Genomic DNA, 112,448 nt, shown 5'->3' with positions numbered 1-112,448 from the left:
GGCCGCTTCGAGACGGCCCTCGCCCGGCTGGAGGGCGCCGAGAGCGCGGTCGCCTTCGCCAGCGGGATGGCGGCGCTGACCGCGGTCCTGCTCGCCCGCGCGAGTCAGGGGCTGCGCCATGTCGTCGCGGTCCGCCCGCTCTATGGCTGCAGTGACCATCTGCTCGGCGCCGGGCTGCTGGGCACCGAGGTGACCTGGACCGACCCGGCGGGCATCGCCGACGCCATCCGCCCGGACACCGGGCTCGTGATGGTCGAGACGCCGGCCAACCCGACGCTGGCCGAGGTCGACATCCGGGCCGTCGCCCACGCCTGCGGAACCGTCCCGCTGCTGGTCGACAACACCTTCGCCACCCCCGTCCTGCAGCGCCCCGTCGAACTCGGCGCGCGGATCGTCCTGCACAGCGCCACCAAGTACCTCGGGGGCCACGGGGACGTCATGGGCGGCGTCGTCGCCTGCGACGAGGAGTTCGCCGCCACCCTGCGCCAGGTCCGGTTCGCCACCGGCGGAGTGCTGCACCCGCTGGCCGGCTACCTCCTGCTGCGCGGCCTGTCCACGCTTCCGGTACGCGTACGGGCGGCCTCGACGAGCGCGGCCGAACTGGTCCGCAGGCTCACCGCCGACCCGCGCATCGCCCGGGTGCACTACCCGCGGATCGGCGGCGCGATGATCTCCTTCGAGGTGTACGGCGACCCGCACCGGGTGATCTCCGGGGTGCGGCTCATCACGCCCGCCGTCAGCCTCGGCAGCGTGGACTCGCTGATCCAGCACCCGGCCTCCATCAGCCACCGCATCGTGGAGGAGGGAGACCGGCGGGCATCGGGCGTCGGCGACCGGCTGCTGCGGATGTCGGTCGGCCTGGAGGACGTCGAGGACCTGTGGGCGGACCTGTGCCAGGCGCTCAGCGACGGGCCCCTTCCGTCGGCGCGGACGGCCGGGCGGACCCTTCGGTCGTCAGCGGCCGGTCAGCCGTCGGCCGGTCGGCCGTCAGCCGTGCGGTGATGACGAGCGTGCCCTCCTCGATCTGGTAGTCGAGAGGCAGCTCCAGCGCACGCATCGCCGCCACCATGCCGGTGTTGTGGGACTGCGTCACGGCGTACACGCTCTCGCAGCCGGCCTCCACGGCGAGGGCCACCAGGCGGCCGAGCAACTCGGAGCCGATGCCCCGGCGCTGCCAGTCGTCCTCGACGAGGAGGGCGACCTCGGTCTCGTCGCCGTCCCAGAGGAGGTGGCCCAGCGCCACCAGCTTGCCGGAGGCCGTCTGCACCGTCAGGGTGCGGCCGAAGCGGGGGCTGAGCAGATGGTCGAGATAGCGGTCCGCGTCCGCGACCGGACCGTGGTAGCGCAGGCCCAGGGTGCGCTGCGAGCAGCGGTCGTGCATCGCGCGGGCGGCGGCGAGGTCGTCGCGGTCCGCGCGGCGCACGGTGATCTCGTTGCCCTCGGGCAGGGTGAGGACGTCCTCGCCGCGCGGCACCCGCGGGCCGAGCCGGGCGTCCAGCTCGACGAGGGCACGCGCCCGCGCGAACTCGGTCGGCGTGAACGGCAGATAGGGCCGCTCGACGGAGATCACCCCGCCGGACGGGTCGCGCAGCCGCATCACGGTCTCCTCCAGCACACCCTCGACCGGGGCGCTCTCCCCGGTCGGTCGTCCGGTGACGGACAGGGCGGGCAGCGAGTGGATGGTGCACCGGCCGAGCAACTGGCGCAGGGCGAGCGGCAGCTCGGCCGCGTCGAGCGCCGTCCGGGTGGCCAGCGACAGCACCCGGGTCGGGATGTCGACCAGATCGTGGGCGTCCGCCCGCTCGATCCACGTGGACGCGCCGCCGGCCGCCGCGATCTCGCGGGACAGTTCCCGCGCCTGGAGCGAGGCCGGGGCCCGCAGCAGGAACTCGTCGACGGTCCCCCGCGCGAGCGGGTGGGTCCCCAGGGTGAGGATGTCCACCCGGAGCCCGGCGAGGGCCACGCACAGCGCGGCCAGGCTGCCCGGGGCGTCGCGCACGGTCGTCCGCATCCGCCACAGCGTGGTCTCCTCGGCGCCGGCGATCCCGCCCGCGCCGCTGCCCCCGCCCTTCCCCGCCGCGCCGTCCCGCGCCTCGTGCGCGGCCGCCTCCGCTCCGCCCGGCGCGGCGCCCCCCTCACCGGACGGGGGAGCGTGACTGTGCCGTCGCGCCCACCAGGTGTGGAACGCCGCGGTGGCCACCAGCGCCACCGCCGACGCCCCGAGCAGGTAGGGCCCGTCCGGCTGGTGTCCGATGAGGTTGGCGATGGCGTCGGCCACGGCCACGGCGGTGAACAGGGCGGCCAGTTCGATCAGGTCCCGCCGCCAGTGGTGCGGGCGGCGGGTGCTCTTCGCGGAGGTCACATCAGTCATATCCTCACTGTGAACGAACGGTGTTGCCTGATCACGAACGCCCTGTGACTGATGGGTTACGTGTTGATCTGGTCGCCTATCGTCGTTTTCGGGTCAGATTCCGGGACCGGCCGCTCCTTGATCCACCCGGCCCGGGGCCGTGGCCTCGCCGACGTCCGGGGCGCCGGGGCTTTCGGGACCTTCGACGCTTTCGGGGCTTTCCGCGCCTTCGGGAGGGGCGTCCTCCGCCACGGCGGGGAACGCGGCGAGCAGCCGGGCGGCCTGGCGGACCGTCTGGGAGGAGCCCTTGCGCCCCGCCGTCGCCGCGAGCCCGGCTATCGGCGGGATCCCGCCCGTACCGCAGCGTTCGGCGCACTCGGCCGCCACGGACAGCAGGTCGCCGAGCCCCCGGGGCGTCTTCCCGTACGCCAGGAGACCGGGCAGCATCGCGGCCAGCACGGTCAGCACCGTCCGATACGCGCCGGTCGCGGCCACCGTGCCGAGCGCGTCGGCCGTACGGTTCACCTTCACCAGGTCGCGGTCGACCAGGATCGCCAGCTCCCGCCCGAGCGACGCACCGTCCAGCCGGCCCCCCGCGGCCAGCACGAGCAGGGCGTCCGCCGCCGCCGTCCGGTCCTCCGGATACCGTGCGCCGAGACCGTAGGCCAGCGCGAGACGCGTCGCCGCGCCCACCTCGCCCGCGCTCTCCGCCAGCGCCGGCAGGAACCCGACGGCTCCCCGCTGACCCTGGTCGGCGGCGAACAGCAGGTCCGGCAGCAACCACGCGGCCAGCGCCTCCGGATCCTCGGGCAGCGTCGCCGTCCAGTGCGCGGACCGCTCGGGACCCCAGTGGTAGCACTCCTGGGCCCGGGGGAGCTGGGCCGCGCCCAGCCAGTGGAAGGCTTCCGGGAACTCACGCCGGATCACCGGCCGCTCCCGGGTCGCCAACAGCACCTGGCGGGCCCCGGTCGTCGTCCGCTGCCACCAGTTGTGCGCCGACGGGCGCGAGACGGTGGTCGCCGGATGGCGCAGCACCGGGGCCACCGGCTCGTCGGCACGGATCCAGGCGGCCAGCCGGTCGCCCTCTTCGGTGCCCAGTGCCTCGGCCGCCGCGGCGTCCACCCCGTCGTGGCCACCTCCCCGGCGGACCCGCAACAGGGCCTGGGCGAAGTCGGCGGGGCCGGGGCGGGCGCCCAGCTCCCGGTAGGACCGCAGCCGTTCGACGAGCTCGGCCGCCTCGATCGCCCCCGTGTGCCAGGTCGGCGTGGCCAGCAGGAACGGCGCCTCGCCGGCCGCCATCGCCTCCGCCGCCTCCCAGGCCCGGTCGAGCAGCACCCCGTTCAACGCGGCATGAGCACAGGCGTCCGCCCCCTTCACGGTCGTCTTCGCCCGCCACGCGACCCTGTCCCGCTCGGACACCAGGCCCAGCAGCGAGGCCACCACGACGGAGATCCCGTGCGAGGTCGAGATGGCCCGGGGGTCGACCATGTACGGACCGAGGCCGTGCTCGACGAAACGCACCCCGGCCAGCGCCTCCCGCAGGGCCGCCGTCAGCTCCTCCCGGTGGGTCCGGGCCAGTCGGACGAGCCCGTCGAGCGTGCGCTCGAAGCCGGTGACCCCGGTCGAGAGGTCCGCGACGGCCGAGGAGGGGATCCAGCGCTCCGAGGCATGCGACTTCACCCGGGCGGCCACCTCCTCGACCAGCTCGGCCACGGTCTCCGGCGCGGGTTCGTGCGGCCGCAGCACCGGCGCGGGCGGCAGGAACTCCTCGTACGCCTCCTGCGGTTCCTCCTCCACGAGATCGCCGAACAGGCCGGCGACCGTCTCCCGGTGCAGGGGGCCCAACCGTCCGGCGGCGGAGGCCAGCCGCTCCCGCACCTCCGGGCCGGCGACCGCGGGCAGATACCGTGCGACGAGCTTCAGCGCCCGCTCCTGGACGTCGATGCCCTCGTGGCCGAACGCCTCGGCGACCGCCGGAAGAAGCTCGCCCGCCGTAGCGGCGTCCCGGCGCAGCGCCTTGCCCAGCAGGGTCAACTGGGCGCGCACCAGCTTCTTCTCCTGGCGGAAGAGCACCGCCCCGGACACCTCCGCCAACTCCCGGGTGGACAGCTCGCCCCGATCGTCGAGACGTACCAGCACCTGCTGCGCGTGCGAGGCGACCGGCGCGATCCCGTCCGCCGCCATCGCCGTCCAGTCACGCAGATGCCTGCTCTCCTCCTCCTCCGTCGCCCCCAGCCGCTGGAGAACAGCCAGGAAGAACCGCTGGTCGACGGATCTGCCGCCGCGCATCAGACGGGTCACGCACCGCTCCACCAGATACGGCCGGTCCAGCACCCCGTCGTCGGCCAGGGCGCACAGCGCGCCCGGCCAGTGCTCCTGGGATTCCGGCGCGTCGTACCAGTCGACCTGCGGCGGCAGCTCCGGCATCTCGAACAACCGGGGCGCCAGCACGGCCGTGTGCGGGTCCTCCCGCAGGATGTCCGTCAGCGGTCGCCGGGTCCGGCCGCGCCAGCGCGCCGTGCCGACCGACTCGGTCCAGCCCACCACCAGGTTGTCCGTGACCGGAATCGGGACCTGGGCGATCCGCGCCAGCTCGCCGACGAAGGAGTACTCCGCATCGGAGAGAACCGAACGCTCCGCCAGCCGCTGGGCGAGATCACCCAGCCAGGCCGGATCGCGGTCCTTGAGCGAGGCGAGGATCAACGGATACGGGGAGCGGGTCCAGTCGCGCAGATCACGGCCCCCGATCCAGGCGGCACACCCCGCGGCCCCGGTGTGACAGCCCGCGCCGGCCACCAGCAACGCCTTGCGGATCCTGTCCCGCCGCTGCCAGTCCCAGCTCCGCACCTCCTTGCGCAGCTCCTTCAGCCCGGCGAGCGCGGACCGGCGGCCGGGCAGGTCCAGACCGAGCACCAGCGGCGGCACGTCGTGGTGGCGCCCCGCCCGTACGGCGGTGAGCAGCTCGTTCATCGCACGCCTCCGGCGACCGTCGCACCCCGGCGGACCATGCGCACCGCGAGCGCGTGTTTGCAGGGCCCTCGTCGGCCCCGGTAGTCCGCCCACCACTGGCAGGTGCAGCTGACCTCGGAACCGCTCTCGCGCACCTGGTAGCGGCGGTCCCCGGAGGCGACCGTCGCCCGTGGACCGTCGAGGAACACCGCGCCCTCACCGGCCAGCCTGCGGGCGGCCACGAGACGCGGATTGTGCCGCTCCGCCCGGTCCGCGTCGTACGGCAGCTCCCGGTGGAAGTACGCGGCGTCCGCCAGGTCGTACCCGACGCGGCCCGCCGTGCCGAGCCGGGTCAGCGCGGCCCGCACCCGCTCCACGCCCAGCCCCGACTGCTCGGCCAGCGACGCCGGTTCGATCCGGGGCTCCCAGGCGAGCAGCACGGACAGCAGCTCGGCGTCGGCCGCCGCGTCATCCGTGGCCAGCGCCTCCAGGACACCGCCCTCGCCCGAGAACCCCCGCGAGGAGTCGGGGGAGAGCGTCAGCGTGAGCCGCATCCCCGGCAGCACCACCTCCCAGGCGCTCGCCGCCGCCGCACCGTCGGCCACCGGCCCGTACACCCGCAGGGCCGTCGCGTCGCGCAGCACCCGCTGCAACGCCACCAGCCGCTCCGGGCCCGGCAGGCACACCGCGCCCGGGACCGGGCGGGTCGTCGGGCGCAGGGATCCGCCCGACGCCACCACCCACCGGGCGCCGCTCGCCGCACGGCCCGAGGCGGAGGAGCGGGGCAGCGCCCGCAGGAACGCCACCGCCTGCGCCGCCGTCAGCTCGGCCCGCAGATCGAACCCGGCCGAGGCGACCTGCGCCTCGGCGAAACCGCGCAGCCACCGGTCGGGCAGCGGCACCTTCTTCTCCACCACCCGACCGTCGAGCGTGGTCACCGCCATCTCCTCCGGCCCCACCCGCAGATGCAGCGGATCATCCGCCGTGATCCGCGCGAGCGCCTCCCGCAGCGGAGGATTGACGTCCACATTCGTCGTTCCGTGGCCGGTCTCCCGGCCGTCCAGGCCGTCCTGGAGCACGTCGAGGCGTGCGTACACCCCGCAGCAGCCGGAGAACGACTCGAAGCGCAGCCGGTCGCCGTTGCCCGTCACCACCGGGTCCAGGGAGGCGGGCAACGCGCGCTGGTAGTAGCGTGCCGCCGCCACGTCGGCGACCGCCAGCAGCCCGCGTGCCGCGATGCGCGGATCGGAGAGGAAACCCGCGAAGAACCGCGGGTGCGCCTCCGCTCCGCGCGGGGTGAGGCCCCCCGCGGTCTCCAGACCGAGAGAGGGCCCCACCTGCGAGGACTCCAGGGAGGACGGGCGTGCGTAGGCCAAGGCCTGAACGGATCGGGTCATGAGAAAAAGCGTAGGACCCACCACTGACAACGGGCCCCGTACCAGCCGGGGTTCACTGCCCGACGCGGCCCGGCCGGAGCACCTTGGTGAACAGCACCGCTCCGCCCTCGGCCCGCAGCCGCACCGTCAGCTCCGCGCTGTCGCCGTCGATCTCCACCTCGCCGAAATGCTGCGGGGACTCCATCGGCGAGACGTTGGCCCGGTCGGGAGCCCGCACGAAGACCCGGTCCGGGCCGAACGTGCCGTCCAGCGCGTTGGCCGGGAAGCCGCCCGCCGCCAGCGGGCCCGACACGAACTCCCAGAACGGGGCGAAGTCCTTGAACGCCGCCCGCTCCGGCGCGTAGTGCTGGGCCGAGGTGTAGTGGACGTCGGCCGTCAGCCACACGGTGCCGGTGATCCTGCGGTGCTTGATGAACCGGAGGAGTCCGGCGATCTGGAGCTCCCGCCCGAGCGGGGTCCCGGGATCGCCCTGCGCCACGGCCTCGAAGTCCGTCGCGCCGTCCGGCACCACGAGGCCGAGCGGCATGTCGGCGGCGATCACCTTCCACTCCGCCCGGGAGGCGGCCAGCGACCGCTGCAGCCACCGGGCCTGCTCGGCGCCGAGGATGCCCGTCGTATCGTCGGCCTGCCGGCCCGGGGAGTTGGCGTTGCGGTGCGACCGCATGTCGAGCACGAACACGTCGAGCAACGGCCCGTGGTGGACGACCCGGTACATCCGCGAACGGCGCCCGGAGCCGTACGAGGGCGCGAGCGGCACGTACTCGTGGAAGGCCCGCACGGAGCGCGCCGCGAGGATGTCCACGTTCTTCTCGGTGTATCGCGCGTCGTCGAGGATCTGGCCGGGATACCAGTTGTTGCGCACCTCGTGGTCGTCCCACTGCACGACGGAGGGCACCTGCGCGTTGAAGCGGCGGACGTTCCGGTCGAGCAGGTTGTAGCGGAAGTTGCCCCGGTACTCGTCCAGCGTCTCGGCGACCTTCGCCTTCTCCTCGGTCATGACGTTGCGCCAGATCCGGCCGTCCGGCAGCGTCACGCTCGCCTGCAGCGGACCGTCCGCGTAGATGCTGTCGCCGCTGCACAGGAAGAAGTCCGGGTCCAGGCGGCGCATCTCCTCGTACACCCGGTAGCCGCCGATGTCCGGATTGATGCCCCAGCCCTGCCCCGCGATATCGCCCGACCACAGGAACCGTACCCCGGAGCGCCGCCGGGCCGGAGCGGTACGGAAGGTCCCGGCCACCGGTCTGCCGGTACGGCGCGGATCGGCCGGATCAGAAAGTGTCACCCGGTAGTGCACCTGCTCGCCCGCGGGCAGTCCGTACAGCGGAGTGGTGCCGGTGAAGTCCGTTCCGGGGCCGATGGACGGCCCGTACCACCTGCGTACCCGCCGGAACGATTCGGTCGCCGACGTCTCCACCAGCATCCGGGCCGGCCGGTCCGAGCGCACCCACAGGAGCGCCGACGAGGAGGTGACGCCGCCCACCTGCACACCCCAGGACGCTTCGGGCCGCCCCGCCAGGTGCAGCGCGGGCGCCGCCGAAGCGGTCGCGGGGGAGAGGGCGGCCGCCGCCGGGGCGATCAGCGAGCCGCGCAGCACGGCGCGGCGGCCGGGCGAGGGAACACGCGGACGGTGCGGACGGTAGGGCATCGAAGCGCCTCCGGGATGGTGGGCGGGTGGTGCGCCGTTCGCGAGAAGGCCGTGGACCGGCGCCGGTCTTCGCCCATGCCTAGTGCCTCGTGGCGGACGGGGCGCCAACCCCGGGTGAACGGAGCCGGTCAGCCGGGACCCGGCCGGCCGGAACGCCACGCGGCCGCCAGCGCGGCGATCCCCCGGGCGATGTCGCCGGGAGCGAGATGGGCGTAGCCCAGGACGAGGGGCAGGGTGCCGTCCTCGGAGCCGGCCGACCCGCAGTCGCGCAGCGGCCGCAGCGCGATGCCCGCCCCGGCCGCCCGCTCCAGGAAGGCGTCCTCGGGACCGTACCGCGCGGGCAGCCGGGCGATGATGTGCAGCCCCGCCGCGATGCCGCTGACCGTCGCGCCGGGGAAGTGCTCGCCGAGCGCGGCCACCAGGGCGTCCCGGCGTTCCCGGTAGGCCCGTTGGCAGCGGCGCAGTTGCCGGTCGTAGCCGCCGCGCACGACGAAGTCGGCCAGGACGGCCTGGTCGAGCACGGGGTTGCCCAGATCCATGGTCCGTTTGCGCGCGACGATCCGTTCGGTGAGCGCGGCGGGGGCGATCAGCCAGCCGAGCCGCAGGCCGGGAGCCAGCGACTTGCTCACGGAGCCGGTGTACACGACCCGCTCGGGATCCAGCCCCTGCAAGGCTCCCACCGGCTCCCGGTCGTACCGGAAGTCCCCGTCGTAGTCGTCCTCCATGATCACGGCGTCCGCGTCCCGCGCCCAGTCGAGCAACGCGCCGCGGCGCTGCGCTGAGTACCCGATTCCGGTGGGGAACTGGTGCGCCGGAGTGGTCACCACGGCGCGCACGCCGGAGCGCCTCAGGGGCGCGAGGGCGAGGCCGTCGTCGTCGAGGGGGAGCGGGACGGTGCCCAGACCGGTCGCCGCGAACAGCGAGGCGTGTTCCGGACTGCCCGGGTCCTCCACCCCGACCGAGGCCACTCCCTCGTCCCGGAGCACGAAGCCGAGCAGGGTCGTCGCCTGGGCCACCCCCGAGCAGACCACCAGCCGCTCCGGATCGGCCACCACGCCCCGGCGCCGGGCGAGCAGTCCGGCCAGGGCCTCCCGAAGTTCCGGCAGTCCGCGCGGATCGGGGTAGCCCAGCGCGCCGTGCGGCAGCCGGCCGAACACCGTCCGCTGGGCCGCGCTCCACGCGCTGCGCGGGAAGAGGGACAGATCGGGGGTGCCGGGCCGGAAGTCCACCAGCGCGCCCGCCGCGCGCGGCGCACGGTCGCGTACGGGGCGCTCCGCCGCGCGTACGCCCTCACTCACCCAGGTTCCCGCGCCCTGCCCGCTGCGCAGATAGCTCTCCGCGGTGAGCTGCTCGTACGCCTCGGTGACCAGCCCGCGCGACACCCCCAGATCGGCGGCGAGCTCACGGCTGGAGGGCAGCCTGGTGCCGGCGGCGAGGCGGCCGGAGCGGACCGCTTCCCGCAGCGCGGACCGCAGTGCGCGCCCCCGTCCGCGTGCCGGCGCGGCGGCGGCGGGCAGCAGCAACTCCCACGCCGGAGAGCGGGATTCCGCCGACGTACGATGCGGATTGGTCCCCGAAGACGTCATGGAAGTGGACCTTAAACCGGTCCGCCGCCGACCCTAGCGTCGGCCCCATGAACGCAACCTCTCTGCGCGGGGCCCTCCTCGCGGCCCTCGCGTGTGTGCTGGTGGGGGCATCCTTCACGGCCAACAGCGTCCTCGGCGACTACCCGTTCGCGGGCGGCCAGGCCCTTCGCTACGGTCTCGCCGCACTCCTGCTCGTCCCGCTCCTGCGGTGCGACCCCGACTCCTCGACGGCCCGGCTCCGGAGTCTCACCCGCCGCCAGTGGGGGCGGCTCGCCCTGCTCGCCGCCGTGGGCATGGTCGGTTTCAACCTGGCGGTCCTGGCGGCCGAACAATCGGCGGAACCAGCCGTTCCCGGCGTCTTCGTGGGCTGTGCGCCGATCGTGGTCGGTGTGCTCGTCCCGCTGCTCGACGGTCGTCGGCCGTCCCGCGTCACGCTGTACGCGGCCGGACTCGTCGCCGTCGGGGCGTTCACCGTGCAGGGCTGGGGGCGCACCGACCTGGCGGGCGTGCTTTTCTCGGTGGGCGCGCTCGCGGGCGAGGTCGGCTTCGCGGTCCTCGCCGTCCCTGTGCTGCGGCCGCTCGGCCCGAAGCTGCTCTCCGCGACGGTCTGCGGCGTCGCCGCCGTCGAGTCGGCGCTGCTCGGTCTGCTGATGGACGGCGGATCGTTCCTGCGCGTCCCGACGGGCGGCGAGGCGGCTGCCCTGCTGTGGCAGGCCGCCGTCGTCACCGTGATCGGGTTCGTCTGCTGGTACAGCGGGATACAGCGCATCGGAGCCGAACGCGCCACGCTCTTCTCGGGCCTGATCCCGGTCTCCGCCGCCCTGACGGCGCCTCTCGTCGGAGCGGGGGAGTACGGCATCGCGCAGGGCGTGGGGAGTCTCCTGGTCGGCGCCGGTGTGGCGTACGGTTCCGGCGTCTTCGGGCGGCGGGAGGCGGTCGGGGCGTCGGCGCCCCGACCGGCCGGCTCAGCGACTGGTGTCCAGGATGACGCGGGCCACGAGCGCGGGGTCGTCGCTCATCGGGACGTGCCCGCAGCCGGGCAGCCGAACGAGCCGGGCGTCGGGGATCACCCTCTTGGCGCGGACTCCCTGCCCGCGCAGCAGTATCCGGTCGCGGGTGCCCCAGGCGACGGAGACGGGGACGCCCTTCACGTCGTCGCCGAAGAACAGGCCCCTGCCGGTCTCCAGCGTCTGGTGAAAGCCGGTCGCTCCGCGCAGGGCGAGCGTCTCGGCGACGACGGCCTCCGGTGAACGCCTGCCGGGCCGGGCGTAGATGGAGCTCGTGAGGGCCGCCCGCCCGGCCGCGCTGCGCGACAGGCGCTCGATCAGTCCCACCGGCAGGGCCAGCGCGCTCCGGCGCATGGTCCGCAGGGTGCCGAAGGCGTAGCGCCGTTCCGCCTCGGTCCAGAAGCCTGCCGGGGACAGCGCGGTCACCGACCGCACCAGCTCGGTGCGCCCCAGTTCCAGCGCCAGCAGTCCGCCCAGTGAGTTCCCGGCCACGTGGGGGCGGTCCAGGCCGAGTTCGGCGCAGAGGGCTCCGAGCGTCCGGCCGACGGTCGCGAGATCGTAGGGAACCCCGTCCGGCAGCGCGGGCGAGGTGCCGAAGCCGGGCAGGTCCACGGCTATCACCTCGCGCTCGGCGGCCAGGATCCGTGTCACCGGGTCCCAGGCCCGCAGATGGTGTCCGATGCCGTGCAGGAGCAGCAACGGTGCGCCCGAGCCGGTCCGTTCGTAGGCGACCGTGACCGGACGGGGGCCGTCGGCCGTCGCGACGGTGAAGGAGACCGTGGTGGTCATGCTGCTGCTCCCTGGAGTGGGTAGACATCTCGTCAACAACAATTACCGCCGGGTAGCTTGCAGTTCAAGGGGTGCGGCGATTCCCGCTGGACAGCACGTGACCGGTGGGCTGGGATGGACCGATGACCGCCGACGCCGCGACCGAGCTCTTCGAAGAACACCGGCCCGTTCTCACCGGTGTCGCCTATCGCATGCTCGGCCGCGTCGCCGATGCCGAGGACGTGGTCCAGGAGGCGTGGCTCAGGTGGTCGGCGGCGGCGCGCGAGGACGTTCGGGAGCCGAGGGCCTTCCTCGTGCGGATCACCACCCGGCTGGCCATCGACCGGCTCCGGCACCTGCGGTCACGCCGGGAGTCCTACACGGGGCCCTGGCTGCCGGAGCCGGTGGTCACCGAGTTCGGCCCCGCCGTGCCCGACACGGCCGAGCGTGCCGTCCTCGCCGACTCCGTATCGCTCGCCGTGCTGGTCGTCCTCGAATCGCTCTCGCCGCTGGAGCGCGCGGTGTTCGTGCTCCGCGAGGCCTTCGGTTTCCCGTACGCCGAGATCGCCACGGCCCTCGACCGCACCGAGGAGGCTGTCCGGCAGCTCGCCGGCCGCGCCAGGCGGCATGTGGAGGAGCGCAGGCCGCGCTACGACGTGGACCCGGCCGAGCGCCGTGATCTCACCGAACGCTTCCTGGCCGCCGCCTCCGGAGGCGGCATCGAGCAGTTGCTCGCGCTGCTGGCCCCGGACGTCCGGCTGGTCAGCGACAGCGGTGGCAAGGCGAAGGCGCCCCGGCGGATCATCGAGACCGCCGACAAGGTCGGCCGCTTCCTCTTCTCCGTGGCGGGCAGCCTCGGCCCGGACCGGGAGATCCGCATCGTGGAGCTCAACGGCGGGCCCGCCGCCGTCTACTTCGTCGAGGGGGAGGCTGACACCGTCTTCCAGATCGAAGTCAGCCAAGGTGTCATTCAATGCGCTTATATCATTCGTAATCCGGACAAGCTGTCCGGACTGCCCGTCGTGTAGCCGAGAGCACCACCGGCCGCCTCGGCCCCCGTCGCCTCACGGGACCACCTCCGCCCTGGTCACAGCCCCGCCGTCCGCCGCGATGGCGGGGCTTTGTGCTGCGCTCGCCTCACAGGGTCAAGAACGTCGTGTGAACGCTCTGCGCCAGAGTTCCGTTTCGTTCCGTTACGGAATAAGTATTGGTCTTGACCAAGGGGGTATGCCGTCCTAGGGTCTCCACTTAAGACAGGAACCTTTAATAAATAACGTCGCGGAAAAAGACGCTGGGCGATTGCGGAGGACAGGGTGGGGACCACGCAGCTGGAATCGGTACAGGAGCCGAAGTACTGGCACCTCAAGACCGTGCTCAGTGAGGCACTCGACTCGGACTTTGCGGTGGGGGAGATCCTGCCCAACGAGCGGGACCTCGCGGCGCGGTTCGGTGTCGCACGAGCCACGCTCCGGCAGGCGCTGGAGCAGCTCGAACTCGAAGGCAGACTGCAGCGCCGCCGCGGTGTCGGGACGACCGTCGCCCCGCCGCGCGTGGGCATCGCCGTCTCCACCGCCCAGCACGAATGGACGGGCGGCGTCAGCGGCGAGGCGTGGCAGCCGGTCGAGAGCACCATGGACACGGCCCCGGCGGCGGTGGCCGCCATGCTCGGAACGGACCCGGCCGAACCGGTGCACGTCGTGCGCCGCATCCGCGACACCCAGGGGCAGGCGGTAGCGGCGGAGCTCCTCTACATCCCCGCCTCCTCGGTGCCCGACCTCTCCGCCATAGAGGCCCCGTCCGGCGCCGTCCGCGCCCGCAGCGTGCTGCGCGAGCTGCACCGGCTCGGCCTGCAGGGCCAGGACCGCTCCGTGGAGCTCGGCTCGGCGCGGGCGGACGATGCCAAGGAGCTGGACCGGCTCCCCGGCGCCCCCGTCCTGGTCGTCACCACCCGCTACTTCACCGCGGACGGAACGGCGGCCGTGTCCGTCGCCACCTACCGCGCGGACACTTGCCGGCTCACCTTCGGGGACTCCGGCGCGCTGGAGATCAGCCACGACGAACAGCCGGAGCGCCAGGCCTCCTGACGCCTCCGCCCCGGCCTCGCGCACACCCCGGAGCCCCACGCCCGCCGCTTCCCGAGAACTCCTGTTCCCGGAAGGCGGCGGGCGCGCGTGTCTCCCGGGACCGCGTTCCCCGGAGGGTGGGGCGCGCGGCCCGCGTGGCGGCCCTCGCCCCGGTCAGCGGCGGGCCGTCACGGCCCCTTCGACGGCGAACAGCTGCTCCTCGACGTGGTCCAGCGCGAGCCGCAGCGCCCCCGTCGCGACGGCGGCCTCCCCGAGCAGCGACAGGGTCACCCGGGGCGGGCGCAGGCAGTAGCGGGCCAGCTCGTTGCGCAGGGGTTCCAGGACTCCGTCCAGCCCGGCGGCCCAGCCGCCGACGACGACCAGCTCCGGGTCGAGCGCCAGCACCAGCGCCGCCACATCGTGCACCAGCCGCTGAAGGAAGCGCTCGACCGCCGCCTGGGCCCCCGCGTCGCCCTCCCGCGCCTTGGCGAACACCGCGGCCACCGCCGGCTCGTCCAGCGGGTCCAGCGGCGTGTCCGTCGTCGACAGCAGGTGCTCCGGCGTCACGTCCCTGCCCAGCAGGTGCAGAGCGCCGATCTCCCCGGCTGCCCCGCCGTACCCCCGGTGCAGACGCCCGCCGATCAAGGACCCGGCCCCGGGGCTCAGCCCCGCCAGCACGAAGACCACGTCGTCGGACTCGGTGGCCGCGCCCTTCCAGTGCTCGGCCACCGCGGCGGCGTTGGCGTCGTTCTCGACGAGCACGGGGCAGCGGAACGAACGGCGGAGCCGCTCGCCGAGCGCGAGGCCGGTCCAGTCCGGCAGCGCCGTACCCAGCCGTACGGTGCCGTCGGCCTCCACGATCCCGGGACTGCCCACACCGACCGCGCGCAGACTGCTCCGGGCCACCCCGGTGCGCCGCAGCACGTCCGCGATGACGGCCCGGACCTGGTCGAGCCGGTCGTCCGCCCCGGCGGTCTCCGACACCACACGGGAGCCCGCCCCGACGATCCGGCCGTCGAGCCCCGAGATGAGCGCCGACACCCGGTGCGGACCGATCTCCACCCCGAGGAGATGCCCCGCCTCGGCACGGAAGCGGAACCTCCGGGCCGGGCGCCCCTGCCGCCGCGCCTCGCCCTCGTCGGGCAGCGCCTCGACCACGAGACCCGCTTCGAACAACCCCTCGACGACCCCTTCGACCGTCGGCCGGGACAGCCCGGTGATCCGTGTCAGGTCCGTCAGCGTCGGCGCGCCGGCCCCTCTCAGGGCGTGCAGTACTACCGCGGAATTGATCCGTCGCAACAGCGAGGGGTCCCCACCGGTCAGCCGGCCCACGGTATGTCCTCCCAGCTCGTGCGCATGTCTGCCGGATCGTACTCGCTGGCCGGGACCCCTGCGAGCAGCGAGGGAAGCCGGTATCGAGCCGCAACCTCGGTCACCCCGGAGCGACGAACCCGGACTCGTACGCGGCGATGACCGCCTGGGTGCGATCCCTGGCCCCCAACTTCGCCAGGACCGAGCTGACATGGGACTTCACCGTCTCGACCCCGACGACGAGGGTGGCCGCGATCTCCGCGTTCGACAGGCCCCGGGCCATCAACCGGAGCACCGCCGCCTCCCGCTCGGTGAGCGCCGCCCGGTCGAGAGCGGCCCGTGCCTTGTCCGTCCCGTACTCGGCGGCCAGCTGCCGGACCGCCGCCGGGAACAGCAGGGACTCCCCCTCGGCCACCAGACGCACGGCATGCACGATCTCCGCGGGCCGGGCGCGCTTGAGCAGGAAGCCGTCCGCCCCCGCCCTCAACGCCTCGTACACGTACTCGTCGTTCTCGAACGTCGTCACCACCAGGATCTTCGGGGGATCCGACACGGTACGCAGCACCAGCCGGGTCGCCTCGATGCCGTCCATCAGCGGCATCCGCACATCCATCGCCACCACATCGGGCCGCAAGCGGTTCACCAGGGGGAGCACCGCAGCGCCGTCCGCCGCCTCGCCCACCACCTCGATGTCGGGCTGGGCCTCCAGCACGGCACGCAGTCCGGCGCGTACCAGCGGCTCGTCATCGACCAGAAGAACGGTGAAGGGCATCCGACCAGCGTATGCCGTCCAGCGGGAGGCTCACGCGCACCCGCCAATCGCCCTCCCGCGACTCCATCCGAGCCTTCCCGCCCAGCAGCGCGGCCCGCTCACGCATCCCGCGCAGCCCACTGCCGCTCCCCGGCAGACCGGCCGCTCCGGAGAGCGGATTGATCACCTCCAACTCCAGCCTCCCGTCGGCCACCGCGATGCTCACCCGGATGGGTACCGGCCCCGCGTGACGGAGCACATTGGTGAGGCTCTCCTGAAGAATCCGATACCCCTCCCGCGAAACCGGCGCCGGGACCAGTCCGAGATCGCCCGACACCCGCGCATCCACCCGCGCCCCGGAACTCCTCGCGGAGTCCAGCAGCCGCTCCGCCTCTCCCAGCGTCGGCCGCCGGCTCACGGGCGTGCCGGATTCACGCAGCACCCGTAACACCCGCTCCAGGTCCTCCAGCGCATCACGCCCCGTCTCCTCGATGGCGGCCAGCGCCCGCTCGGTGAACGCCGGATCGTTCGCCGCCCGCGCCGCACCGGCCTGCACCACCGCCACCGTCAGCGCATGGCCGATGGAATCGTGCAGCTCCCGCGCCATGCGATTGCGCTCCAACAACTGCTCGGTCAGCTCCTCCAGCACACTGAGCCGGTCCGTCGGCGACGGGCCGAGGAGCCACCGGGCGGCCGCCGTACTGAGCCGGCCGCCGAGCACCACCAGGACGAACAGCGGTATGAGCGGCAGCGGTGCGAGCAGCGCGTTCCACCAGTGCGGGCTCATGCCCTCCACCAGTCCTGCCGGAGGCCTGCCCGTCGCCGACAGGACGAGCTCGATCGACGCCACGGGCAGCCAGAGGGCCATGATCGCCGCGGCCGAGATCAGGAGCCGCACCTCCAGCCAGAGCACGGTCCGCCACCGCTCCGCCCAACTCGTCGAGGAGGCAACCGAGATGGAGGCGTCGGGCTGCCCGCGCTCGGACGGAGCCAGCAGCAACTGCGCCTGCAGACCCTCCTCGAGCCGCATCGCGGGTATGAGGCCCACCGGCACCGCGAAGAGCAGGGGCATCCAGAGCTGGTCGGAGATGAAGAACCACACACTGACCGCGGCAGCCGGAATGAACATGTGCAACCAGCGGCTGTAAGTGACCGCGCTGGTCAACGGGGTGAGGATGCGGTGCATGTCCTCATCGTCCCAGCGAGCCGGGCGCACCGGCTCCCCCATGAGAGGGAGACGATCCCCGCTGACGGGGGAGGCGGGCCGCCCGGCGTACCGGCCAGGCTTGAGGGCATGACCAGCATCGAGGTCCACGAGCTCACCAAGGAGTACGGAACCACCCGTGCGGTGGACCGCCTCAGCTTTCGCGTGCTACCGGGCAGGATCACCGGATTCCTCGGCCCCAACGGCGCCGGCAAGTCCACGACCATGCGTCTCGTCCTCGGCCTGGACCGGCCGACCGCCGGTTCGGCCACGATCGGGGGCAGGCCCTACGCACATCTCACCGAACCGCTGCGCACCGTCGGCGCTCTGCTCGACGCCCAGGCAGCCCATGGCTCGCGTACACCGCGCAGCCATCTGGCCGTGCTCGCCGCGAGCAACGGGATACCCATGGCGAGGGTGGAGGCCGTGCTGGAGGGGCGCGGGGCGGAGCGGCTCAGCCGGGCGGGGCCTGGCCGGGGCGGGGCCGGTCGGCCGGGGGCCGGGTGAGGACGGCGTTCCGGAGGCGGGCGTACTCCTCGGCCATGCTCTGGACCGTCCAGTGGGCGTTGAGGCCGCTGGGGTTGGGCAGAGCCCATACGCGGGCGCCGCCGACCGTGCGTGCCTGGGGGCCGATCCGGGCCCGGGGTTCCCCGAAGGCCGTGCGGTAGGCGGTGATGCCGACCACCGCGAGCCACTGGGGCGCGAGCAGTTCGACCTTCGCCGTCAGAGCGGCCCCGCCCTCCCGGAACTCGTCCGCGCCGAGCTCGTCGGCCCGGGCCGTGGCCCGTGCCACCACGTTGGTGATGCCGAGTCCGAGGCCGAGCAACTCGGCCTGCTCCGACGGACGCAGCTGCCGGGGCGTGAAGCCCGAGCGGTGCAGGACCGGCCAGAACCGGTTCCCTGGGTGAGCGAAATGGTGACCCGTCACCGCCGTCGTCAGGCTCGGGTTGATGCCGCAGAAGAGCACACGCAGACCGCCCGCGGCCACATCGGGGACGATGCGGTCACGGGCGGCGCTCAGCTCTTCGGGGGTCATGCGGTGAGGGCGGTGCCGGTCAGAGGATCGAGCCGGGGGTGTACTTCGCGGCCTCGGGGTACTGCTCGGTGATCTTCTCGATCCGGGCGACCAACGACGACACCTGGTCGCCGGCGGCACCCGTGAACGAGAGCTTGTCGGCCATCAGCTCGTCCAACTGCGCGCGGTCCAGCGGGATCCGCTCGTCCGCGGCGAGCTTGTCGAGCAGCTCGTTGCGCTCGGCGCCCTGCTCCCGCATCGCGAGGGCGGAGGCGACCGCGTGCTCCTTGATCGCCTCGTGCGCCACCTCGCGGCCCACTCCGGCCCGTACGGCGCCCATCAGCACCTTGGTGGTGGCGAGGAACGGGAGGTAGCGGTCCAGCTCGCGTGCCACGACGGCGGGGAACGCGCCGAATTCGTCCAGCACCGTCAGGAAGGTCTCCAGGAGACCGTCGAACGCGAAGAACGCGTCCGGGAGCGCCACCCGGCGGACCACGGAACAGGACACGTCGCCCTCGTTCCACTGGTCGCCCGCCAGCTCGCCGGTCATCGAGGCGTAGCCGCGCAGGATCACCATCAGACCGTTGACCCGCTCGCAGGAGCGCGTGTTCATCTTGTGCGGCATCGCGGACGAGCCGACCTGGCCGGGCTTGAAGCCCTCGGTCACCAGCTCGTGGCCGGCCATCAGGCGGACGGTCTTCGCCACCGAGGAGGGCGCAGCGGCGAGCTGCACCAGGGCGGTGACCACGTCGTAGTCGAGCGACCGGGGGTAGACCTGGCCGACCGAGGTGAACGCCTCGGCGAAGCCGAGGTGCCCGGCGATGCGCTGCTCCAGGTCGGCGAGCTTGCCCGCGTCGCCGCCGAGCAGGTCCAGCATGTCCTGCGCCGTGCCGACCGGGCCCTTGATCCCGCGCAGCGGGTAGCGGGAGAGGAGGTCCTCCAGCCGGCCGTGGGCGACCAGCAGCTCGTCGGCCGCTGTCGCGAAGCGCTTGCCCAGCGTCGTCGCCTGCGCGGCGACGTTGTGCGAGCGTCCGGCGATCACGAGCTCGCGGTACTCCGCGGCGAGTTTGCCGAGCCGGGCCAGTACGGCCACGGTGCGGTCGCGCATCAGCTCCAGCGAGAGGCGGATCTGAAGCTGCTCGACGTTCTCCGTCAGGTCCCGGGAGGTCATGCCCTTGTGGACCTGCTCATGACCGGCGAGGGCGTTGAACTCCTCGATCCGGGCCTTCACGTCATGCCGGGTGATCTTCTCGCGCTCGGCGATCGAGGCCAGGTCCACCTGGTCCAGCACACGCTCGTAGTCGGCCAGCGCCGCTTCGGGCACCTCGATCCCGAGGTCCTTCTGAGCGCGCAGCACCGCCAGCCACAGCTGACGCTCCAGCTTCACCTTCTGCTCGGGGGACCAGAGGACGGCCAGCTCCGCGGAGGCGTAGCGGCCGGCCAGGACATTGGGGATGCGAGGCTTCGCAGACACAGCAGTCACGTAAAGGGATTCTACTGGCGGTTCGTGCAGGCCAGCGACGCGCCCCGGTTTGTGGCTTGCTACGAAGGAGCCGGGGGCGCGCCGGCCCGCACGACCGGTTCAGCCGGTCTCCGCGGTGCCCACCCCGGCGCCGGGGGAGACGGCGCGGCGCCACCCCGTCACCGGGCCCGGGTTCTCCGGGTCCGCCGGCGTGATCCAGAAGGCCCGGCCCGTCGTGGTGTCGAACTGGGCGCCCGAGCGCCCGTCGCCGGAGGAGCGGCCGGTGAGCCGCCGCCCGATCCAGGGGGCCAGGTGCTGACGGGCGAAGCGGACGTCCTCCGTCCGCCGGGCCGCCCAGCGCGGCGGCGCGGTCGCGGGCATCCGCGCACGCCAGTCCAGTTCGGCCGGCAGCCCCAGGGTCTGCCAGACCGCCTCGGCCACGCGCCGGTGGCCTTCGGCGGCGAGATGGAGCCGGTCGACGTCCCACATCCGGGGATCGGCGATCGAGGGCGCGGAGTAGAGGTCCACCACCGCGGCGCCGTGCTGCCCGGCCAGATCGTCGATCAGGGCGAACAGCGCCTCCACCCGGGGGCGGAACCGGTCGAACACCGGCCCGCTCCGCCCGGGGCTGCGCATCAGCACCAGCTGCTTGCAGGTCGGTGCGAGACGTTCCACGGCCTCTTCGAGCCGCCCCCTGACCATCCCCATGTCGCACTTCGGGCGCAGCGTGTCGTTGAGCCCACCGACGAGGGTGACCACATCGGCGCCGAGCGAGGCCGCCGCCTCCACCTGCTCGTCGACGATCTGACCGATGAGTTTCCCGCGTACGGCGAGGTTGGCGTACCGGAAACCGGGGGACCGGACCGCGAGCCGGGCGGCGAGGAGGTCGGCCCAGCCCCGGTAGGTGCCGTCGGGGAGCAGGTCCGACATGCCCTCGGTGAACGAGTCGCCGACCGCGACGAGACTGGTGTAGGAGGCATTCAATTCCATGGCCCGACGAGCGTACCGGTCGGTAGGCCAGGAGGCCAGCAGGTCACCGGGACCCCGGCCGTCCGACGAGTTCGCGGAGCACGTCCTCCATCGTGACCATGCCGGCCAGCCGGTCGTCCTCGTCGAGAACGGCCGCCAGATGGGTCCGGCTGCGCCGCAGGGCGGTGAGCACGTCGTCCAGCGGAGTCGCCGCCCGGACACGGGCGATCGGCCGCATCGCCGTCACCGGGAAGGGGACGTCCCGGGGCGTCGCGTCCAGGGCGTCCTTCACATGGAGATAGCCGAGGATGCGCTGCTCGCTGTCCATCACCGGGAAGCGGGAGAACCCGGACTCGGACGAGAGCCGCTCCAGCTCCTCCGGGGTGGTGCCGACCCTGGCGTACAGCACGCGGTCGACCGGCATGACCACGTCCCGCACCGGCCGGCGGCCCAGCTCCAGGGCGTGGTGGAGGCGTTGCGCGGAGCGGTCGTCGACCAGCCCGGCGTCCCCGGCGTCCTGGACCAGCCGGGCCAGTTCGTCGTCCGAGAACGTCGCAGCGACCTCGTCCTTCGTCTCCACCCGCAACAGCTTGAGCAGGGTGTTGGCGAACGCGTTGATCGCGAAGATGACCGGCCGCAGGGCGCGGGCCATCGCCACCAGCGGGGGGCCCAGCAGCAGGGCGCTCCGCGCCGGTTCGGCCAGGGCGATGTTCTTCGGCACCATCTCGCCCAGGAGCATGTGCAGATAGGTGGCCACGCTCAGCGCGATGACGAACGACAGGGGGTGGACCAGCCCGTGCGGCACTCCCACCGCGTCGAAGGCCGGCTCCAGCAGATGCGCGATGGCCGGTTCGGCGACGATGCCCAGCACCAGGGTGCAGAGCGTGATGCCGAGCTGGGCGGCGGCGAGCAGCGCGGAGACGTGCTCCAGCCCCCAGATGACACTGCGGGCCCGCCGGTTCCCGGCCTCGGCCTCCGGTTCGATCTGGCTGCGGCGCACGGAGATGAGCGCGAATTCGGCGCCCACGAAGAAGGCGTTGGCCACCAGGGTCAGCAGGCCGACGAAGAGCTGGAGAACGATCACCGCTCGTCCTCCGTCCGCTCGTCGCCGGACCCCGGCAGCGGGGCGTGCAGCAGGGCCCGCGCGGCGCGGCGGCCCGAGGCGTCGACCACGTCGATCCGCCATCCCTCCAGTTCGACGCTGTCGTCCACGGTCGGGATCCGTCCGATCTCGGCGGCGACCAGACCCGCGAGGGTCTCGTAGGGCCCGTCCGGCACCCGCAGACCGATCCTGCGGAGCTGGTCGGTGCGCGCCGCCCCGTCGGCCGACCACAGGGTCCGCCCGTCGGCGTCCTCCCCGGCGGCGGCCAGGTCCGGCGTCTCGTGCGGATCGTGCTCGTCGCGGACCTCGCCGACGACCTCCTCCACGATGTCCTCCAGCGTCGCGACCCCTGCGGTCCCGCCGTACTCGTCGATCACCACGGCCATGGCGAGCCGTCCGGACAGCCGGTCCAGCAGCCGGTCCACGGTGAGCGTCTCCGGTACGAGCAGGGGCTCGCGCAGCAGTTCCGAGACCCGGGTGCGGGGCCGACGGTCGGCGGGGATCGCCAGCACGTCCTTGATGTGGGCCACGCCGACCACGGTGTCCAGGCTGCCCCGGTAGACGGGGAAGCGGGACAGGCCGGTCGCCCGGGTGGCGTTGGCGACGTCCTCGGCCGTCGCGTGCAGCTCCAGCGCGGTCACCTGCACCCGCGGCGTCATCACGTTCTCCGCGGTCAGCTCCGAGAGGTTCAGCGTGCGGACGAAGAGCTCGGCCGTGTCCGCCTCCAGCGCACCCTCCTTCGCGGAGTGCCGGGCCAGGGCCACCAGCTCCTGCGGGCTGCGGGCGGAGGCCAGCTCCTCGGTCGGCTCCAGACCGGAGCGGCGCACGATCCGGTTGGCCGTGTTGTTGAGGTGGCTGATGAAGGGCCGGAACAGCGCGGTGAACACACGTTGCGGTGTGGCCACCGCCCTGGCCACGGCCAGCGGGGAGGAGATCGCCCAGTTCTTCGGAACCAGTTCGCCGACCACCATCAGGACCACCGTGGACAGCGCCGTACCGAGGACGAGCGCCAGGGTGGACGCGGCTGCGGGAGGCAGCCCCGCCGCCTCGGCGGGGCCGCGGATCAGCTTGGCGATGGAGGGCTCGGAGAGCATGCCGATCACCAGATTGGTGACGGTGATGCCGAGCTGGGCCCCCGAGAGCTGGAAGGTGAGGCTCCGGACGGCCTTGAGCGCGCTCGCGGCGCCCCGGTCGCCCCGTTCGACGGCCCGTTCGAGCTCGCCGCGCTCCACTGTGGTCAGGGAGAACTCCGCCGCGACGAACGCGCCGCAGGCGACGCAGAGCAGCAGGGCGACGAGCAGCAGCAGCACTTCGATCATCGGTTCACCTCCGTCCCATGATCGGGCAGGGGCGGGGGGACCGCGCGGTGTCGGCGGCATCGGCTACGGGGGGCTCGCCCATGGACGGACGCTCACACCTTTCGGCAGGGGGTAACGGACGGCAGGTCATCGTAGGCCGTCTGCCCAGCAGCGCCCCGTCCACCGCGTCCATGTCCCTCGAACCGTGCCGAATGCCGCCGCACCGCGCCGGGAGCCGCCGCACCGCGCCGTGGCGTGCGGTGTCGCGGCCGGTTCCCGCCGTACCGCTCAGCCCGGCAGGTGCTTCACCCAGCGGCTCCACTGCGGCTGGGGCTCGTAACCCGCCGCACGCCAGGCATGGTGGGCCGACGTGTTGCGGTCCAGGACCATGGCGTCGGCGCGCCGCCCGCCCAGCGCGACGAACCGTTCCTCGGCCGCCGCCAGGAGGGCGCCGCCCACACCGCGGCGCCGCTGGTCCGGGTGGACCGCGAGCCGGTAGAGATGGCAGCGCCAGCCGTCGAAGCCCACGATGACCGTGCCCACCAGCGCCCCCTCCCGCTCCGCCAGCATCAGGGCGTCGGGGTCGCGTTCCACCAGGCGTGCGACCCCGTCACCGTCGTCGCTGATGCTGGTGCCCTCGGCGGCCACCTTCCAGAAGGCGAGGACCTCGTCCAGATCGGCCGGAGTCGCGGACCGTATCGAAAGATCGTTCATGGCGGCCATCCCACCATCAGGGGTGACGGGGCGTCGATCGCGTTCCACAGTCCGGGCGCGGCGCCCCGCGCCCCCGGGCCCCGCGTCCCCGGCCCCGCGCTCCCCTTGCCGGTGCTAGCACGGCCGCGCTAGCGTGGTCGGGTGCCCAAGACCCAGCTGAACGTTCGAGTGGACGAGGCCACCGCCGAGGCCGCGCGGCAGCGCGCGCTGCAGAGGGGGATGAGCGTGAACCGCTACATAGAGGAACTCGTCCAGCAGGACGCGGGCGAGGTGGGACACACCTTCGTCGAGGCCGCGGCCGACTTCATGAAGCAGTACGAGTCGGTGTTCGCCGAGGAGTTCGGCCCGGAGCGCGAAGGCACCCGTTGAACCTTCGGATCGACCTTTCCTGGTTGCTGATGGTCGCCGAGCACAAGACGCCCGGAGACCCGCAGGTCTCCGACTGGGGTGCGCTCGTCGCCGCCGTCGCCCGGCATGACGCGGAGATCTTCGGCAGCGCCGTCTACAGCGACCCGCACGCGCGGGCGGCCGCCCTGTTGCAGCTGCTGCTGCACGTGCCCGCACTCGAACACTCCAACGCGATGTTCGCCTCGGCCGTCGCGTACGGCTATCTCGTCGCGTCCGGGCTCAAGGTCATCACCTCGCCCGAGCAGGTCCGCGATCTGGCGCTGCTGGTGAAGCAGGGCAAGGCGGACGTGCGTGCCATCGCCGACGAGCTGCGGCAGTGGAGCGTGTGAGGCCGGGCGGAGCCCCGCACCCCCTCAGTCCTCGGTGAACGGCTTGCGGGCCACGCCCAGGACGCAGGGGGAGGAGGGCATCTGGAGGCCCGTCTCCGGAATCCGCAGCCTGCGGTACGTGCCCATCTCGAAGCCCGCCGCCTCGATAGCGGCCAGCGGGTCCCGGGCCGTGTGACAGCCGCCGAAGAGCAGCGGCCACAGGGTCCGGTCGGCCACCCGCTGCGCCGTGGCCAGCGCCCGGCCCGAAGCCGTCCCGTGCTCGAAGAACCGCAGTTCACCGCCCGGCCGCAGGACCCGCCTGATCTCCGCGAGCGCCCGGGGCAGATCCCGTACGGTGCACAGGACCAGCGAGGCCACCGCCCCGTCGAAGGCCTCGCTCTTGACCGGCAGCGCCTCGGCGGCCCCCGGCACCACGTCCACCGGCACCTCCGCGCGCAGGGCGGAGCGGGCGGCGAGCTGCCGCAGCGAGCGTTCCGGCTCCAGTGCCACCACCTCCGAGACGGCGCCGGGGTAGTGGGCGAAGTTCAGCCCGTTCCCCGCGCCGATCTCGATGACCCGGCCGGAGAGCCCCGACAGCAGCTCCTGGCGGTACGCGGCGATGCCGCCCTTCAGGTCGGCGGTCACGCTCACCCGGGCGTAGAAGCGGGCGAAGACCGGGTGGTGCACGGCGTCCCGGGGGAGCTTCCTGCTGCGCGGCCGCATGACGGACCTCCGTCGAGGAGTGGTCGTGACGCTCGAGGAGCGGACGTGGCGTTCCTCCACGATTCTCCCCCGGATCGCCCCGAAGGGAATCCGTAGGGACCGTCCGGACGCGAATCCTCCAGGACCGCTCGGACGGGAATCACCGAGGACCGCCCGGCCGCCCCGGCCCGCCCCGTCAGCGCGTGACCGCCCAGGTCCCGCCGAGCTCCGGAGCCAGCCAGCCCGGCGCGCGTGCCGCGAAGGCGGCGCCCGACAGCGAACCCGCGCCGGCCGGCACCGCGCCGAGCAGCGGTGCACCGGCCGCCACCGGCAGGTCCTCGATGTTGCAGCGGGACGCGAGGTCCGGCTCCGCCGGCATACTGCCGATCACGACGCCCCGGCAGTCCAGCCCCCGGCTTCGCAGCGCCTCGGCCGTCAGCGCGGTTGCGTTCAGCGTGCCCAGACCCGCGGGGGCCACCACGAGCACCGGAGCGGACAGCAGACGGGCAGCGTCCGCGAGCGTGCCGCCCTCGTCGTCGAACCGCACGAGCAGCCCGCCCGCCCCCTCCACCAGGACGAGGTCGTGCTCGGTGGCCAGCTTCTCCGCGGCCTCGGCGACCTCGAACGGCCGTACGGGCACGAGCCCTGCCCGCCGGGCCGCCGTGGCCGGAGCCAACGGCTCCGGAAAGCGGGCCAGTTCGACCGCGGTCACCTGGCCCCCCGCCAGGCGCGCGACCTCCGCCGCGTCGCCCGGCCCCCCGGGGGCGAGCCCGGTCTGCGCGGGCTTGAGCACCGCGACCCGCCTGCCCCGCGCGGCGGCCGCCACCGCGGCGGTCACCACGGTCTTGCCGATCTCCGTGCCCGTACCGGACACCACCAGGATCGTCGACATATCGGCTCAGCCCTCCCGTGCTGCCGCGCACACGGCCCGGCAGATCCGGGCCACGTCCTCGTCCCCCGTGACGTACGGCGGCATCGTGTAGACGAGATCGCGGAACGGCCGCAGCCAGACGCCCTCGCGCACGGCCGCACGGGTCGCCGCCGCCATGTCCACCTCGTGATCGAGCTGGACGACCCCGATCGCCCCCAGGACGCGCACGTCCACCACCCCGGAGAGGTCCGCGGCGGGAGCGAGCCCGGAGCGCAGACCCGCGCCGATCCGCGCCACCTCGCCCTCCCAGTCCTGTCCGAGCAGCAGGTCCACGGAGGCGGAGGCCACCGACGCGGCCAGCGGATTGCCCATGAACGTCGGTCCGTGCGCCAGCACCGGCACCTCGCCGCTGGAGATGCCCTCGGCCACCCGAGTGGTGCACAGCGTGGCCGCCATTGTGAGGTAACCGCCGGTCAGGGCCTTGCCGACGCACATGACGTCCGGTGAGATCCCGGCGTGCCCGGCGGCGAACAGCTTGCCCGTACGCCCGAATCCGGTCGCGATCTCGTCGAGGACCAGCAGGACGTCGTGCTCGTCGCAGGCCTCGCGCAGGACCCGCAGATAGGCGGGGGAGTGGAACCGCATCCCGCCGGCCCCCTGCACCACCGGCTCCACGATGACCGCCGCGAGCTCGTCGGCGTGCTCGGCGATCAGCTCCCGCAGATGCGTCACGTAGGCGGGGTCCGGCTCCGCGTCGAAGCCGTCCGGCGGGGCGTCGGCGAAGACCTGGCGGGGCAGGGACCCCGACCACAGCTCGTGCATCCCGCCCTCCGGGTCGCACACGGACATCGGCTGCCAGGTGTCCCCGTGGTAGCCCCCGCGCCAGGTCAGCAGCCGCTGCTTGGCCGGGCGCCCGGCCGAACGCCAGTACTGGAGGCACATCTTGACCGCGACCTCCACGGAGACGGACCCCGAGTCGGCGAGGAAGACGTGCTGGAGCGGTCCGGGGGTGATCTCCACCAGCCGGGTCGCCAGCCGGACGGCGGGCTCATGGGTGAGCCCGCCGAACATCACATGGCTCATACGGTCCAGCTGGCCCCGCGCGGCCTCGTTGAGGACCGGGTGGTTGTAGCCGTGCACCGCCGACCACCAGGAGGACATGCCGTCCACCAACTCGCGCCGCCCCTCGACGGGTTCGGCGAGCCGGAGTCGTACGCCGGAGGCCGACTCCACGATCAGCGGCTCCTGGCGGCCGGGCATCGGACCGTACGGATGCCAGACGTGCGCCCGGTCCAGGGCCCGCAGTTCGTCGGGCGCGTACGGCTTCGGCGCGGCGGACAGGGGGAGTGCGGGGGCGTACGGCTCAGGCATTGGGCGCGAGATCCGTTCCCGCGCCCCGACGGCGGACGGCCACCAGATCCGTGCGCGCCGCTCCGGCCGCCTCCGTACGCGAGGCCGGCACGCCCTCCCCGGTGCCCCCGACGCCGCCCACCTGCTGCTGCTCCTGCTCCCCGTGGCCGCCGCACGGCCCGCAGCCACCGCCGCCTCCGTGGGAACCGCAGCCCGCGGCTCCGGCGGTCCCGTGCGACCCGCAGCCGGGCCCCGCCGTGGCATCGTCCTGCGTCCCGCGGCCGCCGCTCAGGGCGTCGGCCCGGTGGCGCGGCAGCGTCGTCGTGCCCGCGCCCTCCACCTCGAAACCGGCGTCCGCGATCATGTCCAGGTCGGTCTGGCCGGCCTGGCCCTCACTCGTCAGGTAGTCGCCCAGGAAGATGGAGTTGACCAAGTGGAGCGCCAGCGGCTGCATCGAGCGCAGGTGCACCTCGCGGCCTCCCGCGAGCCGGACCTCGACGTCGGGGCAGACGAAGCGGACCATCGCCAGAATGCGCAGGCAGCGCTGCGGGGTGAGATTCCACTCCTTGGCGAGCGGCGTCCCCTCGAACGGGATCAGGAAGTTCACCGGCACCGAGTCCGGGTCCAGGTCCCGCAGCGCGAACACGACGTCGACCAGGTCCTTGTCGCTCTCGCCCATCCCGGCGATCAGCCCGGAACACGCCGAGAGCCCGGCGGCCTGGGCCTGCTGCACGGTCTCCACCCGGTCCGCGTACGTGTGGGTGGTGGTGATGGCCCCGTACGTCTCCTCGGACGTGTTGAGGTTGTGGTTGTACGCGTCGGCGCCCGCCGAACGCAGCCGGTCGGCCTGCCCGTCGGAGAGGAGCCCGAGGCAGGCGCAGACCTCGACGCCCTCGTTCTCCTCCTTGATCGCCTCGATGGTCTTCGAGACCCGGTCGACGTCCCGGTCCGTCGGACCGCGCCCGCTCGCCACCAGGCAGACCCGCTTGGCGCCGCCCGCCACTCCGGCGGCGGCGGCCCTGGACGCCTCGTCCGGCTTCAGCCAGGTGTACTTGAGGATCCCGGCCTTCGAACCGAGCCGCTGCGAGCAGTAGGAGCAGTCCTCGGGGCAGAGCCCCGACTTCAGGTTGACCAGATAGTTGAGCTTGACGCGCCGCCCGAACCACTGACGGCGCACCTTCCCGGCGGCCGCCACCACGTCGAGCAGCTCGTCGTCGGAGGTCGCCAGTACGGCGAGCGCTTCTTCGCGGGTCGGCAGTTCGCGCCGCAGCCCCTTGTCCACCAGCGTGTTCAGCAGGTCCATGAAAGATGATCCTGGCCTACGGCACCGCCTCCAGCCAAGGAGGAACCAGACAGGAGACCCGGGCGCGGGTGTGTGTATTGCCACACCCTGACCTGCTGCGCACCCGGTTAGGGTCTGTTGGCTGCCTACAAAGGGACCGTCCGTACCGGGCCGTCCCCGCGGAGCCGCCCGCCGACGGCCCGCCTACCCAAGGGACCGCCCCATGTCCTTCGCCCCGTTCGACTGGATCGACGCCGAGGCCCGCAGCCGGGCCGCCGCCGGACTCGTACGGACCCTGCGTCCGCGCGGCGCCGAGCCGGAGCTCCTGGACCTCGCGAGCAACGACTACCTGGGCCTCACCCGGCACCCGGAGGTCACGGCCGCCGCCGCCGGCGCGGCCCGGCGCTGGGGGGCGGGGGCGACGGGGTCCCGGCTGGTCACCGGCTCCACCGCCCTGCACGCCCGACTGGAACAGGAGCTCGCCGCGTTCTGCGGTTTCGAGGCGGCCCTCGTGCTCTCCTCCGGGTACGCGGCCAATCTCGCCGCGCTGACCGCGCTGACCGGACGCGGCTCCCTCATCGTCTCCGACGCGGGCAACCACGCCTCGATCGTGGACGGCTGCCGGCTCTCGCGCGCCGAGACCGCCGTCGTGCCCCACGCCGAACCGGAGGCGTTCGAGAAGGCCCTGCGGGGGCACGACGGGCGGGTCCTCGCGGTCACCGACTCGGTCTTCTCCGTCGACGGCGACGCCGCCCCGCTCCGCGCCCTGGCCGAGGTCTGCCGCTCCGGAGACGCCGCCCTGCTGGTCGACGACGCCCACGGCCTCGGCGTGCTGGGCGACGGCGGCCGCGGCGCGCTCGCCGCGGCCGGGCTGGCGGGCGGCGACGGGATCGTGGCCACGCTCACGTTGTCGAAGTCGCTGGGCAGCCAGGGCGGAGCGGTCCTGGGGCCCGCCCGGGTCATCGACCACCTGGTCAACACGGCCCGTACGTTCATCTTCGACACCGGACTCGCCCCGGCGGCGGCCGGCGGCGCGCTCGGCGCCCTCGGGGTGCTGCGCCGGGAGCCCGAACGGGCTTCCCGCGCCCGGGAGGTGGCGCTCGCGCTGCACGGCAGGCTCACCGCCGCCGGGCTGAGGGCGGTCCGGCCCGACGCGGCCGTCGTCTCCGTCCGGGCGCCCTCGGCGGACGCGGCGGTGCGCTGGGCGGCCGACTGCCGCGCGGCCGGGATGGCGGTGGGCTGCTTCCGCCCGCCGTCGGTACCGGACGGCGTCTCGCGGCTGCGGCTGACCGCGCGGGCCGACCTGACCGAGGAGCAGATCACGACCGCGGTGGCCACGGTCCTCGCCACCGCTCCCCGGCAGGCGGACGCTCCGGTCAGGTGAAGCGCGCCGGCTCGGCTCCGTGCGGGCCGAGCCCGTCCACGAACGTGCTCCAGGCCGCTGCCGAGAAGCGCAGCGGAGGCCGGTGCACGTCCTTGGAATCGCGTACGGCGAGGAGTGCGCCGCCCAACAGGGCGGTCTCCACGCAGTTGTTCATCCCGGTCGAGCGGCTGCTGCGCCGCCACCGCGGCGCGGGCGGCGCGGTGGACGGCGCCGGTGCGGCGGGCGGTGCGGGACGGTCTGACATGGCGGCCCCTTAGCTGCGTCTGATCTCGGTGATGAGGTCCAGCGAGCGTTCTGGTGACAGCGCGTGCGCCTGCAAGGAACGGAAGGCCGAGCTGTACGCGTCAAGGTCTTCTTTCCGTTCCAGATAGAGGCTACTCGTCAAGTGGTCAAGAACGACCACATCCAGATCAGAAATGTTCGGAAAGGAGAAGATAACAAAAGGGCCCGTGAGTCCGACGTATCCACCCACCGAGAACGGCAGTAACTGAAGCTGCACATGCGGCAGTTGAGCAACCTGGGTCAGGTGATGCAGTTGGTCCCCCATCACCTCCGGTCCACCCACCTCACGGTGGAGCACCGCCTCGTCCAGCACGGCGGTGAAGCGCAGCGGCGGACTCCCGCGCAGCACCCGCTGGCGGGTCAACCGGACCTCGACCAGGGAGTCGAGCCTGCCGTCCGGTAACCCGTCCAGCGAGGCACGGGTCACGGCCCGCGCGTATCCCGCGGTCTGGAGCAGTCCCGGCACCACCGAGGTCTCCAGCGTCCGGACCGTACTGGCCTGCGACTCCAGGCTGATGAAATCGCGGTACTGCGGCGGGATCAACCCCCGGTAGGCGTGCCACCAGCCCGAACCGCCGCCGCCCGCCGACCCCGCGAGGACTTCGAGCAGGGAGCGCAGCTGGGTGTCGCGCACCGCGTAGACGTCCAGCAGCCGTGCCACGTCGGCGGGCGTCACCCCGCTCGCGCCCGTCTCGATGCGGCTCACCTTCGACTGGTGCCAGCCGAGCAGCCGCGCCGCGTCCCGGCTGGTCAGCCCGGAGGTGTGGCGCAGACTCCGCAGCTCCTCACCGAGCTTGCGGCGTCGGACGACGGGGCCGTGCAGCATGCCGGTCTCCTTCTGCTGTCGGGAAGGGCCGGTCCGTCACCGGAGCCGGCCCGCAGAGGGGTCAGTGTGCCGCCCGTCCACGCCGCACGGGTCCCGAATTCACCGCTTCGAGCGACAGATATATGCATATCTTGGCCGAACGTCGTTACAGGGAGCTGCATCAATGGCAATCTGGCGCGAAGCACAATCCTGGCCGGCCGCCGGTCGGCCAGGGCGGGAAAGGGACGGCGTCGCCATGGCAGACCATCAGGAAGCAACCGTCACGCTGCCGACCGATCCGGTCTCGGTCTCATCGGCCCGCAGACATGTCGCCAGGACCCTGGTCCAGTGGGGCCTGTCCGAGGACACCGACTTCGCCGACACCATCCGGCTGATCGTCTCGGAGCTGGCCACCAACGCGGTCCAGCACACGTTCGGCCAGTCGCCCACCTTCACCGTGGACCTGCGCCTCGAACGCGACGAGGAGCTGTACCTCGGCGTCACGGACAGTCACCCCCGCTGGCCCCAGCGGTTGCCCGCCGCCGTACGGCAGGACAACGGCCGCGGCATGGTCATCATCCGGGCGCTGGCCAAGGAGCGTGGTGGGCGGGTCCAGGTGACCCCGACCGCCGAGGGCGGCAAGACGGTCTGGATCGCCCTCCCCTGGGTCGTCCCGGTCCAGGGCTGACCCCGCGGTGAAGCTCATCGGGCCGGAGCCGTGCTCCCGCGGCCGAAGCCGCCGCGCAGCAGCGCGAGCAGCGTCGCCGCCGCGGCGGTCGACCGGTCGCCCCGGTGCACGACCGAGATGGTCCGGCGGAACGAAGCGGGCTCCAGCCGCCGGACCGACAGCGGGGCCGCCGCCATCGAGGCGACCATCTCCGGCACCACCGCCACCCCGAGACCCGCGCTGACCAGCGCGCACACCAGCGCGTATCCGGGCGACTCGCAGACCACGGCGGGCGTCGCCCCGGCCTCGGCGAGCGCGTTCTCGACCCCGCGCCGGGGCGGATGGGAGGGCGCGCTGCTGATCAGCGGCCGCCCCGCCAGCTCGCCGACCGGAAGCCGCCCGGTGCCCTCGGAGAGCCGATGGCCCACCGAGGTGACCAGCACCAGCTCCTCGACCAGCAGGGGTTCGACGAGAACGCCCGCCGACGGGGGCTCGGCCGCCGCCGGTTCGTACGCGTGGGTCAGGGCGAGGTCCACCTCGCCCGCGACCACCGCCGCGATCCCGCCGGGCGGTTCGTAGTCGGCGACGGCCAGCTCGACGTCCGGATGGGCCCGCCGGAACGCGCTCAGGACCGGCGGCAGCAGATGGATCCCGGCCGTTGTGAACGTGCCCACCCGCAGTCTGCCGCCCGAGAGCCCGGCCAGTCGCGCCAGCTCGTGCCGCGCCTGGTCCAGCTCGTCCAGGACCCGCCGGGCCCGGCCCGCCAGCAGCTCGCCCGCCGCCGTCAGCCGCGCCCCGCGGTGGTGGCGCACCAGCAGCGCCGCCCCGGCCTCCCGCTCCAGTTTGGCCAGCTGCTGGGAGAGCGCGGGCGCGGTGTAGCCCAGGCGGGCGGCGGCCCGGGTGATCGATCCGGCCTCCGCGACCGCCACGAGGGCCGCGAGCCGTGTCGGGTCGTACATGAAAGCGTTCCTTTAGGCAGACCCAGAAGATTGCAAGTACACGCTAAAGGCTGCGTCGGTCCAAGGTGGACCCATGGACGCACAACTGATCGCCTTCACCGGGGTCGCCGCCGGCATGGTCGCGCTGCCCGGCGCCGATTTCACCGTCGTCGTACGCAACGCCCTGGCATCGCGCACCGCCGGCCTGGCCACCGCGCTCGGCGTCGCCGGAGGGCTGCTGGTGCACACCGCGCTGGCGGTCGCCGGGCTCGCCGCGGTGCTGGTGACCATGCCGGTGCTCTTCCGCACCGTCCAGCTGCTCGGCGGCGTGTACGTGCTCTGGCTCGGGATCAGCGCGTTGTACGCGATCCGCCGCCGGCCCTCGCCGGACAGCTCCGGATCGCCCTCCGGCACACGGGAGGGCGATCCGGGGCGGCCCGTGCCCAGGGAGTTCGGACGCGCGCTGCGCCAGGGGTTCCTGACCAACGCGCTCAACCCGAAGGCCCCGGTCCTCTTCCTCAGCCTGCTGCCGCAGTTCGTGCCCCACGGTCAGCCGCCGCTGCCCAGGACCCTGCTGCTCGCGGCCCTGGTGGTGGTGCTGGCGCTGATCTGGTTCCCGGCCGTCGCCCTGCTCGTGGACCGGCTGGGCCGGTGGCTGCGCCGCCCGCGTACCGCCCGCGCCATCGAGGGCGGCAGCGGGGTGGCGCTCACCGGTCTGGGACTGGCGCTGGTCACCGGCCCCCTGCTGCGCTGAGGGCGTGGTGGGCGTGGTGGGCGGCCCCGAGGCAGGGCCGGGCCGCCCGCACGGAAAGAGCGTCCGGTCGGTGGGTCAGCGGACCCGTCCGTACCAGACGCTCTTGGACCAGATTTTGGCCAGTCGCACCACGTCCCCCGATTTGGGGGAGTGCCAGATCTTCCCGGCCCCGGCGTAGATGCCCACGTGGTAGACGCTGCGCCCCGAATGGAAGAAGACGAGGTCGCCGCGTTTGCGCTGCGACTTCCCGATGTGGCGGGTCTTGTTGTACTGCTGCTGTGCCGTGCGGGGGAGCTTCTTGCCGGCCTTCTTGAACGAGTAGGCCGTCAGCCCCGAACAGTCGAAGCGGCTGGGACCGGCCGCTCCGTACTTGTAGGGAGCCCCCTTCTTCGACGCGGCGACCTTCAGCGCCTTCGTCGCGTGGCCGGCGGCCTCGGCGTCGCTCACCAGACCGGGCGCCAGCATCGAGGACGTCACGGCCAGGGTGAGTACCGAGGCCGTGCCGACCCGGGCGAACAGGGACGGGACATGAACCTGCGCAGACATGCGCAACCCTTCGTCAGCCGCCTGTGAAGGATGACCTGTCGGGTTCGGGCTGGCGAAGTTGCCCGGCCGCTGACGCGGCTTCACCCCGAGGGCTTCCCGGTCTCCCGGTCGGCCCGTTGTGCTCGGGTCCTCCACTCCTGCCGATCCACTCCTGTCGACCAGTCATCCGGGCGGCGGCAGGACTCGGCGTCCGCCCGGACCGCCCCGCCGCGGTGGCGGGGGCTTGTCGTCCCAGGGATCTTGACTCACCCGGTGCCGGATTTCCGAGCTGAAACGGCGGTTTGTGAGTCTCCTCACCACTGATCCATTCAGGTGGACAGGTCGGATTCGCGCTCGTCGGCGAGCCGGGCGCACACCCTCGTACCAGCGACGAAAGCGTGCTTTTCGAGTACGGAACGCGCGCCGAACGCAAGTTGAGCCGTCGCTCGTGCGGGTGATCGTCTACGCCGAACGAGCGAGGAGAATCGGTCCCGGGACCGGGCGTGTCGTGCGCGGCTCCGACCGGTCCGCTCCCGTATGGCGCTCCCCGTGCGCGGGGCCGGTCAGTTCACGGGCGGTGGCATCGCGACCCGGCCCGCCCTGCGCTCCCCGTCGAGGACGCGCAGGGCCCGCGCCAGGGTGGCGGCGTGGATCCGCGACTCGCCGCGCTCGTGCATCAGGGCCAGGGCGTCGCGCAGGGCCGCGGCCCGGGAGGCCAGGGCCTGGGCGGCCCGCAGCGCGCTGTAGGTGTCGCTGCCGCGGGCCGGATTGATCCGGCCCACCTGGTCGAGCACGGCCAGGTAGCAGTCGACGAGCTCGCCCTCGGCGCGGGTCAGTGCGGGCAAGGGTGGGAAATCGGTTGGCTCCATCGGCGTTTCACCTCGCGTCGTACGGCGGCCGGGAGAGTCAGCGGTTCTCCACGACGTGGTCGACCAGCCCGTAGGCGAGGGCGGCCTCGGCGTCGAGGATGGTGTCGCGCTCGATGTCGGCGGTGACCTGCTCCGCGGTCCGGCCCGTGTCCCGGACCAGCATGGCCGCGAACATCTCGCGGGTGCGCACCAGTTCGCGCGCGTGGATCTCCAGGTCGGACGGCTGGCCCCGCATCGGCTCCTCCATCGCGGGCTGCTGGATGACTACCCGCGCGCCGGGCAGCGCATGTCGGCGCCCCTTCGCCCCGGCCGCCAGCAGGGCCGCCGCGTACGAGCCCGCCTGCCCCAGGCAGAAGGTCTCCACCTCGCAGGTGAGGAACCGCATCGTGTCGTAGACCGCGGCCATCGCCTGGAACGTGCCGCCGGGGGAGTTGATGTAGAGCGACAGGGGCCGGTCCGGATCGGCGTGCTCCAGATACATGAACTGGGCGATGAGGTCGCTCGCGGCGACGTCGTCGACCGGGGTCCCGAGGAAGACGATCCGCTCGGACAGCAGCTTGGAGTACGGGTCCAGCGTCCGGGTTCCGGTCGCGGTGCGCTCGGTGAACTCCGGCAGTACGTAGCGGGCGTCGGGGCGGATCATGGCGGTGCCTCTCTCCTGGAACTGACCATCCGTCTGTTCGTCCGTAAAAAATGTACAGGACGTACAGAAGGTTATGATGGGGACTATGGCCTACGAGATTCCGGTGACGCAAGCACGGGCGGAGCTCGCCGAACTGATCAACCGCGTTGTCTACGGCGGCGAACGCGTGGTGGTGACGCGGCACGGCAAGCCGCTCATCGCGCTGGTTTCCGCAGCTGACCTGCAACGACTCGAAGAGGAGGAGTCCGCCGCCGAGGAGCAGGTGATCAGCTCGGTCTCCTCGATCGGCTCCGCGTCCTCCGCTCAGGGCGAACGGCGCAGGTTCGGCATCGCCGCCGAGCACCGCCCCCACGACGGCCGGGACGGCTGAGACCGCGACGGCCCCGGGGACAGCGCGAAGCCGGGTGCCCCTCCCGAGGGAGGGGCACCCGGCTCGGCCGACGTGGTTCCGGCGCTCAGCCGGTCAGGGCCGGCTCCCGCGCGGGTTCGGCCGGCTGAGCCGCCGTCGGCGCCCGGCGGGCGAACAGCACCGCCGCCAGGCCGAACAGCGACCACAGCGAGAGCGTCAGCACGGCGCCGCCCGCCGCGCTCCCGTCGAAGAAGGCGACCGAGCGGAGCAGTGAACCGCCCGCGCCCGGCGGGAGCCACTGGCCGATCGCGCCCACGGGCTCGGGCAGCAACTCCGGTGCGCTCGTGACCCCGGAGAAGGGGTTGCCCAGCAGGACCATCAGCAGCGCGCCGAGTCCGATGCCGCGCGGCCCGAACAGGGCGGCGATCCCGGCCACCGCCGAACCGATGGCCAGCACGGTGAGCGCGATCGCTCCCGCCTCCGTCCACCAGTCGCCCGTGATCACACCGAGCCAGCTGTGCGCCACGGCGGCGGCGGCGAGGCCGACCAGTCCGGCCGACCCGGCGAGGGTCACCGCGGCCCGCGCCCCGCGCAGTCCCATCAGGGTGACGACCGCTCCGGCCGCCATGCCCGCGAGGGCCAGCGGCAGGACGCTCGCGCCGAGTGCGCTGCCGCGCGGGTCCCCGGGCGCCGCGGCGACCACATCGGTGACCCGGACCGGCGTGTCCTCGGGCGCGGACGCCGTCACGGCCTCGCGCAGCAGCTGGGAGACGACGGGGCTCGCCGCCGAGGCGGTGAGCAGGTGCGGCCCCTGCGGGGTGACGACGACGGCTCCGTATACGACCCGGTCCTCGATCGCGGTGCGGGCGGCCGCCTCGTCGTCGAAGCGGTGCACCTCGAACGCGCCGTCGCGCTGCTCGAAGCGCTGTTCCAGCTGCTGGGCCGCCGGTGCCGGGCCCGCGACCCCGATCGGGAGGTCGTGCGGCGCGATCCGGGCGGCGGGCCAGGCGAAGGCCCAGAGGGTGAGCGTCACCATCAGGGGGATCAGCAGGATCACCGCCACCGCGCGGCGGTTGGGTGCGGTGGACATGAGGGGCCTCGATTCGTGCGGCGACGGAGAATTCACAGAGAAGGATCGTTCGTTTTGCGTCCTGCCCCCACTGTCGGCACGCCGTCCGGGATTGTCAAGAAGGAATGTTCGTTTTAGATTGGCGTCATGGCTCGCGTATCCCAGGAACACCTCGACGCCCGCCGCCGTCAGATCCTCGACGGCGCGGCGCGCTGCTTCGCCCGCAACGGATTCCACGGCACGTCCATGCAGGACGTCCTCAAGGAGGCGGGTCTGTCCGCCGGGGCGGTCTACCGCTACTTCCCCGGTAAGGAGGACATCATCGCGGCCATCACCGAGGAGACGTTCGCCGTCATCCGCGGCGCCTTCGAGGAGGCCTCCCGCATGGCGCCGCCGCCCACTCCGGACGCGCTGCTCGGCCGGGTGCTCGGCGGGGTGCTCGCGGGGGAGGTGCACGGGCTGGAGCGCCGGGCCTTCGCCGCGCTCGTCGTCCAGCTCTGGTCCGAGACGCTGCGCGACGAACGGCTCGCCGCGCTGCTCGACGACGGTTACGCCACCATGCGCGTCGCCTGGACGAAGCTCGTCGACGCCTACCGTTCCGCCGGAATCCTGACGAGCGATGTGCCCGGCGACGACGTGGCGCGCACGATGATCGCCACGGCACAGGGTTTCATCGTGCAGGAGGCGCTCTTCGGGGACGTGCGCCCCGAAGTGCTGGAGAACGGGTTGTGCGGGTTGATGTCCATGAACCCGCAAAAGATCAGTTAACGCAACGGAAAAACTTCCGCCCTAACGTGCAATGCCTGGTCGCGAGGGGGCCGTTCCTCGTTCAACGAACTGTTGAACAGGGATAAGGTCCCGCTGCGTCCGGAGCCGGAGCCGGACGGAAGACGATGAGGTGGAAGCGTGCAACTGACCCCGCACGAGCAGGAGCGTCTGCTCATCCATGTGGCCGCCGACGTGGCCGAGAAGCGCCGGACACGCGGGCTGCGGCTCAATCACCCCGAGGCCGTCGCCCTGATCACCGCACATCTGCTGGAAGGTGCCCGGGACGGCCGCACCGTCGCCGAACTCATGGTTTCCGGACGTAAGTTGCTCACCCGGGACGAGGTCATGGAAGGCATCCCCGAGATGCTCCACGACGTCCAGGTCGAGGCGACCTTCCCGGACGGCACGAAGCTCGTCACCGTCCACGACCCGATCGTCTGACGGGGCCGCGCGGATGATTCCCGGAGAGATCCTGTACGGGGACGGGGACATCCCCGTCAACGAGGGGCGGACCGTCACCCGCCTCACCGTCCTCAACGCCGCCGACCGCCCCGTCCAGGTCGGCTCCCACTACCACTTCGCCGAGGCCAACCCCGGGCTGCGCTTCGACCGCGCCGCCGCCCGCGGGCTGCGGCTGCACATCGCCGCCGGCACGGCGGTCCGCTTCGAACCCGGCATCCCCGTCGATGTCGAACTCGTCCCCCTCGCCGGCCGCCGCGTCGTCCCCGGCCTGCGCGGCGAATCCGGAGGTGCCCTCGATGCCTGACCTCAAGAGATCCGTGTACGCCGACCTGTTCGGGCCCACCACGGGCGACCGGATCCGGCTGGCCGACACGGACCTGCTCGTCGAGATCGAGGAGGACCGCTCGGGCGGCCCCGGACACGCGGGCGACGAGGCGGTGTTCGGCGGCGGCAAGGTGATCCGGGAGTCGATGGGCCAGGCCCGCACCACCCGCGCCGAGGGCGCGCCCGACACCGTCATCACCGGGGCCGTCGTCATCGACCACTGGGGCGTCGTCAAGGCCGACATCGGCATCCGGGACGGCCGGATCACCGGCATCGGCAAGGCCGGGAACCCGGACACCATGGACGGCGTCCACCCCGACCTGGTGATCGGCCCGGAGACCGAGATCATCGCGGGCAACGGGAAGCTGCTCACGGCCGGAGCGGTCGACGCCCATGTCCACTTCATCTCGCCGACCCTCATCGACCAGGCGCTCTCCAGCGGCATCACCACCCTCGTCGGCGGCGGCACCGGCCCCGCCGAGGGCAGCAAGGCCACCACCGTCACCCCGGGGCCCTGGCACCTGGCCCGGATGTTCGAGGCGCTGGAGACCTTCCCGGTCAACATCGGGCTGCTCGGCAAGGGCAACACGATGTCGCAGGAGGCCATGCACTCCCAACTGCGCGGCGGCGCACTGGGATTCAAGATCCACGAGGACTGGGGCGCGACGCCCGCCGTCATCGACGCCTGTCTCACCGTCTGCGAGCGGACGGGCGCGCAGCTCGCCATCCACACGGACACCCTCAACGAGGCCGGGTTCGTCGCCGACACCCTCGCCGCCATCGCCGGCCGGACGATCCACGCGTACCACACCGAGGGGGCGGGCGGCGGACACGCGCCCGACATCATCGGCGTGGTCTCCGAGCCGTACGTCCTGCCCAGCTCCACCAACCCCACCCGGCCGCACACCGTCAACACCATCGAGGAACACCTCGACATGCTGATGGTCTGCCACCACCTGAACCCCGCCGTCCCCGAGGACCTGGCCTTCGCGGAGTCCCGGATCCGGCCCTCCACCATCGCGGCCGAGGACATCCTGCACGACCTCGGGGCCATCTCGATCATCTCCTCGGACTCCCAGGCCATGGGGCGGATCGGCGAGGTGGTCCTGCGGACCTGGCAGACCGCCCACGTCATGAAGAAGCGGCGCGGAGCCCTGCCCGGGGACGGACGGGCCGACAACCACCGGGTCCGTCGCTATGTCGCCAAATACACCATCAACCCGGCCGTCGCCCAAGGACTGGACCGGGAGATCGGCTCCGTGGAGACCGGCAAGCTCGCCGACCTCGTCCTCTGGGACCCGGCGTTCTTCGGCGTGAAGCCGCAGACCGTCATCAAGGGCGGCCAGATCGCGTACGCGCAGATGGGCGACGCCAACGCCTCCATCCCGACGCCCCAGCCGGTCCTGCCCCGGCCGATGTTCGGCGCCCTGGGACGCGCGGCCGCCCACAGCTCGTTCAACTTCGTCTCCGCCGCGGCGATCGAGGACGGGCTGCCCGAACGCCTCGCCCTGCACAAGCGGTTCGTGCCGATCACCAGTACCCGGGGGGTCACCAAGGCGGACATGCGGGAGAACGACGCCGTGCCGCAGGTCCACGTCGACCCCGACAGCTTCGCCGTCACGATCGACGGCGACCCGGTCGAGCCGGCGCCCGCGGCGGAACTGCCCATGGCCCAGCGTTACTTCCTCTTCTGAGCGGATCGGGTCATGTCACGCGCAGCACTTCTCGTCCTGGCCGACGGCCGGTTCCCCGCCGGAGGGCACGCCCACTCCGGCGGCGCCGAACCGGCCGTCGCCGAGGGACGCGTCCTCGACGCCGACTCCCTCGCCGACTTCTGCCGGGGCCGGCTGCACACCACGGGCCTCACCGCCGCCGCCCTCGCCGCCGCGGCGGCCCACGGCCTCGACCCGCTCGCCCTCGACGAGGCCGCCGACGCCCGTACGCCCTCGCCCGCCCTGCGGGCCACCGCGCGCAAGCTCGGCCGGCAGATGATGCGGGCCGCCCGCGCCACCTGGCCGGGCCCCGAACTGGACGCGCTCGCGGCGGCCCGGCCGCGCGGCGCCCACCAGCCGGTCGTCCTCGGGCTCACCGCACGGTCGGCGGGTCTGGGCCCCGTGGACGCCGCCCACTGTGTCGCGTACGAGACCGTCAGCGGCCCCGCCACCGCCGTCGTCCGGCTCCTCTCCCTCGACCCCTACCACGCCACCGCCGTACTCGCCCGGCTCGCCCCCGAGCTGGACCGGGTCGCCGAACAGGCCGCCGAGGCCGCCCGGCGGGGCATCGACGCCCTGCCCGCCGCCTCGGCACCGCTCCTCGACATCACCGCCGAGGCGCACGCCGCCTGGCCGGTCCGCCTCTTCGCCTCGTAGCCACCCCTGCGACCACCACTGGAGCTCCCATGCACCTCGGCCACTCCCACGACGGCCCCGCCGCCGTCAGCGCCGACGCCACCCGCCCCGACGGCACCCGGCGTGCCCTGCGCATCGGGCTCGGCGGTCCCGTCGGCTCCGGCAAGACGGCCACCGTCGCCGCCCTCTGCCGCGAACTGCGCGACCGGCTCTCCATCGCCGTCGTCACCAACGACATCTACACCCAGGAGGACGCCGCCTTCCTCCTGCGCAACGCGGTCCTGCCGCCCGAGCGGATCCAGGCCGTCGAGACCGGGGCATGCCCGCACACCGCGATCCGCGACGACATCTCCGCCAACCTCGAAGCCGTCGAGGACCTGGAGGACGCGGTCGGCCCGCTCGACCTGATCCTCGTCGAGTCCGGCGGCGACAATCTCACCGCGACCTTCTCCAAGGGGCTGGTCGACGCGCAGATCTTCGTCATCGACGTCGCGGGCGGCGACGACATCCCGCGCAAGGGCGGCCCCGGCGTCACCAGCGCCGACCTCCTGGTCGTCAACAAGACCGACCTCGCCCCCTACGTCGGCTCCGACCTGGAGCGGATGGCCCTCGACGCCAAGAAGCAGCGCGGCGAACTCCCCGTCGCCTTCACCTCGCTGACCTCGGCGGAAGGCGTCGGCCCGGTCGCCGACTGGGTGCGGGCACAGCTCGCCGCCTGGGCCGCGTGAGCGTCCGCGCGACGGCCCGGCTGCGCGCCGAGCCCGACGGGCGGGGCGGGACCGTCCTGCCCGTCCTCGTCAGCGACGGGCCGCTCGCCCTGCGCCGCACCCGCTCGCCGCGGGCCGCGTACGCCCGGGTCACCGTCGTCGGCGCGATGAGCGCCCCGCTGAACGGCGACCGGCTGGCGATCGGGGCGGACGTCGCGGACGGGGCGCGGCTCACCGTGGACTCGGCGGCGGCCACCGTGGCCCTCCCGGGCCCACGGGCGGACACCGGCCCGTCCACGTACGGGCTGGACCTGACCGCGGGGGAGGGGGCCGTGCTGCACTGGCTCCCCGAACAGCTCGTCTCCGCCCACGGCAGCGACCTCCACCAGACCACCCGGGTCCGACTCGCCCCCACCGCCCGCCTGCTGCTGCGCGAGGAACAGATCCTCGGCCGCCACGGCGAGCCCACCGGCGCGCTCACCACCCGGCTCACCGTCCACCGCGCGGGCCGCCCGCTCCTGGACCAGCAACTGGCCTACGGGCCCGGCGCCCCCGAGGGCTGGGACGGCCCCGCCGTCCTCGGCGGCCACCGGGCCGTCGGCCAACTGCTCCTCGTCGACCCGGTCTTCGAGGACGCCCCGCTCCCCGCGCGGCTCCTCGGGCCGACCGCCGCCCTCACCCCGCTCGCCGGCCCGGCGGTCCTGGTGACCGCCGTGGCCGCCGACGCCCGCCTGCTGCGCGGGATCCTGGACGGGGCGATGCGCGAGCTGCTGGACGGGCCGAAGGCCGAGCACGACACGGGGTGAAGGCGGCCCGGCCGACGGAGCCCGCTCGGCGAACCTCCTCGGCACCCCGCACCCCGCACCCCGCGCCGTCGCCGTGGATCACCCAGGAGGCTCCCGACCGGGGCCGCTCAGCGCCGCCCCCGGTCGTACGCCTCCAGCCAGGCGTCCTCCGCCGCGTAGTCGAAGAGCCATGCGCCGTAGTTCTTGAGCATCTTCGGGAACGCCTCCCGCCAGTCGCGCTCCGCCAGCTGTCCGGCGAGCCACTCGACCGTCTCCGGCAGCGACTCCACGTACCCGGTCACCGGGCGGTACCCGAGCTGCTCCTCGGCCGACGTCATGTCGTAGACCACCGGGTGGGCGCCGCTCCACGGTGTCACCCCGACCTGCCCTTCCGGGGAAGCGCCGTCGATCAGCACCGTCTCCGTCTCCCGCCCGAGGACGTCGTCGATCGCCGACGCGATCTCCGCGACCGTGGGGGCCTCGGGGTCCGCCGCGTTCAGCACGCGGGAGCCCGGATTCCCGGCGGCCAGCCGGATCAGCTCCGCCGCGTTGGACACATGGACCGGATGGAAGCGGCTCTTCCCGCCGTACGCGAACACCCGGCGCCGACGCCCGTCGACCAGCCGCTTCACCACGTACAGCTCGCGCGGTGTGCGGCAGTGCGGACCGTGGACCGCGCCCGCGCGCAGCAGCGTCACCGGCAGTTCCCCGCCCGCCGCCAGCAGCTCCCGTTCCAGCAGGATCTTCCGCGTCCCGTACGTGGCGTCCCCCGGCGCCACCGTGCGCCAGGTCTCCGGCAGCGGCACGGGATAGCGGGGGAAACCGTCGGTCGAAGCCTGCGTGTCGAAGCTGCGGCCCCGGTCGTCCTCGTACACCGCCCCGCTGGAGATCACGACGGCCGACCCGATCCGGCCGGCCAGCCCCGTCAGCTGCCGGGCGTGCGCGCCGTCGTACGCCACCATGTCGACCAGCACGTCACAGCCGTCGCCCAGCGCCCGGCCGAGCGCCCCCTCCTCGTCCCGGTCGAGCGCCACCGCCCTGACCCCGGCGTCCCACCCCTCGTCCCGGCCGCCGCCGCGCGAGGCCGCGGTGACCTCCCAGCCGTCCGCGGCCAGCGCCCGCACCGCGGCCCGCCCGATCTGGCCCGTCGCACCCAGCACCCATGCGTGTCCTCTGCTCATGACCCGACGCTAGGGGAGCGGACCCGCCGGGGGCGAGGGCGCTCTGCCGGTGGCGTATTCGCGCTCGGCGCCGGAGCCCCGGGAACCTTTTCGGCGTCGGAGCCCCGGGGGGCTTCCTCAGCGTCGCAGCTTGGGGAACTTCCTCGGCGGCGCGGCCTCCTGCTCGGCCGCCTTCACCTTGGCCGCGTACTCGTCCACGTACTCCTGGCCGGAGAGTTCGAGGATCGCGTACATGATCTCGTCCGTGACGGCCCGGATCGCCGCCTTCTGGTTCTCCAACCCCGCGTAGCGGGAGAAGTCGAGCGGTTCGCCGAAGCGGATCGCGACCCGTTTGATCTTCGGCACGACCTGGCCGGGCGGCTGGATCTCGAAGGTGCCGACCATGGCGCAGGGAATCACCGGCGCCTGCGCGGTGATCGCCATCACCGCGACCCCGACCTTGCCCTTGTAGAGCCGGCCGTCGTGCGAGCGGGTGCCCTCCGGGTAGATCCCCAGCAGCTCGCCCTTGCCCAGCACACCGAGCCCCTCGCGGATGGCGGCCTGCCCGGCGTCCTTGCCGGACCGGTCCACCGGGATCTGCCCGGCGCTGCGGAAGAAGGCGGCGGTGAGGCGGCCCTTGATCCCCGGCCCCGTGAAGTATTCGGCCTTCGCCAGGAAGGTGATGCGGCGCTTGATGATGGCCGGCATCAGGAAATGGTCGGAGAAGGAGAGGTGGTTGCCCGCGACGATCGCCGCCCCGTCCTCCGGAATGTTCTCCAGGCCCTCGATCCGGGGCCGGAACAGCAGCCGCAGCACGGGCCCCAGCACGACATGTTTCAGGACGTAATAGAACACCTTGCGGGTGCACCTCGCTCTGCCGGGTCGGCGTCGGGGCTGTACTGCCGGATCACGGTGGTGCCGGGGCGCTACAGCGTAGACCCCGGCACCACCGGTCGACCGTAGCGAACCGGTCTCCCGGCTCGTACCCGCCTCCCGGCCCGTCAGGCGTCCTCACCCGCGGGAGGGGGGCTCAGGTGTCCTGTGTGGCCAGCATCCCGAGGGTGCACAGTCCCAGCACCACCCAGCCGAACCAGAGCCAGCCGCTGCTTCCCAGCGCCACCGTGTACGCGGTCACCGCGATCAGGGCCCCGCCGGTCATGTATCCCATGGTCTTCGTCGATCCGGACATGCGCGCACGCTCCTCGTCGGCCGCGCGGCCGTTGTCCCCATGGTCACCCCGTATGCGCCCTCCGCGCTACTGTCCGCGCGCCTGCAAAGACGCGAGATAGGCGTTGTAGGCCGCCAGCTCCTTGTCACCGTCGCGGTCGGCGGCCCGGTCCGTGCGCCGGGCGGTGCGCTGCTCGGAGCGGTACCACTGGAAGACCAGCGCGATCAGCACCAGCACGGACGGGATCTCGCTGAACGCCCACGCGATGCCGCCCGCCCAGTTCTGGTCGCTCAGGGCGTCGATGCCGAGCGAGGCCGGCGGGTTCTCGTACGTCTTCACCATCGGCGTCGACGCCATCATCAGCGCGATCCCGAAGAACGCGTGGAACGGCATCCCGGCGAACAGCTCCAGCATCCGCATCAGATAGCCGGGCCGGTGCGGGCCCGGGTCCACGCCCATGATCGGCCAGAAGAAGACCAGGCCGACCGCGAGGAAGTGCACCATCATCCCGAGGTGGCCCGGCTTCGAGCTCATCAGGAAGTCGAAGAGCGGCGTGAAGTACAGCGCGTAGAGGCTCGCGATGAACAGCGGGATGGTGAACACCGGATGCGAGATGATCTTCATGTACCGGCTGTGCAGCAGCTTCAGCAGCAGCTCGCGCGGCCCGGTCCGCCCCCGCCCGGCCGGCGGCAGCGCGCGCAGCGCCAGCGTCACCGGGGCGCCCAGCAGCAGCAGGATCGGCGACAGCATGCTGATCACCATGTGCTGCACCATGTGGACGCTGAACATGACCATGCCGTAGTCGTTGAGCTTGGTGCACATCACCAGCGCGATGCTCAGCACACCCACGACGAAGAACACGATCCGGTTCACCGGCCAGCCGTCCCCGCGCCGACGCAGCCGCACCACGCCGTACCCGTACAGGGCGAGCGCCAGGATGCAGCCGGTCAGGAAGAACGGGTCGACGGAGAGCTCCAGCCCCCGCCCCAGCGTGAACGGCGGCAGATCCATGTTCATGCCGTGCCCGCTGTGATCCATCTGTTCACTCCCGATGGGGACACGTCCCCGTTTCGTGCCGGTTGTCCGGTCCAGAGTAGAACTGCCCCCGGCCGCGGTTGCGGCCGGGGGCAGTTCTGGACGACGTGTCCTCGGGAGGTGTTCTAGAGCACGCACTCCGCCTCGGCGTACCGCTCGGCGGGGACCGTCTTCAGCGTCTCGACGGCCTCGCCCAGCGGCACCATCACGATGTCGGTGCCGCGCAGCGCGGTCAGCATCCCGAACTCGCCCCGGTGCGCCGCCTCCACCGCGTGCCAGCCGAACCGGGTCGCCAGGACCCGGTCGTACGCGGTGGGCGTGCCACCGCGCTGGACGTGGCCGAGGATGACCGGGCGGGCCTCCTTGCCGAGCCGCTGCTCCAGCTCCCCGGAGAGCTGCGTGGCCACCCCGGCGAACCGCTCGTGACCGTAGATGTCCTTGACGCCCTGCTCGAACTGCATGGAGCCCTCGCGGGGCTTGGCGCCCTCGGCGACCACGACGATGGCGAACTTCTTGCCCGCCGAGAAGCGCTTGCCGACCAGCTCGGTCAGCTCGTCGATGTCGAAGGGGCGCTCGGGCACCACGATGGCGTGGGCGCCGGCGGCCATGCCGGAGTGCAGGGCGATCCAGCCGGTGTGGCGGCCCATGACCTCGACGATCAGCACCCGCTGGTGCGACTCGGCGGTGGTCTTCAGCCGGTCCAGGGCCTCGGTGGCGACGCCGACGGCGGTGTCGAAGCCGAAGGTGACGTCGGTGGAGGCGATGTCGTTGTCGATGGTCTTGGGGACACCGACGATCGGGAGACCGGCCTCGGAGAGGAGGTTCGCGGCCTTGAGGGTGCCCTCGCCGCCGATCGGGATGATGGCGTCCAGGCCGAGGTCCGCGACATGGCCGCGGGCGCGCTCCACGCCGTCGCGCAGATGCGCGGGCTGGACCCGGGAGGAGCCGAGGATCGTGCCGCCGCGCGCCAGGATGCCGCCCACCGCGTCAAGGTCGAGCTTGCGGTAGTCGCACTCCAGGAGGCCCTTCCAGCCGTCGTGGAAGCCGATGACCTCGTCGCCGTGGTCCACCACCGCGCGGTGCACGACGGAACGGATGACGGCGTTGAGGCCGGGGCAGTCGCCGCCGGAGGTGAGTACGCCAATGCGCATGGCCCGGAAACCTTTGCAACGTTAAGTCGACGACCGGACCCCGTCGTCCGGCTGGATCCCCGCCACCCTACCGGCGCAGGGTGGCGGGACCGAACCCGCCGTCCGCCTGCTGGACTCCGCTCAGCCGAGCGGGAAACACCTCAGGCGAACACCGCTCAGGCGAGCGGAAAGTGCCTCATGCGGACCCTGCTCGGGCGAGCGGAGACCAGCTCAGGCGGGCTGCGTCGCCGAGGCGATCCGCTCGGCGCGCAGGGCGTCGTACCAGCGGTCGTCGGTGGGCGGCAGCGCGTTCACGTCGAGGGCCAGCTTCAGCAGCAGATCGGCGATGTGCGGGTTGCGGGCCATCACGGGACCGTGCATGTACGTCCCGAAGACCGTGTCGTTGTACGCGCCCTCCGTGCCGTCCCCGGTGCCGTTGCCCCGGCCGAACTGCACCCGGGCGAACGGCCGTGCCGTCGGGCCGAGATGGGTGACGCCCTGGTGGTTCTCGAACCCGGTCAGCGGCGGCAGCCCGAGGTGCGGGTCGATGTCCGCCAGTACGTCGCCGACGCACCGCGCGCCCTCGCCGCGGGTGGAGACCACGTCGAGCAGACCGAGACCGGCCTCGCGCTCTCCGAGGTCGTTGACGAACTCGTGCCCGAGGATCTGGTAGCCCGCGCAGACCGAGAAGATGATCGCGCCGTTGGAGGCGGCCCGGCTCAGCCCGCCGTCGCGGCGCAGCCGCTCGGCCGCCAGGCGCTGCGGACGGTCCTCACCGCCGCCGATCAGATAGATGTCGCCGGACGTCGGCACCGGCTGGTCGCTGCGCACGTCGACGCGCTGCACGTCCAGACCGCGCTGCCGGGCACGCCGCTCCACGACCAGGGCGTTGCCCTGGTCGCCGTAGGTGCTGAGCAGGTCGGGGTAGACCCAGACCAGACGCAGACCGTTGTTCATGCTTCGTCCTCTCCGGAGGTGGCCGGGGCCGGGGTCAGTTGCCGACACGACGGCGCAGATCCTGGAAGGCGGTGTAGTTGGCGATGACCTCGATGCGGCCGGGCGGTGCGTAACCCACGGCCTCGTCGAGCGTCTCGCAGACCCGGAAGTCGAGACCGGCCACTTCGAGGCGGACCGCGAGGTCCAGCTTCCGGTCGCCGAGCACGAAGATCGGGTGACCCGCCAGCTGCGTGTAGTCCACGTCCCACAGCCAGGAGGTGTCCGTGCCGTCCGCGCCGCGCGCGTTCACCGAGAGGATCACCGGCGTCGGCGGCGGGTCGATGAGCGAGAACGTCTCCAGCCAGCCGGCCGGGTTCTTCGCCAGCAGCAGACGCAGCTCACGGTTCTGGAAGGTGACGACGTCGTAGCGTCCGGCCACCGCCTGCACCTGGTACATCCGCTCCAGCGCGACCTGCGGCGGCACGCCGAAGACGGCGGCGACGGCGGCGGAGCTGGTGGCGTTCGCCTTGTTCGCCCGGCCCGGCAGCTGGAGGTGGATCGGCCACGCCGAACCGTGCGGGTCCAGGACGTAGTCGCCGTTCAGCGCCCAGCTCGGGGCGGGGCGGCGGAAGCCGCACTGCCCGCAGAACCAGTCGTCGCCCGGACGCTGCATCACACCGCCGCAGGACGGGCAGGACCAGGCGTCGTCCTTCCACGCCTGGCCGGCCGCCACCCACACCACGTTGGGCGAGGAGGAGGCCGCCCAGACGACCAGCGGGTCGTCCGCGTTCGCGATGACCACGGCCTTCGAGCCGGAGAGGCCCTCACGCCAGTGCTCGGCCATCATCCGGGTCTCCGCCGCGCGGTCCAGCTGGTCGCGGGAGAGGTTGAGCAGGGCGATCGCCTTGGGCGTGGTGTCGCGCGCGACACCCGCCAGATACTTCTCGTCGACCTCGATCACGCCGAACTTCGCGTCCGAGCCGCCGGCCAGCGCCGAGGTGATGCCCGCGGGCATGTTCGCGCCGAGCGCGTTCGACACGACGGGCCCGGCGGCCCGCAGCGCCTCGGCGATCAGCCGTGTGGTGGTCGTCTTGCCGTTCGTCGCCGACACGAGGATCACGTCCAGGTGCTGCGCCAGCCGCCCCAGCAGGTCGGGGTCGAGTTTGAGCGCCACCCGGCCGCCGATCACCGATCCGCTGCCCCGCCCCGCGGCGCGTGACACCGCCGCCGCGGCCTTGCCCGCCGTCACGGCCAGTTTGGCCCGCGGCGACAACGGCTCCGTGTTGCCTGCCATCGTCCTAGATCCTCCTTGCATCGGTCCGCGCCCAGCCTATCGATGTCCGGCGCGGCGACCGCACCGCGGCACCACGGGAACTCCCCGGCCCCGGCGGAACGTAACCTTGCCGCCATGCGAAACCGCCCGATCCCCGGCAGTTCCGGACTCGTCCGTGAGATGAGTCTGCTCGGCGACCCGTTGCTCCACCGCGCCTGCGAGGACGTCACGGACTTCGGCCCGTCGCTGGCGCGGCTGGTCGAGGACATGTTCGCGACGATGTACGCCGCGCAGGGTGTCGGGCTCGCCGCCAATCAGGTCGGCGTCCCGCTCAAGGTGTTCGTCTACGACTGCCCGGACGACGACGATGTCCGCCATCTGGGACACGTGGTCAATCCCGAACTGGTCGAGGCGGACGGACTCACCGTACGCGGACCGGAGGGCTGTCTGTCACTTCCCGGTCTGGAAGCGGGCACGGATCGCTTCGACCACGCGGTCGTCGAGGGCCTCACGATGACCGGCGAGCCGGTCCGGATCGCCGGGACGGGTTGGTTCGCCCGGTGCCTCCAGCACGAGTGCGACCACCTGGAGGGCAGGGTCTACACCGACCGGCTGACCGGGCTGCGGCGCACCCGGGCGCTGCGCGCGGCGCGCCGGGCGCCCTGGGCGCGCGGGCGCTGAGCGGCGCCGGGCTCCCGGGTGCGGCGTCCGGATCGGGTCAGAACCCCGGGCCGCCCTGGCGGTCGCCCGCCTCCGCGAGCCTGCCCCACAGCAGGTCGGCGAGGCTGCTCACCAGCCGTTCGCGGGAGCAGGGCCGGTCGCCGAGCCACCAGTCGCCCGCCGCGTGCATCATGCCGACGATCCCGTGCCCCCAGATGCGGGCCATCTGCTCGCTGTCCGGGCCCAGGTCGACGCGCTCGGCGATCACCTGGCCCAGCTCCTCGCCGAGGCGGCGCAGCAGCGGGGCGGAGTGCCGGCCGACGTCGAATCCCTGCTCGGGGGAGGGGGCTGTGTCGGCGGCGGCACCGTCAGCAGGATGCATCAGGAAGCGGTAGACCTGGGGGCGGGCCTCGATCGCGGCGAGATAGGTGTCGAGCGTCGACTCCACCCGCTCACGCCGGTCGGCGGGCGCGTCCAGGGCGGCCCGCAGGGCGATGAGCAGGGCGTCGGTGTGGCGCTTTGCGAGGGCGCGGTAGAGGCCGCCCTTGTCCCCGAAGTGGCGGTAGAGGATGGGTTTGGTGATCCCGGCCTCGGCGGCGATGGCGTTCATCGAGGCCTGCGGTCCGTCCCTGAGCACCACCCGGTCCGCCGCTTCCAGCAACTCGCGGCGGCGGCTCTCGGCCGCGGTCCGCTGTCGCTCGGCGCTTCGTGCGGTCTCCATGTCGTCTCTTCTCCCACCCCTGGCCACGCGATGCCGTCGCACCGCCTCTGCACGCCCGCGCAACGTAACACTCCGCGGGACGGGCGCCTGATCGGCTCCGTGGCGGTTGACAGTACCTACTTGTCGGTAACAGACTGTGGTTACCGCGAGTAACACATGGTTTTCGCCGCAGTGCCTGGAGGGGAACATGGCCGAGTTCACGCTTGAGCTCAACGACGACCAGAAGCAGGTCAAGGAGTGGCTCCACGGCTTCGCGGCGGATGTCATCCGCCCCGCCGCCTCGGAGTGGGACGAGCGTGAGGAAACGCCCTGGCCCGTCATCCAGGAAGCGGCCAAGGTCGGCATCTACTCCCTGGACTTCTACGCCCAGCAGTTCTTCGACCCTACGGGTCTCGGTATCCCCATGGCCATGGAAGAGCTCTTCTGGGGCGACGCGGGCATCGCCCTGTCGATCGTCGGTACGGGCCTGGCGGCCGTCGGCGTCCTCGCCAACGGCACCGAGGAGCAGATCGGCACCTGGATCCCGCAGATGTACGGCGACGCCGACGACGTGAAGGTCGCCGCCTTCTGCTCGTCCGAGCCCGACGCCGGATCCGACGTCGCCTCGATGCGCACCCGGGCCGTCTACGACGAGGCCAAGGACGAGTGGGTCCTCAACGGCACCAAGACCTGGGCGACCAACGGCGGCATAGCCAACGTCCACGTCGTCGTCGCCGTCGTCGACCCCGACATCGGCTCCAAGGGCCACGCCTCCTTCATCGTGCCGCCGGACACCCCCGGCCTCTCCCAGGGCCAGAAGTTCAAGAAGCACGGCATCCGCGCCTCGCACACCGCCGAGGTGGTCCTGGAGGACGTCCGCGTCCCCGGACACTGCCTGCTCGGCGGCAAGGAGAAGCTCGACGAGCGCCTCGCCCGCGCCCGCGAGCGCGCCAGGTCCGGCGGCGAGCGCGTCAAGAACGCGGCGATGGCCACCTTCGAGGCGTCCCGCCCGGCCGTCGGCGCGATGGCCGTGGGCACCGCCCGCGCCGCCTACGAGGTCGCCCTCGACTACGCGAAGACCCGCAGCCAGTTCGGCCGGCCGATCATCGACAACCAGGGCATCGCCTTCCAGCTCGCCGACATGCGCACCCGGATCGACGCCGCCCGGCTGCTGGTCTGGCGCGCCTCCTGGATGGCCACCACCGGCAAGCCGTTCACCTCGGCCGAGGGCTCCATGTCCAAGCTGTACGCGAGCGAGACCGCCCGGGACGTCACCGCGCAGGCCATCCAGATCCTCGGCGGCAACGGATTCACCCGTGAGTACCCGGTCGAGCGCATGCACCGCGACGCGGCGATCTACACCATCTTCGAGGGCACCAGCGAGATCCAGCGCCTGGTGATCGCCCGCACCCTGTCGGGCATGCCGATCCGCTAGCTGCCGCGGGCGACGGGGAAGGGGCGGTCCGGGACACGCGTACCGGACCGCCCCTTCCGGCCTGCTCAGCCGGGCAGCTGCGCCTCGATCGCCGCCACGACCTCCGTGGCCTCGGGCTCGGAGCGCGGCCGGAGCCGGGCGACGGGCTCACCGGCCGGCGAGATGAGGAACTTCTCGAAGTTCCACTGGACGTCCCCGGCCTCCCCGTCCGCGTCCGCCAGCTTCGTCAGCTCCACGTACAGCGGGTGCCGGTCCGCGCCGTTGACGTCGATCTTCTCCAGCAGCGGGAAGGTGACCCCGTACGTCGTCGAGCAGAAGCTCTGGATCTCCTCCGCGCTGCCCGGCTCCTGCCCGGCGAACTGGTTGCACGGGACACCGAGCACGGTCAGGCCCCGGTCCCCGTAGTTCTGCTGCAACCGCTCCAGACCCTCGTACTGCGGGGTGAGCCCGCACTTGGAGGCCACGTTCACCAAGAGGACGGCCCGGCCGCTGTACGCGCCCAGCGTGGTCGGCTCGCCCGCGAGGGTGCGCAGCGGAATGTCGTGCAGCGTCATGAAACTCTCCCTGATCATTGCGTGGTGGTGCCCATGGTGCCGCCCACCGCTCACGGAGCGGTGAGCTCCTTGTAGTAGAAAGTGGTCGGCTTGAGGCTGCCCGCCGGATCCGCCGCGTATCCCGGTACGCTCCCGACCTTCGTCCAGCCCGCCTTGCAGTAGACCTGCTCGGCCAGGCTGCCGCTCTCGGTGTCCAGGATCAGCAGCGTGATGCCCTCGGTCGCCGCGTACGCCTCGACCGCGGACAGCAGCGCCCCGCCGAGCCCCTGGCCGCGCGCCGAGGGCCGGACCATCAGCTTGGCGACCTCCGCGCGGTGCCGGGCGTTCGGCAGCGGAGCGCGCACCAGCGCGATCGTCCCCGAGACCCGCCCGCCCTCGCGGGCGATCCAGATGCCGACCCGCCCCGCCTCCAGGTCGGCGGCCCGCTCACGCCACCAGGCGGCGGCCGTCTCCCGGTCCAACGGGGCGAGGAAGCCCACCGAGGACCCCTCGTCGACGGTCTCGGCCAGCAGGCCGGCCAGCTCGTCGGCGTACGTGACCAGCTCGGGGGCGGATACGTGGACGATCTCGGTCATGCGCGGGGGTCCTTTCACGGGGCAGGGGACGGGAGGAACCGTACGGCCCGCGGCGGAGGCTCTTCTCTCCAGGGTGCACGGGGTGTACGGACCCCGGCGACGCCGTTTCCCGCGGTGCCGTCCATCCTCTACCCGGATGTGCCGCCCGACACCGGGGACCTGGGGGATCACCCGGTTTCCGGCCGTGCTCCGGCCACCGCGGACGGCGCCAACCCGAGGGTGACGACGTACGCCACCACCACCGCCACGATCACCAGGGGCATCACCGTGAGCCCCTCCCCGCCCAGCAGGAGCGTCGCCAGGAGCACCGAGGTCATCGGCAGCCGCAGCATCGCCACGCACATGGCCCCGACGCCCATCGCGAACCCCGCCGTGAGATCCAGTCCCGGCAGGTGGGACAGCGCGACGCCGCCCACCGCGCCCACGAACATCGCGGGGAAGACGGGACCGCCCCGGAAACAGCTCAACGAGACGCAGTAGGCCAGCGACTTGCAGACGATGAGAAGCACCAGCGCCCCGACCGAGTAGCCCGCGCTCCCGGTGAGGAGATGGCCCAACTCGTGCTCACCCGAATACAGCACCTCGGAACCGGCCTTGCCCGACGTCTCGGCGTACACCAGCGCGAGCCCGCCGACGGCCAGCCCCGTCACCGCCGTGGCCACCACCGTCCGCCGCTCCACGCGTTCCTGCAGCGCCAGCGAGAGCCGGCGGATGCCCGCGCCGGCGAAGGCGGCCGCGACCCCGAGAGCCAGCGCCCACCCGAACCCGGCGATGTCGGGGGCCGCCGCCGACGGCACCTCGCCCAGCGTCAGCGAGTAGGTCCCCAGACCCGTCCAGGAACCCAGCCCCGTGAAGATCAGCGCACCGATCCCCGCGGCGAGCAGCCCGGGAACCAGCACCACGCCCAGCATCGGCCCGGCCAGCCCCGACACCTCCATCAGCAGGAACGCGCCCAGCAACGGGGATCCCAGCAGGGCGCTCACCGCGGCGAAGCCCCCCGAGGCCCCCACCAGGGACCGCGCCTGCGGCGTCAGGTCCCGTGTGACGCGCCCCGCCGCCCGGACGGCCAGCCCGCCGCCCAGCGCGACCAGGGGCGCCTCCGGCCCGAGCACGGCGCCCACGCCCAGCGAGAGCAGCGCCGCCAGGACGATGCCGGGCAGCTCCGCCGCGGCCGGGGCGCCGGTGGACACCATCCCGTCCGCCGGCCGGTGCCCGCCCCCGCCCGGCAGCCGGCGGACGGTGAGGCCGACCAGAAGACCCGCGACGCCCAGCAGGGGTACGGGCCACCACGACGGGGTCTCCCCGAAGCCCATCGCCCGCGGCAGCTCCGTGTACGTCAGCGACTGGAGCTCCGAGACCAGGGCCAGGAAACCGAACGCGACCGCGGACACGGGCACCCCGAGAACGGCCGCCATCAGCAGCAGCCCCGCGTACCCCCGTGTGCGGACCGCCGCGTACGGGTCCTCCGGCGCTGCGACGGGTGTGCCCGGAGGTGTGGCCGGCATAGGTCGAACTCCTCGGCGTGAAGATCCCCGGGACGGGGTGGGGCCCCACGGGTTCACGCCGGGATACCACGCACCGGCGGACCGGGCGGCTCCCTGCCGCCGTGGACACGCCCTCGGGTGCGGAAGGTCAGCCGCCCGGCCCCGGGAGACCGTCCGCGCCGCCCGGGACGCCCGCCGGGAGCCGCCCCGAGGCCACCGCGTCGACCAGCGCCCGGTGGTCCAGCTCGTTGCGGTCCGCGTACGACTCCGCGAACGCGGCGATCGCCCGGTCGAAGACGTCCCCCCGCCCCAGGTACCCGGCGATGGCGATCCGGTCCCCGGACCTGGCGTGGGCGCGGGCCAGCGTGGCGCCGCACACCTCGCCGAACGCGCGCATCCCCTTCGGCACCATCGACTCCGGTTCGGCGATGCCCTTCCAGTCGCGCAGCTGACGCACGTAGAAGTCCCGGCTCCGGCCGTCGATGCCGTCGGCCCGCTCCCAGCCGAGGAAGATGTCGCTGGAGGCCTGCATCAGGCGCTGCCCCGCGACCACCCGCTCGCCCTGATGGGCGTACCGGCTCGCCCCGGTGTGCTCGGCCAGGACCGAGGGGCCCGCCTCCTTGGCCTGGAGGAGGAGCGGATCCCCGCCGTCCCGGCCGAGCAGCAGGATGATCCAGCACCGGGTGCCGACACTGCCCACACCGACGACCTTCCGGGCCACGTCCACCAGCGTGAAGTCCTCCAGCAGACTCCGCCGGTCGGACGCCAGGCTGTGGGCGTAACCCGCCACCATGGTCCGGAACTCCCGGTACAGCACCTCCCGCTCCACTCCCGGCAGCAGATCGGTGAGCGGGACGACCATCGGCGGGTCCGCGGCGATCCGCAGCCGCCCGTCGACCACCTCGGCGAGCTTCCCGAAGGCCTGCCGGCTGTCCCGGGAGCGGGCCTTGCCCAGCGCCCGGTCGACGTTCCTGCGACCCCGCCCGCCCAACTGCTCCGCGGCCACCGTGCGCAGCCGCTCGGCATCGGTCCTCGCGTACCACACCTCCAGATTCCGCATCCCGGCGAACCGGGCCATCGCCTCCCGGTACGAGAACACCGCGGCCCGTACGATCCGGGCCCGCTCCCGGTCCGTGAAGCCGTTCGCCCGCCCCGCGATGACGAGACTGGCCGCCAGCCGTTTGACGTCCCACTCCCAGGGACCCGGCAGCGTCTCGTCGAAGTCGTTGATGTCGAAGAGCAGATTCCGCTCGGGCGAGGCCAGCAGCCGGAAGTTCAGCAGATGGGCGTCACCGCACAACTGCGCCCGGATCCCCGAGTCCGGGGTGCCCGCCAGATCGGCGGCCATCAGGGCGGCCGCGCCCCGGTAGAAGCGGAACGGGGACTCGGTCATCCGCGCATAACGGATCGGGACCAGCTCGGGGACCCGGTCCGCGGACTGCGCCTCGAGGACGGTCAGCGGGTCGGGGCGTCGCGGCGACGGAGTGAACTCCGCGTGGCTCGACCGGGGAGCGTCCCGCCGGGCGGCCCTTCCGAGCGCCGCCCGTTCGGCCGGTGTCGCACGAGGTGCGGCGCGCAGCGGCGCCACGGCGTCCCGTTCCATGAGGTGATCCTTTCCGTAGTCCGTCAGGCGTCCTCGGCGAGCCGCCGGTCACGGTCGCGCCGGAGCCCGACCCGTTGCCAGATCGCCCGCTGGGCCTTGAGCGCGGCCGTGCCCACCACGATCAGCACCAGGATGTTCGCCACCAGCTGGATGGCCGAGCCCCGCACGTCGGACCAGCTGGTGAACGCCGTGGAGACCGCGATGTCCGCCGCGGCCGGGATCGTCGTCACGGAGATGAACACGCCGAGCAGGGCGCTGCTCCTGGCCTCGGTGAGCGACACGATCCCGACGATCCCGGCCAGGGTCGCGACCGCGACCGAGAAGAAGTTCGGCGTGTTGATGAGACTGGAGACGGGGCGCAGCCCCCGGTCGTAGGCCCCCGACTGCAGCCCGAAGCCGCGGATGAGGAGGGCGAAGAGGAAGGTGACGACGATGGTGAGGAGAAAGCCGGAGCCCAGGGCGGCCAGCCCGCGGCGCACCATGGCCCGATGGCCCCGGTCGATTCCCAGCGCCACGCTGACGATGGCGCCGTACTCCGGCCCGACGACCATCGCCGCCACGATCAGGATCTGCGAGTTGGTGACGATGCCGACCGAACCGATCAGCCCGGCGACGACCAGATAGAGGAAGAAGCTCGGCGGGTACCGCCCGCCGGACCTGATGCGCGCCTCGACCTGCTCCCAGACCGGCACCCGGCTCAGCGGCCCCAGCTCGCGCAGCCCCTCCTCGGAGGCCCTGCCCGGAAAGGCCGTGTCGACCGGTTCGATGACCAGCGTGCCCCGCTGGTCGAGGTGGAGGTCGAGCAGGCGGTGCAGTACGTCGTTCGCCGCCCCCGCCAGGACGTCGCAGGCGATGGAGTCGCCGTCGGGACGGCGTGCGGCGTCGCGCTGGACGATGAGACCGAGCACGCAGGGGTCGCCCGAGAGCAGGCCGACGACCTCGTCGGTCAGCTCCGGCGGGCTCACCGCACGGATGTGGATCATGTCCATCCCGGTACCTCCGGCGGCTCCCGGCCCCGTCGCACGGCGCTCCGCCCGGCCGGTGGCGCCGGGGGCTCATTCCAGTAACGCGGGCCCGGCCCCGTTCGGCAAACCGGGCGCCGGTCCCGGACCCGGCGCCCGGACGCGTGCCGCGCACCCGGGGCGGGTGTGCCGGATAGTGAGGGGGACGGGGCCGACCGGGAGGTAAGGCGCATGGACCGGTATCCGCCGATCGCCGACCACGGGCTCGTGGGCGACCTCCAGACCGTCGCGCTGATCTCCGCACGGGGCGTCGTCGACTGGCTCGCCGCACCCCGGTTCGACTCGCCCAGCGTCTTCGCCGCCCTGCTCGACCACGAGCGCGGCGGCTACTTCCGGCTGGCGCCCGAAGGCGGCACGCACACGTGCAAGCAGCTCTACTACCCCGACACCGCGGTCGTCGTCACCCGGTTCATGGCACCCGACGGCGTCGGGGAGGTCCTCGACTGGATGACCCCGATCCGCTCCGGCGGACCGACCGGCCGGCACACCCTCGTCCGCACCGTGCGTGCGGTACGCGGCACCGTCCGCTTCGGCCTGGAGTGCCGCCCCCGGTTCGACTACGGCCGGGCCGCCCACGAGCCGGTGCTCGACCCGACCGCACGCGCGGCGGTCTTCCGGGCCCCGGGCGCCACGGCCCACCTCCGGACGGCCTTCCCCCTGACCCTTGACGGCCGGGACGCGGTCGGCGGTGTCACCCTGCGCGCCGGGGAGACGTCAGGGGCCGTGTTCACCCTCTGCACCCCCGACGGACCCGAGCCCCCGCGCCCCACCGCCGAGGCGATCACGGACGAACTGTGGGACGTCGTCGACTTCTGGCAGCGGTGGGTGCGCGGATCCCGCTACGACGGCCGCTGGCTCGACATGGTCAACCGCTCCGCGATCACCCTGAAGCTGCTCACGTACGAACCCAGCGGCGCGCCCGTCGCCGCGGCGACCATGGGACTGCCCGAACAGCTCGGCGGAGAACGCAACTGGGACTACCGGTACACCTGGGTCCGGGACGGCTCCCTGTCGGTGCGGGCCCTGCTGGACCTGGGCTTCGTCGACGAGGCGACCGCGTTCACCCACTGGCTCGGCGACCGGCTGCGGGACCGCGGGGACGACGGCGGGGAGCCGCTCCGGATCATGTACCGGGTCGACGGGAGCCCCCTGGAGACGGAGCGGATCCTCGGACACCTGGAGGGCTACCGGGGCTCCCACCCGGTCCGGCTCGGCAACGCCGCCGCCGACCAGCTCCAGCTCGACATCTACGGCGAGGCCCTCTACGCGCTGTCCGAGGGCCGTGAGGTCGGCATCCAGGCGGGCCACCGGGGGTGGAAGATCCTCTCCCGCACCCTGGACCGGCTCGCGGACTCCTGGGACCGCCCCGACGAAGGCATCTGGGAGACCCGCGGCGGGCGCAAGGACTTCACCTACAGCCGGGTGATGTGCTGGGCCGCCTTCGACCGGGGCCTGAAACTCGCCGCCCGGTTCAGCCGCCCCGCCGACACCGCCCGGTGGACGGCGGCGCGGGACGCCGTGCTGGAGCAGGTGGTGGAGCGCGCCTGGAGCGAGAACCTCCAGGCCTACGTGCAGAGCTACGGCAGCGAGGTCCTCGACGCCTCCCTGCTGCTGATGCCGCGCGTGGGCTTCCTCGCCCCGAAGGATCCGGGCTGGCTGTCGACCCTGGACGCCATGGACCGCACCCTCGTCTCGGACAGCCTCGTCTACCGCTACGACCCGGCGGCCTCACCGGACGGGCTGCGCGGCTCCGAGGGGACGTTCAGCCTCTGCACCTTCCTCTACGTCGACGCACTCGCCCGGGCCGGACGGCTGCGCCAGGCGCGCTACACCTTCGAGAAGATGCTCACCTACGCCAACCACGTGGGCCTGTTCGCCGAGGAGATCGGCCCCAGCGGCGAACAACTGGGCAACTTCCCCCAGGCGTTCACCCATCTCTCGCTCATCATGGCGGCCCGCACCCTGGACGAGGCGCTCGACCGGGAACGCGACCGCCCCTGAACCGCACCGGCCCGCGCGGGCCGGTGCGGCGCGAAAGCTGGCAGGATCGACGTGTGGAGATTCCCGACGCCTTTGCCGAACCGCTGCCCGGCGCCGCCGGAGCCGTCGCCCGGGACCCCGCCGCCGAAGGCGAGCAGCACCGGGGCCGCCGCCTCGTCCGCTGCCGCCTCTGCGGCCGGCCCCTCACCGGGACCGACTCGCGCCGGGCCGGGCTCGGACCGTCCTGCGACGCCAAGCTGCACCCGGCGCCGCCGGACATCCGCACCCGCCGCCACGAGGTCGACCAGGACCCGCTGCCCGGCACGTAGAAGGGTGCTCTAGCCGTTCGCCAGCCGCCGGAACAGCCCCTCCTGCACCACCGACACCAGCAGCTGACCCGAACGGTCGTAGATCCGGCCCCGCGCCAGCCCCCGGCCGCCCGTGGCGATCGGCGACTCCTGGTCGTACAGGAACCACTCGTCCGCCCGGAACGGCCGGTGGAACCACATCGCGTGGTCCAGCGAGGCCATGTCGAAGCCGCGCGGACCCCACAGCGGCTCCACCGGGATGCGGACCGCGTCCAGCAGCGTCATGTCGCTCGCGTACGTCAGCGCGCAGGTGTGCACCAGCGGGTCGTCGCCCAGCGGGCCCACCGCCCGCATCCACACCGCGCTCCGCGGATCCGCGTCCCTGACCTCGTCCTTCGTCCAGCGCAGCCGGTCGACGTACCGGATGTCGAAGGGCTGCCGCCGGGCCATCCGCTCCAGCGCCTCCGGCAGCACGCCCAGGTGCTCGCGCACCTCCTCGGCCACCGTCGGCAGCTCCTCCGGGTCGGGGACGATCCGGGCCGGCGGCAGCTGGTGCTCGAAGCCCGCCTCCTCGGGGCGGTGGAACGACGCCGTCAGGTTGAAGATCGTCCGGCCCTCCTGGACCGCCGTCACCCGCCGGGTGGTGAACGACCGGCCGTCCCGCACCCGCTCCACCTGGTACACGATCGGCACTCCGGGACGGCCCGGCCGCAGGAAGTACGCGTGCAACGAGTGCACCGGCCGGTCCCCCTCGGTGGTCCGGCCCGCCGCCACCAGTGCCTGGCCAGCGACCTGCCCGCCGAAGACCCGTTGCAGGGACTCCTCGGGGCTGCGGCCCCGGAAGATGTTGACCTCGATCCGCTCCAGGTCGAGAAGGTCGACCAGGCGCTCGGCCGGGTTCGTCATGCCGTACCTCTCCACTTCGGTGTCCGCCGGCTGGACCGGGGGCTGATCACAGCTGGCCGACCTCGGTGACCCGGACGATCGCCCGGCCCTCCGCGTCGGACGCCGCGAGATCCACCTCGGCCTTGATGCCCCAGTCGTGATCGCCCGCCGGGTCGGCGAACGCCTGCCAGACCCGCCACAGCCCGTGCGCGGGGTCCTCCTCGATCTTCAGCAGCTTCGGACCGCGCGCGTCCGGACCGGTGCCGATCTCCTCGTGCGCGTCCCAGTACGCGTCCAGGGCCTCGCCCCAGGCGTCCTCGTCCCACCCGGAGTCGCCGTCCAGCTCGCCCAGGGCACCGGCCCGGTCCAGCGCGGCCAGCTCCACCCGGCGGAACATCGCGTTGCGCACCAGCACCCGGAAGGCGCGGGTGTTCGCCGTGACCGGCTTGACCTCGTCCGCCTTCTCCTGGGCCTGCTCGGCGGTCTCCACCTCGGGGTTGGCCAGCTGCTCCCACTCGTCCAGCAGACTGGAGTCCACCTGGCGCACCATCTCGCCGAGCCAGGAGATCAGGTCCTGGAGGTCCTCCGACTTCACGTCGTCCGGGATCGTGTGCTCCAGCGCCTTGTACGCGCTCGCCAGATACCGCAGCACGATGCCCTCGGTCCGGGCCAGCTCGTAGTGCGAGGTGAACTCCGTGAAGGTCATGGCCCGCTCGAACATGTCCCGGATCACCGACTTCGGCGACACCGGGTGGTCGTTCACCCACGGGTGGCTCGTGCGGTACACGTCGTAGGCGTGCCACAGCAGCTCGCTCAGCGGCTTCGGGTACGTGACCTCCTGGAGCCGCTCCATCCGCTCCTCGTACTCGACCCCGTCCGCCTTCATCTGCCCCACGGCCTCGCCGCGCGCCTTGTTCTGCTGGGCGGCCAGGATCTGCCGGGGATCGTCCAGCGTCGACTCGACGACCGAGACCATGTCCAGCGCGTATGACGGGGATTCGGCGTCCAGCAGGTCGAACGCCGCCAGCGCGAACGTCGACAGCGGCTGGTTCAGCGCGAAGTCCTGCTGGAGGTCGACCGTCAGCCGGACGATGCGGCCCTCGGCGTCCGGCGTCTCCAACTGCTCCACCACCCCGCCGTCCAGCAGCGAGCGGTAGATGGCGATGGCCCGCCGGATGTGCCGCAGCTGTGCCCGGCGCGGCTCGTGGTTGTCCTCCAGCAGATGCCGCATCGCCTCGAACGCGTTGCCCGGCCGGGCGATGACCGCGAGCAGCATGGTGTGCGTGACCCGGAAGCGGGAGTTCAGCGGCTCCGGTTCGGACTGGATCAGCTTGTCGAACGTGGTCTCCGACCAGGCGACGAAGCCCTCCGGGGCCTTCTTGCGGACCACCTTGCGCTTCTTCTTCGGGTCGTCGCCCGCTTTCTTGACGGCCTTCTCGTTCTCGATGACGTGCTCGGGCGCCTGCGCCACGACGAAGCCGGCCGTGTCGAACCCGGCCCGCCCGGCCCGGCCCGCGATCTGGTGGAACTCCCGCGCGCGCAGGGTCCGCACCCGGGTGCCGTCGTACTTGGTGAGCGCCGTGAACAGCACCGTACGGATGGGCACGTTGACGCCGACACCGAGCGTGTCCGTCCCGCAGATCACCTTCAGCAGACCCGCCTGGGCCAGCTTCTCCACCAGTCGGCGGTACTTGGGCAGCATCCCCGCGTGGTGGACCCCGATGCCGTGGCGCACGTAGCGGGAGAGGTTCTGGCCGAACTTGGTGGTGAAGCGGAAGCCGCCGATCATGTCGGCGATCTTCTCCTTCTCCTCCTTCGTGCACATGTTGATGCTCATCAGCGACTGTGCCCGCTCGACGGCCGCCGCCTGGGTGAAGTGCACGATGTAGACCGGCGACTGCCGGGTGTCCAGCAGCTCGGTCAGCGTCTCGGTGATCGGTGTGAAGCGGTACTCGTAGCTGAGCGGCACCGGACGGGTCGCGGAGCGGACCACGGAGGTGGGCCGGCCGGTACGCCGGGTCAGGTCCTTCTCGAACATCGCGACGTCGCCGAGCGTCGCCGACATCAGCACGAACTGGGCCTGCGGCAGCTCCAGCAGCGGGATCTGCCAGGCCCAGCCCCGGTCCGGCTCCGCGTAGAAGTGGAACTCGTCCATCACGACCTGGCCGATGTCGGCGTACTTGCCGTCGCGCAGCGCGATGGAGGCCAGCACCTCGGCCGTGCAGCAGATCACCGGGGCGTCCGCGTTGACCGAGGCGTCGCCGGTGAGCATGCCGACGTTCTCGGTGCCGAAGAGCTTGCACAGGTCGAAGAACTTCTCCGACACCAGCGCCTTGATCGGCGCCGTGTAGAAGGTGACCTTGTCCTGTGCCAGCGCCGTGAAGTGCGCGGCGGCCGCCACCAGGCTCTTCCCGGAGCCGGTCGGGGTGGAAAGGATCACGTTCGCCCCGGAGACCACCTCGATCAGCGCCTCCTCCTGAGCCGGATAAAGGGTGATGCCCTGGGTCTCGGTCCATGACGAGAAGGCCTCGAAGAGGGCGTCCGGGTCGGGTGTCTTGGGCAGCTGGTCGATGAGGGTCACGCCCCCATCTTGCCTGTCTTCGGCCCGGATGAGGGAACCGGCGGACGGCACGAAGATCACGGACGATACGCTGCGGTGTCAACCTGCCCGCGCCGTACCGGTGATGGGCGTACGAAGCGCTGGGGGCGGGAAAGACCATGATGGGACCGGCACACTCCCTGTCAGGAGCAGCGGCCTGGCTGGGGGCGGGCGCGGCGGCGGCCGCCACGGGCCACACGATGCCCTGGCCCGTCCTCGTCGTCGGTGCGCTGATCTGCGCGGGAGCCGCGCTCGCCCCCGACCTCGACCACAAGTCCGCGACCATCTCGCGCGCCTTCGGCCCGCTCTCCAAGGGGCTCTGCGAGATAGCCGACAAGCTGTCGTACGCCGTCTACAAGGCCACCAAGAGCAAGGCCGACCCCCGCCGCACCGGCGGCCACCGGACCCTCACCCACACCTGGTTCTTCGCCGTCCTGATGGGCGCCGGCTGCTCCTTCGCCGCGGTCAGCGGCGGGCGCTGGGCGGTCCTCGCGATTCTCTTCGTCCACCTGGTGCTGGCCGTCGAGGGCCTGCTGTGGCGGGCCGCCCGGGTCTCCAGCGACGTCCTCGTCTGGCTGCTCGGCGCCACCAGCGCCTGGATCCTCGCCGGTGTCCTGGACCAGCAGGGCAACGGGGCCGGCTGGCTCTTCGACGCCCCCGGCCAGGAGTACATGTGGCTCGGCCTGCCCATCGTGCTCGGCGCCCTGGTCCACGACATCGGGGACGCGCTGACCGTCTCGGGCTGCCCGATCCTCTGGCCGCTCCCGATCGCCGGAAAGCGCTGGTACCCGCTCGGCCCTCCGAAGTTCATGCGGTTCCGGGCAGGCAGCTGGGTGGAGATCAAGGTGCTGATGCCCGCGTTCATGGTGCTCGGGGGAGTGGGCGGGGCCGCCGCCCTCAACTTCATATGACCGGCCGCCGCTCGCGCGGGCGGGCGGCGCCCTCCGTCCCGTAGCACGATGGCGGCATGCTGCTCGCCGAGCTCGCCCAGGTGTCCCTGGAGGTCGCCGCCACCTCCGCCCGGTCCCGCAAGACGGCGCTCCTCGCCGGTCTCTTCCGCGACGCCGCACCCGAGGACGTCCCCGTCGTCATCCCGTACCTCGCCGGACGGCTGCCCCAGGGCCGCATCGGCGTCGGCCGGCGGAGCCTGGGGGACCCGGTGGAACCGGCCTCCGGGCCCACCCTCACCGTCACGGGCGTCGATGCCGAGCTGACCGCCCTGGCCGCCACCTCCGGCCCCGGCTCCCAGGCCCTGCGCCGGAGCCGCCTGCGCGCCCTGCTCGCCGCCGCCACCGCCGACGAGCAGCGCTTCCTGCGGGCCCTGCTCACCGGCGAGGTACGCCAGGGGGCCCTGGACGCCGTCGCCGCCGACGCCCTGGCCCACGCCGCCGGAGCCCCGCCCGCCGACGTCAGGCGCGCCGTGATGCTCGCCGGGTCCCTCCAGGAGGTCGCCAAGGTCCTCCTCGCCGACGGACCCGGAGCGCTCGCCGGCTTCCGTCTCACCGTCGGGCGGCCCGTCCAGCCGATGCTCGCGCACAGTGCCGCCACGGTCGGCGAGGCCCTCGACAAGCTGGGCCCGTGCGTGGTCGAGGAGAAGCTCGACGGGATTCGGGTGCAGGTCCACCGGGACGGCGACCGGATCCGCGCCTACACCCGGACCCTCGACGACATCACCGACCGGCTGCCCGAACTGGTCACCGCCGTCGCCGCGCTCGACGCGCGCCGCTTCGTCCTCGACGGCGAGCTGATCGCCCTGGGGGAGGACGGCAGGCCCCGGCCCTTCCAGGAGACCGCCTCCCGGGTGGGCTCGCGGCGGGACGTGGCCACGGCCGCGGCACACGTGCCCGTCGTCCCCGTCTTCTTCGACGCCCTCCTCGTCGACGACGAGGACCTGCTCGACCGGCCCTTCGCCGACCGCCACGCGGCCCTGGCCCGGCTGCTCCCCGAGAGCCTGCGGGTCCGGCGCACCCCGGTCGCCGACCCGGCCGACCCCGAGGCCCGCGCGGCGGCCGACGCGTTCCTCGCCGACACCCTGGAGCGCGGTCACGAGGGAGTCGTCGCCAAGGACCTGGCCGCCGCCTACAGCGCGGGCCGCCGGGGCGCTTCCTGGCTGAAGGTGAAGCCCGTGCACACCCTGGACCTGGTGGTCCTGGCCGTCGAGTGGGGCAGCGGGCGGCGCACCGGCAAGCTCTCCAACCTCCACCTGGGCGCCCGCCGGCCCGACGGCACGTTCGCGATGCTCGGCAAGACCTTCAAGGGGCTCACGGACGCCCTGCTGGACTGGCAGACCGAACGGCTGGGAGAGCTGGCGACCGACGACGACGGCCAGGTCGTCACCGTACGCCCGGAACTCGTCGTGGAGATCGCCTACGACGGACTCCAGCGCTCCACCCGCTACCCCGCCGGGGTCACCCTCCGGTTCGCCCGCGTCCTGCGCTACCGGGAGGACAAGACCGCACAGGAGGCGGACACCGTGGAGACGGTCCTGTCCCGGCAGCGGTGAGCGCGCCCCGGGAACCCGGGACGCGCTCGGACGGTGCGTGGCCGCTCAGTGCCCGATGACCGTCGCCGCCGTGTGCTCCTTGATCTGCTCCGGCGTCAGATAGGCGTCGGTGTACTCGAAGTCCCGCAGCGTCGCCGGCTTGCGGGACTGGAACCCGGTCCGCACGAAGTCGTCGCCGGCGACCGCGTTCAGCATCCAGTTCGTCATGACCCGGGTCTTGGCGACGTTCGTCCGCAGCGCCGACCAGTGGTAGCCGCGCGCCACCGCCTGCGCGGGCAGCCCGCGCAGCTCGATGCCCAGCGGCTTGGACACGGCGTCCTTGCCGCCGAGGTCCACGACGAGCCCCAGATCCTTGTGCACGTAGTCCCGGAGCGGCTGATGGCGCAGCGAGGCGATCAGATTGTCCGCCAGCACCCTGCCCTGGCGCATCGCGTGCTGCGCGGTGGGCGGGCAGACCGCCCCGTCGCCCTTCGCCAGGTCGGGCACCGCGGCCGCGTCGCCGAGCGAGAACACCCCGTCCGCGCCCGGCAGGCTCAGCTGCGGGGTGACCGCGAGCCGGCCGCGTACGGTCTCCGCGCCGAGCGTGGCGATCAGCGGGCTGGCGGCCACTCCGGCGGTCCAGATCAGGGTCCGGCAGGGCAGTACCCGGCCGTCGGTGAACGTGACCTCGTCCGGCCCCGCCTTGGCGATCGACACCCCGAGCGACACCTCGATGTTCCGCTTGCGGAGCACCTCCAGGGCGGCCTGCCCCAGCTTGTCGCCCAGTTCCGGCATCAGCTTGGGCGCGATGTCGATCAGATGCCACTTGATCAGCTGGGCGTCCAGCCGCGGATAGTGCCGGACCGCGCTGGTGGTCAGCCGCTGGAGGCAGGCGGCCGTCTCCGTGCCCGCGTAACCGCCGCCGACCACCACGAACTGGAGCCGGGAGGCCCGCTCGGCCTCGTCGTGACTGGCGTCCGCCAGATCCAGCTGGGCGATGACGTGGTCCCGGACGTAGGCCGCCTCGGCCAGCGTCTTCATCCCGCGGGCGTTGTCCAGCAGTCCGGGGATGTCGAAGGTCCGGGTGACACTGCCCGCGGCCAGCACGATGTAGTCGTACGGTTCGTTCACGATCTCGTCCGTGATCTTCCGGATCACGCAGACCTTCGCCGCCGTGTCCACGCCGATCGCCCCGCCCGGCACGATCCTCGTCCGGTGGCGGCGGCTGCGGCGCAGCGACACCGCGACGGACTGCGGTGTGAGCACCCCGGAGGCCACCTGGGGGAGCAGCGGCAGGTACAGCTGGTAGGAGAACGGTGTGACGAGCGTGATCTGGGCCTCTCCCGGAGCGAGCCTGCGCTCCAGGCGGCGTACGCACTCGACGCCTGCGAAACCGGCGCCGACGACGAGAATCCTGGGTGGTGCCACGGGTCTGCGTCCCTTCTCGGGCTTGCGTGGTCCTGCGCTCGCCTGCCCCGTTTACCGGGTGATTCACCTCTCATCCTTAACCGGACGCCCCGGCCTCCGCCTCCCGACCGGGGTGAACGGGGGCCCGCTCACGGGCTCGGAGGGACCGGCGGCACCCGCGGCCGGTGGACCTCGGGGCCCGCACGGCCGCTCCCTCCTCCCTTCCGAGCAGGGGGAGTTCGGCAGCCGCACCCCGTGCGAGGATGCTGCGGTGACCACCTCGCCCCCCTCGCCCGTGGCCGACGGCTCCCCCCTGGCGGACGATCCGCCCCGCGATCACGGCCTGGGCCCCCGCGCCGCCGCGGTCCTCGTGTTCGGATCATCGGCCGCGGTCCTGGTGGTCGAGATCGTCGCCCTGCGGCTGCTGGCCCCGTATCTCGGCCTCACCCTGGAAACCAGCACGATGGTGATCGGCATCGCCCTCACCGCCATCGCGCTGGGCTCCTGGCTGGGCGGGCGCATCGCCGACCAGGTCGACCCGCTCCCGCTCATCGCCCCGGCGCTCGGGGTGTCGGGCGTGGTCGTCGCGCTCACCCCGCTCCTGCTGCGCACCACCGCCCAGTGGTCGCCGGCGCTGCTCCTGCTGGTCGCCTCGGCGACCCTCCTGGTGCCCGGCGCGCTGCTCTCCGCGGTGACCCCGTTCGTGACGAAGCTGCGTCTCACCAGCCTCGCCGAGACCGGGACGGTCGTCGGGCGGCTGTCGGGCGTGGGCACCTTCGGTGCCATCGTCGGCACCGTCCTCACCGGGTTCGTCCTGGTCTCACGGCTGCCCGTCAGCTCCATCCTGATCGGCCTCGGAACCCTGCTCGTGCTCAGCGCCGCACTGGTCGGTTGGCGGGCCCGCCGCCGACGGCGGGCCACGGCCGTCGCGCTCGCCACCGTCGTCGCGGGCTCCCTCGCCACCGCGTTCGCCCCCGGCGGCTGCGACGCGGAGACCCGTTACCACTGCGCACAGGTCGTCGCGGACCCCGGACGGGACAGCGGCCGCACCCTCGTCCTCGACGGACTGAGCCACTCCTACGTCGACGTCGAGGACCCGACGTACCTGAAGTTCGCGTACGTGCGCGCCATCGCCTCGGTGGCCGACACCGCCTTCCCCGGCGGCGCGCCGCTGACCGCCCACCACATCGGGGGCGGCGGCCTCACCTTCCCCCGCTACCTCGCGGCCGCACGCCCCGGGACCCGCAGCACCGTCTCCGAGATCGACGCCGGAGTCGCGCGCATCGACCGCGAACGGTTCGGCCTGGGGCCGTCGACCGCCACCGGCATCGGCGTACGCGTGGAGGACGGCCGGCTGGGCCTGCGCAGGCTGGAGGCGGGCAGCCGCGACCTGGTCGTGGGCGACGCCTTCGGCGGCGTCAGCGTGCCGTGGCACCTCACGACGTCACAGGCGCTGGGAGACGTCCGCCGGGCGCTCGACGAGGACGGCCTCTACGTCGTCAACCTCATCGACCACGGCGAGCTGGCCTTCGCCCGCGCCGAGGTCGCCACCCTCGCCGCGACCTTCGAGCACGTCGCCCTCCTCGGAAAGCCCGCGGACATCGGGCTGGACCCGACCGCGTCCGCCGTGGGCGGCAACCTGGTGGTGGTCGCCTCCGCCCGCCGCCTCGACGCCCCCGCGATCCAGGAAGCCCTGGACGCCCGGGACATCGGCTGGCGGATCACCACCGGCGACGACCTCACCGCCTGGACCGGGGACGCCCGGGTGCTCACCGACGACCACGCGCCCGTCGACCAGCTCCTCCAGCCCGACCGTTCGCGGACGGCCCGGTGACCCCCCGGGCCGTCCGCCGGGCGGCTCACCCGTGCCAGGACCGCCACAGGGACGCGTAGGCGCCGTCCGCCGCCACCAGCTCGTCGTGGCTGCCCAGCTCACTGATCCGGCCGTCCTCCACGACCGCGATCACATCCGCGTCGTGCGCGGTGTGCAGCCGGTGCGCGATCGCCACCACCGTGCGGCCCTCCAGCACCCGGGCCAGTGAACGCTCCAGGTGACGGGCGGCCCGCGGGTCCAGCAACGAGGTCGCCTCGTCCAGCACCAGCGTGTGCGGATCGGCCAGCACGAGCCGGGCCAGCGCGATCTGCTGGGCCTGCGCCGGGGTCAGCGCGAACCCGCCCGAGCCGACCTCGGTGTCCAGCCCCTCCTCCAGGGCCTTCGCCCAGCCGTCCGCGTCGACCGCGGCCAGCGACGCCCACAGCTCCGCGTCCTCCGCCCCGTCGCGGGCCAGCAGGAGGTTGTCCCGGAGCGAGCCGACGAAGACGTGGTGCTCCTGGTTGACCAGGGCCACGTGCTCGCGGACCCGCTCCGCCGTCATCCGCGACAGCTCCGCCCCGCCGAGCGTCACCTCACCGGTGCGCGGCGCGTAGATCCCCGCCAGCAGCCGGCCCAGCGTGGACTTGCCCGCGCCCGAGGGGCCGACCAGGGCGATCCGGGTGCCCGGAGCCACGTCGAGCGACACCTCGTGCAGGACGTCGACGCCCTCCCGGTACCCGAAGCGGACGTCGTCCGCCCGTACGTCCCGGCCGTCCGGACCGACCTCGGCGTCGCCCGCGTCCGGCTCGATCTCCCGGACGCCGACCAGCCGGGCCAGTGACACCTGGGCCACCTGGAGCTCGTCGTACCAGCGCAGGATCAGGTTGATCGGGTCGACCAGCATCTGCGACAACAGCGCCCCCGTGGTCAGCTGCCCGACCGTGATCCAGCCCTCCAGCACGAACCAGCCGCCGAGCAGCAGCACCGCGCCGAGGACCGTCACGAACGTCGCGTTGATGACCGGGAACAGCACCGAGCGCAGGAACAGCGTGTACCGCTCCCAGGCCGTCCACTCCGTGATCCGCCGGTCCGACAGCGCCACCCGGCGGTCGCCGAGGCGGTGCGCCTCCACGGTCCGCCCCGCGTCCACCGTCTCCGCGAGCATCGCGGCGACGGCCGCGTAACCGGCGGCCTCCGAGCGGTACGCCGCGGGGGCCCGGCGGAAGTACCAGCGGCAGCCCACGATCAGCACCGGCAGCGCGATCACCACGGCCAGCGCCAGCGGGGGAGCGGTCACCGTCATCGCGCCGATCAGCAGGGAGGTCCACACGACGCCGATCGCCAACTGCGGCACGGCCTCCCGCATCGCGTTCGCCAGCCGGTCGATGTCCGTGGTGATCCGGGACAGCAGATCGCCCGTCCCGGCCCGCTCCAGCACCCCGGGCGGCAGCCCCACGGACCGTACGAGGAAGTCCTCGCGCAGGTCCGCGAGCATCTCCTCGCCCAGCATCGCCCCGCGCAGCCGCATGGACCGCGTGAACACGGTCTGGACGACCAGCGCGAGGGCGAAGATCGCGGCCGTGCGCTCCAGATGCAGGTCGGTGACGCCGGTGGACAGGTCCTCCACCAGCCCGCCCAGCAGATACGGTCCGGTGATCGAGGCGATCACCGCCACCGCGTTGACCGTGACCAGGACGGTGAACGCCCTGCGGTGCCGGCGCAGCAGGCTCCGTACGTAACCCCGTACGGTCGTCGGCGTGCCCACGGGCAGCGTCGTCGCCGACTCCGGGGCCGCGGGGTCGTACGCCGGGGGTGCGACGCCGATCATGCCCTCTCCTCGATTTCCTGGATGTTCTTCATGGCGGGGACTTCACCGACGCCGTGCGGCCCGCTCGTGGCGGCGGCCTCGTCGTCGGTCTCCCGGGTGACGACCGCCCGGTAGCGGGGTTCGGTGCGCAGCAGGTCGCGGTGGGTCCCCACGGCGACGACCGTGCCCTCGTGGACGAGGACCACCCGGTCCGCGGCGTCGAGCAGCAGCGGGGACGAGGCGAACGCCACCGTCGTACGGCCCCGGCGCAGCTTCGCGATCCCGGCGGCGACCCGCGCCTCGGTGTGCGAGTCGACCGCGGAGGTCGGCTCGTCCAGCACCAGCGCCTCCGGGTCGGTGACCAGCGACCTGGCCAGCGCGAGGCGCTGGCGCTGACCGCCGGACAGGGACCGGCCGCGCTCGGTGATCCGGGTCCGCATCGGGTCCCCGCCGTTGTCGGGGGAGGCCTGCGCCAGGGCGCTCAGCACGTCACCGCACTGGGCCGCCTCCAACGCCGCCTCGGCGGTGACCAGACCCGAGGACGGGATGTCCAGCAGCTCGCGGAGCGTGCCGGACAGCAGCACCGGGTCCTTGTCCTGGACCAGCACCGCGGCCCGTGCGGCCTCCAGCGGGAGCTCGTCGAGCGCGACCCCGCCGAGCAGGACCGACGGGGGCGTGGCCGAAGCCTCCCCGTCCTCGCTCTCCTCGCCGGTCCCGGCGTGCCCGCCGAGCCGTTCGGCCAGCCGGCCCGCCTGGTCCGGGTCACCGCAGACGGCGGCCGTGAACTGCCCCCGGGGGGCCATCAGTCCGGTCGCCGGGTCGTACAGGTCGCCGGAGGGCGTCACCCCCTCGACGGTGGCCTCCCGGGCGCTGCGGCGCAGCGACAGCACGCGCACCGCACGCTGGGCGGACGGCCGCGAGAAGGAGTACGCCATCGCGATCTCCTCGAAGTGCCGCAACGGGAACAGCATCAGGGTGACCGCGCTGTAGACGGTGACCAGCTGTCCGACCTCGATACGGCCGTCCCGGGCCAGCGTCGCCCCGTACCAGATCAGGGAGATCAGCAGGATTCCCGGCAGCAGCACCTGCACCGCCGAGATCAGCGCCCACATCCGGGCCGAGCGCACGGCTGCCCCGCGCACCTCCTGGGAGGCGCGGCGGTAGCGGCCGAGGAACAGCTCCTCGCCGCCGATACCGCGCAGGACGCGCAGTCCGGCGACCGTGTCCGAGGCCAATTCGGTGGCCTTGCCCGCCTTCTCGCGCTGCTCGTCGGCGCGCCGGGTGGCGCGCGGCAGCAACGGGAGCACGGCCAGGGCGAGCACCGGCATGGCGAGCGCCACCATCAGACCGAGGGACGGGAGGTAGAAGGCCAGCCATACGCAGACCCCCACGAGGGCGATGGCGGCGGCCGCGAAGCGGGAGAGCGCCTCGACGAACCAGCCGATCTTCTCCACGTCGCCGGTCGAGACGGCGACGACCTCACCGGCCGCGACCCGTCGCGTCAGCGCCGAGCCCAGCTCCGCGGTCTTGCGGGCGAGCAGCTGCTGGACCCGGGCCGCGGCGGTGATCCAGTTGGTCACGGCGGTCCGGTGGAGCATGGTGTCGCCGAGGGCGAGCACGATGCCGAGGATCGCGATGAGACCGCCCGCCAGGGCCAGCCGGCTTCCCGAACGGTCGATGACGGCCTGGACGGCGAGACCCACACCGACCGGCATACCGGCGATACCCAGTTGGTGCAGCAGCCCCCAGCAGAGGGCCTTCGTCTGCCCCCCGAGCTGGTTGCGCCCGAGCCAGTAGAGGAAGCGAGGGCCTGAGCGGACATCGGGGTCGCCGGGATCCGAATACGGAAGGTCGCGAATCTGCATGACGTCCCAGGGCTTGTGAAACGGAGATCCGGAAGGACCCCTAAGAACAGGTTGACGTGCAAGGTTCCCTGTTCGTCCCGGTCCGGGGCAACCGGTTTTCCGGCCCACTCCGCAGCCCAGCGGGGTCCCGGGCCCACGCGGCCCGGGACCCCGGTCACGTCACTCCGCGGGCTTCTCGGAGTCCATGCCGGACCGGGCCTTCCTCCACTCGCCCCGGGTGAAGTCCGGGATCGGCAGCGGCGCGCCCTTGGCCTTGATGGAGAGATGGCTCAGCGGCACGGGGGCCGTCCAGGTCGCCGCGTCGTACACGTCGAAGTCGGGGACCAGACCGAGCCGCATGCACTGCATCAGCCGGAAGACCATCATGTAGTCCATGCCGCCGTGGCCGCCCGGCGGGTTCGCGTGCTCCTTCCAGAGCCAGTGGTCCCACTCGGCGTACTTCTTGAAGTCGTCCCACTGGTGGTTCGTGTTCGTGGGCTCCAGGTAGATCCGTTCCGGATAGTCCTCGAACACCCCTCGCGTACCGCCGAGGCTGTTGATACGGGAGTAGGGGTGCGGGGACGACACGTCGTGCTCCAGCCGGATCACCCGGCCCTTGGCCGTCTGTACGAGGCTGATCGTCCGGTCGGCCCCGATGTACGACTCCTTCCAGCTGGGATCGCCGGCCGGCACGTGCTCCTTGCGGTACGCGGCGAGCGACAGGGCCGGGGTGCCGATGCTCGTGATGCTTGTCGCCCGGTCGCCCCGGTTGACGTCCATGTAGTTGGCGACCGGCCCGAACCCGTGGTTGGGGTAGAGGTCACCGCGCAGCCGGGTGTGCCACAGCCGGCGCCAGGGGCCCTCGTAGTAGTCGGGGTCGAACATCAGCTCGCGCAGGTCGTGGTTGTAGGCGCCCGCCCCGTGCAGCAGATCGCCGAAGAGACCCGCGTGCGCCATGCGCAGCACCCGCATCTCGTTCTTGCCGTAGCAACAGTTCTCCAGCTGCATGCAGTGCCGCCGGGTGCGCTCGGAGAGGTCCACCAACTGCCAGAGCTCTTCCAGCCGCATGGCGATCGGGCACTCCACGCCGACGTGCTTCCCGTTCAGCATCGCCGCCTTCGCCATCGGGAAGTGCAGCTCCCACGGGGTCGCCACATAGACGAAGTCGAGGTCCCCGCGCTTGCAGAGGTTCTCGTAGTCGTCCTCGCCCTTGGCGTAGACGGTGGGCGCGGGCTGACCGGCGGCCGTCACCTTGGCCGCGGCCCTCTCCGCCTTGTCCCGGACCGGGTCGCAGACCGCCTTCACCTGGACGCCCGGCACGGCGAGGAACAGGTCGATCATGCTGCCGCCCCGGTTGCCGAGGCCCACGATGCCGACCCGGATCGTCGAGCGCCCCTCGAAGCGGACGTCCGCCATGGTGCGGCCCTGCCGGGCGGGTGCGGCGGCGGCCGCTTCCGCGGCGGAGAGGGCTTGCGGGGCGGTCGTCCCGGCCGCCGACGCGGTCCCGGTGCCCAGTGCGCCGAGGCCGAGTCCGGCGCCGGCCACGCCCGCCGTGGTCCACAGCACCGAACGGCGGCTGGGATCCTGCCGCGCAGCCTCGTCGGCCGCGCCGCCGTGCGGGGGTATGTCCTGCGGTTCCGGTGCGGGCCGGGCGTCGTCGTTCATCGAGCCTCCAGGTGGGGTTGGGGGTTCAGACGGTGCGCGAGCGCGTCCGGTCGCCGTACGGATGACGAGCGCGGGGACCGGGTCTCGGTAAGGACCCTGGAGGGTGAGGCTGATGGTGCGCAAGAGAAGTATTTGGACTCTCGTCCTCAAACCATGGACTTTCTTCACGGCACGCCGAAGCCCCGACTGGTGCAACCAATCGGGGCCTCGAAACGCTCATATGTGCACGTCGGACGGGGCGTTCGCGCCCGGCTTCGGATGCTCAGCGGACGGTCGGCCGGGTCGCGTGCTCCAGCTCGATCAGCGCCGAGCGGTAGGGCTTTCCGGTGGCCCGTTCCATGCCGATCTCGCACATCCTGTTCGCGGACAGATGGGCGTCGTAGGCGCGGAGGCCGACCTCGGCCGCCTCCTTGGCCGTCGCCGAGTCGGTCAACTCCTTGTGCAGCATCCCCCGGTCGCCCGCGAACGCGCAGCATCCCGCGTCGTCCGGCACCACGACCTCGTCCGCGCACGCCTCGGCGAGCGCACGCAACTGCCCCACGTCACCCAGGTGTTCCATCGAACAGGTCGGATGTACGACGGCCGACCCGACCGTGCGGAACACCGTCAGCTCCGGCAGCAGTTCCTCGGCCGCCCACACCAGCGAGTCCACGACGGTCAGTTCACGGTGCAGCGCCCGGTTGTCCTCGCTGAGGTAGGGCACCACCTCCTCGGCGATGCCGAGCGTGCACGAGGACGCGTCGACGACCAGCGGCAGCTGTCCGCCCGCCGTCCAGCCCCAGGCGGCCTCCACGATGCGGTTCGCCATGATCCTGTTGCCCGCGTCGTACCCCTTGGAGTGCCAGATCGTCGCGCAGCACGTCCCCGCCACGTCCTTCGGGATCCACACGGGCTTCCCCGCCCGCCCGGACACCGCTACCACCGCCTCGGCCAGGGAGAGGCCGGGGCGGCCGTCCGGCCCGGCGAAGATGCGGTTGACGCAGGCCGGGTAGTAGACCGCGCTCGCCCCGACCCGGTCCGTACGCGGCAGCCGCCCGGCCGCCGCCCCCGGGATCTGGGGCAGCCACTCCGGTACGAGATCGGGGCGGACGGCCTTGCGGGCGAGCCGCGTCACGGCCCCGAGCGGACCGTCGCCCACCCGGTCGCCGACCGCGTCCGCGACCGCCACGGCCAGTCGCGCCGAGGCCTCCACCACACGGAAGTTCTTCGCGGTCAGCGCGGCGATCCGCTCCTCGCGCGGCGTGTGCCTGCGGTGCCGGAAGCCCTTCATCATGGCCCCGGTGTCGATGCCGACCGGGCAGGCGAGCTTGCAGGTGGAATCCCCGGCGCAGGTGTCCACGGCGTCGTACCCGTAGGCGTCCAGCAGACCGGCTTCCACCGGCGAGCCGTCCTCCTGGCGCATCATCTCCCGGCGCAGCACGATCCGCTGGCGTGGAGTGGTCGTCAGATCCTCGCTGGGGCAGGTCGGTTCGCAGAAGCCGCACTCGATGCACGGGTCGGCGACCGCCTCCACCTTCGGAATGGTCTTCAGACCCCGCAGATGGGCCCGCGGATCCCGGTCCAGGACGATGCGCGGCGCGAGCACCCCGGCGGGATCGATGACCTGCTTCGTCCGCCACATCAGCTCCGTGGCGCGCGGCCCCCACTCCCGCTCCAGGAACGGCGCGATATTGCGCCCGGTGGCGTGCTCCGCCTTGAGCGACCCGTCGAAACGGTCCACCACCAGGGCGCAGAACTCCTGCATGAAGGCGTCGTACCGCTCGACGTCGGCCGGCTTCGCCGCGTCGAACGCGAGCAGGAAGTGCAGATTGCCGTGCGCGGCGTGACCGGCCACGGCGGCGTCGAAGCCGTGGCGCGACTGGAGCTCCAGCAGCGCCTCGCAGGCCTCCGCCAGCCGGGCGGGCGGCACCGCGAAGTCCTCCGTGATCAGGGTGGTGCCCGAGGGCCGGGACCCGCCGACCGCCGTGACGAACGCCTTGCGGGCCTTCCAGTACCCGGCGATCGTCCCGGCGTCCCGGGTGAACGCGTTGGTCACCGACAGGGCCGGGACGACCAGGTCCAGACCGGCGACGACGGCGTCGGCCGCCCGCTCGAACGCCTCCTGGCCCGCCTCGTCGGCCGCCCGGAACTCCACCAGCAGCGCGGTCGTGGTCCGGGGCAGCGCCGCCCAGTCCGCCGGAACGCCCGGCACGCTGACGGAGGCGCGCAGGGTGTTGCCGTCCATCAGCTCCACGGCGATGGCCCCCGCCTCGTTGAACCGGGGCACGGCGGCCGCGGCGGCGGTGAGGGAGGGGAAGAACAGCAGGGCGCTGGAGATCCGCCGGTCGAGCGGCAGGGTGTCGAAGACGACCTCGGAGATGAAGCCGAACGTGCCCTCGGAGCCGACCATCAGTCCCCGCAGGATCTCCACCGGCGTCGCCCCGTCGAGGAAGGCGTCCAGGCGGTAGCCGTTGGTGTTCTTGATCGTGTACTTGGCGCGGATCCTCGCCGTCAGCTCCTCGTCCGCCCCGATCTCCGCCTTCAGCTCCATCAGCCCCGCGCACAGCTCCGGCTCGGCACGGGCCAGCTCCTCGTCGGCGGCCGGGTCGGCGGTGTCGACGACGGTGCCGCTCGGCAGCACGAAGGTGAGCGAGGCGAGCGTCCGGTAGGAGTTGCGGGTGGTGCCCGCGGTCATGCCGGAGGCGTTGTTGGCGACGACCCCGCCGACGGTGCAGGCGATGGCGCTGGCCGGGTCGGGGCCCAGCAGCCTGCCGTACCGGGCGAGGGTGATGTTGGCCCGCATCACCGTCGTCCCCGGCCCGATCCGGGCCCGCGCCCCCTCGTCCAGCACCTCGACGCCCGTCCAGTGGCGGCGTACGTCGACGAGGATGTCCTCGCCCTGCGCCTGGCCGTTGAGGCTGGTGCCCGCGGCCCGGAAGACCACGTCACGGCCCTTGCCGTGGGCGTACGACAGGATCGCGGAGACGTCGTCGAGATTCTCGGGGACCAGCACGACCCTGGGGAGGAAGCGGTAGGGGCTGGCGTCGGAGGCGTACCGCACCAGGTCGGAGATCTTCCAGAGCACCTTGTCGGCGCCGAGCAGCGCCGTCAGCTCCCCGCGCAGCGGCTCCGGGGTGCCGCCGGCGCTGCGGTCGGTGACACGGTCGGGGGCGGGCTCTCGTGCCGTTCCGGGACGCAGGGCTTCCGGGTCGGGCTCCAGCAGCGGCATGTCGGACATCTCCTCGGCGGCTCGGCGGGGTGGTCAGCAGTGGCGTTCCGGCATGCCGTCGACCAGGGCGGACAGCAGCCCGCCGAGGACCTCGCGCTGATCGGCGGTCAATGGGGCAAGGATCTCCTCCGCGGCGGCCCGGCGCGCGCTGCGCAGGGACCTTAGCGTGGCGCGCCCCTCGTCCGTGATCTCGACGCGGACCACCCGGCGGCTGTCGGGATCCGGGGCGCGACGCACCCGGCCGCTCGCCTCCAGCGCGTCGACCAGCGTCGTCACGGCGCGCGGAACGACGTCCAGGCGCCGGGCGAGATCCGCCATCCGGGGGGCCGCGTCGTAGCTCGCGACCGTCCGCAGCAGCCGGAACTGGGCCGGAGTGATGTCGATCGGCTCCAGCTGGCGGCTCTGGATGCGGTGCAGCCTGCGGGTCAGCCGCAGCAGCTGCTCGGCGAGCATGCCGTCGGTGTCGGTCGAGCCGGTTGGGCCGGTTGGGCCGGTTGGGCCGGTCGAGCCGGGGGGATCTGGGGCGTCCATACGGGAACAATATCAGGACCTTGTTCATTGTGAGTATAGGTAACAATGAGCTAAGCTCTCCATGTGCGAGGGCCTGGTCCGCCCGGTCACGCCTCACGCCCGACGAAGGAGCCCATGAAGCCCGACGAGCCCACGTGGACGCCCCCACCCGATGCCGGCGCCACCGACCGGCCGCCCGCCGAGGTACGCCGCATCCTCCGCCTCTTCCACCCCTACCGCGGCCGACTGGCCGTCGTCGGCCTGCTGGTCGGCGCGTCCTCGCTGGTGTCGGTCGCCTCCCCGTTCCTGCTGCGCGAGATCCTGGACACCGCGATCCCGCAGGGACGCACGGGCCTGCTGACCCTGCTGGCGCTCGGCATGATCCTCACCGCCGTGATGACCAGCGTCTTCGGCGTGCTCCAGACCCTGATCTCGACCACCGTCGGTCAGCGCGTCATGCATGACCTGCGCACCGCCGTCTACACCCAGCTCCAGCGGATGCCGCTCGCCTTCTTCACCCGCACCCGCACGGGCGAGGTCCAGTCCCGCATCGCCAACGACATCGGCGGCATGCAGGCGACGGTCACCTCCACCGCGACCTCGCTCGTCTCCAACCTCACGGCCGTCATCGCCACCGTCGTCGCCATGCTCGCCCTCGACTGGCGGCTCACTGTCGTCTCGCTGCTCCTGCTGCCGGTCTTCGTCGCGATCAGCCGCCGCGTCGGCCGGGAGCGGAAGAGGATCACCACCCAGCGCCAGAAGCAGATGGCGGCGATGGCCGCCACCGTCACCGAGTCCCTCTCGGTCAGCGGCATCCTCCTCGGCCGCACGATGGGCCGCTCCGACTCCCTCACCCAGGGCTTCGCCGAGGAGTCCGAGCGCCTGGTCGACCTCGAAGTGCGCTCCAACATGGCCGGGCGCTGGCGGATGTCGACGATCGGCATCGTGATGGCCGCCATGCCCGCCGTCATCTACTGGGCGGCAGGCCTCACCTTCGCGTCCGGGGCGGCCGCCGTCTCCATCGGCACGCTGGTCGCTTTCGTCACCCTCCAGCAGGGACTGTTCCGCCCGGCGGTCAGCCTCCTCTCCACCGGTGTGCAGATGCAGACCTCCCTCGCCCTCTTCCAGCGCATCTTCGAGTACCTCGACCTCACGGTGGACATCACCGAACCGGAGAATCCGGTCCGCCTGGAGAAGATCCGCGGCGAGATCGCCTTCGAGGACGTCGACTTCGGCTACGACGAGAAGAGCGGCCCGACGCTGACCGGCATCGACGTGACCGTTCCCGCAGGCGGCAGCCTCGCGGTCGTCGGATCCACCGGCTCCGGCAAGTCCACCCTGAGCTACCTCGTGCCCCGGCTGTACGACGTCACCGGCGGCCGGGTCACGCTCGACGGGGTCGACGTCCGCGATCTGGACTTCGACACCCTCGCCCGAGCGGTCGGCGTCGTCTCGCAGGAGACCTATCTCTTCCACGCCTCGGTCGCCGACAACCTGCGCTTCGCCAAGCCGGACGCCACCGACGAGGAGATCGAGGCCGCGGCCCGCGCCGCGCAGATCCACGACCACATCGCCTCCCTGCCCGACGGCTACGACACCCTGGTCGGTGAGCGCGGCTACCGCTTCTCGGGCGGTGAGAAGCAGCGCCTCGCCATCGCCCGCACCATCCTGCGCGACCCACCGGTGCTGATCCTCGACGAGGCGACCAGCGCGCTCGACACCCGTACGGAACAGGCCGTGCAGCAGGCGATCGACGCCCTGTCCGCCGGACGGACCACGCTCACCATCGCGCACCGCCTCTCCACCGTCCGCGACGCGGACCAGATCGTGGTCCTGGAGGACGGACGGGTCGCCGAGCGCGGCACGCACGAGGAACTGCTCGACCGGGACGGCCGCTACGGGGCACTGATCCGCCGCGACTCCCACCCGGTCCCGGTTCCGGCCCCCTGACTGCCCGGGCAGGACCGCGGCCCCGGCGTCAGGGAGATGTGACAGCCCTGATGCCACCGGCGCGACGCGCGTACGGCATGATCGCCGCGCATGAGAGCTCTCCTCGGGGTGGAACTCCCCGGCTTCCGAACCGTGGACACCGATACCTGGCTCGACGACCACGGTGATGTGCTGTCGCTGCACTTCTTCGACCTGCCGCCGGATCTGCCGGCCGCACTGGACGACGGCCCCGCCCTGCGCCACGGCCTGACCCACTTCACCGCCCGAGCGGGCGGCGGACTCATCGAGGCCTCGGTGAAGCGTCTGGGCGAACTGCCCGCCCTGCGCCAGATACTCAAACTGCCGCTGCCGGGACAGCCCAGCGGACAGGCGTTCATCGGCAGCCTCACCGTGCCGCGCGCCGGATGCAGCACCGTGGTGAAGATCCAGGCGGCGGAGCGCGGCATGACGGGGATGCGGGAAGCCGTGGTGCTGGCCAAGCTCGGCCCCGGCCCGTACTTCCGGCCGCACCCCTACGCCCCCGAGGTCCAGGGCGGGCTGCCCTTCCACGCGGCGGACCACGCCCAGTGGGACGCGGAGTTCCCGGACCACCCGCTCACCCGGGTCCGCCGGACGCTCGACACGCTCGCGGCAGCCGTGACGGTCGACCCCGGGTTCACCGCTCTCCCACCCTTCACCGGACCGGTGGCGCCGAACGGCTGAGCCGGCCGGCCCAGCACACACGGCAGCGCCGCCGCTCCCGTGGGACGGGGAGCGACGGCGCCGGGCGGAGCAATGGTCAGACGAGCCAACCCACGAAGTGGACGACGCCGGCAAGCAGGTTGGTCAGGAAGTTCATCTGGTCTTTCTCCTTGTACGTGGTGCATCTGTGGGACAGCGCAGTAGCGGTCTGCAGCCCGTTGACTGCGCTCTGCAATCATCACGCCCCGGACGGGTGAACAGCAACGAATCCCCTGACGATCACACGTTCCAGCGAACACCCGATCCCCTGTTCGCGTGTTCGCGTGCGTCGGGTGTTCCGCGCGTCGGGTGTTCCGTGCGTCGTGTCCAGGTCGCCCGGTACGGCGTTCGTGTCGCCGGGGCCGACGCCGTGGCCGAGCTACCGGCCGTGGCCCGTGCCCCGGGTTAACGTGCCCGCATGGTGAACGAGTCCCCGGACGCCCGACCCCGTCGCAGACTCCGCCCGACCCGCCGCGGAAAGGCCGTCCTGGCCGTCGGCGCCCTGCTCGTGGCGTCGGCCGCCGTTCTGATCCCGCTGTCCCTGACCGGATCGGACGAGGGCGGGCACGAGAAGGAACGCCCGCAGCGCACGCTGATGATCCCCGAGGGCCGTCGCGTCTCGCAGGTGTACGAGGCCGTCGACCAGGCGCTCGACCTGAAGCCCGGCAGCACCCGGAAGGCCGCGACGACGGTGGATCTGGCTCTGCCCGACCAGGCCGAGGGCAACCCCGAGGGATACCTCTTCCCGGCCACCTATCCGCTCGACTCCGCGACCGAGCCGGCCGGCCTGCTGCGTTACATGGCGGACACCGCCCGCAAGCACTTCGGCGCGGACCACGTCACGGCGGGAGCCCAGCGCAACAACGTCTCCGTCTACGACACGATCACGATCGCCAGCATCGTCCAGGCCGAGGCCGATACCGCGTCCGACATGGGCAAGGTGGCCCGGGTCGTCTACAACCGGCTGCTCAAGGACATGCCGTTGCAGATGGACTCCACCATCAACTACGCCCTCAAGCGTTCCACTCTGGACACGACGACCGCCGACACCCAGCTGGACAGCCCGTACAACAGCTACCGGATCAAGGGGCTGCCGCCGACGCCCATCGGCAACCCCGGGGAGGAGGCGCTGCGCGCGGCCGTCAGCCCCACGCCCGGACCCTGGCTGTACTTCGTCACGGTCGCCCCCGGCGACACCCGGTTCACCGACAGCTACGACGAACAGCAGAAGAACGTGCGGGAGTTCAACCGCAGCCGCGGTTCCGCCACCACGAGCTGACCGGCTCCGCCGACGGAAGGACTCACGCCCTCTCGATGCCGACGCCGACAGCGGCCCCGGCGTCCCGGTCCGCCCGCCCGCTGCCTGCTTCCGGGCCCGGCCGCTCGTCGCCGCTCTGCCCGTCCGTCCCCTTCAGCAGCCGCATGACCGACCGGACCGCCGCGCGGCCCGCGCGGTTCGCGCCGATGGTGCTGGCGGACGGACCGTACCCGACGAGATGGACGCGCCCGTCGCGTACGGCACGGGTGTCCTCGGCCCGGATGCCGCCGCCCGGCTCGCGCAGCTTCAGCGGTGCCAGATGCTCCACGGCGGGCCGGAACCCGGTGGCCCACAGGATCACATCGGCGTCGACGACCCGACCGTCGTCCCAGGCCACGCCGCTCGGGGTGACCCGGTCGAACATCGGCAGCCGGTCCAGCACCCCCTCCTCCCGGGCCCGCCGCACCGCATCGGTCATCGGCAGCCCGGTCACACTGACCACGCTCCGCGGCGGCAGCCCGCCGCGCACCCGCTCCTCCACCATCGCCACGGCCGCCCGCCCCCACTCCTCGGTGAACGGTCCCTCGCGGAAGACCGGTTCGCTCCGGGTCACCCAGAAGGTGTCGGCCGCGTACTCGGCGATCTCCATCAGATGCTGCGTACCGGAGGCTCCGCCCCCGACGACGATGACACGCTGCCCCGCGAACTCCTCGGGCCCGGGGTAGTTCGCCGTGTGCAACTGCCGTCCCCGGAAGGTCTCCTGGCCCGGGTAGCGCGGCCAGAACGGCCGGTCCCAGGTGCCGGTCGCGTTGATCAGGGCCCGCGGGGCGTACGTCCCCTCCGACGTCTCCACCAACAGCCGCCCGCCGCTTCCCTCCCGTACGGCGCTCACCTCCACCGGACGGTGGACCCGCAGGCCGAAGCGTTCCTCGTACGCGGCGAAATACGCGCCGATCACCTCCGACGAGGGCCGCTCGGGGTCGGCTCCGGTCAGCTCCATGCCCGGCAGCGCGTGCATTCCGTGGACCTTGCCGTACGTCAGCGAAGGCCAGCGGAACTGCCACGCGCCGCCCGGCCGGGGCGCGTGGTCCAGCACGACGAAGCCGACGTCCGGCTCCAGTCCGACGCGGCGCAGGTGGTGGGCGGCGGACAGCCCCGCCTGACCCGCGCCGATCACGACCACGTCCAGCTCACGCACCCCAGAAATGTTCACGCTTCTACTAACTCGTCGGGGGTCCGGGATCTTCCCGGGCCCCCGACGAGCAGCACGCGATGCTCAGCGACCGCCGGCGACCAGCAGGGGCGCTCCACCCGGAGCCGTGGCGGGCCGGGGCTCGGAGCCGTTCGCGCCCAGCAGCGGGGACGCGGGCACGGTCGACAGGAGTCCACGCCGGGCCAGCTCGGGGGTGACGCCCTCGCCGAACCAGTACGCCTCCTCCAGATGCGGATATCCGGAGAGCACGAAGTGGTCCACCCCCAACGCGTGGTACTCCTCGATCCGGTCCGCGACCTCCGCGTGGCTGCCCACCAGCGCGGTCCCGGCCCCGCCGCGCACCAGACCGACGCCCGCCCAGAGATTCGGCGCGATCTCCAGCTTGTCCCGCGAACCGCCGTGCAGCGCCAGCATCCGCTGCTGCCCGACCGACTCGCTCTTCCCCAAGGCCTGCTGCGCCGCGGCGATCGTGTCCGGATCGAGGTCGCCCAGCAGCCGGTCGGCGGTGGCCCACGCCTCCCGCGAGGAGTCCCGCGAGATGGTGTGCAGCCGGATGCCGAACCGGACCGTGCGCCCCTGCTCCTCCGCCAGGCCGCGAATCCAGTCGATCTTCTCCTTCACCGCGGCCGGCGGCTCGCCCCAGGTCAGATAGACATCGGCGTGGGCCGCGGCCACCGGCCCCGCGGCAGCGGAGGACCCGCCGAAGAAGATCTCCGGCAGCGGGTCCGGCGGCAGCGCGGTCAGTCCGCCCTCCACCTGGTAGTGCTCTCCGTCGAAGTCGTACGGCTGCCCGCTCCAGGCGCCCCGTACCACCGACAGGAACTCCGCGGTCCGCGCATAGCGCCGGTCGTGGTCCAGGTGGTCCCCGAACCGTCGCTGCTCCGTCGAGTCGCCCCCGGTCACCACGTTGAGCAGCAGCCGCCCCCGGGTGATCCGCTGATACGTGGCGGCCATCTGCGCGGCGAGCACCGGGGAGATGACGCCCGGCCGGAACGCCACGAGGAACTTCAGCCGCTCGGTGTGCTGGGCGAGCGCCACCGTGGTCAGCCAGGCGTCCTCGCACCACGTGCCGGTGGGCGTCAGCACGGCCTCGAAGCCCAACTGCTCGGCGGCCTTGGCGATCTGGACCAGATACTCGATGTCCGGAGCCCGGACTCCGCTCACCGGGGTGATCCGGTCGCGTTTGATGCCGCCGTCGGTGTAGGCGTGCCGGTCGACGAGCGTCCGGCCGTCGCCCCCGGTCGGCAGGAACCAGTGCAGATGGACGTTCACGATGAGGCCTTTCCGTAGGAGCGCGGTGCGGTGGAGGAAGCGGGGAGGTCACGGTTGAAGCGGGTGTCGACGTAGTCCTCGAAGTCGAACCGCCGCGGAATCAGCCTCATTTCGGCGAAGGTGTCGGCGATCTCCTGCTCGGAGGCGATGGCCGCGGCGTCGATCGCGACCGGGACGCGGGTGCCGTAACTGAGCTTCACCGCGTCCAGCGCCACCTCGTAGGGGAGCCCGGTCTCCTTCGCCCAGACCTTCGCCCACTCCTCCGGGTGCTTGAAGACCCACTTCTGGGCCCGCTCCAGCCGGACGAGCAGGTCACCGATGGCCTTCGACTTCTTCGCGTCCTTGAGCGACGCGGGTGAGGCGACCTGAAAACCGAGGCCGTTGACGACGCCCTCGCCGGTCGTGAGGACCCGGGCGTCCGCCGTGCGCAGGACCTGCGAGGTGTACGGGTCCCAGATCGCCCAGGCGTCGACCTTGCCCCTGCTGAACGCGGCGAGCGCGTCGGCGGGCTGGAGGTAGTTCAGCTTCACGTCCTTGATCCCGAGGCCGGCCTTCCTGAGCGAGGCGACCAGCTGGAAGTGCGCCGAACTGCCCTGCGCCACAGCGATGGACGCGCCCTTGAGCTGGGCGGGCTTCTTCAGCGGTGAGTCCTCGGGCACGACGATGACCTCACCGGCCGACGAGCCGTGCGTGGCGCCGACGACGGCGATGTTCGAGTCGGCCCCCGCGGCGAAGACGGGCGGCGTGTTGCCGACGCCGCCGATGTCGACGGCTCCGGCGCTCACGGCCTCCAGCAGGGGCGGTCCCGAGGTGAAGGTGGACCACTTGATGCGGTAGCCGAGGTCGTCGAGCTCTCCGGAGGCCCGCAGGATCGCCTCGTAACCACCCTTCTGGTCACCGACGTTGAGCGTGAGGCTGCCTTTTCCGTCCGTGCTGCCGCCGGAGTTCGCGGAGGAGGCCCCGCCGCACGCGGTCAGGAGCAGGGCGAGGGGCAGGAGCAGGGCGGGCAGGGTGCGGTGCTTCATGAGGTGTCTCCGGGACGGGGGTGTGCGAGCGATGTTTCGGGGGCCTCTGCCGGCCCCGGACCGGGTGGTGCGGCGGCCACGGACGGCTTCCCACCGGCAGAGGCGCCGGGCTCACCACGGGCGGGACCCTCCCTTTCGCCACCGCCACCGCCCTCACCCGCGACGCCCAGTTCGGTCAGCAGCCGGGAGCGCAGACCGGCGAACCCGGGGGAGCCGACCCCGCGCGGCCGGTCCAGCGCGACAGGGGTGTCGTACGCGACGCGCCCCTCCCGCATCACCAGCGCCCGGTCGGCCAGCAGCAGGGCCTCGTCCACGTCGTGGGTGACCAGCAGCACGGCGCAGCCGCGCCGCTGCCAGAGCTCCGCGACGAGCTGCTGGGCCTTGATCCGGGTCAGGGCGTCCAGTGCGCCGAAGGGCTCGTCGAGCAGCAGCAGATCGGGCTCGCGCACCAGGGCTCTGGCCAGCGAAGCGCGCTGGGCCTCACCGCCGGACAGCGTCTTGGGCCACGCCCCCGCCCGCTCCGCCAGCCCGACCTCGGCCAACGCGCGCTCGGCGACGCCGCGTTCGGGCTTGCCCGGCAGGCCGAGCAGTACGTTGCGCCACACCTTCTTCCACGGCATCAGCCGCGGCGCCTGGAACGCGACCGCGCGCCGGCGCGGCACCAGGACGGTGCCCGAGATCTCCCGGTCGAGCCCGGCGAGGACCCGCAGCAGCGTCGACTTGCCGCAGCCACTGCGCCCGAGCAACGCGGTGAACTCGCCTGCCCTCAGGGTGAGATCGAGGTCGTCGATGACCGGACGCCCGTCGAAGGCCCGGGTGAGTCCTTCGACCCGTACGGCGGCCTCCTGGCCGCCGGTCGGAGCTTCGGCCCGCCGGTCGGGGGCAAGGGTGTCTTTCACTGGCCGGTGAAGGTCGGTCGCCATTGCAGCAGCAGCCTTTCGAGGATCCGGACGATGACGTCGGCGGTGAGGCCGAGGAAGGCGTACACGACGAGGCAGACGACGATCACGTCGGTCCGGAAGAACTCGCGGGCCTGGTTCATCAGGAACCCGATCCCGGCGTCGGCGTTGATCGACTCACCGAAGACGAGCGCGAGCCAGGCCGTCGCCAGCGAGTAGCGCAGCCCGGTCATGGCCCCGGGCAGCGCTCCCGGCAGCACCACATGCCGCACCAGCCCCCACCGGCCGAGCCCCAACGACTCACCGGCTTCGATGAGTTGTGCGTCGACGCCACGGATTCCCGCGTACACGTTGAGGTACAGATGAAAGGCCACCCCGAGCGCGATGAGGGCCACCTTCGGCGCCTCACCGATCCCGAGCCAGATGATGAACAGCGGGATCAGCCCCACCCAGGGCACCGTGCGCAGCATCTGCACGGTCGCGTCGACCAGGTCCTCCCCGAGCCGTGACAGCCCCGACACGAGCGCGAGCGCCGTCCCGACGACCCCGCCGAGGAGGAGCCCCACGAGCACCCGCTGGAGCGAGACCCCCATCGCGGCGGGGAGCGTCCCGTCGGCCACCAGATCGGCGCCCGCGCGGGCGATGGTCCCGGGCGAGGCGAGCACATCGGGATCCAGCACCCCGGTGGCGCTGAACACCTGCCACAGCGCGAGCAGCAGCAACGGCCCCACCGCCCGCCGCGCCCACCGCGGAGCGGAGCGCAGCCGAGACCGCCGGACGGAAGCCGGGACGACCGCCTCCAGATCCGGCGGCGTACGGCTCGGCGCGGAGGATTCTCCCGGGGCGACGGACAAGCCCGGTGGTGCTGGTTGCTTCGGCGGTGCGTGGCTGACGGTCATGGGGGCTCCACGGAAGGCCGCACGGATGCGGGGCGACAGGGCGAAAGCGAGGGAGGAGGAGGGAGGGGAGCAGCGCGAAAGCAGCGAGCGGGGAAGGGAGAAGGTCGGCCGCGGACATGCCGGGGCACCCCGTGCCTCCGGCCCCGTCACCGACCGGTGAGGGCGGCGGGGCGGCGGCGGAGGGCGGGAGAGCGCGCGGCGTGCCCGGCGGTCGCCGGGCGGCACGGTCCCGGACGCGACCATGCGCCTGTGCGACCTACGACCTACGCGACCACGCGACTACGGGAGGGCGAGCGACGGAGAACCGCAGGCGCACAGCCGTACGGCAGGAAAGTCTCCGGAAGTCGCTGAGAGAACGTCAGCAGCCGCGACAACACGCGGCGGAAGCCACTCGCAGCAGGTCGATATGACCGCGCGAAGTGAGCAGAGCTGATCGGAACATGGCGCTGAACGTAGTCATCCGGTCGGGACACGGTCAATGGTGTCTCGGAGCGTGGACGCGTCATCTCACGTCTGTGGGGCGAAGATGGAGGCATGTCCGATTCCTTCACCACCACGGTCCTGAACATCACCACGGGTACGTCCGAGAGCGTCATGGATCTGACACGCGCCTGCGAGGAGTTCCTCACCCGCACCGCGCCCGGCCGCGACGGACTGCTCAACGTCTTCGTCCCGCACGCCACGGCCGGCATCGCCGTACTGGAGACCGGCGCGGGCAGCGACGACGACCTGCTGGCCACCCTCCACCACCTGCTCCCCGCCGACGACCGCTGGCAACACCGCCACGGCAGCCCCGGCCACGGCCGCGACCACGTGCTCCCCGCCCTGGTCCCGCCCCACGCCACACTGCCGGTGATCGGCGGCAGGCTGGAGCTGGGCACCTGGCAGTCGGTCTGCCTGGTGGACACCAACAGGGACAACGCCAACCGTCAGGTCCGGCTGAGCTTCCTGGGCTGATCGAGAACACTCCCGGGGTCGTGTCGTCGATTCCCCCGCCCTGCGTGCGCGAACGGAGTACGACCGCTCGGGGCGCGGTCGGCGCCTCGAGCGGTCGCCTATGTGATGGGATCGGCTTGGGTCAGCAGGCCAGGGCAGGCTCTGATGCGTCGTCGAGCATGGCGCAGAGTGCGGTGCGCGCTCGGGAGACCGGGACCTGATGGTGCTCCACGGGGCACGAGCTGCTGCGCGCCACGTGCGCCGCGGCGCTCACGCGGCTCTCGCCGGCGCGGCGTGCGGGTGCAGCGCGGCGTACTCCAGCGGCGCCGACGGGTCGACGGACACATTCAGCGGCGCCGGGCCGGCGCCGGCCCGCACCAGGAGGTCGCCGACGGCAGCAATCATCGCCCCGTTGTCGGTGCACAGGGTCAGCGGCGGCACCCGCAGCTCGACTCCCGCGGCCTCGCACCGCTCCTCGGCCAGGGCCCTGACGCGGGAGTTCGCCGCGACCCCGCCGACGACGACCAGGGTGCGGACGTCGTACTGGCGGCAGGCGGCCAGCGCCTTGCGCGTCAGGACGTCCGCGACGGCCTCCTGGAGCGACGCGGCCCCGTCGGCCAGCGGGACGTCCTCGCCGCGCAGGAGGTGCTGCTCGGCCCAGCGGGCGGCGGCCGTCTTCAGCCCGGAGAAGGAGAACGCGTACGGGTCGTCCTTCGAACCCAGCAACGGCCTGGGGAAGGCGACAGCACGGGGGTTGCCGTCGCGGGCGGCCCGGTCGATGGCCGGCCCGCCCGGGTAGGGGAGGCCGAAGACGCGGGCGACCTTGTCGAAGCACTCGCCCGCGGCGTCGTCCACGGTGTCGCCCAGATGCAGGATCGGATCGCGGACCAGGTCGCGCACCAGCAGCAGCGAGGTGTGTCCGCCGGAGACGATGAGGACCACGCTCGGGTCGGGCAGCGGCCCGTGCTCCAGGGTGTCGGCCGCCACGTGCCCGGCCAGGTGGTGCACTCCGTACAGCGGCACCCCCGCCGCATAGGCCAGGGACTTCGCACCGGCCAGGCCGACCTGGAGGGCGCCGGACAGGCCGGGCCCGGTGGTCACCGCGACCGCGTCGATGGCCCGGACCCCGATCCCCGCCTGCGCCAGGGCCTCCTGGACCACGGGGGTGAACGCCTGGAGGTGGGCCCGGGCGGCGATCTCCGGCACGACCCCGCCGTAACGGGCGTGCTCGTCCATGCTCGACGCCACGACGTGCGCGAGCAGCCGGCCGCCGGAGACGATCCCGACCCCCGTCTCGTCACACGACGACTCGATGCCCAGCACCACCGGAATCCGCACGGAACCCTCTTCTCGCACAGTGACTGTTATTGCGACCTATGTGCAATAAGGTACTCGCCCCGGGCGGGGAGACGCAGTTCGGAGGACGCGGCCGGCGGTCACGGCCATCGGCGTATCCGTCGTCGGTGCGTTGTCGTCGCCCCTCATCGGCCCGGCACGTGGCGGCGAATGCCGGGAACGAAGCCCCGGGTGCGCCACCGGAAGGGGCGCCACGACACCGTTCGCCCGTGTGCGTGGGAACTCCGGCCGGTTCTTGTCCGACTTCTCACGTGCCAGGAGCTGTCGTACATCGGCTCGTCCAGTACATCGAGGAGCACTCCGTGGAGCAGACGACAGACCTCGGGCTCGGAGCGAAGATCGCCAGGGCCCTCCCACCACCCGCCTTCTGGGCGTTCCTGTTCCTGCTCGGCGCGGTGTTCGCCGGCGCCTATGCGGTCGGACAGGCGATGGACCCGGTCGCGCCCGGCACGCACCGCCCCGGTGTCACAGGCGACGCGCCCACCCGTGAAGAGGACATGCCCATGGATCACGAGGGCGCTCACTGATGGTGGCCGAGGCCCAGGTGGCGTCCACCGCGGTGGTGATGGACATCGCCGTCGGCGGGATGACCTGTGCGGCCTGCGGCCCGCGTCCTGCGGCCCGCGTCCGGCGGGTCGAGCGCGGGCTGGGCACGCTGGACGGCGTCACCGCGGAGGTGAACCTCGCCACGGGCCGGGCCCGGGTCGGCTCCCTGAGCAGTGCCCGGCAGCCCGGAGTCCGCCCGCGCCCTGCCGTTCCGACCAGATCGCGGGCGCGGGCGCCGTCCTGACGAGCGGCCCCGGTCGTGGCCCGGGACCACAGACACGCGGTCCCGGGCCACACGGCTATGCCACCCGGGCGCGCCGTACCAGTCCCACCGCGATGTCGAAGACGAGGAACGCGGCCAAGGTCAAGCCGAGCAGCGGCAGCGCCCAGCCGAGCGCCACCACGGCCGGGACGCCAACGACCAGGACGGGCACGGGCAGCTGCCGCCAGGTACCGCGGGCGGGTGCCTTGCCCGTGAACGCGGAGCGGTCCTCGCGGGTGGGGCGGCGCTGCCACCACATGCGGTAGCCCCAGACGGTCACCAGGATCAGCCCGATCGCGACGAGCGCCAGCACGATCTGGTTGACGATCCCGAACAGCACGCCCATGTGCCCCTGGACACCGAGCTTGCTCAGCTTGGCGAGCACGGGGTAGTCGGACCAGCGCACATGCGAGGTGACCTCGCCCTTCGCGGTGTCCACGGTCACGCTGTCGTAGTGGACCGGCCACACGTTGTCGGTCTGCGCCACCACCCAGCCGGTGGCGGTGTCGGCCGGCGGGGTGAGGGTGACCGTTCCGCCCAGCCCGGCGTCCCGTGCCGTCTTCAGAGCCCTGTCGAAGTCCGCCGGGCCCGCTTCCTCGCCGTCGCCGGACCCGTCGTGTCCGGCGTGGCCGGCGTGTTCGTGGTCCGCCGTTCCCTCTTCCGGCGAAGGGGCGTCAGGCAGCCTGGTGTCCAGTGCCGGGGCATGCCCCTGGACCGCGTCGAGAACCTGGCCGAAGCGTTCACCGGCGTACTGGGACCAGGTCAGGCCGGTCGCGCTCAGGAAGAACAGCCCCAGCGCCAGCCACACGCCGGTCGCGGCGTGGAAGCCGCGGGTGCGGCGCACACCGCGGGCAGTACGGTCGGGCAGCAGGACGCCGCGTGCCGACCTGGCACGCTGACCGCGGCTGCGGCCGATCCACAGCACCAGACCGGCGGCGACGATCAGCCACAGCCAGCTCGCCGCGACCTCCGAGTAGAGCCGGCCGAGTTCCCCGAGGTGCAGGTTGCGGTGCAGGTCGTCCAGCCAGGTGGTCGCGGGGGTCGAGCCGAACCACGTGGTCAGGTCGCCCTTCACCTCGGCCGTGTACGGATCGACGAAGACGGTCCGCTGGTTCTCTCCGAGCTCGGGAACGGACAGCACCACCCGGGTGGTGCCATCCGCCGTGGGCGGGGTGATCACGGACGCCAGGGTGCCGTCGGGGTAGGCGCTCCTGGCCGCTTCTATCTGCTCGGACAGCGGCAGGATGCGCTCGCCTGCCGTCTCCACCCTCAGCCGGTCTCCGTAGAGGAACTGGTCGATCTGCGGGGTGAACGTGTACAGGAGGCCGGTCAGCGCGGCGACGAACAGGAACGGGGCGACGAACACACCGGCGTAGAAGTGGAGCCGGACGAGCAGGGCGCGGACGCCCTGGCGGGACCGTCCGGCAGGCGGTGGTCCGGGCGGTGCGGAAGGGTCTCGCGGCCGGGTCGACTCGGTGGTGGAAGACATGGGGCTGCTCCAGGTGACGTACGGGGAACGCACCGGGACGCACGGGGCGTCGTCGGCACGGGAAGGACCGCCGGACAGGGCGGGGTGAGGATCAGGCGTACGTCGCCGGGGGAGGACCGCGCCGGCAGACGGCGCGTGCGAGGAGGGTCCCGTGAGGGGCCGGGAGAGTGAGCGGTACCGGTGCCCGCGTGGGGACGCGGGGGAGGGCCGCCGCGGTCGCCGCCACGAAGGCACGCAGCAGGGGGCGCAGGAACAGCCCGGACACACGCGCCAGAACGCGCTCGCCATGGATCAGGCACACCGCCGCGCCCAGCGCCGCGAGCGTGTGGGCCGATGCCATGCCCATACCCATACCCATGTCCATGTCCATGGAGTGTCCGGCGGCACCCGAACCCGCCGGACCGTTCTGGTGCCCGGTGGAGGCCATGTGCTCCATGCGCGTTCCATGGGGCATCACCGCGGGGTGGCCGGTGCCGGCGTCCATGGCGTGGAAGACCAGGTGCAGGGCGCCCTGGGCAAGGCCGAGGGCCAGGACGGCCGTCGCGAAGCGGTGACGGAGCGGCACCGAGAGCGCGCCGCACAGGACCGTCAGGACGGCGAAGAGCCCGGCGAGTCCGGTCGCGCCGGGTAGCCGCCCGCCTGCGGCGACGTGCCCGACGGCCCCCAGCAGCAGGCACGTCGAGGCCCCGAGCAGACCCGCCCGGGTCCGCCTCAGCCGGTTCCCGGGTTCGCGCACGGCAGTAAGGTAGCCCGCCCGAGAGCGTCGGCATACCCCTTCTCCCTGGCCATGCTCCTGCTCCTGCGTGCCGTGCGCGCGGTCGACGGCCTCGTCGCTGGCCCGCGTCGGCGCTCATGAACAGTGATGCGGACCAGCGCTCGGCACCTGCGGGCCGGTCGTCGGGGCGGCGGTCGCGGTCACCGCCGCCGCACTGCGCAACGATCTGGAGGACGGCGGGAACTACTCGCACCGGGACACCGACTACTTCCGCGGTGGGAGATCCCCCACCCCGTCATGGCTACCGTCCGCCAGGAGTGTCCGTGCTACGACCCCGCGCCTCTCTCGCCGTTCTCGCCGCCTCGACCGTGCTGATCGGCGGCTGCTCCGTCGGCCCCGACGGTTCGGGCTCCACCACCACGGTGTTGCGCGTCGGCCTGAGCGAGGAGTCCGGCGCCCTGGACCCGCACGCCTTCACCGGCAACTTCCTCCTGCTCGACGCGGTTTACGAGCCGCTCGTCACCTACGCGGAGGGCGGGAAGCTGGAGCCGGGACTCGCCCGGTCGTGGACCGTCGCCAAGGACGGCCGGAGCGTCAGCTTCGACCTGCGGGACGGCGTCACCTTCACCGACGGGACTCCGCTCGACTCCGCCGCCGTGAAGTGGAATTTCGAACGGTGGGTGGGCAAGAAGGAATTCACCTTCTTCCGGGCCTCGCAAGTCATCTCGGCCGTGGAAACCCCGGACGAGGACACGGTCCGGCTGATCCTCTCGGAACCGTACGAGCCGCTCCTGCAGGAACTGTCGATCATCCGTCCGGTGCGACTGCTCAGCCCGAAGGCCGCGACAGCCGACGGCACCTTCCGGAAAGCCGTCGGCACCGGGGCGTGGAAGCTGGAGTCCAACTCCGCGACCGGAGCGAAGCTGACACGCAACGACGACTACTGGGGAACCCGGCCGAAGCTGGAGCGGGTCGACTTCACCGTCATACCGGACTCCCAAGCCCGCCTGGATGCCCTCGGCAACCGGGAGATCGACCTCATCGGCGGCGCGTACCTGGCCCCCATCACACCGGTCGAGGCCAGGACACTGAGCGGGCGCGGAGGCATCACGTCGCTCGTCGGCGAGCCGGATGTCTCGATCATGCTCGGATTCAACGCCGACGGCCCGGCCGGAGACCGGGCGGTGCGTGAGGCCGTACGCCAGGCCATCGACACCACCGCCCTGACCAAAGCGCTGTTCCAGGGCTACGGCGAGCCCGCCCGGCGCGTGTTCCCCCCGAACGTCCCCGACTCGGGGACCGACCTGCCGGAGTACTTCGACCAGGCGGCGGCCCGCAGGACACTGGACGCCGCCGGATACACCCTGAAGGACGGCAGCCGGGCCAAGGACGGGAAGCGTCTCGCCCTCAAACTGCTCATTCCCGCCACTCCGGCCCACGGACAGCTCGACCCCCGCTCGATGGCCGAGGCCATCGCCGGATCACTCAAGGAGATCGGCATCGCCGTCGACATCTCCCCGGTCGACGCCGCCGCCTACTACGACGAGCGGGCGGAGGGCACGTACGACATCACCTTCTTCGAGGGGCTCGGCGCGCCGTACGACCCCTCGGGTTCGATCGTCTCGATGTTCACCTCCGGCGCCCGCGGCCCGCTCTGGGTGACGAAGGCCACCGAAGACCTGGTCGACGAGGCAGTGTTCGCGGACAGCCCCGCCACCCGCGCCGCCGCCTACCAGAAGCTCTACGACGAGGTCGCCGCCGACGCCGGCTTCGTACCGCTGGTCTACCGGCCACGGGTCTACGCCGTCCGGGACACGGTGAAGGGCTTCGCCGTCCCGCCCACGGACGTCGACCTGGAGCTCACCGGGGTGACGGTCCGGTGAGATCACCGGGTCGGGCGGCGACCGCCGGCGGGCACATCGCGCGATGGACCGTCGACACCGTCGGCGTGCTGCTGGCGATGTCGGTGGGGACCTTCGCCCTCGTCCTGCTCGCACGGGGAGACCCCGCGGCGGTGCTGGCGGCGACCCGGGCAGGCCGCCCCGCCATGCCGGAACAGATCGAGGCCGTCCGCGTGGAGCTCGGGCTCGACGATCCGGCGCCCGTACGGTACCTGCGGTGGCTGGCCCACGCCTGCACCGGCGATTTCGGGCGCTCGTTGCGTACGAACACCCCCATCGGCCCCGAAGTGGCGGACCGGCTGGGTGTCACGCTGGGCCTGGTGGGCGGGTCCGCCGTGGTCGCCGTCGTGGTCGGGGTGGGCGTCGGCGTCGCCGGTGCGGTCCTTCGACGCGGAGTCCTGCGCGGCGCCCTGCGCACCGGGGCGCTCCTGGTCAGCTCCATACCGTCGTTCTGGCTCAGCTACCTCCTGGTCCTGTATCTGGCGATCCGCCTCGGACTGCTGCCGACATCGGGCATGGCCGGCCCCTCGACGTGGCTGATGCCCATGGCGGTACTGGGACTGCCGGTGGCGGGCGTGCTGAGCCGGGTGGTCGCCGTCACGCTGCGCGAGGCACTCGACCGTCCCTACGTACGCGCGGCGCAGGCACGGGGCAGTGGAACGCTGTCGATCGTGGTGCGCGACGGACTGCCCAACGCCGCCGGACCGATCCTCTCCGTCGCCGGGTTCGGCGTCGGCAGCCTTCTCGTGGCCACCGTCGTCGTGGAGCAGATCTTCGGCTGGCCCGGCATGGGGGCCTACTTCGTCCAGGCCGCCGGTTCCCGGGACGTCCCGGCGCTACAGGCGGCCACACTCGTCATGGGGGGCGGCTTCATCCTGGCCAACCGCTGCGCCGACGTTCTGCAGGGACTCGTGGATCCCCGCTCCCGCCGAGGCAAGGACACGCGTTCCCGCCGCCGGCCCACGTTCCCCCGGAGGAAGAACCCGGGCCGGGACACGGTGCTCCGCGACCCGGTCGGCGTTCCCGGCGCCCGGATCGGACGGGGGGAGACATGACCGCCACACGGCAACGCCCGGCGGGCCGGGCATGGATCGGCACGGCTCTGCTCGCCCTGCCCCTGGCCCTCTTCGCGATCGTCGGGGTGCTCGCCCCGGTACTCGCTCCGGCCGATCCGACCGCCAACGACCTCGCGGCCGGGCTGCTGCCGCCGACCTCGGAGAACCCGCTCGGCACCGACCAGCTCGGCCGGGACCAGCTCAGCCGCATGCTCTACGGCGCACGGATCTCGCTCTCGGTCACCGCCGCCGTGCTCGCGGTCGCCCTGACGGCCGGCACCGTCATCGGGGCGACCGCCGGATACCTCGGCGGACGGGTCGACCGGGTCGTCTCCCGGGCCATCGATGTGGTGGTCTCGCTGCCCGGCATGCTGGTCACCCTCGCGGTCATCGGGGTCCGGGGCCCCGGCGTGGAGAACCTCATCCTCGCGCTGTCGCTCTGGTCGTGGGCGCCGTACGCGCGGATCGCGCGCGCCCGCGTGGCCGACCTGCGCAGGAGCCCCCATCTGGACGCGCTGCGCCTGCTCGGTGCGGGCCGCGCGCGCATCCTCGGCCGGCATCTGCTCCCGCCCGCGCTGGCCCCCTGCCTCGTCTACGCCAGCACCGATGTCGGCACCATCGTCCTCGGCGTGGCCACACTGAGCTTCCTCGGCCTGGGGGTCGCGCCACCGAGCGCCGAGTGGGGTCAGATGCTGGTCGAGGGACGGGCGTTCATGGACTCCGCGTGGTGGCTCGCCTATCCGCCCGGCGTCGCCATCACGGCGGTGGTGTTCGCCGCCAATCTGCTCGGTGAGCGGCTGGCGGCCGGCGAGGAGCGGCCCTCGGTCCTCCGCCTGGTCCGTCCGACACGAACCGGCTCGGCCCGGCGGACTCGCAGGACGACCGAACCGCCCGCGCGTTCCCGAGCCGCCGAACCGACCACGCCCCCCGGGCCGGAGGCCACGCCGGGACGTCCCGAGGACACTCCGGTCCTCCAGGTGCGCGACCTCACCGTCACCTACCCGCAGGGCCGCGAGCGCCGCCGTGTCGTCACGGGCATGTCGTACGAGGTCCGGCGTGGTGAGGTCCTCGCCCTCGTCGGCGAGACCGGCAGCGGCAAGACCACGGCCGCGATGGCCCCGTTCGGCCTGCTGGACCCGTACGCGGTCGTCACCGGCTCCGCCGTGCTCGGCAGCCGGGCCGGGACGCGCGAGATGGTCGGGCTCACCCCGGGGGAGCGGCGTAGCTTCAACGGCCACAGCGTAGGGGTGGTCTTCCAGGACAGCGGCACCGTCCTCAACCCGCTCCGTACGATCGGCGCGCATGTCGACGAGGCCGTCCGCAACGCGGGACGTGGCGGACGGCGCCCCGCGACCCGCCGGGTCACCGAGCAACTGCTGCGCCTGGCCGGTCTGCCCGACCCCACCACGGTCGCCCGGGAGTTCCCCCACCAGCTGTCCGGAGGAATGCGTCAGCGGGCGCAGATCGCCATCGCCCTGGCCTGCGAACCGGAGCTGCTGATCGCCGACGAGCCCACGTCCGCCCTCGACGTCACGGTCCAGGCCCAACTGCTCGACCTGCTGGCACGCCTGCGCGAGGAGCTGGCGATGTCCATGGTCGTCGTCAGCCACGACCTCGGGGTGGTGACGCGCCTGGCCGACAGGGTCGCCGTCGTCTACTCCGGCCGGATCGTCGAGACGGGACCCCTGGCGGCGGTGCTCACCGGGCCCCATCACCCCTACACCCAGGGCCTGCTGGACGCGGTACCGCGCCCGGGGACTGCGCCGGGCACCCGGTTCCGCACCATGCCGGGCCAAGGAGGCACCGGCCCGGACGACACCGGCGGCTGCGGATTCGCGCCCCGCTGCTCCCATGCCGTGGCAGCCTGCGTGGACGCGACACCTCCGTTGGAGATGCTGACAGGGACCGCTGAGCACCGGTCGGCCTGCCTGTGGCACCCCGGCGAGCGCACGGCCGCCGCCGGGAAGGGAGACACCCCGTGCTAGACATCGTGGAGATCAGCGCGCGCTACGGCGGCCCGAACGCCCCGACAGTGGTCCAGGACGTCACGATGAGCGTCGCCGCGGGCGAGATCGTCGGGCTGGTCGGCGAGTCGGGCTGCGGCAAGACGACGCTGGCGCGTGTCGTGACCGGGTTGCACCGGCCGGACGCGGGAGTGGTGCGCGTCGGGGAAGTGGACGTGCACGGGATCCGGGGCCGCGCGCTTCGAGCACACCGGCGGCAGGTCCAGATGGTGTTCCAGGACCCTTCTCTCACCCTCAGCCCACGTCAGACCGTCCGGCAGGCCCTCGACGAACCGCTGCGCATCCACCGGCTGGGTGACGCGCGATTCCGGTCGGCGCGCGTCCGCGAACTGCTCGACCTCGTCGGGCTGAACCCGGAGGTGGGCGACCGCCGCCCCCGGCAGCTGTCCGGGGGACAGCAGCAGCGTGTGGCGATCGCCCGGGCACTGGCTCTGGAGCCACGGCTGCTCATCTGCGACGAACCGGTCACGGCACTCGACGTATCGGTCCAGGCGAAGGTGCTCAATCTCCTGTGCGATCTGCGCGACCGACTCGACTTCGGCTGTCTGTTCATCACCCATGACCTCGCCGTCGTCTCGCAGTTGGCGGACCGGATCGCCGTCATGCGGCACGGCCGTATCGTCGAGCAGGGCCGGACCGAGGACGTCACCACACGCCCTCGGCACGCATACACCCGCAGTCTGCTCGCGGCCATCCCCACCGTGGAGATCCGCGCCGCGGGGGACGTCGTCCGGAGCTGGTCGCCGACCGTCCCAGGGGCTTAGGGCCTCTCGTGTGGATCAGGTCGGGCTCGCGGGGCACGGCACGCGCACCTGCGGCGTTGTCGTCGCACGCCCAGCTCCGCGGTGACTCCCTCCTCCGCCTTGCCGTCGCACGCCCCGGACCCCGCTCCCTGACCCGACCTGGTCCAAACGAAAGACCCACGGTCCGCAGAGGGGCAGAAGCCCACGGATCCGGCTTTCGTGGGAACTTTCCACAGCACCGGCCCGACATGTAGGTATGACCATCGCCTGTCTTGAGATGCTCTCCTTCGGCCTCGCCCACCTCGCCCGCGCCGCGCGTGAGTCGGGCGAGCGTCTGGTGCTGTTGACCGGTGTGGAGCCGCTGTACCTGCATGAACTCGCCACCCTGCCCGCCGGATCCGTCGAGGTCGTGGCGGTCGACACCGGTGATCGGAAGGCGGTCACCAAGGCTCTCGCGGCGATCGAGGACCTCCGGGGCCTCATCAGCTCGACGGATACCTGGGGCGTGGCCGGCGCCGAACTCGCCGCCGAGTTCGGCCTGCCCGGCATCGATCCGGCGGTCATCCGGCTGGTACGCGACAAGGCCCGCGTACGCGACCTCCTGCACAGCAAGGGGCTCAGTCCGTTCGGGGCCGCGCCGGTCGAGGACGCGGCCGCTGTGGACCTGGAGTGGCTCGCCGCGGCAGTCGGTCTGCCGGCCGTCATCAAGGACACGGCAGGCACCAGCAGTCAGAACGTCTGGCTCGTCCGTGACGCCCAGGACCTCTCGCGCTTCCACCGGGAAGCCGCGGGCGCAGCCCTGTTCGGAGGGCTGTTCGCGGAGCCGTTCCTGGCCGGACCGGTGTACAGCGCGGAGACGGTGACCTGGGCGGGAGAGACCAGGCTGCTGGGCCTTTCGAGCCGCCTCATGTCCGCGCAGCCCTGGTTCCGGGAGGACGTGACGGCGTTTCCGGTGGCGCTGGCGCCGGCGGAGCTGAGCGAGATCGAAGCGTGGCTGGGAGAGGTTCTGGAAGCCCTCGGATACACCGACCGCTTCGCCCACATCGAACTGTCCATGACCGTCGACGGGCCGCGGCTGATCGAAGTGAATCCCCGCATCGGCGGGGCCCTGGTCGGTGAATCCATGTGCCGCGCACTGGACGTCAACGTGTACGGCGGCCTCGTCGACCTCGCACGCGGCGTGCGACCACGACTGCTCGACACTGCCTTGTCCGGAGGCCCCGCCGTCGCCTTCGTCCTCGTGTACCCGACACAGGCCGGCGAACTCGTCGCCGTGCACGGCCTGGAGAACATCCCCCGCTACCCGGGACGGCCCACGTGGTATCCGACCAAGGCGATCGGAGCGCATATCGGCCAACTCACCGACGGACGAGGGTATGTGGGCATCGTGCTTGCCGAGGGCCCCACCGCGGAGATCGCCACGCACCGTGCGGTCACCGCGGCGGGAGCCGTGCACGCCGAGACGCGCCCCCGGTGTTAGCGGGTGTCCGACCCGCGGCTGCCCCGCACGATCAGTCGCCGGGCATGGTTGTCGAAGGGTTCGGCATCGAAGCCCCCGAAGCACTCGACCTCGGTGAACCCCGCCTCGACGAGCATCGCTTTCAGCTCGGAAGCGCTGTAAAGGGTGTGCTCGACGAACGCCGTCCGGGCCCGGTCTCCCCGGACCAGGATGAAGTCGTCCCGGAAACGCTCCCAGTCTCCGAGGATCGTGCCGCGGACGGTCAGGGTGCCCCCCTCGACATCCCGTACGTGCGGCAGGCCGCCGTCCCGGGCGAGGATCTCCTTCCCGTACAGGTCGATGAGGAGGCGGCCCCCCGGCTTGAGGCTCGCCCGCACGTTGCGCAGGACCCGCATGTTGTCGTCGTGATCGGCGAAGAGACCGAAGGAGGTGTACATGCTGATGGCCAGATCGAACCGGTCCGGCTCGACGAACTCGCGCATGTCCGCCCGGACGAGCCGCAGTTCCACGCCCTCTTCGGCCGCCCCCGCCTCAGCGCGCTTGAGCAGCGCCGCACTCAGATCCACACCGGTGACCGCGGCTCCGCGACCGGCCAGCGGGATCGCGTACGCCCCCGGCCCGCAACCGAGATCGAGCACCGCGGCGGCGGCAGGCACCCGCAGCAGCGGCGACGAGGCGACGCGGGCCCTGGCCTCATCGGCGCGTCCGGCGGAGAACAACACCTCCGTGAAATCGACCCACAACGTCTCGTTCTCGAACCATTCCATCGCTGTCTCCCTCACTCGTCACTCGGATCCCCTGTCAGACAAGTCGGCATCGGGACCCGGCAAGTTCCGGAAGACCTGAACGATCAAGAGAGGCCCACTCATGGATCATGATTCCGGCACGACCGAACTCTCCGTGCGCCGGGAGTCCTTGCGGCTCATCGAGACCGTGAAGAGTTCCCGCGGCGAGATCGACTCCGTCGACACCTGCATGGTCAGCCTCACGTACGACGGGATAACCGCCTATGGCGAGGGCACCCCGACCGAGTACAGCGGAGTGACGGCGGACGATGTCGTGGGCGCGGTCGCGACCGAGGGCGCGCACATCCTCGGTCCGAACCTGAACAACCCACAGCTCGTCCTCGACCGCATCCAGGAATGGGACGCGCCCGCGGGCGCACGGATGGCGCTGGACGGCGCGGTGCACGACTGGATCGGCAAGGCCGCCCGCCTGCCGACCTGGAAGCTGCTCGGCATGCCGAGAACCCTCGGGCCCACGGTCTACACCATCAGCATGGCGAGCCCGGAGGAAGCCGTCAGCGCGGTCCGCAAGGCGCCTGACGTGGGCGCGCTCAAGGTGAAGGTCGGCGGGCCGGACGACCTGGAGGCTCTGGAGGCGATACGGGAAGTGACGACGCTGCCGGTCCGCATCGACGCCAACGAGGCATGGGATCTCGACACCGCTCGCGCCCTCACGCCCCGCCTGCGCGAACTCGGTATCCAGCTCATCGAGCAGCCGTTTCCCACCACGGCCATCGACGACTACCACCGCTACCGGGAACGCGTGGACCGGCTGCCGGTCTTCCTCGACGAGGGATGCACCGACGCGGCCAGCGTCCTCGCCGCGCGGTCGTACGCCGACGGCGTGGTCGTCAAGCTGTGCAAGGCAGGCGGAATCCGGGGCGCACGGCGGGTCATGGAGGCCGGCCGGGAGGCCGGGCTCCAGGTGATGCTCAGTTGCATGTGCGAGTCGGAGCTCGCCATCAGCCAGGCCGCGCAACTCGCCACACTGGCCGACCATATAGACATGGACGGTCACCTCTACCTCAGTGACCCGCCTTTCCGGGGACTCCGTCTCGAAGACCGCGGCATCGTCCTGGGCGATGAGCCCGGCCTGGGCGTACGCCCCGCACGGTGACCGCCGAACGGACCGCGGGAACTTCTCCCGCGCCCGGCACGACATGTAGAGGGGACGCGCGTGCGTCGCACAACGGGAGGGGAACGATGGACTGGTACGAGGACCTGAACCTGTGGTCCGGCTTCTCGGCGGTGCTCTTCTCGCCCGAGAGGGAGCGGCGAGCCGCCGAGGTGGTGGCCACGTCACCGCTGCTCGCGTTCCCGCCCGGCAGCCGTGTGCTCGACCAGTGCTGCGGTGTCGGCGTGTTCACGGCGCCCCTGGCCCAGCAGGGCTACCGGACGACCGGAGTCGACCTCCATGCCGAACTGCTCGACCGGGCCGCCGTCGTGTGCGCGGAGGCCAAGGTCGAGGCGGCGTTCGTCCAGGCGGACGTGCGCGAGTACGTGGCGCCGGGCGCCTACGACGTGGTGCTGAACCTGTACACCTCCTTCGGCTACTTCGAGGACCCCGAGGAGAACCTTCACGTCCTGCGCAACGCCCACGCTTCGCTCGCCCCGGGCGGACGGCTGATCGTGGACCTGCTGAGCAAGGAGACCTACGCGTCCTGGGTCGGCCCCCCGAAGATCGTCGACATACCCGGCGGCATGGTCGTGATGCGCGACACCATCCTGGACGACTGGTCCCGGTACCGGACCGACTGGACCATGGTGCGGGGAAACACGGCCGAGCACTCCTCGCTCACCTGCTACGTCTACAGCGCCACGGAACTGCGGGCCATGTTCGAACAGGCCGGGTTCGAGAGCGTCGAGTGCTTCGGCGACTGGGACGCCCGCCCGTACGACGGTGGAGCCAACCGCCTGATAGTGCGGGGAACCAGGGCACGAACGGCGTGACATCCACGCGCCGCGGGACGCCGGGCGGCTCCGCACCGTCCGGCGTCCGCCTGTTCACCGGCACGCAACGGGCGCTGCTCGGAAGCGGGCTCCTCGTCAACCTCATCAGCTTCTCCGTCTACCCCTACCTGGCGGTTCTGCTCCGCGACCGGATGTCACTCTCCATGGGGCAGGTGGGAGTCGTCCTCGGGCTGGCGACCTTCGTGCAGTTCGCCGGGGGAGTACCGGGCGCCGCACTCGCCGAGCGCATCGGGTTCCAGCGGTGCCTGTCGATCTCGATGGTCATGCAGACTCTCGGCTCACTGGGCTTCGTCGTCGGCGGGGCGTGGCCGGCGGTGACGATCGCCGCCCTGTTCCTGCGTTCGGCGGCGACGGCCCTCTACTCACCGAGCGTCAGAGGCTATACCGTCCACGGCGCGAGCCAGGACGAACGACCACGCCTGGTGGCCGCGAGCTACGCCACGGGCAACGTCGGGATCGCGCTCGGACCGGTGGTGGGTTCCCTGTTCATCCACGACCCCGGCGGGATGTTCGTCGCCGCCACCGTGCTGCACGCCCTCATGATGATCGGCCACGTCTTCCTGCCCCGTGAGCACCGGGACGACAGCGAGGTGATCGAGCCGATGCGCCGGGCCCTCCGGGGCCTCGCCGTCCTGCCCTTCGCGGTGACGGCTCTCACGCTCTACCTGCACATGCACTTCTACCAGTATCTGTCGTCCTACGCCGAGGACAGGGTCCCCACCGTGTTCTACGGCGCGGCCATGATGGGCTACTCGCTGGTGCTGGCACTGCTCCAGCCCCTGATCGCCGACCGTGTCGAGCGGATGCGCTACACCAGCGCCATGGCCATCGGCTTCGGGGGCCTGGGAGTCGGCATGATCGCATTCACCGGCGGGAACGAGATGATGTTCGCCGTCGGCATCCTCGCCATAGGCGCGGGCAACTCCGTCCTGCTGCTCAAGAACGTCCTCGAAGCGCTCGCCCGAACGGAACGGTCTCCGGCCGTGGTGTTCAGTCACCAGCGGCTGGCCGAAGGCGTCGGCGCCTTCCTCAGCGGGCTGGTCGGGGGAGGGCTCTATTACCAGTTCGAGACCGCGGGACAACTCCCCGGATTCTGGCTGGCGGTCGCCGCCCAGTGCGTGCTGATACCCCCGGTCCTGCTGCTCGTGCACCGCCGGTTCCGGCGCCCCTCGTGTGAAAGGGCAGGTTCATGATGAACCCGAGAGAAGCCATCACCACCGCCCGTGCCGTCGCCGAGCGACTGCGCGAGGACGCGGTCGAGCGACTGCACGCCAACCAGCCTCCACTGGGCGAGATACAACTGCTGCGCGAGAGCGGGCTGTTGGCCGTCGACCCCGACGATCATCGGACCACGCACGCCGTCACCCGGCTCGTGTCCGCCGGCGACGCCTCGATCGGACACCTCCTTGGCTACCACTACCTGCACCTGTGGCGTGCCTCCCTCTACGACAACGACGAGTTGGCCCGCTCGCTACGTCAGGACGTCGTCGCCGAGCAGTTGTTCGTGGCCGCGGTGAGCAACCCGCGCGACACCGTCACCGCCACCGAGGTCGGGGACGGGCTCTCGGTCTCCGGCCGGGGTGCCTTTGCCACCGGCTGCGCGGTCGCCGACCGCCTGTTCGTCAGCGCGACCCGCTCCGACCGCGGCGCGCGGCTCGTGGTGGTCGCCCGCCGCGGCGCGGGCGGGATCTCGCACCCGTCGGACTGGGACAACCTCGGTCAGCGCCTGACCGCAAGTGGGAGCATCGCCTTCCAGGACGTCCGGATCGACCCCGTCGACGTGCTCGGTACGTTCCCCGTCGACGAGGACGAGTCGAGCCCGCGCTGGCTGCGCCTGTCACTCGTCTCGCTGGCCTTCCAGGCCGTGCTCACGCAGGTCCTCGTCGGCATCGTCGAGGGCGCGCTCGCCGAGGCCGCCCAGTACACGCGCGAGTCCTCGCGCCCCTGGCCGGCGAGCGGCCTGGAGAACGCGGTCGACGACCCGCACATCCTCGCCGGATACGGAGACCTCGTCGCAACCCTCCGCGCGGCACGCCTCCTCGCCGGCGAGGCGACCCGGGCCTTCGCGGAGGCCGACGCAGCCGGTCTCGCTCTGACCTCGGCCGAACGCGGCCGGGCCGGGCTCACGATCTCAGCCGCCAAGGTGGTGTCCTCCCGCACGGCGACGGAGGTGACCAGCCGCATCTTCGACCTCACCGGAGCCCGAGCGACGGCACGCTCCTCGGGCCTCGACCGCTTCTGGCGCGACGCCCGGACGCTCACCCTGCACGACCCTCTCGTGTACAAGGCCCAGGAACTGGGCACATCGCTCCTCACCGGAAAGGTCCCACCGATCACCGCGTACAGCTGAGGGCACCCGATACGCCCGTGCCGATGCCTGCCCGGGAGGAGCGGAGAAGCCCTCAGGTCCCCGTACGGCACGATCCTTCCCGCACCCGGGCGCGGACGCCGGACCGGGCGGGGTCGCGCCGCAGTGGGCCCCGGAGCACCTGTTCCCGGTGCTCCGGGGCCCACTCCGCCGATGGGGAGCCGCCGGTCCGGCGAGGACGACATTCCCGGGTCAGTCCCCCGCGCCGAGGGGCTCGACCTCGATACGTATCTCCCGGGCCACCCGGTGGAGCAACTCCTCGTACTCAGCTGCGTCGTCGGCGCCGATGGCGACGAAGACGCACCACTCGGAGGGGTGCGAGAAGTCGACCACGTCACCCACCTTCCGGAGGTGCTGGACCCGTAGCACCCCGTCCACCGCGAGGATTTCCTCCGCGCTGGGGATCGCGGTGATCCGGCCGGGCGCGGAGGGACGCAGATGCAGGCCGCCGACGTGGCGCCGAGCGGGCCGGACGGCCGGGATCTTGCCGTCGGCCATGGACTCGGCCAAGGTGCGGTAGATGTCCGTGCCGGTGGCCTCGCTCAGCATCATGGGGATCCAGGCGCCGGCGAGCCGCGTGGCGATCTCGGAGAAGACCAGCTCGCCGTCGTGGCGTTCGAACACCTCCAGATGCGTGACGGCCCGTTCGATGCCGAGCGCCCGGTTCACACGCCGGTGCAGCTCCAGAACGCGCCGGTAGAGCTCGGGGGCGTCCTCCTGGGCGAGCACACTGCTGCCGTCCAGCGCGAGGGTGGCGTCCGCGCCGCCGGAGATGCCGTCGAGGACCGCGAGCCGGTTCTCGTGGTACGCGCTGACCAGGAGCAGCAGGGGCTCCCCCTCCTCCCAGAGGGCGTCGATGTGCAGCTCCCTGCCGACCACGAATTCCTCGGCGATGAGCTGACTGGTCTTCACGAACGGTGTGGCGCCGAGGCCGGCCAGCTTCGGGGCGAGCTCCTCGGGGGAATCCACGGTGAAGGTGCCGATGGTGCCGCCGCCGGTGGCCGGCTTGACCACGATCGGAAAGGTCAGCCGTTCGCGGACCGCCCGGAGATCCTGCTCGTCGGCCCGGTCCGGCAGGCTGGCCCAGGCGGCGGTCGGCACGCCCGCGGCCTCCACCCGCTGCTTCATCAGCCGCTTGTCCCGGTACGCCACGTGTCGCAGCGGATCGGCGGAGTCGCCCAGCAGGGTGGACAGATAGCCGGCTCCGAACTGGCTGAACTCGGTGAAGCTGATGATCCGGTCTCCGGCGACACCGCGCAGCGAGAGGTCGGACGCGACCGCGGAGATCTCCTCCAGTGAGTCGAACTCGCTGATCCGGTAGACCCGTTCGGCGTTGGCGAGCAGCTTCCAGTCGGGGTGCATGTGCTCGACATCGAAGGCGTCCAGGATCACGTACACCTCAAGCGAACGGTCAAGCAGCGAGCCGATCAGCTCCGGGTGCCACTTGCATACGACGATCTGCTCGGGTCGGGGCATGGTGGTCTCGATCATGGTTGTTCCTTGGTCGTTCCGTGGCGGTTCGGCAGGGGGTGGGTCAGGCCATCTTGTAGTGGAAGGCTGCCCGGACCCGGTCGGCGACCTCGGCCAGGCCCTCGACGGTCTCGGCGGTGATCAGCGCCTCCGTGAAGAAGTTCTCCTGGTCCAGGGTCAGCACCTCGTAGGAGTCGAACTGGTAGCCGTCCACCACGCCCGGCATGTTCTTGATCTCGTCGAGCGACGTGGCGCTCGCGACCCGGCCGAGCTCCTTGATCTCGAACGGCATCTGTCCCAGCAGTTCTTCGTTCCGGGTGGCCACGGCCAGCTCCGCCGCCGCGGCTCCGCCGAGCGACATCTGCACGATCGCCCGCACGGAGTCGACGCCGCAGGTCCGCAGGGTGGCGGAGCGGTAAAGGCCACCGCCCGGACGGGGGTTGATCTCCACCAGTTCCGCCCGGCCCTCGGCGGTGACCCGGCCCTCCACATGCAGCCAGCCGCCGGAGATGCCCAGACCGTCGCAGAGCGCGCTGATGTCAGCGGTCAGCTCCTCGACCCCGCGCCGCACGTGCGCCGAGGGCGGCGGGGAGATCAGCAGCCCGGCGTCGTGGTGGCGGTCCTCGTCGTGCCCTGTCTTCTCCACGCTGAACATCCCGCGGAAGCCGGTCGCCAGCAGCGGGCCGTCGATCGAGAACTCCGTTCCCTCCAGGTACCTCTCGGCGACCACCTCCAGCTCGGGGGTCGTCTTCCCGGCGATCTCCCGCAGCCGTTCGGCGAGCTGCTCGGGATCGTCCGCCCGGTAGACCAGCCGGGAGCCACCGGAGTCCCGGGCGGGCTTGACGATCACCGGGTACTCGGTGACGGTCTCGATGGGGAACGCGGCCGCCGGACCGCCGGCGAACGGCATCGAGGAGAGCTTGAACCGGGCCATCTCCTCGCGGACCCGGACCTTGCTGAGCAGCACCTCGCGGTTGGCCTCGCCGCCGGGCAGCCCGTAGTGGTGCGCAGTCCTGATCTGCCAGCCGATCAGCGGTTCCACCAGGTTGACCACCGCGGTCGGCCGGACATCGGCAGCCTCGGCCGCCGCGACCAGGTCGCCGAACTCGCCCCCGTCCCAGTCCACCACCAGGTGAACGTCACAGGCGTCCCGGTTGATGTCCTCCGGCTCGGCCGAGACCAGCACCGGCCGGAGGTCCAGTTCGCGGAGCATCTCGGCCAGGATGCGGACGCCGCCTACGAAGCGCTTGGAGAAGACGAGTACGTCGCGGGACTCTGCCATCGAATCATGATCCTTCGTGATGAGTTGGTTTGACGGCTGTCAGGAACTGGTGGGCGACGGCGCCCGGTCGGCCCTCTCCAGCGGTTCCCGGGGCACCGGGACGCGGATCGAGGCGAAGGCCGCGGACCTCAGACGGTGGTCCGGTCCGCGATCACGTCTCGGAGCAGCGTCAGGTTCCGGTGCCAGGGGTTGTCCAGGATCTCGACGCGGTGGCTCGCCGGGCTCTTCCAGGAACGAGGGGCGGGAGTCTTCAGAACGGACATGGGAGTCCTTCGCTGGTGGCTCGACGTTTCTCCGGGGATCCGCAGAACTCTCCGGAGCTGCGGCCGATTATTATGCTGCGCGTCGATCAATCGAACGGCCAGGGTTCTGAGTTGCGTCCACCGGCCATGTCCTGTCGACGCCAGCCGGGCGGGAAGTCCGCTGGACGGACACGGATTACGGCCCGGTGTCTCGTATCGCGAGACCGCAGGGGCCGACTGCGGGAACACGCCACGCAAACGGGCCGCTGCCGTGATCCCCCCGGTCCGGAGGCCGCGGGTGCCGGCACGTTCGCCTTGGCCGAAAGTCGCGGGAAGCGCCGCCGCCACCTCCCGTCCGCCATCGGGAGCGGCGGCCGGTCCTGCTCTTCGCCGACTTGTGGGTGACGTCCGCCGACGGGCTTCGCGCGGGCGACGACGCATACACTGCACGCTCACGAGAGACGCTGGTGGATCTGGAGGCGAAGTGACCACCGTTCCCGTCATCGAGGCCGAGGGCGCGACCGTCACGCTGGGCAACGTCACGCTGCTGGAACCGACGTCGTTCGCGGTGATGCCGGGCGAGATCTGGTGCGTCACCGGCGGCAACGGGTCGGGAAAGACGACGCTCCTGCGCGCCTTCCTGGGCAGCCGGAGCCTCACGGGCGGTTCGTGTTCGGTGAGGGGCGAGCGTGCCGACATGGCCGATCCGCTGCACCGACGCCTCGTGGCCTCCTTGGTCGACGCGATCCCGTACGCCCGTGACATGACACTGCGCGAGCAGGTGACCCTGGTCGCCGCCTCCTGGTACGGGAACAGCGGGACGACCGCCGAAGCCGCCGAGGAGATCATCGAGCGGCTGGGTCTGTCCTCGCTGGGCGAGCGGTTTCCTCATCAGGTCTCTTCGGGACAGCTTCAACTCTTCGGTCTCGCACTGACGTTGGTGCGTCCCGCTGACGTGGTGCTGCTCGACGAGCCCGAGCGGCACCTCGACAGCGACCGTGTCGACCTGGTGGCGGCCCTGCTCACCGAGCGGGCGAAGGAGGGCACAGCCTTTCTGATCGCCACCCATGAGCCCGCCCTGGTCGAGGCGCGTGACGGCCGCGTGGAGCTGGGATGACGGTGGACACCCTCGCGGCACCGCAGCCCGACGCTGCGCGCGTCCGTGCCGTGCGGCAGCATCATGCCCGTCGCGGTGACCGTGGCACGGTGCGTGGGCACGCGTACACCCTCTACCTCGTCGCCCTGTTCGCCGTCTTCTACCTGGTGCCGGTGGTCCATGCCCGGAGCACGTCGCGCGCATCGGTCCCGCTGGGGTCCCTCACGGAGGCGGCGCCCTGGGCGTGCGCGCTCGCGGTGGCGGTGTGCTGGGCGGCGCAGATCGCCGGGCGGTTCTGGGGGCCTTTGGTGGTCCAGCCGTTCCTGCTGCACGTGTTCATGTCCACGGACATCTCGCCGACGCGCTACCTCGGCACGATCGCCCGGCGCAGGCTTGCGTACGCCGTTACGGCCGGACTGCCGGCGGCGTGCGCGGCGGCGTATCTGGCGACCGATCTCTTCGATCACCTCGACTCCGCGGTGCAGGGCTTCGCCCTCGCGGTGGGGCTCAGCGCCCTCGCGGCCTTCGCGTGGCTCTGGGGCCAGGTACGGGCGCTGCGCGCCAACCTCCTGCTCGCCTCCGTCGTCGGCGGCGCGGCCCTCGTGGTCGCCGGGGTGAGCCGAGCGGCTCCGGACGGCGGAGTGGGGCTGTGGCTCCTCGCCGGAGTGCTGGCGGCCACCGCAGCGGTCGTGGGGCGGGCGGCTCTCGGGGCGATCCGCACGGTCGACCTCGCCCGGATCGCCCGCGAGTCGGCCCGCGCCTCCCAGGCCCGGACCTACGCCTGGACCGGGACGCTCCATCACGCGCTGGATCTGTACCGGCCGGAGCCGCGCGGTTTCACCTCGGCCCTGATCCGTTCCGACGGGCGCCTCCGCGGATATCTGCCGCAGGGTGCGATCCGGGCGCTGCGAACGCCCGGCCGCGCGAGCGCGGGGGCGGCGCTCCTGCTGATCGGCGCCTCCGCGCTGACGCACGGGGCAGGCGGGCGGGGGGACGGACCGGCGTGGTGGCTGTGGGCGGTGGGTGCGACGGGTGTGTATCTGGGATCGGGGTGGGTCGGCGAGACATGGCGCGGACTGCGGGACGAGCTGACCATGGCTCCGCTGTTCGGCGAGCGGTGGGGTGGAACCCCTGCCCGCACCCTGGCCTGGCCCGTCGTCGCCGTGACCGGCGGCGCTCTCCTGGGCGGTGGATGCGCGGTCGTCGCCCGGTGGGACCGCCACAGCGGACACCTGGGCGACACGGCCCTTCTCGTCGCGGGGTCGGTGGTCATGGTCCTGGGCGCCAGGTTCCTGCGCGAGATGAAACTGCACCTTCCGCTCGAACTGCTCCTCCCGGTCATCACGCCGCTCGGCGACCTGTCCGGGCTGCGTGTCATCGCCTGGCAGTTCGACGGGTTCGTCGTCGTGGTGATCGGCGTCGCCCTGATGGGAGCACTCCCGTCCGCGGTCGGCGCGACGGCCCTCGCGTTCGGCATCGCCGCCGGCTGCGTCTGGGTAGGACTGCGCCGTACGGGCTGGGCGCACGCGGGCCTGTTCTCCCGCCTCCGCCGGGCGTAGCGCCGCCTGCGCGGTCGACACCCTGCTGTGCCGTCCCCGGTTTCCGGAGGCCGGAGGGTCGAGCGCTCAGCCCACCCGCGGGGGCGGCGTGTTCCGAGGCAGCCGCGTGCCCACCTGTTCCCCGGCAGCGGTCCGCAACGCTTCCAGGAGAGCACATCCGGGATACGTCCCGAACGCCCCGTACTCCCGGCGGTGGTAGCACGACCAGTAGCTCACCACGCGTCGCTCGGTACGGGCGAAGAAGCCCGGGTTGCGAGCGATGAACTCCCCGTAGAGGCGGCGCTGGGCCGAGCCCGGCTCCGCGAGTCCGGGGAGTCCCTGGGCGATCGACGTGATGATCTCCAGCACGTGTTCGCCGACCAGCTGCACCACGAACGGGACGGCCCACGGTTCACCCGACGCCACGATCCGTTCGAGGTGCCGCCGGCGGACCCGGCCGTCGTGGTGCCGGGAGTACAGGCAGTGCAGAATCGTCCGTCGGGTCTCGGACAGGGTCCGCCCGCACTCGGTGTTCGGCTCCTCGTTGTAGACGCGTGACGGGATGGCGACGGTCTCCCCCCGCACCTCGACCTCGAAGGGCGTCGTCGGTGCGGTGACGGACTCGGGCATGGCGGTCAGGACGCGCCGCACGTCACCCGCGAGACGGGACGGGAACGCCGCCGCCAGGACGTGTGCGGCGTTCGACGGATCCCGTTGCGCCTGCATGAGCAGGAGGATAGGTGCAACCGTGGGCCACGGGCTCTGCCGGTACGGTGATCGCCTGCCGCGTGGAAGGTCCATGCGTCCGGCCTGCCCGTGCGAGGGATGCCGGTGGCGAGTGATGGGACCGCGATGAGCGAACGGACGAAGCCCGGAGTCGAGGTTCCGGAGGGTGACGCGCCCACCGAGCTGACGATCCGGGACCTCGTGGTGGGAGATGGGCCGGAGGCGCGGCCGGGCCGGGTCGTCCAGGTCCACTATGTAGGGGTCACGTTCGCTTCCGGGAGGGAGTTCGACTCCTCCTGGGGACAGGACCGGCCGTTCAAGTTCGCCGTGGGCGGGGGCAGGGTCATCAAGGGCTTGGACCGGGGGGTCAGGGGGATGAAGGCCGGCGGTCGGCGCGAGATCATCGTTCCCCCGCGTCTCGGCTACGGCAAGCAGTCGCCCTCCGCGTCGATCCCGGCGGGCTCGACGCTGATCTTCGTCGTGGACCTGCTGACGGCCGTGGGCGGGCCCACCGGGGCGAGGTCCGGCCCGGCCTGAACGCGGGGCGAAGAAGTCCGGCCCCCGCGCGGCGGTGCCGCACTGCGCACCGCCGCGCGGAGGCCGGACCGGAGCGACCGTCGTCGGGGCCGCGCCGAGCAGGCGGCGGCCCCGACCGCGCGGTCAGACCAGGTCGTAGCGGTCGAGGTCCATGACCTTGCTCCAGGCGGCGACGAAGTCCGTCACGAACTTCTGCCGCGCGTCGTCGCTCGCGTAGACCTCGGCGAGGGCACGGAGTTCGGAGTTGGAGCCGAACACCAGGTCCGCGCGGGTGCCGGTCCACTTGACCCGGCCGCTCGCGTCGCGCGCCTCGAACTCGTCCTGCGCCGACGACGTCGACTTCCACGTGATGCCCAGGTCGAGCAGGTTCACGAAGTAGTCGTTGGTCAGCGTGCCCGGACGGTCGGTGAGGACGCCGTGCTTCGAGCCGCCGGAATTGGCGCCCAGCACGCGCAGACCGCCGACCAGGACGGTGGTCTCCGGGGCGCTCAGCGTCAGCAGGTTGGCCCGGTCGAGGAGCAGGTACTCGGCGGGCAGGCGGCTGCCCTTGCCCGCGTAGTTGCGGAAGCCGTCGTACACGGGCTCCAGGGCGGCGAAGGACTCGATGTCCGTCTGGTCCTGCGTGGCGTCGACCCGGCCCGCGCTGAACGGCACCTCCACCTCGACACCGGCGTCCTTGGCCGCCTGCTCGACGGCCGCGTTGCCCGCGAGGACGATCAGGTCGGCCAGCGAGACCTGCTTGCCGCCCCGGGCGTTGAAGGACTCCTGGACACCCTCCAGCGCCCGCAGGACCTGGGCCAGCTCGTCCGGGTCGTTCGCCTCCCAGCCGCGCTGCGGCTCCAGACGGACCCGGGCGCCGTTGGCGCCGCCGCGCTTGTCGCTGCCGCGGAAGGAGGCGGCCGAGGCCCAGGCGGCCGAGACGAGCTGCGCCACCGTCAGGTCCGTGGCGAGCACCTGCTCCTTGAGCGCGGCGAGGTCCGCGGCGTCGAGCGGCTCGGCGGTGCGGGCGGGCAGCGGGTCCTGCCACAGCAGCACCTCGGAGGGCACCTCGGCGCCCAGGTAGCGCTGGATCGGACCCAGGTCACGGTGCGTCAGCTTGTACCAGGCGCGCGCGAAGGCGTCCGCGAACGCGTCCGGGTTCTCGTGGAAGCGGCGTGAGATCTGCTCGTAGGCAGGGTCGAAGCGCAGCGACAGGTCGGTGGTGAGCATCTGCGGCTTGTGCTTCTTCGACGCGTCGTGCGCGTCCGGGATGGTCGCCTCCGCGTCCTTGGCGACCC

At 72.3% G+C, this 112,448-nt stretch carries 102 protein-coding genes, 3 pseudogenes and 1 riboswitch (2 of these 106 only partly in view); of the genes and pseudogenes, 43 read left to right on the top strand and 62 right to left on the bottom strand.

The annotated features are described in order from the left end of the window. On the top strand, positions 1-1,002 hold the 3' portion of the coding sequence (locus tag OG245_RS04500) for a PLP-dependent aspartate aminotransferase family protein (protein WP_371622253.1). 246 nt of this gene lie to the left of the window's left edge; only the last 1,002 of its 1,248 coding nucleotides appear in the window; its start codon lies beyond the left edge, outside the window; its stop codon occupies positions 1,000-1,002. On the opposite strand, the gene OG245_RS04495 is transcribed toward OG245_RS04500, so the two are convergent. The 5 genes from OG245_RS04495 to OG245_RS04475 all read right to left on the bottom strand — a co-directional run bounded on the left by OG245_RS04495 (position 902) and on the right by OG245_RS04475 (position 9,927). Then, positions 902-2,362, bottom strand: a complete 1,461-nt coding sequence (locus OG245_RS04495; RefSeq protein ID WP_371627804.1) for an N-acetyltransferase family protein — start codon at positions 2,360-2,362, stop codon at positions 902-904. The two genes, OG245_RS04500 and OG245_RS04495, sit on opposite strands and share 101 nt — an antisense overlap. Before the next feature lie 102 nt (positions 2,363-2,464). Then, positions 2,465-5,320, bottom strand: coding sequence for a DUF6493 family protein (locus OG245_RS04490; protein ID WP_371622252.1), 2,856 nt, complete (start codon positions 5,318-5,320; stop codon positions 2,465-2,467). After that, a complete protein-coding gene (locus OG245_RS04485) occupies positions 5,317-6,696 on the bottom strand; it encodes an SWIM zinc finger family protein (protein WP_371622251.1) in 1,380 nt (459 codons plus the stop codon). Before OG245_RS04485 ends, OG245_RS04490 begins: the two co-directional genes overlap by 4 nt. Positions 6,697-6,748: 52 nt before the next feature. Beyond that, positions 6,749-8,341, bottom strand: a complete 1,593-nt coding sequence (locus OG245_RS04480) for an alkaline phosphatase (RefSeq protein ID WP_371622250.1) — start codon at positions 8,339-8,341, stop codon at positions 6,749-6,751. Between the two features lie 128 nt (positions 8,342-8,469). Continuing rightward, positions 8,470-9,927, bottom strand: a complete 1,458-nt coding sequence (locus OG245_RS04475) for a PLP-dependent aminotransferase family protein (RefSeq protein ID WP_371622249.1) — start codon at positions 9,925-9,927, stop codon at positions 8,470-8,472. A 47-nt stretch (positions 9,928-9,974) separates the two neighbouring features. On the opposite strand from OG245_RS04475, the pseudogene OG245_RS04470 reads away from it, so the two are divergent. After that, positions 9,975-10,769: pseudogene (locus OG245_RS04470) on the top strand (DMT family transporter); the annotation flags it as partial. A gap of 123 nt (positions 10,770-10,892) precedes the next feature. On the opposite strand, the gene OG245_RS04465 reads toward OG245_RS04470, so the two are convergent. After that, entirely contained in the window at positions 10,893-11,723 is an 831-nt protein-coding gene (locus OG245_RS04465) for an alpha/beta fold hydrolase (RefSeq protein ID WP_371622248.1), read from the bottom strand. 122 nt (positions 11,724-11,845) lie between these two features. Here OG245_RS04465 and sigJ point away from each other — a divergent pair, with 122 nt between their 5' ends. Together sigJ and OG245_RS04455 are read left to right on the top strand one after the other, a co-directional pair. After that, the gene (sigJ, locus tag OG245_RS04460; protein WP_371622247.1) at positions 11,846-12,730 is read left to right on the top strand and encodes an RNA polymerase sigma factor SigJ; all 885 of its coding nucleotides are present in this window, start codon (positions 11,846-11,848) and stop codon (positions 12,728-12,730) included. 285 nt (positions 12,731-13,015) lie between these two features. Next, positions 13,016-13,786 (top strand): GntR family transcriptional regulator, encoded by a 771-nt coding sequence (locus OG245_RS04455; protein WP_371622246.1) that lies wholly within the window; start codon positions 13,016-13,018, stop codon positions 13,784-13,786. Between the two features lie 153 nt (positions 13,787-13,939). On the opposite strand, the gene OG245_RS04450 is transcribed toward OG245_RS04455, so the two are convergent. From OG245_RS04450 to OG245_RS04440, 3 genes are all read right to left on the bottom strand, one after another. Next, on the bottom strand, positions 13,940-15,097 hold the full coding sequence (locus OG245_RS04450) for an ROK family transcriptional regulator (RefSeq protein WP_371622245.1): 1,158 nt from the start codon (positions 15,095-15,097) through the stop codon (positions 13,940-13,942). Between the two features lie 100 nt (positions 15,098-15,197). Then, complete coding sequence (locus tag OG245_RS04445) at positions 15,198-15,848, bottom strand: response regulator (RefSeq protein ID WP_371622244.1); 651 nt, start codon at positions 15,846-15,848, stop codon at positions 15,198-15,200. Next, positions 15,820-17,013, bottom strand: a complete 1,194-nt coding sequence (locus tag OG245_RS04440; RefSeq protein WP_371622243.1) for a sensor histidine kinase — start codon at positions 17,011-17,013, stop codon at positions 15,820-15,822. Before OG245_RS04440 ends, OG245_RS04445 begins: the two co-directional genes overlap by 29 nt. Before the next feature lie 108 nt (positions 17,014-17,121). Between OG245_RS04440 and OG245_RS04435 the strand changes: the two are divergent. Next, positions 17,122-17,475: pseudogene (locus tag OG245_RS04435) on the top strand (ATP-binding cassette domain-containing protein); the annotation flags it as partial. A gap of 10 nt (positions 17,476-17,485) precedes the next feature. Here OG245_RS04435 and mug read toward each other — a convergent pair. From mug to OG245_RS04405, 6 genes are all read right to left on the bottom strand, one after another. Beyond that, on the bottom strand, positions 17,486-18,067 hold the full coding sequence (gene mug, locus OG245_RS04430) for a G/U mismatch-specific DNA glycosylase (protein ID WP_371622242.1): 582 nt from the start codon (positions 18,065-18,067) through the stop codon (positions 17,486-17,488). A 19-nt stretch (positions 18,068-18,086) separates the two neighbouring features. Beyond that, complete coding sequence (purB, locus tag OG245_RS04425) at positions 18,087-19,529, bottom strand: adenylosuccinate lyase (RefSeq protein ID WP_371622241.1); 1,443 nt, start codon at positions 19,527-19,529, stop codon at positions 18,087-18,089. 99 nt (positions 19,530-19,628) lie between these two features. Next, positions 19,629-20,498, bottom strand: a complete 870-nt coding sequence (locus tag OG245_RS04420; RefSeq protein ID WP_371622240.1) for an SGNH/GDSL hydrolase family protein — start codon at positions 20,496-20,498, stop codon at positions 19,629-19,631. Positions 20,499-20,541: 43 nt separating this feature from the next. Further along, positions 20,542-21,561 carry a hemolysin family protein gene (locus OG245_RS04415; protein WP_371622239.1) on the bottom strand — a complete coding sequence of 340 codons (1,020 nt, stop codon included), beginning with the start codon at positions 21,559-21,561 and terminating at the stop codon, positions 20,542-20,544. Continuing rightward, the gene (locus OG245_RS04410; RefSeq protein WP_371622238.1) at positions 21,558-22,898 is read right to left on the bottom strand and encodes a hemolysin family protein; all 1,341 of its coding nucleotides are present in this window, start codon (positions 22,896-22,898) and stop codon (positions 21,558-21,560) included. Before OG245_RS04410 ends, OG245_RS04415 begins: the two co-directional genes overlap by 4 nt. 267 nt (positions 22,899-23,165) lie before the next feature. After that, positions 23,166-23,600, bottom strand: a complete 435-nt coding sequence (locus OG245_RS04405; protein WP_371622237.1) for a GNAT family N-acetyltransferase — start codon at positions 23,598-23,600, stop codon at positions 23,166-23,168. Between the two features lie 132 nt (positions 23,601-23,732). On the opposite strand from OG245_RS04405, the gene OG245_RS04400 reads away from it, so the two are divergent. Together OG245_RS04400 and OG245_RS04395 are read left to right on the top strand one after the other, a co-directional pair. After that, a complete protein-coding gene (locus OG245_RS04400) occupies positions 23,733-23,960 on the top strand; it encodes a hypothetical protein (RefSeq protein ID WP_010062312.1) in 228 nt (75 codons plus the stop codon). Next, entirely contained in the window at positions 23,957-24,328 is a 372-nt protein-coding gene (locus tag OG245_RS04395) for a fic family toxin-antitoxin system, toxin component (protein WP_371622236.1), read from the top strand. The genes OG245_RS04400 and OG245_RS04395 overlap by 4 nt, the downstream gene beginning before the upstream one ends. A 24-nt stretch (positions 24,329-24,352) precedes the next feature. Here the strand turns inward: OG245_RS04395 and OG245_RS04390 are convergent, their stop codons facing one another. From OG245_RS04390 to bioB, 4 genes are all read right to left on the bottom strand, one after another. Then, positions 24,353-25,030: a class I SAM-dependent methyltransferase gene (locus tag OG245_RS04390; RefSeq protein ID WP_371622235.1), complete on the bottom strand. Its 678-nt coding sequence runs from the start codon at positions 25,028-25,030 to the stop codon at positions 24,353-24,355. A 175-nt stretch (positions 25,031-25,205) separates the two neighbouring features. After that, the gene (gene bioD, locus OG245_RS04385; protein ID WP_371622234.1) at positions 25,206-25,901 is read right to left on the bottom strand and encodes a dethiobiotin synthase; all 696 of its coding nucleotides are present in this window, start codon (positions 25,899-25,901) and stop codon (positions 25,206-25,208) included. Between the two features lie 6 nt (positions 25,902-25,907). Then, positions 25,908-27,251, bottom strand: coding sequence for an adenosylmethionine--8-amino-7-oxononanoate transaminase (locus OG245_RS04380; RefSeq protein ID WP_371622233.1), 1,344 nt, complete (start codon positions 27,249-27,251; stop codon positions 25,908-25,910). Continuing rightward, a complete protein-coding gene (gene bioB / locus OG245_RS04375; protein ID WP_371622232.1) occupies positions 27,244-28,533 on the bottom strand; it encodes a biotin synthase BioB in 1,290 nt (429 codons plus the stop codon). Before bioB ends, OG245_RS04380 begins: the two co-directional genes overlap by 8 nt. A 202-nt stretch (positions 28,534-28,735) precedes the next feature. Between bioB and OG245_RS04370 the strand changes: the two genes are divergently transcribed. Continuing rightward, complete coding sequence (locus tag OG245_RS04370) at positions 28,736-29,896, top strand: 8-amino-7-oxononanoate synthase (protein ID WP_371622231.1); 1,161 nt, start codon at positions 28,736-28,738, stop codon at positions 29,894-29,896. Here the strand turns inward: OG245_RS04370 and OG245_RS04365 are convergent. Together OG245_RS04365 and OG245_RS04360 are read right to left on the bottom strand one after the other, a co-directional pair. Continuing rightward, entirely contained in the window at positions 29,889-30,140 is a 252-nt protein-coding gene (locus tag OG245_RS04365; protein ID WP_371622230.1) for a DUF397 domain-containing protein, read from the bottom strand. The two genes, OG245_RS04370 and OG245_RS04365, sit on opposite strands and share 8 nt — an antisense overlap. A 9-nt stretch (positions 30,141-30,149) precedes the next feature. Further along, positions 30,150-31,004 carry a helix-turn-helix domain-containing protein gene (locus OG245_RS04360; RefSeq protein WP_371622229.1) on the bottom strand — a complete coding sequence of 285 codons (855 nt, stop codon included), beginning with the start codon at positions 31,002-31,004 and terminating at the stop codon, positions 30,150-30,152. A gap of 235 nt (positions 31,005-31,239) precedes the next feature. Between OG245_RS04360 and OG245_RS04355 the strand changes: the two genes are divergently transcribed. Continuing rightward, positions 31,240-31,671, top strand: a complete 432-nt coding sequence (locus OG245_RS04355; RefSeq protein WP_371622228.1) for an ATP-binding protein — start codon at positions 31,240-31,242, stop codon at positions 31,669-31,671. A 14-nt stretch (positions 31,672-31,685) separates the two neighbouring features. On the opposite strand, the gene OG245_RS04350 is transcribed toward OG245_RS04355, so the two are convergent. Further along, the gene (locus tag OG245_RS04350) at positions 31,686-32,609 is read right to left on the bottom strand and encodes a LysR family transcriptional regulator (RefSeq protein ID WP_371622227.1); all 924 of its coding nucleotides are present in this window, start codon (positions 32,607-32,609) and stop codon (positions 31,686-31,688) included. A 73-nt stretch (positions 32,610-32,682) separates the two neighbouring features. Between OG245_RS04350 and OG245_RS04345 the strand changes: the two genes are divergently transcribed. Beyond that, positions 32,683-33,342: a LysE family translocator gene (locus OG245_RS04345; RefSeq protein ID WP_371622226.1), complete on the top strand. Its 660-nt coding sequence runs from the start codon at positions 32,683-32,685 to the stop codon at positions 33,340-33,342. Between the two features lie 75 nt (positions 33,343-33,417). Here OG245_RS04345 and OG245_RS04340 read toward each other — a convergent pair whose 3' ends face one another. The 3 genes from OG245_RS04340 to OG245_RS04330 form a co-directional block, all read right to left on the bottom strand. After that, on the bottom strand, positions 33,418-33,888 hold the full coding sequence (locus tag OG245_RS04340) for a C40 family peptidase (protein WP_371622225.1): 471 nt from the start codon (positions 33,886-33,888) through the stop codon (positions 33,418-33,420). A gap of 3 nt (positions 33,889-33,891) precedes the next feature. After that, a riboswitch (cyclic di-AMP (ydaO/yuaA leader) is annotated at positions 33,892-34,077 on the bottom strand. Positions 34,078-34,430: 353 nt separating this feature from the next. Next, positions 34,431-34,736, bottom strand: a complete 306-nt coding sequence (locus OG245_RS04335; protein ID WP_371622224.1) for a hypothetical protein — start codon at positions 34,734-34,736, stop codon at positions 34,431-34,433. A 37-nt stretch (positions 34,737-34,773) separates the two neighbouring features. Further along, on the bottom strand, positions 34,774-35,379 hold the full coding sequence (locus tag OG245_RS04330; protein ID WP_371622223.1) for an ATP-dependent Clp protease proteolytic subunit: 606 nt from the start codon (positions 35,377-35,379) through the stop codon (positions 34,774-34,776). An 85-nt stretch (positions 35,380-35,464) separates the two neighbouring features. Here OG245_RS04330 and OG245_RS04325 point away from each other — a divergent pair, with 85 nt between their 5' ends. Further along, positions 35,465-35,749, top strand: coding sequence for a type II toxin-antitoxin system Phd/YefM family antitoxin (locus OG245_RS04325; RefSeq protein ID WP_371622222.1), 285 nt, complete (start codon positions 35,465-35,467; stop codon positions 35,747-35,749). A gap of 85 nt (positions 35,750-35,834) precedes the next feature. Here the strand turns inward: OG245_RS04325 and OG245_RS04320 are convergent, their stop codons facing one another. Continuing rightward, positions 35,835-36,818, bottom strand: coding sequence for an ABC transporter permease (locus tag OG245_RS04320; protein ID WP_371622221.1), 984 nt, complete (start codon positions 36,816-36,818; stop codon positions 35,835-35,837). Between the two features lie 126 nt (positions 36,819-36,944). On the opposite strand from OG245_RS04320, the gene OG245_RS04315 reads away from it, so the two are divergent. From OG245_RS04315 to OG245_RS04285, 7 genes are all read left to right on the top strand, one after another. Further along, positions 36,945-37,565, top strand: a complete 621-nt coding sequence (locus tag OG245_RS04315; RefSeq protein ID WP_371622220.1) for a TetR/AcrR family transcriptional regulator — start codon at positions 36,945-36,947, stop codon at positions 37,563-37,565. A gap of 138 nt (positions 37,566-37,703) precedes the next feature. Beyond that, a complete protein-coding gene (locus tag OG245_RS04310) occupies positions 37,704-38,006 on the top strand; it encodes an urease subunit gamma (RefSeq protein ID WP_371622219.1) in 303 nt (100 codons plus the stop codon). 13 nt (positions 38,007-38,019) lie between these two features. Further along, positions 38,020-38,331 carry an urease subunit beta gene (locus OG245_RS04305; protein WP_371622218.1) on the top strand — a complete coding sequence of 104 codons (312 nt, stop codon included), beginning with the start codon at positions 38,020-38,022 and terminating at the stop codon, positions 38,329-38,331. Beyond that, complete coding sequence (locus OG245_RS04300) at positions 38,324-40,045, top strand: urease subunit alpha (RefSeq protein ID WP_371622217.1); 1,722 nt, start codon at positions 38,324-38,326, stop codon at positions 40,043-40,045. Before OG245_RS04305 ends, OG245_RS04300 begins: the two co-directional genes overlap by 8 nt. Positions 40,046-40,057: 12 nt before the next feature. Next, positions 40,058-40,720, top strand: a complete 663-nt coding sequence (locus tag OG245_RS04295) for an urease accessory protein UreF (protein ID WP_371622216.1) — start codon at positions 40,058-40,060, stop codon at positions 40,718-40,720. Positions 40,721-40,749: 29 nt separating this feature from the next. Next, positions 40,750-41,427, top strand: coding sequence for an urease accessory protein UreG (gene ureG, locus OG245_RS04290; RefSeq protein WP_371622215.1), 678 nt, complete (start codon positions 40,750-40,752; stop codon positions 41,425-41,427). Next, positions 41,424-42,212, top strand: a complete 789-nt coding sequence (locus OG245_RS04285) for an urease accessory protein UreD (protein ID WP_371622214.1) — start codon at positions 41,424-41,426, stop codon at positions 42,210-42,212. Before ureG ends, OG245_RS04285 begins: the two co-directional genes overlap by 4 nt. 107 nt (positions 42,213-42,319) lie before the next feature. Here the strand turns inward: OG245_RS04285 and OG245_RS04280 are convergent, their stop codons facing one another. The 7 genes from OG245_RS04280 to OG245_RS04250 form a co-directional block, all read right to left on the bottom strand. Beyond that, positions 42,320-43,372 (bottom strand): NAD-dependent epimerase/dehydratase family protein, encoded by a 1,053-nt coding sequence (locus OG245_RS04280; RefSeq protein ID WP_371622213.1) that lies wholly within the window; start codon positions 43,370-43,372, stop codon positions 42,320-42,322. A gap of 117 nt (positions 43,373-43,489) precedes the next feature. After that, positions 43,490-44,206: a lysophospholipid acyltransferase family protein gene (locus OG245_RS04275; RefSeq protein ID WP_371622212.1), complete on the bottom strand. Its 717-nt coding sequence runs from the start codon at positions 44,204-44,206 to the stop codon at positions 43,490-43,492. Between the two features lie 175 nt (positions 44,207-44,381). Further along, positions 44,382-44,540 (bottom strand): hypothetical protein, encoded by a 159-nt coding sequence (locus OG245_RS04270; RefSeq protein ID WP_003970622.1) that lies wholly within the window; start codon positions 44,538-44,540, stop codon positions 44,382-44,384. 66 nt (positions 44,541-44,606) lie between these two features. Next, complete coding sequence (locus OG245_RS04265) at positions 44,607-45,557, bottom strand: cytochrome c oxidase assembly protein (RefSeq protein ID WP_371622211.1); 951 nt, start codon at positions 45,555-45,557, stop codon at positions 44,607-44,609. Between the two features lie 122 nt (positions 45,558-45,679). Next, positions 45,680-46,705 carry a 6-phosphofructokinase gene (locus OG245_RS04260; RefSeq protein WP_003970624.1) on the bottom strand — a complete coding sequence of 342 codons (1,026 nt, stop codon included), beginning with the start codon at positions 46,703-46,705 and terminating at the stop codon, positions 45,680-45,682. A gap of 210 nt (positions 46,706-46,915) precedes the next feature. Next, positions 46,916-47,641 carry a type 1 glutamine amidotransferase gene (locus tag OG245_RS04255; protein WP_371622210.1) on the bottom strand — a complete coding sequence of 242 codons (726 nt, stop codon included), beginning with the start codon at positions 47,639-47,641 and terminating at the stop codon, positions 46,916-46,918. Between the two features lie 34 nt (positions 47,642-47,675). After that, on the bottom strand, positions 47,676-48,914 hold the full coding sequence (locus OG245_RS04250; protein ID WP_215102165.1) for a MurT ligase domain-containing protein: 1,239 nt from the start codon (positions 48,912-48,914) through the stop codon (positions 47,676-47,678). 114 nt (positions 48,915-49,028) lie between these two features. Here OG245_RS04250 and def point away from each other — a divergent pair, with 114 nt between their 5' ends. Next, a complete protein-coding gene (gene def / locus OG245_RS04245; protein WP_371622209.1) occupies positions 49,029-49,574 on the top strand; it encodes a peptide deformylase in 546 nt (181 codons plus the stop codon). Between the two features lie 37 nt (positions 49,575-49,611). Here the strand turns inward: def and OG245_RS04240 are convergent, their stop codons facing one another. Continuing rightward, a complete protein-coding gene (locus OG245_RS04240) occupies positions 49,612-50,274 on the bottom strand; it encodes a TetR family transcriptional regulator (protein ID WP_073804780.1) in 663 nt (220 codons plus the stop codon). A 187-nt stretch (positions 50,275-50,461) separates the two neighbouring features. Between OG245_RS04240 and OG245_RS04235 the strand changes: the two genes are divergently transcribed. Then, positions 50,462-51,688, top strand: a complete 1,227-nt coding sequence (locus OG245_RS04235) for an acyl-CoA dehydrogenase family protein (protein ID WP_371622208.1) — start codon at positions 50,462-50,464, stop codon at positions 51,686-51,688. Positions 51,689-51,753: 65 nt separating this feature from the next. Here OG245_RS04235 and OG245_RS04230 read toward each other — a convergent pair whose 3' ends face one another. The 5 genes from OG245_RS04230 to OG245_RS04210 form a co-directional block, all read right to left on the bottom strand. Next, positions 51,754-52,242, bottom strand: a complete 489-nt coding sequence (locus OG245_RS04230; RefSeq protein WP_371622207.1) for a glutathione peroxidase — start codon at positions 52,240-52,242, stop codon at positions 51,754-51,756. Positions 52,243-52,292: 50 nt separating this feature from the next. Beyond that, a complete protein-coding gene (locus OG245_RS04225; protein ID WP_371622206.1) occupies positions 52,293-52,817 on the bottom strand; it encodes a GNAT family N-acetyltransferase in 525 nt (174 codons plus the stop codon). A 167-nt stretch (positions 52,818-52,984) separates the two neighbouring features. Then, positions 52,985-54,322: a chloride channel protein gene (locus OG245_RS04220; RefSeq protein WP_371622205.1), complete on the bottom strand. Its 1,338-nt coding sequence runs from the start codon at positions 54,320-54,322 to the stop codon at positions 52,985-52,987. A 127-nt stretch (positions 54,323-54,449) separates the two neighbouring features. Beyond that, positions 54,450-55,904 (bottom strand): DUF2252 domain-containing protein, encoded by a 1,455-nt coding sequence (locus OG245_RS04215; protein ID WP_371622204.1) that lies wholly within the window; start codon positions 55,902-55,904, stop codon positions 54,450-54,452. Between the two features lie 23 nt (positions 55,905-55,927). Continuing rightward, positions 55,928-56,893: a DUF389 domain-containing protein gene (locus OG245_RS04210; protein WP_371622203.1), complete on the bottom strand. Its 966-nt coding sequence runs from the start codon at positions 56,891-56,893 to the stop codon at positions 55,928-55,930. 204 nt (positions 56,894-57,097) lie between these two features. Between OG245_RS04210 and OG245_RS04205 the strand changes: the two genes are divergently transcribed. Next, positions 57,098-58,927 carry a glycoside hydrolase family 15 protein gene (locus tag OG245_RS04205; protein ID WP_371622202.1) on the top strand — a complete coding sequence of 610 codons (1,830 nt, stop codon included), beginning with the start codon at positions 57,098-57,100 and terminating at the stop codon, positions 58,925-58,927. 53 nt (positions 58,928-58,980) lie between these two features. Continuing rightward, positions 58,981-59,235 carry a DUF6011 domain-containing protein gene (locus tag OG245_RS04200; protein ID WP_371622201.1) on the top strand — a complete coding sequence of 85 codons (255 nt, stop codon included), beginning with the start codon at positions 58,981-58,983 and terminating at the stop codon, positions 59,233-59,235. A gap of 9 nt (positions 59,236-59,244) precedes the next feature. Here OG245_RS04200 and OG245_RS04195 read toward each other — a convergent pair whose 3' ends face one another. Together OG245_RS04195 and OG245_RS04190 are read right to left on the bottom strand one after the other, a co-directional pair. Beyond that, entirely contained in the window at positions 59,245-60,120 is an 876-nt protein-coding gene (locus OG245_RS04195) for an acyl-CoA thioesterase (protein ID WP_371622200.1), read from the bottom strand. 46 nt (positions 60,121-60,166) lie between these two features. Then, a complete protein-coding gene (locus OG245_RS04190) occupies positions 60,167-62,680 on the bottom strand; it encodes a DEAD/DEAH box helicase (protein ID WP_371622199.1) in 2,514 nt (837 codons plus the stop codon). A gap of 137 nt (positions 62,681-62,817) precedes the next feature. Here OG245_RS04190 and OG245_RS04185 point away from each other — a divergent pair, with 137 nt between their 5' ends. Both OG245_RS04185 and OG245_RS04180 read left to right on the top strand, forming a co-directional pair. Further along, positions 62,818-63,609, top strand: coding sequence for a metal-dependent hydrolase (locus tag OG245_RS04185; RefSeq protein ID WP_371622198.1), 792 nt, complete (start codon positions 62,818-62,820; stop codon positions 63,607-63,609). Positions 63,610-63,665: 56 nt separating this feature from the next. Beyond that, on the top strand, positions 63,666-65,201 hold the full coding sequence (locus tag OG245_RS04180) for an ATP-dependent DNA ligase (protein WP_371622197.1): 1,536 nt from the start codon (positions 63,666-63,668) through the stop codon (positions 65,199-65,201). 45 nt (positions 65,202-65,246) lie between these two features. Here OG245_RS04180 and OG245_RS04175 read toward each other — a convergent pair whose 3' ends face one another. Beyond that, entirely contained in the window at positions 65,247-66,608 is a 1,362-nt protein-coding gene (locus tag OG245_RS04175) for an NAD(P)/FAD-dependent oxidoreductase (protein ID WP_371622196.1), read from the bottom strand. 250 nt (positions 66,609-66,858) lie between these two features. On the opposite strand from OG245_RS04175, the gene OG245_RS04170 reads away from it, so the two are divergent. Then, a complete protein-coding gene (locus OG245_RS04170; RefSeq protein ID WP_371622195.1) occupies positions 66,859-68,421 on the top strand; it encodes a fused MFS/spermidine synthase in 1,563 nt (520 codons plus the stop codon). A gap of 25 nt (positions 68,422-68,446) precedes the next feature. On the opposite strand, the gene OG245_RS04165 is transcribed toward OG245_RS04170, so the two are convergent. From OG245_RS04165 to OG245_RS04145, 5 genes are all read right to left on the bottom strand, one after another. Further along, the gene (locus tag OG245_RS04165) at positions 68,447-70,228 is read right to left on the bottom strand and encodes an ABC transporter ATP-binding protein (protein ID WP_371622194.1); all 1,782 of its coding nucleotides are present in this window, start codon (positions 70,226-70,228) and stop codon (positions 68,447-68,449) included. Then, positions 70,225-72,072: an ABC transporter transmembrane domain-containing protein gene (locus tag OG245_RS04160; protein ID WP_371622193.1), complete on the bottom strand. Its 1,848-nt coding sequence runs from the start codon at positions 72,070-72,072 to the stop codon at positions 70,225-70,227. The genes OG245_RS04165 and OG245_RS04160 overlap by 4 nt, the downstream gene beginning before the upstream one ends. A 159-nt stretch (positions 72,073-72,231) precedes the next feature. Beyond that, positions 72,232-73,716 carry a Gfo/Idh/MocA family protein gene (locus tag OG245_RS04155; protein WP_371622192.1) on the bottom strand — a complete coding sequence of 495 codons (1,485 nt, stop codon included), beginning with the start codon at positions 73,714-73,716 and terminating at the stop codon, positions 72,232-72,234. 262 nt (positions 73,717-73,978) lie between these two features. Continuing rightward, positions 73,979-76,924: an FAD-binding and (Fe-S)-binding domain-containing protein gene (locus tag OG245_RS04150; protein ID WP_371622191.1), complete on the bottom strand. Its 2,946-nt coding sequence runs from the start codon at positions 76,922-76,924 to the stop codon at positions 73,979-73,981. Positions 76,925-76,957: 33 nt separating this feature from the next. Next, entirely contained in the window at positions 76,958-77,455 is a 498-nt protein-coding gene (locus tag OG245_RS04145) for a MarR family winged helix-turn-helix transcriptional regulator (RefSeq protein WP_371622190.1), read from the bottom strand. A gap of 114 nt (positions 77,456-77,569) precedes the next feature. Between OG245_RS04145 and OG245_RS04140 the strand changes: the two genes are divergently transcribed. From OG245_RS04140 to mltG, 3 genes are all read left to right on the top strand, one after another. Continuing rightward, complete coding sequence (locus OG245_RS04140) at positions 77,570-79,384, top strand: ABC transporter ATP-binding protein (RefSeq protein ID WP_371622189.1); 1,815 nt, start codon at positions 77,570-77,572, stop codon at positions 79,382-79,384. A 90-nt stretch (positions 79,385-79,474) separates the two neighbouring features. Continuing rightward, positions 79,475-80,086 carry a hypothetical protein gene (locus tag OG245_RS04135; protein ID WP_371622188.1) on the top strand — a complete coding sequence of 204 codons (612 nt, stop codon included), beginning with the start codon at positions 79,475-79,477 and terminating at the stop codon, positions 80,084-80,086. A 436-nt stretch (positions 80,087-80,522) separates the two neighbouring features. Continuing rightward, on the top strand, positions 80,523-81,383 hold the full coding sequence (gene mltG / locus OG245_RS04130; protein ID WP_371622187.1) for an endolytic transglycosylase MltG: 861 nt from the start codon (positions 80,523-80,525) through the stop codon (positions 81,381-81,383). A 22-nt stretch (positions 81,384-81,405) separates the two neighbouring features. Here the strand turns inward: mltG and OG245_RS04125 are convergent, their stop codons facing one another. The 6 genes from OG245_RS04125 to OG245_RS04100 form a co-directional block, all read right to left on the bottom strand. Next, positions 81,406-82,560, bottom strand: a complete 1,155-nt coding sequence (locus OG245_RS04125; protein ID WP_371622186.1) for an NAD(P)-binding domain-containing protein — start codon at positions 82,558-82,560, stop codon at positions 81,406-81,408. A 78-nt stretch (positions 82,561-82,638) separates the two neighbouring features. After that, entirely contained in the window at positions 82,639-83,847 is a 1,209-nt protein-coding gene (locus tag OG245_RS04120) for an LLM class flavin-dependent oxidoreductase (RefSeq protein WP_371622185.1), read from the bottom strand. Then, entirely contained in the window at positions 83,844-84,872 is a 1,029-nt protein-coding gene (locus OG245_RS04115) for an ABC transporter substrate-binding protein (protein WP_371622184.1), read from the bottom strand. Before OG245_RS04115 ends, OG245_RS04120 begins: the two co-directional genes overlap by 4 nt. Further along, entirely contained in the window at positions 84,869-85,795 is a 927-nt protein-coding gene (locus OG245_RS04110) for an ABC transporter ATP-binding protein (RefSeq protein WP_371622183.1), read from the bottom strand. Before OG245_RS04110 ends, OG245_RS04115 begins: the two co-directional genes overlap by 4 nt. Beyond that, positions 85,768-86,670, bottom strand: a complete 903-nt coding sequence (locus OG245_RS04105) for an ABC transporter permease (protein ID WP_371622182.1) — start codon at positions 86,668-86,670, stop codon at positions 85,768-85,770. Before OG245_RS04105 ends, OG245_RS04110 begins: the two co-directional genes overlap by 28 nt. A gap of 358 nt (positions 86,671-87,028) precedes the next feature. Continuing rightward, a complete protein-coding gene (locus tag OG245_RS04100; protein WP_311307964.1) occupies positions 87,029-87,112 on the bottom strand; it encodes a putative leader peptide in 84 nt (27 codons plus the stop codon). 92 nt (positions 87,113-87,204) lie between these two features. On the opposite strand from OG245_RS04100, the gene OG245_RS04095 reads away from it, so the two are divergent. Continuing rightward, positions 87,205-87,627 carry a secondary thiamine-phosphate synthase enzyme YjbQ gene (locus OG245_RS04095; RefSeq protein ID WP_371622181.1) on the top strand — a complete coding sequence of 141 codons (423 nt, stop codon included), beginning with the start codon at positions 87,205-87,207 and terminating at the stop codon, positions 87,625-87,627. A 249-nt stretch (positions 87,628-87,876) separates the two neighbouring features. Here OG245_RS04095 and tsaD read toward each other — a convergent pair whose 3' ends face one another. Further along, positions 87,877-88,932, bottom strand: a complete 1,056-nt coding sequence (gene tsaD, locus OG245_RS04090) for a tRNA (adenosine(37)-N6)-threonylcarbamoyltransferase complex transferase subunit TsaD (protein ID WP_371627803.1) — start codon at positions 88,930-88,932, stop codon at positions 87,877-87,879. A 332-nt stretch (positions 88,933-89,264) separates the two neighbouring features. Here tsaD and OG245_RS04085 point away from each other — a divergent pair, with 332 nt between their 5' ends. Then, positions 89,265-89,489, top strand: a complete 225-nt coding sequence (locus OG245_RS04085; RefSeq protein ID WP_371622180.1) for a hypothetical protein — start codon at positions 89,265-89,267, stop codon at positions 89,487-89,489. Then, positions 89,489-89,668 (top strand): annotated as a pseudogene (locus OG245_RS04080) (heavy metal-associated domain-containing protein); the annotation flags it as partial. The gene OG245_RS04085 and the pseudogene OG245_RS04080, both read left to right, overlap by 1 nt. 139 nt (positions 89,669-89,807) lie before the next feature. Here the strand turns inward: OG245_RS04080 and OG245_RS04075 are convergent. After that, entirely contained in the window at positions 89,808-91,259 is a 1,452-nt protein-coding gene (locus OG245_RS04075) for a PepSY-associated TM helix domain-containing protein (RefSeq protein WP_371622179.1), read from the bottom strand. Positions 91,260-91,350: 91 nt separating this feature from the next. Then, on the bottom strand, positions 91,351-91,995 hold the full coding sequence (locus OG245_RS04070) for a hypothetical protein (RefSeq protein ID WP_371622178.1): 645 nt from the start codon (positions 91,993-91,995) through the stop codon (positions 91,351-91,353). A gap of 302 nt (positions 91,996-92,297) precedes the next feature. On the opposite strand from OG245_RS04070, the gene OG245_RS04065 reads away from it, so the two are divergent. The 5 genes from OG245_RS04065 to OG245_RS04045 all read left to right on the top strand — a co-directional run bounded on the left by OG245_RS04065 (position 92,298) and on the right by OG245_RS04045 (position 99,177). Continuing rightward, on the top strand, positions 92,298-93,857 hold the full coding sequence (locus tag OG245_RS04065; protein ID WP_371622177.1) for an ABC transporter substrate-binding protein: 1,560 nt from the start codon (positions 92,298-92,300) through the stop codon (positions 93,855-93,857). After that, positions 93,854-94,930 (top strand): ABC transporter permease, encoded by a 1,077-nt coding sequence (locus OG245_RS04060; RefSeq protein ID WP_371622176.1) that lies wholly within the window; start codon positions 93,854-93,856, stop codon positions 94,928-94,930. The genes OG245_RS04065 and OG245_RS04060 overlap by 4 nt, the downstream gene beginning before the upstream one ends. Continuing rightward, positions 94,927-96,915 carry a dipeptide/oligopeptide/nickel ABC transporter permease/ATP-binding protein gene (locus OG245_RS04055; protein ID WP_371622175.1) on the top strand — a complete coding sequence of 663 codons (1,989 nt, stop codon included), beginning with the start codon at positions 94,927-94,929 and terminating at the stop codon, positions 96,913-96,915. Before OG245_RS04060 ends, OG245_RS04055 begins: the two co-directional genes overlap by 4 nt. After that, positions 96,909-97,718 carry an ABC transporter ATP-binding protein gene (locus OG245_RS04050; RefSeq protein ID WP_371622174.1) on the top strand — a complete coding sequence of 270 codons (810 nt, stop codon included), beginning with the start codon at positions 96,909-96,911 and terminating at the stop codon, positions 97,716-97,718. The genes OG245_RS04055 and OG245_RS04050 overlap by 7 nt, the downstream gene beginning before the upstream one ends. A 235-nt stretch (positions 97,719-97,953) precedes the next feature. Beyond that, positions 97,954-99,177 (top strand): ATP-grasp domain-containing protein, encoded by a 1,224-nt coding sequence (locus tag OG245_RS04045; RefSeq protein WP_371622173.1) that lies wholly within the window; start codon positions 97,954-97,956, stop codon positions 99,175-99,177. Here OG245_RS04045 and OG245_RS04040 read toward each other — a convergent pair. Beyond that, positions 99,174-99,923 (bottom strand): class I SAM-dependent methyltransferase, encoded by a 750-nt coding sequence (locus tag OG245_RS04040; RefSeq protein WP_371622172.1) that lies wholly within the window; start codon positions 99,921-99,923, stop codon positions 99,174-99,176. The genes OG245_RS04045 and OG245_RS04040 overlap by 4 nt on opposite strands. A 100-nt stretch (positions 99,924-100,023) precedes the next feature. Here OG245_RS04040 and OG245_RS04035 point away from each other — a divergent pair, with 100 nt between their 5' ends. The 4 genes from OG245_RS04035 to OG245_RS04020 all read left to right on the top strand — a co-directional run bounded on the left by OG245_RS04035 (position 100,024) and on the right by OG245_RS04020 (position 104,262). Continuing rightward, positions 100,024-101,058, top strand: coding sequence for a dipeptide epimerase (locus OG245_RS04035; RefSeq protein WP_371622171.1), 1,035 nt, complete (start codon positions 100,024-100,026; stop codon positions 101,056-101,058). Positions 101,059-101,144: 86 nt separating this feature from the next. Next, positions 101,145-101,891, top strand: a complete 747-nt coding sequence (locus OG245_RS04030) for a class I SAM-dependent methyltransferase (protein ID WP_371622170.1) — start codon at positions 101,145-101,147, stop codon at positions 101,889-101,891. Continuing rightward, positions 101,888-103,105: an MFS transporter gene (locus tag OG245_RS04025; protein ID WP_371622169.1), complete on the top strand. Its 1,218-nt coding sequence runs from the start codon at positions 101,888-101,890 to the stop codon at positions 103,103-103,105. Before OG245_RS04030 ends, OG245_RS04025 begins: the two co-directional genes overlap by 4 nt. Beyond that, complete coding sequence (locus OG245_RS04020) at positions 103,102-104,262, top strand: acyl-CoA dehydrogenase family protein (RefSeq protein WP_371622168.1); 1,161 nt, start codon at positions 103,102-103,104, stop codon at positions 104,260-104,262. Before OG245_RS04025 ends, OG245_RS04020 begins: the two co-directional genes overlap by 4 nt. Positions 104,263-104,472: 210 nt before the next feature. On the opposite strand, the gene OG245_RS04015 is transcribed toward OG245_RS04020, so the two are convergent. The 3 genes from OG245_RS04015 to OG245_RS04005 form a co-directional block, all read right to left on the bottom strand. After that, positions 104,473-105,771, bottom strand: coding sequence for an ATP-grasp domain-containing protein (locus OG245_RS04015; protein WP_371622167.1), 1,299 nt, complete (start codon positions 105,769-105,771; stop codon positions 104,473-104,475). Between the two features lie 43 nt (positions 105,772-105,814). Continuing rightward, entirely contained in the window at positions 105,815-107,032 is a 1,218-nt protein-coding gene (locus tag OG245_RS04010) for an acetyl-CoA carboxylase biotin carboxylase subunit family protein (RefSeq protein WP_371622166.1), read from the bottom strand. A 128-nt stretch (positions 107,033-107,160) separates the two neighbouring features. Then, complete coding sequence (locus tag OG245_RS04005; RefSeq protein WP_371622165.1) at positions 107,161-107,295, bottom strand: hypothetical protein; 135 nt, start codon at positions 107,293-107,295, stop codon at positions 107,161-107,163. 463 nt (positions 107,296-107,758) lie between these two features. Here OG245_RS04005 and OG245_RS04000 point away from each other — a divergent pair, with 463 nt between their 5' ends. After that, entirely contained in the window at positions 107,759-108,391 is a 633-nt protein-coding gene (locus OG245_RS04000) for an ATP-binding cassette domain-containing protein (protein ID WP_371622164.1), read from the top strand. Between the two features lie 89 nt (positions 108,392-108,480). Then, a complete protein-coding gene (locus OG245_RS03995) occupies positions 108,481-109,929 on the top strand; it encodes a hypothetical protein (protein ID WP_371622163.1) in 1,449 nt (482 codons plus the stop codon). Positions 109,930-109,995: 66 nt separating this feature from the next. Here the strand turns inward: OG245_RS03995 and OG245_RS03990 are convergent, their stop codons facing one another. Further along, entirely contained in the window at positions 109,996-110,634 is a 639-nt protein-coding gene (locus tag OG245_RS03990) for a hypothetical protein (protein ID WP_371622162.1), read from the bottom strand. A 126-nt stretch (positions 110,635-110,760) separates the two neighbouring features. Between OG245_RS03990 and OG245_RS03985 the strand changes: the two genes are divergently transcribed. Beyond that, positions 110,761-111,171 (top strand): FKBP-type peptidyl-prolyl cis-trans isomerase, encoded by a 411-nt coding sequence (locus OG245_RS03985; RefSeq protein ID WP_371622161.1) that lies wholly within the window; start codon positions 110,761-110,763, stop codon positions 111,169-111,171. A 123-nt stretch (positions 111,172-111,294) separates the two neighbouring features. Here OG245_RS03985 and katG read toward each other — a convergent pair whose 3' ends face one another. Continuing rightward, positions 111,295-112,448 carry the 3' portion of a catalase/peroxidase HPI gene (gene katG / locus OG245_RS03980; protein WP_371622160.1) on the bottom strand. Its footprint extends 1,102 nt past the window's final position, so the window shows 1,154 of its 2,256 coding nt (coding positions 1,103-2,256); its start codon lies off the right edge, out of view — the gene reads right to left on this strand; its stop codon occupies positions 111,295-111,297.

This window comes from Streptomyces sp. NBC_01116 (assembly GCF_041435495.1).
GTDB lineage: Bacteria > Actinomycetota > Actinomycetes > Streptomycetales > Streptomycetaceae > Streptomyces.
This window is presented reverse-complemented; position numbering and strand designations above follow the sequence as displayed.

Excerpts from the sequence above, each read along its gene's own strand:
- OG245_RS04030 (WP_371622170.1), top strand. The coding sequence starts at position 101,145 with ATGGACTGGTACGAGGACCTGAACCTGTGGTCCGGCTTCTCGGCGGTG.
- OG245_RS04480 (WP_371622250.1), bottom strand. The coding sequence starts at position 8,341 with ATGCCCTACCGTCCGCACCGTCCGCGTGTTCCCTCGCCCGGCCGCCGC.
- OG245_RS04390 (WP_371622235.1), bottom strand. The coding sequence starts at position 25,030 with ATGCGGCCGCGCAGCAGGAAGCTCCCCCGGGACGCCGTGCACCACCCG.
- bioB (WP_371622232.1), bottom strand. The coding sequence starts at position 28,533 with ATGGACCTGCTGAACACGCTGGTGGACAAGGGGCTGCGGCGCGAACTG.
- OG245_RS04020 (WP_371622168.1), top strand. The coding sequence starts at position 103,102 with ATGATGAACCCGAGAGAAGCCATCACCACCGCCCGTGCCGTCGCCGAG.
- OG245_RS03985 (WP_371622161.1), top strand. The coding sequence starts at position 110,761 with ATGAGCGAACGGACGAAGCCCGGAGTCGAGGTTCCGGAGGGTGACGCG.
- OG245_RS04105 (WP_371622182.1), bottom strand. The coding sequence starts at position 86,670 with ATGACCGTCAGCCACGCACCGCCGAAGCAACCAGCACCACCGGGCTTG.
- OG245_RS04210 (WP_371622203.1), bottom strand. The coding sequence starts at position 56,893 with ATGGACATGATCCACATCCGTGCGGTGAGCCCGCCGGAGCTGACCGAC.
- OG245_RS04220 (WP_371622205.1), bottom strand. The coding sequence starts at position 54,322 with ATGCCGGCCACACCTCCGGGCACACCCGTCGCAGCGCCGGAGGACCCG.
- OG245_RS04165 (WP_371622194.1), bottom strand. The coding sequence starts at position 70,228 with ATGATCGGCGTCGCACCCCCGGCGTACGACCCCGCGGCCCCGGAGTCG.
- OG245_RS04005 (WP_371622165.1), bottom strand. The coding sequence starts at position 107,295 with ATGTCCGTTCTGAAGACTCCCGCCCCTCGTTCCTGGAAGAGCCCGGCG.
- OG245_RS04490 (WP_371622252.1), bottom strand. The coding sequence starts at position 5,320 with ATGAACGAGCTGCTCACCGCCGTACGGGCGGGGCGCCACCACGACGTG.
- OG245_RS04420 (WP_371622240.1), bottom strand. The coding sequence starts at position 20,498 with ATGGAATTGAATGCCTCCTACACCAGTCTCGTCGCGGTCGGCGACTCG.
- OG245_RS04315 (WP_371622220.1), top strand. The coding sequence starts at position 36,945 with ATGGCTCGCGTATCCCAGGAACACCTCGACGCCCGCCGCCGTCAGATC.
- bioD (WP_371622234.1), bottom strand. The coding sequence starts at position 25,901 with ATGTCGACGATCCTGGTGGTGTCCGGTACGGGCACGGAGATCGGCAAG.
- OG245_RS04150 (WP_371622191.1), bottom strand. The coding sequence starts at position 76,924 with ATGCCGCTGCTGGAGCCCGACCCGGAAGCCCTGCGTCCCGGAACGGCA.
- OG245_RS04235 (WP_371622208.1), top strand. The coding sequence starts at position 50,462 with ATGGCCGAGTTCACGCTTGAGCTCAACGACGACCAGAAGCAGGTCAAG.
- OG245_RS04075 (WP_371622179.1), bottom strand. The coding sequence starts at position 91,259 with ATGTCTTCCACCACCGAGTCGACCCGGCCGCGAGACCCTTCCGCACCG.
- OG245_RS04160 (WP_371622193.1), bottom strand. The coding sequence starts at position 72,072 with ATGCAGATTCGCGACCTTCCGTATTCGGATCCCGGCGACCCCGATGTC.
- OG245_RS04440 (WP_371622243.1), bottom strand. The coding sequence starts at position 17,013 with ATGCACCGCATCCTCACCCCGTTGACCAGCGCGGTCACTTACAGCCGC.
- OG245_RS04135 (WP_371622188.1), top strand. The coding sequence starts at position 79,475 with ATGAGAGCTCTCCTCGGGGTGGAACTCCCCGGCTTCCGAACCGTGGAC.
- OG245_RS03990 (WP_371622162.1), bottom strand. The coding sequence starts at position 110,634 with ATGCAGGCGCAACGGGATCCGTCGAACGCCGCACACGTCCTGGCGGCG.
- OG245_RS04115 (WP_371622184.1), bottom strand. The coding sequence starts at position 84,872 with ATGAAGCACCGCACCCTGCCCGCCCTGCTCCTGCCCCTCGCCCTGCTC.
- OG245_RS04335 (WP_371622224.1), bottom strand. The coding sequence starts at position 34,736 with ATGGAGCCAACCGATTTCCCACCCTTGCCCGCACTGACCCGCGCCGAG.
- OG245_RS04015 (WP_371622167.1), bottom strand. The coding sequence starts at position 105,771 with ATGATCGAGACCACCATGCCCCGACCCGAGCAGATCGTCGTATGCAAG.
- OG245_RS04180 (WP_371622197.1), top strand. The coding sequence starts at position 63,666 with ATGCTGCTCGCCGAGCTCGCCCAGGTGTCCCTGGAGGTCGCCGCCACC.
- OG245_RS04185 (WP_371622198.1), top strand. The coding sequence starts at position 62,818 with ATGATGGGACCGGCACACTCCCTGTCAGGAGCAGCGGCCTGGCTGGGG.
- OG245_RS04140 (WP_371622189.1), top strand. The coding sequence starts at position 77,570 with ATGAAGCCCGACGAGCCCACGTGGACGCCCCCACCCGATGCCGGCGCC.
- OG245_RS04095 (WP_371622181.1), top strand. The coding sequence starts at position 87,205 with ATGTCCGATTCCTTCACCACCACGGTCCTGAACATCACCACGGGTACG.
- OG245_RS04465 (WP_371622248.1), bottom strand. The coding sequence starts at position 11,723 with ATGACCACCACGGTCTCCTTCACCGTCGCGACGGCCGACGGCCCCCGT.
- OG245_RS04110 (WP_371622183.1), bottom strand. The coding sequence starts at position 85,795 with ATGGCGACCGACCTTCACCGGCCAGTGAAAGACACCCTTGCCCCCGAC.
- mltG (WP_371622187.1), top strand. The coding sequence starts at position 80,523 with ATGGTGAACGAGTCCCCGGACGCCCGACCCCGTCGCAGACTCCGCCCG.
- OG245_RS04350 (WP_371622227.1), bottom strand. The coding sequence starts at position 32,609 with ATGTACGACCCGACACGGCTCGCGGCCCTCGTGGCGGTCGCGGAGGCC.
- OG245_RS04380 (WP_371622233.1), bottom strand. The coding sequence starts at position 27,251 with ATGCCTGAGCCGTACGCCCCCGCACTCCCCCTGTCCGCCGCGCCGAAG.
- OG245_RS04255 (WP_371622210.1), bottom strand. The coding sequence starts at position 47,641 with ATGAACAACGGTCTGCGTCTGGTCTGGGTCTACCCCGACCTGCTCAGC.
- OG245_RS04145 (WP_371622190.1), bottom strand. The coding sequence starts at position 77,455 with ATGGACGCCCCAGATCCCCCCGGCTCGACCGGCCCAACCGGCCCAACC.
- OG245_RS04305 (WP_371622218.1), top strand. The coding sequence starts at position 38,020 with ATGATTCCCGGAGAGATCCTGTACGGGGACGGGGACATCCCCGTCAAC.
- OG245_RS04260 (WP_003970624.1), bottom strand. The coding sequence starts at position 46,705 with ATGCGCATTGGCGTACTCACCTCCGGCGGCGACTGCCCCGGCCTCAAC.
- OG245_RS04270 (WP_003970622.1), bottom strand. The coding sequence starts at position 44,540 with ATGTCCGGATCGACGAAGACCATGGGATACATGACCGGCGGGGCCCTG.
- ureG (WP_371622215.1), top strand. The coding sequence starts at position 40,750 with ATGCACCTCGGCCACTCCCACGACGGCCCCGCCGCCGTCAGCGCCGAC.
- OG245_RS04205 (WP_371622202.1), top strand. The coding sequence starts at position 57,098 with ATGGACCGGTATCCGCCGATCGCCGACCACGGGCTCGTGGGCGACCTC.
- OG245_RS04320 (WP_371622221.1), bottom strand. The coding sequence starts at position 36,818 with ATGTCCACCGCACCCAACCGCCGCGCGGTGGCGGTGATCCTGCTGATC.
- OG245_RS04010 (WP_371622166.1), bottom strand. The coding sequence starts at position 107,032 with ATGGCAGAGTCCCGCGACGTACTCGTCTTCTCCAAGCGCTTCGTAGGC.
- OG245_RS04225 (WP_371622206.1), bottom strand. The coding sequence starts at position 52,817 with ATGACCGAGATCGTCCACGTATCCGCCCCCGAGCTGGTCACGTACGCC.
- sigJ (WP_371622247.1), top strand. The coding sequence starts at position 11,846 with ATGACCGCCGACGCCGCGACCGAGCTCTTCGAAGAACACCGGCCCGTT.
- OG245_RS04485 (WP_371622251.1), bottom strand. The coding sequence starts at position 6,696 with ATGACCCGATCCGTTCAGGCCTTGGCCTACGCACGCCCGTCCTCCCTG.
- OG245_RS04340 (WP_371622225.1), bottom strand. The coding sequence starts at position 33,888 with ATGTCTGCGCAGGTTCATGTCCCGTCCCTGTTCGCCCGGGTCGGCACG.
- OG245_RS04345 (WP_371622226.1), top strand. The coding sequence starts at position 32,683 with ATGGACGCACAACTGATCGCCTTCACCGGGGTCGCCGCCGGCATGGTC.
- OG245_RS04265 (WP_371622211.1), bottom strand. The coding sequence starts at position 45,557 with ATGGATCACAGCGGGCACGGCATGAACATGGATCTGCCGCCGTTCACG.
- OG245_RS04195 (WP_371622200.1), bottom strand. The coding sequence starts at position 60,120 with ATGACGAACCCGGCCGAGCGCCTGGTCGACCTTCTCGACCTGGAGCGG.
- OG245_RS04250 (WP_215102165.1), bottom strand. The coding sequence starts at position 48,914 with ATGGCAGGCAACACGGAGCCGTTGTCGCCGCGGGCCAAACTGGCCGTG.
- OG245_RS04360 (WP_371622229.1), bottom strand. The coding sequence starts at position 31,004 with ATGCTGCACGGCCCCGTCGTCCGACGCCGCAAGCTCGGTGAGGAGCTG.
- mug (WP_371622242.1), bottom strand. The coding sequence starts at position 18,067 with ATGACCCCCGAAGAGCTGAGCGCCGCCCGTGACCGCATCGTCCCCGAT.
- OG245_RS04445 (WP_371622244.1), bottom strand. The coding sequence starts at position 15,848 with ATGCCCTTCACCGTTCTTCTGGTCGATGACGAGCCGCTGGTACGCGCC.
- OG245_RS04100 (WP_311307964.1), bottom strand. The coding sequence starts at position 87,112 with ATGTTCCGATCAGCTCTGCTCACTTCGCGCGGTCATATCGACCTGCTG.
- OG245_RS04230 (WP_371622207.1), bottom strand. The coding sequence starts at position 52,242 with ATGACGCTGCACGACATTCCGCTGCGCACCCTCGCGGGCGAGCCGACC.
- OG245_RS04355 (WP_371622228.1), top strand. The coding sequence starts at position 31,240 with ATGGCAGACCATCAGGAAGCAACCGTCACGCTGCCGACCGATCCGGTC.
- OG245_RS04035 (WP_371622171.1), top strand. The coding sequence starts at position 100,024 with ATGGATCATGATTCCGGCACGACCGAACTCTCCGTGCGCCGGGAGTCC.
- OG245_RS04370 (WP_371622231.1), top strand. The coding sequence starts at position 28,736 with ATGTCCTTCGCCCCGTTCGACTGGATCGACGCCGAGGCCCGCAGCCGG.
- OG245_RS04330 (WP_371622223.1), bottom strand. The coding sequence starts at position 35,379 with ATGATCCGCCCCGACGCCCGCTACGTACTGCCGGAGTTCACCGAGCGC.
- OG245_RS04055 (WP_371622175.1), top strand. The coding sequence starts at position 94,927 with ATGACCGCCACACGGCAACGCCCGGCGGGCCGGGCATGGATCGGCACG.
- def (WP_371622209.1), top strand. The coding sequence starts at position 49,029 with ATGCGAAACCGCCCGATCCCCGGCAGTTCCGGACTCGTCCGTGAGATG.
- OG245_RS04325 (WP_371622222.1), top strand. The coding sequence starts at position 35,465 with ATGGCCTACGAGATTCCGGTGACGCAAGCACGGGCGGAGCTCGCCGAA.
- OG245_RS04475 (WP_371622249.1), bottom strand. The coding sequence starts at position 9,927 with ATGACGTCTTCGGGGACCAATCCGCATCGTACGTCGGCGGAATCCCGC.
- OG245_RS04300 (WP_371622217.1), top strand. The coding sequence starts at position 38,324 with ATGCCTGACCTCAAGAGATCCGTGTACGCCGACCTGTTCGGGCCCACC.
- OG245_RS04045 (WP_371622173.1), top strand. The coding sequence starts at position 97,954 with ATGACCATCGCCTGTCTTGAGATGCTCTCCTTCGGCCTCGCCCACCTC.
- OG245_RS04040 (WP_371622172.1), bottom strand. The coding sequence starts at position 99,923 with ATGGAATGGTTCGAGAACGAGACGTTGTGGGTCGATTTCACGGAGGTG.
- OG245_RS04295 (WP_371622216.1), top strand. The coding sequence starts at position 40,058 with ATGTCACGCGCAGCACTTCTCGTCCTGGCCGACGGCCGGTTCCCCGCC.
- OG245_RS04215 (WP_371622204.1), bottom strand. The coding sequence starts at position 55,904 with ATGGAACGGGACGCCGTGGCGCCGCTGCGCGCCGCACCTCGTGCGACA.
- OG245_RS04405 (WP_371622237.1), bottom strand. The coding sequence starts at position 23,600 with ATGGCCGCCATGAACGATCTTTCGATACGGTCCGCGACTCCGGCCGAT.
- OG245_RS04240 (WP_073804780.1), bottom strand. The coding sequence starts at position 50,274 with ATGGAGACCGCACGAAGCGCCGAGCGACAGCGGACCGCGGCCGAGAGC.
- OG245_RS04365 (WP_371622230.1), bottom strand. The coding sequence starts at position 30,140 with ATGTCAGACCGTCCCGCACCGCCCGCCGCACCGGCGCCGTCCACCGCG.
- OG245_RS04155 (WP_371622192.1), bottom strand. The coding sequence starts at position 73,716 with ATGAACGACGACGCCCGGCCCGCACCGGAACCGCAGGACATACCCCCG.
- OG245_RS04410 (WP_371622238.1), bottom strand. The coding sequence starts at position 22,898 with ATGATCGAAGTGCTGCTGCTGCTCGTCGCCCTGCTGCTCTGCGTCGCC.
- OG245_RS04280 (WP_371622213.1), bottom strand. The coding sequence starts at position 43,372 with ATGAGCAGAGGACACGCATGGGTGCTGGGTGCGACGGGCCAGATCGGG.